The organism is Megasphaera hominis (assembly GCF_014269395.1).
In the GTDB taxonomy this organism is placed as follows: Bacteria; Bacillota; Negativicutes; order Veillonellales; family Megasphaeraceae; genus Megasphaera; species Megasphaera hominis.
This window is the reverse complement of sequence record NZ_JACOGK010000006.1, coordinates 1-101,442: the sequence shown is the minus strand read 5'-3', so window position 1 is coordinate 101,442 and position 101,442 is coordinate 1. Positions and strand designations below refer to the sequence as shown.

General features: G+C 50.8%; 83 protein-coding genes, 5 tRNA genes, 1 riboswitch and 1 other annotated feature. Of the genes, 75 read left to right on the top strand and 13 right to left on the bottom strand.

Annotated features, from left to right (window positions below):
- Nucleotides 1–4: 4 nt before the first annotated feature.
- A complete protein-coding gene (locus tag H8J70_RS12820) occupies nt 5–109 on the top strand; it encodes an IS3 family transposase (RefSeq protein WP_425489114.1) in 105 nt (34 codons plus the stop codon).
- Nucleotides 110–220: 111 nt separating this feature from the next.
- On the opposite strand, the gene H8J70_RS03325 is transcribed toward H8J70_RS12820, so the two are convergent.
- Genes H8J70_RS03325 through H8J70_RS03315 form a run of 3 tightly spaced genes read right to left on the bottom strand, consistent with a single transcriptional unit; the run spans nt 221 to nt 1,714 of the window.
- Nucleotides 221–691 carry a hypothetical protein gene (locus H8J70_RS03325; protein WP_186502442.1) on the bottom strand — a complete coding sequence of 157 codons (471 nt, stop codon included), beginning with the start codon at nt 689–691 and terminating at the stop codon, nt 221–223.
- Nucleotides 692–697: 6 nt separating this feature from the next.
- On the bottom strand, nt 698–1,426 hold the full coding sequence (locus H8J70_RS03320) for a DUF1700 domain-containing protein (RefSeq protein ID WP_186502441.1): 729 nt from the start codon (nt 1,424–1,426) through the stop codon (nt 698–700).
- A gap of 6 nt (nt 1,427–1,432) precedes the next feature.
- Entirely contained in the window at nt 1,433–1,714 is a 282-nt protein-coding gene (locus H8J70_RS03315; protein ID WP_186502440.1) for a hypothetical protein, read from the bottom strand.
- A 217-nt stretch (nt 1,715–1,931) separates the two neighbouring features.
- On the opposite strand from H8J70_RS03315, the gene H8J70_RS03310 reads away from it, so the two are divergent.
- The 27 genes from H8J70_RS03310 (at nt 1,932) to H8J70_RS03180 (ending at nt 30,856) form a co-directional block, all read left to right on the top strand.
- On the top strand, nt 1,932–2,138 hold the full coding sequence (locus tag H8J70_RS03310; RefSeq protein WP_186502439.1) for a DUF951 domain-containing protein: 207 nt from the start codon (nt 1,932–1,934) through the stop codon (nt 2,136–2,138).
- A 122-nt stretch (nt 2,139–2,260) separates the two neighbouring features.
- The gene (locus H8J70_RS03305; protein WP_186502438.1) at nt 2,261–3,478 is read left to right on the top strand and encodes an ATP phosphoribosyltransferase regulatory subunit; all 1,218 of its coding nucleotides are present in this window, start codon (nt 2,261–2,263) and stop codon (nt 3,476–3,478) included.
- A gap of 1 nt (nt 3,479) precedes the next feature.
- Nucleotides 3,480–4,112, top strand: a complete 633-nt coding sequence (gene hisG / locus H8J70_RS03300) for an ATP phosphoribosyltransferase (RefSeq protein WP_186502437.1) — start codon at nt 3,480–3,482, stop codon at nt 4,110–4,112.
- 29 nt (nt 4,113–4,141) lie between these two features.
- Complete coding sequence (gene hisD / locus H8J70_RS03295; RefSeq protein ID WP_186502436.1) at nt 4,142–5,437, top strand: histidinol dehydrogenase; 1,296 nt, start codon at nt 4,142–4,144, stop codon at nt 5,435–5,437.
- Nucleotides 5,427–6,500 (top strand): histidinol-phosphate transaminase, encoded by a 1,074-nt coding sequence (hisC, locus tag H8J70_RS03290; RefSeq protein WP_186502435.1) that lies wholly within the window; start codon nt 5,427–5,429, stop codon nt 6,498–6,500. The genes hisD and hisC overlap by 11 nt, the downstream gene beginning before the upstream one ends.
- Before the next feature lie 3 nt (nt 6,501–6,503).
- Complete coding sequence (hisB, locus tag H8J70_RS03285) at nt 6,504–7,088, top strand: imidazoleglycerol-phosphate dehydratase HisB (RefSeq protein WP_186502434.1); 585 nt, start codon at nt 6,504–6,506, stop codon at nt 7,086–7,088.
- Complete coding sequence (gene hisH, locus H8J70_RS03280; protein ID WP_186502433.1) at nt 7,089–7,706, top strand: imidazole glycerol phosphate synthase subunit HisH; 618 nt, start codon at nt 7,089–7,091, stop codon at nt 7,704–7,706. It begins immediately after the preceding gene.
- Nucleotides 7,707–7,710: 4 nt separating this feature from the next.
- Nucleotides 7,711–8,427 (top strand): 1-(5-phosphoribosyl)-5-[(5-phosphoribosylamino)methylideneamino]imidazole-4-carboxamide isomerase, encoded by a 717-nt coding sequence (gene hisA / locus H8J70_RS03275; protein WP_186502432.1) that lies wholly within the window; start codon nt 7,711–7,713, stop codon nt 8,425–8,427.
- A gap of 1 nt (nt 8,428) precedes the next feature.
- On the top strand, nt 8,429–9,193 hold the full coding sequence (gene hisF / locus H8J70_RS03270; RefSeq protein WP_186502431.1) for an imidazole glycerol phosphate synthase subunit HisF: 765 nt from the start codon (nt 8,429–8,431) through the stop codon (nt 9,191–9,193).
- A complete protein-coding gene (gene hisIE / locus H8J70_RS03265; protein ID WP_186502430.1) occupies nt 9,190–9,909 on the top strand; it encodes a bifunctional phosphoribosyl-AMP cyclohydrolase/phosphoribosyl-ATP diphosphatase HisIE in 720 nt (239 codons plus the stop codon). Before hisF ends, hisIE begins: the two co-directional genes overlap by 4 nt.
- Before the next feature lie 11 nt (nt 9,910–9,920).
- The gene (locus H8J70_RS03260; RefSeq protein ID WP_186502429.1) at nt 9,921–11,045 is read left to right on the top strand and encodes an HAD family hydrolase; all 1,125 of its coding nucleotides are present in this window, start codon (nt 9,921–9,923) and stop codon (nt 11,043–11,045) included.
- A gap of 27 nt (nt 11,046–11,072) precedes the next feature.
- The gene (locus H8J70_RS03255) at nt 11,073–12,014 is read left to right on the top strand and encodes a 3-hydroxyacyl-CoA dehydrogenase family protein (RefSeq protein ID WP_186502428.1); all 942 of its coding nucleotides are present in this window, start codon (nt 11,073–11,075) and stop codon (nt 12,012–12,014) included.
- A gap of 132 nt (nt 12,015–12,146) precedes the next feature.
- Nucleotides 12,147–12,388 (top strand) — a binding site (T-box leader).
- A 40-nt stretch (nt 12,389–12,428) separates the two neighbouring features.
- On the top strand, nt 12,429–13,289 hold the full coding sequence (locus tag H8J70_RS03250) for a 4Fe-4S dicluster domain-containing protein (RefSeq protein ID WP_186502427.1): 861 nt from the start codon (nt 12,429–12,431) through the stop codon (nt 13,287–13,289).
- A 41-nt stretch (nt 13,290–13,330) separates the two neighbouring features.
- Entirely contained in the window at nt 13,331–14,164 is an 834-nt protein-coding gene (locus tag H8J70_RS03245; protein ID WP_186502426.1) for a MetQ/NlpA family ABC transporter substrate-binding protein, read from the top strand.
- A 215-nt stretch (nt 14,165–14,379) separates the two neighbouring features.
- Complete coding sequence (gene trmB / locus H8J70_RS03240; RefSeq protein ID WP_186502425.1) at nt 14,380–15,042, top strand: tRNA (guanosine(46)-N7)-methyltransferase TrmB; 663 nt, start codon at nt 14,380–14,382, stop codon at nt 15,040–15,042.
- Nucleotides 15,039–16,280, top strand: a complete 1,242-nt coding sequence (locus H8J70_RS03235; protein ID WP_186502424.1) for an FtsW/RodA/SpoVE family cell cycle protein — start codon at nt 15,039–15,041, stop codon at nt 16,278–16,280. The genes trmB and H8J70_RS03235 overlap by 4 nt, the downstream gene beginning before the upstream one ends.
- A gap of 24 nt (nt 16,281–16,304) precedes the next feature.
- Nucleotides 16,305–17,570 carry a uracil permease gene (gene uraA / locus H8J70_RS03230; RefSeq protein WP_186502423.1) on the top strand — a complete coding sequence of 422 codons (1,266 nt, stop codon included), beginning with the start codon at nt 16,305–16,307 and terminating at the stop codon, nt 17,568–17,570.
- Nucleotides 17,571–17,594: 24 nt separating this feature from the next.
- On the top strand, nt 17,595–18,707 hold the full coding sequence (hydE, locus tag H8J70_RS03225) for a [FeFe] hydrogenase H-cluster radical SAM maturase HydE (protein WP_186502422.1): 1,113 nt from the start codon (nt 17,595–17,597) through the stop codon (nt 18,705–18,707).
- 423 nt (nt 18,708–19,130) lie between these two features.
- A tRNA-Ser gene (locus H8J70_RS03220) sits at nt 19,131–19,219 on the top strand.
- A 353-nt stretch (nt 19,220–19,572) separates the two neighbouring features.
- Entirely contained in the window at nt 19,573–19,929 is a 357-nt protein-coding gene (locus H8J70_RS03215) for a hypothetical protein (RefSeq protein WP_186502421.1), read from the top strand.
- Nucleotides 19,930–19,931: 2 nt separating this feature from the next.
- The gene (locus tag H8J70_RS03210; RefSeq protein WP_186502420.1) at nt 19,932–22,421 is read left to right on the top strand and encodes an Hsp70 family protein; all 2,490 of its coding nucleotides are present in this window, start codon (nt 19,932–19,934) and stop codon (nt 22,419–22,421) included.
- A 4-nt stretch (nt 22,422–22,425) separates the two neighbouring features.
- On the top strand, nt 22,426–23,811 hold the full coding sequence (locus H8J70_RS03205) for an AAA family ATPase (RefSeq protein ID WP_186502419.1): 1,386 nt from the start codon (nt 22,426–22,428) through the stop codon (nt 23,809–23,811).
- Entirely contained in the window at nt 23,808–25,436 is a 1,629-nt protein-coding gene (locus tag H8J70_RS03200; protein WP_186502418.1) for a hypothetical protein, read from the top strand. Before H8J70_RS03205 ends, H8J70_RS03200 begins: the two co-directional genes overlap by 4 nt.
- A 25-nt stretch (nt 25,437–25,461) precedes the next feature.
- The gene (locus tag H8J70_RS03195; RefSeq protein ID WP_186502417.1) at nt 25,462–26,256 is read left to right on the top strand and encodes a hypothetical protein; all 795 of its coding nucleotides are present in this window, start codon (nt 25,462–25,464) and stop codon (nt 26,254–26,256) included.
- A 249-nt stretch (nt 26,257–26,505) separates the two neighbouring features.
- Nucleotides 26,506–28,011 carry an IMP dehydrogenase gene (locus H8J70_RS03190; protein WP_186502416.1) on the top strand — a complete coding sequence of 502 codons (1,506 nt, stop codon included), beginning with the start codon at nt 26,506–26,508 and terminating at the stop codon, nt 28,009–28,011.
- Nucleotides 28,012–28,218: 207 nt separating this feature from the next.
- Nucleotides 28,219–29,946 (top strand): dihydroxy-acid dehydratase, encoded by a 1,728-nt coding sequence (gene ilvD / locus H8J70_RS03185; RefSeq protein ID WP_186502415.1) that lies wholly within the window; start codon nt 28,219–28,221, stop codon nt 29,944–29,946.
- A gap of 130 nt (nt 29,947–30,076) precedes the next feature.
- Entirely contained in the window at nt 30,077–30,856 is a 780-nt protein-coding gene (locus H8J70_RS03180) for a hypothetical protein (protein ID WP_186502414.1), read from the top strand.
- Between the two features lie 52 nt (nt 30,857–30,908).
- Here H8J70_RS03180 and H8J70_RS03175 read toward each other — a convergent pair whose 3' ends face one another.
- Both H8J70_RS03175 and H8J70_RS03170 read right to left on the bottom strand, forming a co-directional pair.
- Nucleotides 30,909–32,003 carry a metallophosphoesterase gene (locus H8J70_RS03175; RefSeq protein WP_186502413.1) on the bottom strand — a complete coding sequence of 365 codons (1,095 nt, stop codon included), beginning with the start codon at nt 32,001–32,003 and terminating at the stop codon, nt 30,909–30,911.
- Between the two features lie 63 nt (nt 32,004–32,066).
- The gene (locus H8J70_RS03170) at nt 32,067–34,118 is read right to left on the bottom strand and encodes a transglycosylase domain-containing protein (protein ID WP_186502412.1); all 2,052 of its coding nucleotides are present in this window, start codon (nt 34,116–34,118) and stop codon (nt 32,067–32,069) included.
- 358 nt (nt 34,119–34,476) lie between these two features.
- Between H8J70_RS03170 and ppsA the strand changes: the two genes are divergently transcribed.
- The 6 genes from ppsA to H8J70_RS03140 all read left to right on the top strand — a co-directional run bounded on the left by ppsA (nt 34,477) and on the right by H8J70_RS03140 (nt 45,568).
- On the top strand, nt 34,477–36,879 hold the full coding sequence (gene ppsA, locus H8J70_RS03165) for a phosphoenolpyruvate synthase (RefSeq protein WP_186502448.1): 2,403 nt from the start codon (nt 34,477–34,479) through the stop codon (nt 36,877–36,879).
- A 179-nt stretch (nt 36,880–37,058) separates the two neighbouring features.
- Nucleotides 37,059–37,700: a transcriptional regulator CcpN gene (gene ccpN, locus H8J70_RS03160; protein WP_186502411.1), complete on the top strand. Its 642-nt coding sequence runs from the start codon at nt 37,059–37,061 to the stop codon at nt 37,698–37,700.
- Complete coding sequence (locus H8J70_RS03155; RefSeq protein ID WP_186502410.1) at nt 37,701–38,522, top strand: pyruvate, water dikinase regulatory protein; 822 nt, start codon at nt 37,701–37,703, stop codon at nt 38,520–38,522. It begins immediately after the preceding gene.
- A gap of 61 nt (nt 38,523–38,583) precedes the next feature.
- Entirely contained in the window at nt 38,584–43,473 is a 4,890-nt protein-coding gene (locus H8J70_RS03150) for a phosphohydrolase (RefSeq protein ID WP_186502409.1), read from the top strand.
- The gene (locus H8J70_RS03145; protein WP_186502408.1) at nt 43,463–44,455 is read left to right on the top strand and encodes a Rossmann-fold NAD(P)-binding domain-containing protein; all 993 of its coding nucleotides are present in this window, start codon (nt 43,463–43,465) and stop codon (nt 44,453–44,455) included. The genes H8J70_RS03150 and H8J70_RS03145 overlap by 11 nt, the downstream gene beginning before the upstream one ends.
- Before the next feature lie 12 nt (nt 44,456–44,467).
- Nucleotides 44,468–45,568, top strand: coding sequence for a flavodoxin family protein (locus H8J70_RS03140; RefSeq protein WP_186502407.1), 1,101 nt, complete (start codon nt 44,468–44,470; stop codon nt 45,566–45,568).
- Nucleotides 45,569–45,660: 92 nt separating this feature from the next.
- On the opposite strand, the gene rpmB is transcribed toward H8J70_RS03140, so the two are convergent.
- Nucleotides 45,661–45,852 carry a 50S ribosomal protein L28 gene (rpmB, locus tag H8J70_RS03135; protein WP_186502406.1) on the bottom strand — a complete coding sequence of 64 codons (192 nt, stop codon included), beginning with the start codon at nt 45,850–45,852 and terminating at the stop codon, nt 45,661–45,663.
- 136 nt (nt 45,853–45,988) lie between these two features.
- Here rpmB and recG point away from each other — a divergent pair, with 136 nt between their 5' ends.
- The 13 genes from recG to H8J70_RS03070 all read left to right on the top strand — a co-directional run bounded on the left by recG (nt 45,989) and on the right by H8J70_RS03070 (nt 60,480).
- A complete protein-coding gene (gene recG / locus H8J70_RS03130) occupies nt 45,989–48,022 on the top strand; it encodes an ATP-dependent DNA helicase RecG (protein ID WP_186502405.1) in 2,034 nt (677 codons plus the stop codon).
- Between the two features lie 135 nt (nt 48,023–48,157).
- A complete protein-coding gene (locus H8J70_RS03125) occupies nt 48,158–48,886 on the top strand; it encodes a WecB/TagA/CpsF family glycosyltransferase (protein WP_186502404.1) in 729 nt (242 codons plus the stop codon).
- A 16-nt stretch (nt 48,887–48,902) separates the two neighbouring features.
- Complete coding sequence (locus H8J70_RS03120; protein ID WP_186502403.1) at nt 48,903–49,541, top strand: phosphatidylserine decarboxylase; 639 nt, start codon at nt 48,903–48,905, stop codon at nt 49,539–49,541.
- Entirely contained in the window at nt 49,538–50,218 is a 681-nt protein-coding gene (pssA, locus tag H8J70_RS03115; protein WP_246415249.1) for a CDP-diacylglycerol--serine O-phosphatidyltransferase, read from the top strand. The genes H8J70_RS03120 and pssA overlap by 4 nt, the downstream gene beginning before the upstream one ends.
- A gap of 83 nt (nt 50,219–50,301) precedes the next feature.
- The gene (locus tag H8J70_RS03110) at nt 50,302–51,552 is read left to right on the top strand and encodes a glycosyltransferase family 2 protein (protein WP_186502402.1); all 1,251 of its coding nucleotides are present in this window, start codon (nt 50,302–50,304) and stop codon (nt 51,550–51,552) included.
- Between the two features lie 9 nt (nt 51,553–51,561).
- Nucleotides 51,562–52,317, top strand: coding sequence for a 5'/3'-nucleotidase SurE (gene surE, locus H8J70_RS03105; RefSeq protein WP_186502401.1), 756 nt, complete (start codon nt 51,562–51,564; stop codon nt 52,315–52,317).
- Nucleotides 52,318–52,466: 149 nt separating this feature from the next.
- A riboswitch (glycine riboswitch) is annotated at nt 52,467–52,557 on the top strand.
- 130 nt (nt 52,558–52,687) lie between these two features.
- Entirely contained in the window at nt 52,688–54,076 is a 1,389-nt protein-coding gene (locus H8J70_RS03100) for an alanine/glycine:cation symporter family protein (protein ID WP_186502400.1), read from the top strand.
- 125 nt (nt 54,077–54,201) lie between these two features.
- Nucleotides 54,202–54,285: transfer RNA gene (locus H8J70_RS03095), tRNA-Leu, on the top strand.
- Between the two features lie 139 nt (nt 54,286–54,424).
- The gene (locus H8J70_RS03090; protein ID WP_186502399.1) at nt 54,425–55,120 is read left to right on the top strand and encodes a FadR/GntR family transcriptional regulator; all 696 of its coding nucleotides are present in this window, start codon (nt 54,425–54,427) and stop codon (nt 55,118–55,120) included.
- Between the two features lie 341 nt (nt 55,121–55,461).
- Nucleotides 55,462–56,640 carry a carbon-nitrogen hydrolase family protein gene (locus H8J70_RS03085; protein ID WP_186502398.1) on the top strand — a complete coding sequence of 393 codons (1,179 nt, stop codon included), beginning with the start codon at nt 55,462–55,464 and terminating at the stop codon, nt 56,638–56,640.
- 31 nt (nt 56,641–56,671) lie between these two features.
- On the top strand, nt 56,672–57,310 hold the full coding sequence (locus H8J70_RS03080) for a hypothetical protein (protein ID WP_222433554.1): 639 nt from the start codon (nt 56,672–56,674) through the stop codon (nt 57,308–57,310).
- A gap of 157 nt (nt 57,311–57,467) precedes the next feature.
- On the top strand, nt 57,468–59,126 hold the full coding sequence (gene ilvD / locus H8J70_RS03075; protein ID WP_186502396.1) for a dihydroxy-acid dehydratase: 1,659 nt from the start codon (nt 57,468–57,470) through the stop codon (nt 59,124–59,126).
- Between the two features lie 49 nt (nt 59,127–59,175).
- Nucleotides 59,176–60,480: a nickel pincer cofactor-dependent isomerase, group 22 gene (locus H8J70_RS03070; RefSeq protein WP_246415248.1), complete on the top strand. Its 1,305-nt coding sequence runs from the start codon at nt 59,176–59,178 to the stop codon at nt 60,478–60,480.
- Nucleotides 60,481–60,545: 65 nt separating this feature from the next.
- Here the strand turns inward: H8J70_RS03070 and H8J70_RS03065 are convergent, their stop codons facing one another.
- Nucleotides 60,546–61,694 (bottom strand): aldo/keto reductase, encoded by a 1,149-nt coding sequence (locus H8J70_RS03065; protein WP_186502395.1) that lies wholly within the window; start codon nt 61,692–61,694, stop codon nt 60,546–60,548.
- Nucleotides 61,695–61,878: 184 nt separating this feature from the next.
- Between H8J70_RS03065 and H8J70_RS03060 the strand changes: the two genes are divergently transcribed.
- On the top strand, nt 61,879–63,075 hold the full coding sequence (locus tag H8J70_RS03060) for an MFS transporter (RefSeq protein WP_186502394.1): 1,197 nt from the start codon (nt 61,879–61,881) through the stop codon (nt 63,073–63,075).
- Nucleotides 63,059–64,165, top strand: a complete 1,107-nt coding sequence (locus H8J70_RS03055) for an alpha/beta hydrolase (RefSeq protein WP_222433553.1) — start codon at nt 63,059–63,061, stop codon at nt 64,163–64,165. Before H8J70_RS03060 ends, H8J70_RS03055 begins: the two co-directional genes overlap by 17 nt.
- 30 nt (nt 64,166–64,195) lie before the next feature.
- On the opposite strand, the gene H8J70_RS03050 is transcribed toward H8J70_RS03055, so the two are convergent.
- Both H8J70_RS03050 and H8J70_RS03045 read right to left on the bottom strand, forming a co-directional pair.
- Nucleotides 64,196–65,083: a LysR family transcriptional regulator gene (locus H8J70_RS03050; RefSeq protein WP_186502393.1), complete on the bottom strand. Its 888-nt coding sequence runs from the start codon at nt 65,081–65,083 to the stop codon at nt 64,196–64,198.
- 23 nt (nt 65,084–65,106) lie between these two features.
- Nucleotides 65,107–65,937: a LysR family transcriptional regulator gene (locus tag H8J70_RS03045; protein ID WP_186502392.1), complete on the bottom strand. Its 831-nt coding sequence runs from the start codon at nt 65,935–65,937 to the stop codon at nt 65,107–65,109.
- A gap of 135 nt (nt 65,938–66,072) precedes the next feature.
- On the opposite strand from H8J70_RS03045, the gene H8J70_RS03040 reads away from it, so the two are divergent.
- The 7 genes from H8J70_RS03040 to H8J70_RS03010 all read left to right on the top strand — a co-directional run bounded on the left by H8J70_RS03040 (nt 66,073) and on the right by H8J70_RS03010 (nt 73,752).
- The gene (locus tag H8J70_RS03040; protein WP_186502391.1) at nt 66,073–66,924 is read left to right on the top strand and encodes an aldo/keto reductase; all 852 of its coding nucleotides are present in this window, start codon (nt 66,073–66,075) and stop codon (nt 66,922–66,924) included.
- A 14-nt stretch (nt 66,925–66,938) separates the two neighbouring features.
- Nucleotides 66,939–67,793: an aldo/keto reductase gene (locus H8J70_RS03035; RefSeq protein ID WP_186502390.1), complete on the top strand. Its 855-nt coding sequence runs from the start codon at nt 66,939–66,941 to the stop codon at nt 67,791–67,793.
- 128 nt (nt 67,794–67,921) lie between these two features.
- Nucleotides 67,922–68,416 (top strand): low molecular weight protein-tyrosine-phosphatase, encoded by a 495-nt coding sequence (locus tag H8J70_RS03030; protein WP_186502389.1) that lies wholly within the window; start codon nt 67,922–67,924, stop codon nt 68,414–68,416.
- An 83-nt stretch (nt 68,417–68,499) separates the two neighbouring features.
- Nucleotides 68,500–69,003, top strand: coding sequence for a nitroreductase family protein (locus H8J70_RS03025; RefSeq protein ID WP_186502388.1), 504 nt, complete (start codon nt 68,500–68,502; stop codon nt 69,001–69,003).
- 95 nt (nt 69,004–69,098) lie between these two features.
- A complete protein-coding gene (tatB, locus tag H8J70_RS12815; RefSeq protein ID WP_186502387.1) occupies nt 69,099–69,425 on the top strand; it encodes a Sec-independent protein translocase protein TatB in 327 nt (108 codons plus the stop codon).
- Complete coding sequence (gene tatC / locus H8J70_RS03015; RefSeq protein ID WP_186502386.1) at nt 69,418–70,143, top strand: twin-arginine translocase subunit TatC; 726 nt, start codon at nt 69,418–69,420, stop codon at nt 70,141–70,143. Before tatB ends, tatC begins: the two co-directional genes overlap by 8 nt.
- A gap of 171 nt (nt 70,144–70,314) precedes the next feature.
- On the top strand, nt 70,315–73,752 hold the full coding sequence (locus tag H8J70_RS03010) for a pyruvate carboxylase (RefSeq protein WP_186502385.1): 3,438 nt from the start codon (nt 70,315–70,317) through the stop codon (nt 73,750–73,752).
- 69 nt (nt 73,753–73,821) lie between these two features.
- On the opposite strand, the gene H8J70_RS03005 is transcribed toward H8J70_RS03010, so the two are convergent.
- The gene (locus tag H8J70_RS03005; protein ID WP_186502384.1) at nt 73,822–75,015 is read right to left on the bottom strand and encodes an MFS transporter; all 1,194 of its coding nucleotides are present in this window, start codon (nt 75,013–75,015) and stop codon (nt 73,822–73,824) included.
- Between the two features lie 230 nt (nt 75,016–75,245).
- On the opposite strand from H8J70_RS03005, the gene H8J70_RS03000 reads away from it, so the two are divergent.
- From H8J70_RS03000 to H8J70_RS02970, 7 genes are read left to right on the top strand one after another with little or no spacing between them, the layout of a single operon-like run.
- Nucleotides 75,246–76,178 carry an ABC transporter permease gene (locus tag H8J70_RS03000; RefSeq protein WP_186502383.1) on the top strand — a complete coding sequence of 311 codons (933 nt, stop codon included), beginning with the start codon at nt 75,246–75,248 and terminating at the stop codon, nt 76,176–76,178.
- Nucleotide 76,179: 1 nt separating this feature from the next.
- Nucleotides 76,180–77,091, top strand: coding sequence for an ABC transporter permease (locus H8J70_RS02995; protein ID WP_186502382.1), 912 nt, complete (start codon nt 76,180–76,182; stop codon nt 77,089–77,091).
- The gene (locus tag H8J70_RS02990; RefSeq protein WP_186502381.1) at nt 77,091–78,083 is read left to right on the top strand and encodes an ABC transporter ATP-binding protein; all 993 of its coding nucleotides are present in this window, start codon (nt 77,091–77,093) and stop codon (nt 78,081–78,083) included. The genes H8J70_RS02995 and H8J70_RS02990 overlap by 1 nt, the downstream gene beginning before the upstream one ends.
- On the top strand, nt 78,074–79,045 hold the full coding sequence (locus H8J70_RS02985) for an ABC transporter ATP-binding protein (RefSeq protein WP_186502380.1): 972 nt from the start codon (nt 78,074–78,076) through the stop codon (nt 79,043–79,045). Before H8J70_RS02990 ends, H8J70_RS02985 begins: the two co-directional genes overlap by 10 nt.
- The gene (locus H8J70_RS02980; protein ID WP_186502379.1) at nt 79,042–80,640 is read left to right on the top strand and encodes a peptide ABC transporter substrate-binding protein; all 1,599 of its coding nucleotides are present in this window, start codon (nt 79,042–79,044) and stop codon (nt 80,638–80,640) included. Before H8J70_RS02985 ends, H8J70_RS02980 begins: the two co-directional genes overlap by 4 nt.
- Nucleotides 80,641–81,570, top strand: a complete 930-nt coding sequence (locus tag H8J70_RS02975) for a S66 peptidase family protein (RefSeq protein WP_186502378.1) — start codon at nt 80,641–80,643, stop codon at nt 81,568–81,570.
- A 14-nt stretch (nt 81,571–81,584) separates the two neighbouring features.
- Nucleotides 81,585–82,772, top strand: coding sequence for an amidohydrolase (locus tag H8J70_RS02970; RefSeq protein WP_425489118.1), 1,188 nt, complete (start codon nt 81,585–81,587; stop codon nt 82,770–82,772).
- A 50-nt stretch (nt 82,773–82,822) separates the two neighbouring features.
- Here H8J70_RS02970 and H8J70_RS02965 read toward each other — a convergent pair whose 3' ends face one another.
- A complete protein-coding gene (locus tag H8J70_RS02965) occupies nt 82,823–84,217 on the bottom strand; it encodes an NCS2 family permease (protein WP_186502377.1) in 1,395 nt (464 codons plus the stop codon).
- Between the two features lie 220 nt (nt 84,218–84,437).
- Complete coding sequence (locus H8J70_RS02960; protein ID WP_186502376.1) at nt 84,438–88,742, bottom strand: 2-hydroxyacyl-CoA dehydratase; 4,305 nt, start codon at nt 88,740–88,742, stop codon at nt 84,438–84,440.
- Nucleotides 88,743–89,031: 289 nt separating this feature from the next.
- Here H8J70_RS02960 and H8J70_RS02955 point away from each other — a divergent pair.
- The 3 genes from H8J70_RS02955 to H8J70_RS02945 all read left to right on the top strand — a co-directional run bounded on the left by H8J70_RS02955 (nt 89,032) and on the right by H8J70_RS02945 (nt 89,264).
- Nucleotides 89,032–89,107, top strand: a tRNA-His gene (locus tag H8J70_RS02955).
- Nucleotide 89,108: 1 nt separating this feature from the next.
- A tRNA-Gln gene (locus H8J70_RS02950) sits at nt 89,109–89,183 on the top strand.
- Between the two features lie 5 nt (nt 89,184–89,188).
- A tRNA-Lys gene (locus H8J70_RS02945) sits at nt 89,189–89,264 on the top strand.
- Between the two features lie 114 nt (nt 89,265–89,378).
- Here the strand turns inward: H8J70_RS02945 and H8J70_RS02940 are convergent.
- Nucleotides 89,379–90,833, bottom strand: a complete 1,455-nt coding sequence (locus H8J70_RS02940) for a sodium:proton antiporter (protein WP_186502375.1) — start codon at nt 90,831–90,833, stop codon at nt 89,379–89,381.
- Between the two features lie 435 nt (nt 90,834–91,268).
- Here H8J70_RS02940 and H8J70_RS02935 point away from each other — a divergent pair, with 435 nt between their 5' ends.
- The 9 genes from H8J70_RS02935 (at nt 91,269) to pyrG (ending at nt 101,203) form a co-directional block, all read left to right on the top strand.
- Nucleotides 91,269–91,715, top strand: coding sequence for a universal stress protein (locus tag H8J70_RS02935; protein WP_186502374.1), 447 nt, complete (start codon nt 91,269–91,271; stop codon nt 91,713–91,715).
- A 166-nt stretch (nt 91,716–91,881) separates the two neighbouring features.
- Complete coding sequence (locus tag H8J70_RS02930; protein WP_186502373.1) at nt 91,882–93,651, top strand: DUF2157 domain-containing protein; 1,770 nt, start codon at nt 91,882–91,884, stop codon at nt 93,649–93,651.
- Nucleotides 93,648–94,313: a hypothetical protein gene (locus H8J70_RS02925; RefSeq protein ID WP_246415247.1), complete on the top strand. Its 666-nt coding sequence runs from the start codon at nt 93,648–93,650 to the stop codon at nt 94,311–94,313. The genes H8J70_RS02930 and H8J70_RS02925 overlap by 4 nt, the downstream gene beginning before the upstream one ends.
- A 20-nt stretch (nt 94,314–94,333) precedes the next feature.
- Nucleotides 94,334–95,626, top strand: a complete 1,293-nt coding sequence (locus H8J70_RS02920; RefSeq protein ID WP_186502372.1) for a hypothetical protein — start codon at nt 94,334–94,336, stop codon at nt 95,624–95,626.
- Nucleotides 95,627–95,732: 106 nt separating this feature from the next.
- Nucleotides 95,733–96,968 carry an FprA family A-type flavoprotein gene (locus tag H8J70_RS02915; RefSeq protein WP_186502371.1) on the top strand — a complete coding sequence of 412 codons (1,236 nt, stop codon included), beginning with the start codon at nt 95,733–95,735 and terminating at the stop codon, nt 96,966–96,968.
- Between the two features lie 104 nt (nt 96,969–97,072).
- Complete coding sequence (locus tag H8J70_RS02910) at nt 97,073–97,228, top strand: hypothetical protein (RefSeq protein WP_186502370.1); 156 nt, start codon at nt 97,073–97,075, stop codon at nt 97,226–97,228.
- 176 nt (nt 97,229–97,404) lie between these two features.
- Nucleotides 97,405–97,842: a YwiB family protein gene (locus tag H8J70_RS02905; RefSeq protein ID WP_288201698.1), complete on the top strand. Its 438-nt coding sequence runs from the start codon at nt 97,405–97,407 to the stop codon at nt 97,840–97,842.
- Nucleotides 97,833–99,497, top strand: a complete 1,665-nt coding sequence (gene argS, locus H8J70_RS02900; RefSeq protein WP_186502368.1) for an arginine--tRNA ligase — start codon at nt 97,833–97,835, stop codon at nt 99,495–99,497. The genes H8J70_RS02905 and argS overlap by 10 nt, the downstream gene beginning before the upstream one ends.
- A 95-nt stretch (nt 99,498–99,592) precedes the next feature.
- A complete protein-coding gene (gene pyrG / locus H8J70_RS02895) occupies nt 99,593–101,203 on the top strand; it encodes a CTP synthase (protein ID WP_186502367.1) in 1,611 nt (536 codons plus the stop codon).
- Nucleotides 101,204–101,442: the final 239 nt, after the last annotated feature.

The window sequence follows — 101,442 nt, the reverse complement described above, 5'->3', positions numbered from 1 at the left end:
TGCAATGATTGAAGATTACATTGGCTATTACAATACTAAGCGTTTACAGAGAAAACTGGGTGTAGTAACCCCGATGGAAAAGCACAATAACTATTACGTGGCAGCATAAAAACTGCCACCGGATATCGGTGGCAGTAATAAGTACATGTTTTATTTTTTGCTCTGTCTACTTGACGGGGAGCGGTTCATTTTTAGCCTGACCGGGCTTTTGTTATAGGCCTTAGCGCGTAGAGGTACTCGTATCGCTTGCCTTTGGTGTAGTCGTCGTTTGTTTCTGTGTTTGCCGTTTCTGAATTTCCTGCTTCTTTTCCTGGATTTCCTGTTCTAAGCGGTTCTTGGCTTCAGAAAGCTGTTCGCGCCGTCGTTCGGCAATGGCGGCGTCTTCTTTTTCTTTGGCTGCTGCCGCTTCTTCTTTAGCGGCTTTTTCTTCCTGCTGCTTTTCCAAATCACCAAACTGGCCTTTGAATTCAGCTTTGTAGATAGCGGCCCGGTCGGGATAAAGCAGACACAGGCGGTTGAGCAGGACCAGCTTGTTTTTATCATCCAGGGTGCCCGTTGACTTCATGGTTTGGTACGTGCTGTAATAGGCCAGCCATTGTTTCATAGGCAGGGCATCGCTGCTTTCATAGGCGCTGAGGCCCATAAAAGCAAACACGCCAGAGAGAAACAGGCAAAGTAAGGTTTTGAGCACAACGTATTACCTCCTTCCCCGGGCTGCGGCATGGCAAGCAGAACTTGCCGCACTGGCTGCCAGGCCTGCAAAAAGAAGGGCAAGAATAGTGAAAATAATCGTTTTTAAGGATAAAGGGGGAATGGGAACGAGACCAAAAAAGAGATACGTTGGCATAATGAACATAAAGAGGCCTGCCATAACGGCCATGAGCAGGACGGCATAGAGGATGCCGCTGAGCAACGTAAAGAGTGTTCCCAGCAGGCTAAAGACAGGGCGTAAGACCGTACTGCCTGCTTTAGCCAGACCGTCGTTATCGGACCAGGTAAAGGTGTCGCTTTTGTCGTTTCCGAAACGGCGGGCACGGCGGCGTGACGGCGCCGCTCTACGGGCGCTGTCTCTTTCTGCCGGGGCTGCAGGAGCTTCTGTGCGATAGTATTGCTGGCTCTGCTGGCGCCGGCGTAAGAGGTCTTCATCCTTTTCCCAATCGTAAGGCTCCCGCTTGGGACGACGGCGTGCGTCAAAGTCATCGTTAGGCAGACGGGGATTGTCTTCGGGAACAATAGGCTTGCCCATATAATAGCGGTAAATATTCTTTGGCGAACCGAGCTTAACGCATATTTCTTCTTCTGATTTTCCCTCTTTCGCACCTAACCGGAACTGTTCTTCACAGTCTTCGATGATCCCTTTCAGGTCATCCTTGTCAGCCTTGCGGAAATAATATTTCAAGAGATCCATAAATTCAGACTTTCGCATAACCACTTACCTCTGTTTCGTCATGTATTCCTCATATAGCTGGTGATATTTTGCGCCCCATTGCCAAGCGGCTACACCGATGATCATGATCGCGATGATGATTATAAAAATAGCAGCTGTAGGCAAGGAGGATAAAAACGCGACAGATGCCAAGGGGGGCTTTTCCATGGCAATGCAAAAGGCCACCCAGGCGAGGAGGGCGACACAGGCTACAGAACAGCAGCCACCCAGCGTATACAGGAACAGGAAGGCTGTCCGGCAGGTTTTAGGTTCAGGCAATTGTGACATCGGTATACCTCCGAATTATACAAAGTAATCAGCCGGGCCGGCGGCCATACGAGCCGGGCCCATAGCCTTATATTTCTTATACTATCACATAACGCAGGGAGTGACTAGGGCAGGCCTGTTTCTGCCCTTGCACGGCACGTACATTTGAAGTAACATAAACGTATAGCCGGTTGTACGGCAGAGACTGCCGGCAGCCGCAAATAAGGAGGTAGATGGCATGGCTGATTTTGTACGCTACCACATAGGCGATGTGGTTCAATTAAAAAAAGCACATCCCTGTGGTTCAAATGAATGGGAAGTATTGCGCATAGGGGTTGACTTTGTCATCCGTTGTTGTGGCTGTGGCCACCGGGTTATGGTGCCCCGGCCAAAGTTTGAAAAATCCGTAAAAAAAATCATCCATTCTGCGGCAGCAGAGGAATGAATAATTTTTGTAAAACCCCTTTTTATTTATTTCCGTATGTGGTACAATTTTAAACGGCAATACTTTACTTTAGTAAAGCAATAAAGAGATAAAGAAGTCTGGCTTACAAGGGGTGTATAGACATGCTCAGTAATACATTAGATGGAGTGAAGATGCTTCATCACGACGAAATGCGTAATTATGACCGGATTCAGAGCAAACTCACGACAGTGATCATGAGTCATGGCTGTAAGATTATTGAAACGCCCAGCTTTGAAGATTACGATGTGTACCAGCATTATTTTCCCCAGCTGCGGCAACAGATGGTCAAAACCATCGACACGGACGGACGCGTTCTCGTATTGCGGCCGGACGTGACGGTACCGCTCGTCGAGACGGCTGCCCGGGAATTTCCCCGTTCAAATCAGCTGCTGAAATTCGGCTATGTCAGTACGGTCTTCCGTGAATATTTCGGCCGTTCTACGTACGGCAAGGATTTCCTTCAAGGAGGGGTGGAAATCCTCGGTGATGCCAGTCCGGAGTGCGATGGTGAAGTCATCGTGATCGCAGCAGAAATACTGAAGGCCCTCGGTGTAGATAACGTCCGCATCGACATCGGCACGGCGGCCTATACACAGGCTCTCTTCAGCAGCCTGCCGCTGGAAGAAAAAGAAAAGAGTACACTGCGCGGATATATGGCCGAACGCAACCTGGTGGCTTTTGGCCGCTATCTTTCCGGATTGAGCCTGAACAGTGAAGCGAAGAATGCCTTAGAAGCCATTCCTGTCCTGTTTGGGCCGTACAGTGAAACGCTGGCTAAGGCCCGGACGCTTTGTATCAACAGCGGCATGCGCAATGCCCTGGCACGTCTCGAAAAGACCTACGAGTACATCCGGGCTGCAGGCTATGCAGATATGGTACAGCTCGACTTTGGCTTTGCCAGCCAGCTGGATTACTATACGGATATGGTCTTTAAGGTCTATGTCGATGGGGCCCTGTACGATGTCATCGATGGCGGCCGTTATGATTCTCTTTCGGCTCAATTTGGTGTCGACCGGCCGGCGTGCGGCTTTGGCATGAACATTAATCTGCTGTATGAATTCATGAGTGACGCCGGGCTTTTGGAGGATACAGAACCGAGCTTTCAGCTGGCCATCTCGTATGCAGCCAGTGACGCCAGGCTCATACAGGATTTAGGCTGCTGGCGGTCCCAGGGGTTCCGCGTTGCGGCGTATCCCGATGCGTCCTTTATCGACAGTGCTGATTACAGTATTCATGCCGTATACCGGAATGGCGCCTACTATAAAGATGGCAGGGAATTAAGCGCTTTAGACCTGGAAAACATGATGAGGGGGCTTTAAGATGGCAATTCACATCGCCCTGGCCAAAGGGCGCATTCATAAAGTAGTCATGAAATACCTGAAGGAAAGCGGCTATGATTTTCCGACCTATACGGAAGAAAGCCGGAAGCTGATTTTTGAAGACGCCAGTGGCAGCTTGAAAGTGACGCTGGTCAAATCACCGGATGTGGCCGTCTATGTCGAACGGGGGGCTGCCGATATTGGCATCGTCGGCGAAGATGTCCTCATTGAGGATAATGCCGGCGCCAAGGTCTATGAAGTACTCGATATCGGCATTGGCCGCTGTAATATGGCCGTTGCCGGCGTAAAGGGTAAAACTGTGGATATGTCCAAGCGGATTACGGTCGGTACGAAATACCCGCGTATTGCCCGCCGTTATTTTGAGCAAAACCATCACAGTGTCGATATTATCAAGCTGAATGGTTCTGTCGAACTGGCACCGTTGGTGGGCTTGTCCGATGTGATCGTCGATATCGTCGAAACGGGTAATACCCTGCGGGCGAACGGCCTGGAAGTGCTCGAATACTTCATGGATTTCAGTGCCCGCATGATTTGTAATCCCGTTTCCTTTAAACTAAAGTATCAGGAAATCAGCACACTCATTGAAGTCATCAAACAGAACGAAATTAAATAATTCGACTGGGGAAGAGAGGCAATACTACTATGGAATGGATAGAAGTACCGGCACAGGGCTTAAGCTTACGGGAAATCCGTCAGATTACAAGCCGCAGCCAAAGTGAAGATAATGCAATTCGCAAAAGCGTAGAAGCTATTTTGACGGCCGTACAGGAACAAGGGGATGCGGCTGTACGGGCGCTGACGGAGCAGTTTGATGGCGTACGCCTGACGGAGTTTCGCGTGACTCCTGCAGAAATCGCTGCTGCTGTGGAAACGGTCGGTCCGGACTTTATGCAGGTCCTGACGACGGCCCGGGACAATATCAAAGCCTATCATGAACGGCAGATCCAGGATTCGTGGTTTGATACCTTCCGTGACGGCGTGAAACTCGGTGCTCGCTATACGCCTATTCAGCGTGTCGGCGTGTATGTACCAGGCGGTACGGCAGCCTATCCTTCGACAGTGCTCATGGATACGGTTCCGGCGGCTGTAGCCGGTGTTCCCTCCATTGCCGTCTTTACACCGCCGGCTAAGGACGGCTCTGTCAATCCGTATATCCTGGCGGCTGCACACGTGGCCGGTGCCACAGAAATCTATAAGGTCGGTGGTGCCCAGAGTATTGCTGCTGCGGCGTATGGCACAGAAAGTATTCCCCCGGTCTTTAAGATCGTCGGTCCTGGCAATGCCTATGTTGCCATGGCGAAACGGCTGGTTTTTGGTACCGTAGGCATCGATATGATTGCCGGCCCCAGTGAAGTCGGTATCCTGGCAGATGAACAGGCGAACCCTGCCTGGGTAGCTGCCGACCTCCTGGCCCAGGCCGAACACGATCGCCGGGCCGCTGTGTTCCTGGCTACGCCGAGTGCGGCCTTTGCCGGAGCAGTAGAGCAGGAAGTGGAACGGCAGCTGGAAGAACTGCCGCGCAAAGAAATCGCCGCTGCCTCCATTAAGGATCACGGCAAGATTTTTATTACAGCTGACCGCAGCCAGGCTATTGAAATCATGAATCTCATCGCACCAGAACATTTGGAAATCGATTTCCCCATGCCCGAACAATATATACCACAAATCATCAATGCCGGAGCCATTTTCCTCGGGCCCTATACGCCGGAACCGATTGGTGATTACTTTGCCGGTCCGAATCACACCTTGCCGACGATGGGCACAGCCGCTTTCTCGTCGCCCTTAGGAGTGTATGACTTCGTCAAGAGAAGCAGTCTTTTGTCCTACAGCAAGCAGGCCTTTGACGCCGTCGCCGATCAGGTCATGCAGTTTGCCGAAGTAGAAGGCCTGCAGGCTCACGGCCGGGCTGTAAAAAGGAGAGTTGAAAATGGAAAATAAATGGCTCCGCGACACGATTCGCGATTTTGAACCCTATAAAGTACCGGAGATTCAGGAACATACCATCATCAATGCCAATGAAAGTCCGTACAACATCCTCGATTTTCCGTCCGTCAAGCAGGACTTCTACGCCGGCCTGGAAAAACTGCCAAGCTACCGCTATCCCGATCCTTTTGCCGAAGACCTGCGCCGCGCTCTTAGTGAATACGCAGGCTGCAGGCCCGAAGAAATTCTGGCTACCAATGGCGGTGACGAAATTATCAACCTCATCCTCAATACCTTTATTAATCTCGGCGACCAGGTCCTGACGCATAGTCCGACCTTCGACGTCTACGGCATTGATGCGGCGGTCTTAGGCGGCCGTATGCTCTACTGCCCCGATGAAGACGGCTTTGTCCGCAACGCCAGTGCCTTCAAGCAGATGATTGTGGAAAACCAGCCCAAGGTGACCATCATTTGCAACCCCAATAACCCGACAGGTCACATTTGGCCCACGTCGGTCATTGAAGAATTTGTCCGGGCCGCCCATAATATCGTCGTTGTCGACGAAGCATATTTGGAATTTGCCAATCAGGAAAGCGTCATCCCATTGATTGAAAAATATGAAAACCTCATCGTCATCCGTACCCTTTCCAAGGCCTTTGGTTTGGCAGGCTTCCGCTTAGGCTACGGCGTGGCCCGGGCCGATATGATCGATGCCTTGTCCCTGACCAAGCTCAGTTATAACCTCAATAGTGTAACCCAGCTCATGGGGATCGTCGCCATGCGTCACCGTGACGAAGTTCTCGGCCACAACGTACCACCGACGATTGAAAACCGGGAATACCTGGAAGAAAATCTGAATGCCCTGCCTGGCGTAACTGCCTATCCCAGTGCGTCAAACTTTATCCTCGTGCGCGTGCCTGACGGGCCGGCCCTGATCCAGGCCTTGAAGCAGGCAGATATCTGTGTCCGCTTTTACGGGGCGCCCAGCCTTAAAAACTGTATTCGTATTTCCGTTACGACACGGGACGTAGCTGACCGGCTGCTGACAGTCTTCCGTGCGCTTATGAAGGGGGAATAAACCATGCGTAATGCACAGGTGAACAGGGAAACGGCAGAAACGCAGATTGCCATTTCCTTAGAGCTTGATGGAGACGGTACTTTTGTCGGTGCTACGGGCATTGGCTTTCTCGACCATATGCTCAACCTCCTGGCCTGCCACGGCGGCATGGACATGTCCCTCCACGTGCACGGCGATCTCGATGTCGATACGCACCACACCGTAGAGGATTTGGCCATCGTCCTGGGGGACGCCCTGACACAGGCCTTGGGTGACAAAAAAGGGATTAATCGCTATGGCCTGTTTTACTGCCCTATGGACGAAGCCCTGACGCGGGTCGTCGTCGACCTCAGCGGCCGTCCGTACTTGGTGAATAATGTCAAGCTGCAGGTAGAACGCATTGGTGATTTCGAAACGGAAATGCTCCAGGAATTTCTCTACGCCCTGGCCGTGCATGGCAAGATGAATCTGCACGTGACCAATCTCTATGGCGTGAATGCCCATCATATTGTAGAATCCGTATTCAAGGCCTTGGGCCATGCACTAAAAGAAGCTGTACGCATTGAAGGGAATGCAGACAGCGTACTTTCTACTAAAGGGGTGCTCTAATTGAAAATAGCGATCATCGATTATGAAATCGGCAATTTGGCCAACGTCTATAATGCCTGGCGCCGCCTGGGCCAGGATCCGGTCATTACGCGTGATCCTCAGGTCATCCGCGAGGCAGCGCTCGTCGAGCTGCCCGGCGTCGGCGCCATCCGTGATGCCATGGCGAATTTGCAAAAGTTCGACCTCATTCCGCTCCTGCAGGAAGAGGTCAAGGCAGGCAAGTTTTTCATGGGCGTTTGTTTAGGCATGCACGCCTTGTTCGAACGGGATTTTGAAGGGGGCACGTACGACTGCCTGGGCTTTTTGCCGGGCGACGTCGTTCCCTTTGAAACGAAACTCAAGGTACCCCACATGGGCTGGAACGAACTGGAATTTCGTAAGGCCAATCACTGGCTGCGCCAGGGGCTGCCGGCACATCCCTATGTGTATTTTGTCCATTCCTATCATAAATCACCGGCAGATACGCCCGATGTCATTGCTACGGCAGAATACGACGGACCTGTACCGGCTATTTGCGGTATCGATAATGTCCTGGGGATGCAGTTTCACCCGGAAAAAAGCGGCCGCGTAGGAGCACAACTCTTGCAGAACGTAGTCGACTACGTTCAGAAAGGATAAACACATGATCGTATTACCTGCTATTGATATACAAGGCGGTCACGCCGTCCGTCTGCGCCAAGGCGTAGAATCGGACAGTACGAAATATTTTGATGATCCCGTGGAAGCAGCCCTGCAATGGGCCGAAGGCGGCGCGCAGTTCCTGCATGTCGTCGATTTGGACGGTGCTTTTACGGGCAGCCGTTGCAATGCCCAGGTCATCGGCAAGATTTGTGATGCCGTGGATATTCCCGTCGAAGTAGGCGGCGGCATTCGCAGCGAAGAAGCCATTACGGCCTATCTCGATCAGGGCGTGGCCCGCGTCATCATCGGCTCCAAAGCGGCAGAAGATGAAGCCTTCATCCGGGAGATGGCAAAAAAATACGGCTCAGAGCTCGTCGTTTCGATTGACGCCAAGGGCGATACAGTAACGACCAAGGGATGGGTGGCCGGCAGTGATAAAAAGGTCTTGCCCTTTGCATCCTTTCTCATTTCCATTGGCCTGCGCACTCTGGTATATACCGATATCAGCCGCGATGGTATGCTCACAGGACCGAATTTCTCCATGCTGGAACAACTGCAGCGCCTGCCCTATATCCGCCTCATTGCCTCTGGCGGCATGAGCAGCATAGACGATCTGAAAACCTTGCAGGCCATGGGCATTTACGGTGCCATTACGGGCAAGGCCTTGTATGAAGGCCGCATTACGATGGAACAAATCCGGGAACTGGAGGCAGAGTAAGATGCTGGCAAAACGTATTGTACCTTGCCTGGATGTGCGCGATGGCCGCGTCGTCAAGGGCAAACAATTTAAGAATATCCAGGATGTCGATGATCCCGTAAAGCTGGGCAAGTATTATTCCGACCAGCTGGCCGACGAATTGGTCTTTTACGATATTACGGCGTCCTATGAAAAACGAAACATCTTCATCGATGTCGTCCGCGCCGTAGCCGAAGCGATTAACATCCCCTTTACGATCGGTGGCGGTATCCGTACGGTCGATGATTTTCATCAGGTCCTGCGGGCCGGCGCCGACAAGGTGTCTGTCAATTCCGCTGCTGTACGGCGGCCGGAACTGATCCGGGAAGCGGCAGAACGCTATGGCAGCCAGTGCGTAGTCCTCTCCATCGATGCGAAAAAAGATGGCCAGGGCAGCTGGCAAGTCTATGTCGATGGCGGCCGCAAGAATACGGGTCTCGACGTCATGGCATGGGCTAAGCAGGGCGTGGCCCTGGGGGCCGGTGAAATCTGCATCAATTCTATGGACGCTGATGGTGAAAAGACCGGTTTTGACCTGCAGCTCAACCACGCCTTGTCGGCGGCGCTGCCCGTACCGATTATTGCCTCCGGCGGTGCCGGTACGATGCAGGATTTTAAGGCTGTCTTTGATGCCGGTGCTGATGCGGCCCTGGCTGCTTCTGTGTTCCATTTTGGACAGATCAGCATACCGGAACTGAAAACGTATTTGCAGGGCCAGGGCATTCCCATGAGAGGAGCTGAAGAATGATGGAATTCGTCAATATAAAAGAGATTGCTTTTGATAAAAACGGTCTCGTCCCGGCTGTCGTGCAGGAAGCACGCAGCGGCAAGGTGCTCATGGTAGCCTATATGAATTCCGAATCGCTGCAAAAGACGATCGAAACGGGACGGACGTGGTTCTACAGCCGCAGCCGCCAAAAACTTTGGAATAAGGGCGAAGAGTCCGGACACTTTCAGGAAGTACGGGAAATATCCGTCGACTGCGATGCCGATACGCTTCTCATCCAGGTTGACCAGACCGGTGCAGCCTGCCATACAGGCCACAAAACATGTTTCTTCCGGGGCCTGGGCGGTACGGAAGATAAGGAATATACAGGCAGCCTGACCATTCTTTCCGATTTACAGGATGAGATCAAAGAAAAGCGGCAGCATCCGACGGAAAAATCCTATACGGCATACCTCTTAGAAACCGGTATCGATAAAATTGGCAAGAAAATCGGTGAAGAAGCGTCCGAGGTCATCATAGCCGGTAAAAATGCCGATTGGGCCGTAGCGGATAAAACGGAAAAGGGTGCTGCGCTGCGGGACGAAGTGTGCAAGGAATCGGCCGATTTGCTCTATCACCTGGCCGTACTTTGGGAAAAAACGGGCGTTGGCGTCAACGATGTCATGGCCGTATTAGAAGCGCGAAGCCATGTGAAAGGCAATAAAAAAACAGTAGGTCATTTGGATAAGACATTTTAGAGGCGAACAAAATGAAGAAAGTAATATTTGATGTAGATGGCGTACTTCTTAGCGAAGCCCGTTACTTTGATGTATCGGCACTGACCCTTTGGGAATGGTTTTACAGTCCGGCCTATATGGGACTGCCAGGGGAACAGGTTCATGCCGATTTGACAGAAGAAGAAATCAAGGCCTTGCGGGCCCGCTTTTGGAAAAATGATGAAATCCTGTTTTGGTTAAAAAGCCATGGCGTAAATGACAACTGGGATATGGTCCATGCCGTCCTCTTTGTGAGCCTTTGGATGATGCTCGAACAATATGCAGCGACAGTAGGCCAAATCCGGCACCTGTCCTTTGATTCCCTGCGCGGCGTCCGCCTGGCCGGTATTTTACTGCGCTCCTGCTCTGTGCCTGAAGCAGGCCAGGTATTGGACGTGTTGCAGGAAACAGTACCGCCTTCGGCAGGGAAAAATGAACTCTTTACAGCCTTGCAGGAGGCAGCCGCCCAATCGACGGCAGGGGCGGCTATTGCGCCCTATGCAGATCTTAATTCACCTCTGTGGCAGCTTCACATGGATTGCTTCCAGAATTGGTATTTTGGTGACGAATTATATAAAAAAACGTATGGCAGGGATCCGGTTGCTCCGGGAAAAACAGGCTTTTTGGCGCGGGAAAAGCCCTTGGCTCCGGCGGCAGATATTTTAGCCCTTTTCCGGGAACTCAAACGGCGGGGCTACGCTATCGCCATTGCTACGGGCCGTTCCTATTGGGAAATGAAGATCCCCTTTGAAACCTTCGGCTGGCTGGCTGAATTTGACCCGCTCTACATCTCTACGTCTACAGATGTAGACGAAGCAGAAGAGATGCTTCATCAGTCCCTGGATAAGCCCAATCCCTTTGCCTATTATTTAGGCGCGTTTGGTCATTTTCCGGAAAAATATGCAGCGTATGTAGCCAATCCGGATGCTTTTAAAGAAGGGCAGTATTACGTCGTAGGCGATTCCCTGGCCGACGTTTGGGGTGCCAAAGCCATGGGGGCTGTCATGATTGGCACCTTGACGGGCCTAGAAAAGGAAAACGCCCGGCACATGTTTGAACGGGAAGGCGTAACCCATGTCGTCGACACGGTTACGGATATTTTGTCGATTTTAGAGTGATACAGAAAAAAGAAGGTGGCACGTTTTATGGAACAAACCGTTGTAATTGCCGGTTCCGGCATTATGGGCGCTTCCCTGGCACAGGTATATGCCGGCGGTGGCTGGAAAACCCTCGTCTGGTGCCGTTCACAGGCTTCGGCCGACCGCTGCAGCCAGTTAATCGACCTTAACCAGTCGACCATGGTGCAGACAGGCATGCTGACTCAGGCTGAATCGGATGACTTGCGTCATCGTATTCAATACAGCTTTGATGAATCCGTCTTTGCAGAACCACAGGTGGATTTGATTTTGGAAACCATCGTCGAAGACCTGGCCATTAAGCAGGAATTTTTAAGCCGTATTTCCCGTCTGGCCTCGCCGTCCGTACTCATGGCAACGAATACATCGGGCCTTTCGATTACCAGCCGGGCCGCCGGTATGTCCCATAAGGAACGGTTCATGGGGCAGCATTGGCTGAACCCGCCCCACTTAATCCCCTTGTGCGAATTAGTCAGTGGGGCAGAAACGGCGCCGCAGACGGTAGAGAAAATGCAGGCCATTGTCTTGGGACTGGGGAAACACCCCGTTTGTGTCCGCGATATTCCCGGCTTTATCGTCAACCGCCTGCAATACGCCTTATTGCGGGAAGCCCTGCATATCCTGGATATAGACGCTGCGTCTGTCGAAGACATCGATGCCGTATTTAAATACGGCATGGGCCTGCGCTTAGCGGCTGTAGGCCAGCTTTCGGTTGTCGATTTTAACGGTGTCGATGTGTTCGATAAAGTGACGAAATATCTCTTCCCTGATCTCGATACGTCTGTGAGCAGTCCCAGACTGGATCAGATGGTAGAAAAGGGCTATTGCGGCGTTAAAGCCGGCCGCGGCTTCTATGATTATAGTGGCGATAAGGCAGAAAAGGCCATCCGTCAGCGCGACGAAGCGTATATCCGCCTGGCTAAATGCCTGTACGGTCCTAACAAAGACTGAGTGATTGAACGACGAAACTTGTTCTACTGTAAAAACCGCATACAACATCCCATAAAAAAAATAATGGTAGAATTTTATTCTAAAATATCTTGACAGCAGAGGCCCGCCATGATAGACTAACTCCAACGCATATAGCAGGCGATGAAGAGAAGAGTACAAAAGAGGAAGCGTTACAGAGAGTCTCAGCAGGTGAAATGAGATACGTCTAGTCTTTTGGAAGATGGCCTCTGAGCTGATTAGCTGAATGATTAAGCTGTCCGGGTGCACCCGTTATCGTGCCAGGGTATTCAAGGCTGCGGCCTGCGTACCTGCAGAGGTCGGTCCCGTAAGGGATTGATGAAATTGGGTGGTAACACGGTACTTCCGTCCCTTATGGGGCGGAAGTTTTTTTATTTGTATCACAGGGGGAACACGATGAGTACAACAAAAGGAACAACAAAACAACTGGCAAGAGGACCATTAAAGCAATTGATCAAGCGGCAGGCTAAGCAGTTAGGTGCCAACCTGATCGGCTTTGCTTCTGTAGACCGCTGGCCGGAGCAACAGGAAGTGAAGCCGGAATACTGGCCCCAGTCTATTTGGCCGTGGAGCCGTACGGTCATTTCACTGGGCGTCCAGATTTATTTGCCCATGATCGAAACGACGCCGTCTGTCGTCTATTCGGAATGTTACAATACGACGAACCGCATTCTTGATGAGATTGCCTATCGCCTGGCTAATAAGCTGAATCAGCTTGGCTATCGGGCCCATTGGTTTCCCCGTGATTGTTATGGGGATATTTCGGTCCTCGTAAAAAAACAGGAGGCTGCCTTTTCTCATGTCTTTGCCGGAAAATACGCCGGCCTGGGAACGCTGGGCCTGAATCATACGCTGCTGACGAAGGAATATGGGCCCCGGGTCCGGCTCGTTTCAGTCATTACCGATGCCGATGTCGTTCCTGATGAGCTGGTCAAAGACGATTTATGCATCCGCTGCCAGCAGTGCGTGCGCAACTGTCCTACAGAGGCCTTTACGCCGCGCAGTGACCGGCTCATAGCCGACATGGCTAAGACCCGCTGTGCCGGCTATCATCAGAAATTAAAGAATGAATTTCGCTATCCCTGCGGCGTCTGCATTGCCGTATGCCCCATTGGGGAAGACCGCAAGCTCTACGGTGCCCATTCCGTAACGGAAGCGGGTAAAGAGCATTGTCAAAACTTTGGTTCTGCCAATGCGGTAGCCGGACTGCCTGTGCCGGAAGATGCGCAGCAGATTATTGATACGACGATTCGCTGATCTTATTTAACTCATATATAGCGTAAACGGAGGAATTCATCATGAAGAAAAACGTAAAAAAGATACTTGCTGTTGCTTTAGCTGCAGTGGCCTTGGGAAGCTTTCTGGCAGGCTGCGGTACAGATACCGATAAAGGCGCTGCTACGGCAGAAAAGAAAGTGGTTACTGTCGGGGTCAACCCCGGTTCCGGAGAACAGATTATGGAACAAGTAGCTAAGGTAGCTGCAAAGGATGGGCTCGATGTGAAGGTAAAGGTATTTTCCGATTACATTACGCCCGATAAGGCCTTGGCGGACGGCGATATTGATTTGAACTCCTATCAGCATCTGCCGTTCCTCAAGACCTTTAATGAAAAAAATCACACAGATCTCGTATCCATTGGCGATACGTATTTAGCGCCTATTGCCTTGTACTCGCATAAGTACAAGAATATCAGTGATGTCCCTGACGGAGCTGCCATTGCCATTCCTAATGATCCCAATAATGGCAGCCGGGCACTCCTCTTGCTCAGTAAACAAGGCTGGATTACACTCCGTGCCGGCGCCGATCCGACGAAGCTGACCGTACAGGATATCGTAGCCAATCCGAAGAATATCCAGCTTACAGAGCTCGAAGCCGGTCAGCTGCCGCGCTCCCTTGATGATACGGCCGGTTCGGTTATCAATGCCGGCTATGCGATTGCAGCGAAGATTCCCGTTACAGACCGCATTGCGACAGAAGATGATACGAGCCCGTATGTAAACGTCATCGCCGCCCGGGCGAAGGACAAAGACAATCCGGCGTACCAGAAATTCGTCAAAGCCTTCCAGTCGCCGGAAGTACGGCAATATATTGAAGAAAATTTCAAGGGTGAACTAATACCGGCCTGGAAATAACCTGCGCCTGACAAGGATGCCCTTTTCTGAGGGGGAGCGGGCATCCCTGACAACCGCCGGCAGCCTTTGTGTGCCGGCGGTTGTTTTTTTATGCCTTCACCAGGCACTGCCGTTCTTGACAGTGTTTCTGGAATTACCTATAATAGTACAAGTAAATTTATGTAATGTTGGCTGATTTCACCTGAGGAATCAGCCTTTTTTAAAGGAGTAAAAGTATGCGTTTACGGAGAAAACCCTGGATTGATGAGGCAATCAAAGAATATGATTCCTTTGTCCATCTTTCCGGAGCAGAACAGTTCAAGGGAAAATGGAATACCCTGTTTCCCAACCCCCAGGCACCTTTATGGGTGGAATTAGGCACGGGTAAGGGAAATTTCATCTCACAGATGGCAGCCCTGCATGGGGAAGTGAATTTTATCGGCATTGAAATTCAGGTAGGGGTTTTGTACTATGCCTGCAAAAAATGTGCAGAAGCAGAGGTAACCAATGTACAGCTCCTGAAATTCGATGTCTCGCGCATAGAAGATATCTTTGCTCCCGGCGAAGTGGACCGCTTTTTTATCAATTTTTGCGACCCCTGGCCTAAGGCCCGCCATGCTAAACGCCGCCTGACGTACCGCTTGTTCCTGGACCGCTATGCCCGGCTTCTCAAAGAAGGCGGTGCTGTCTGCTTCAAGTCGGATAATGCCGGCCTCTTTGACTTTACCCTGGAAGAATTCAAGGAACGGCAATGGCAGCTTTCCGAAGTGACCTACGATTTGCACCATAGTGATATTCCAAACGAAGTACAGACCGAATATGAGGCCCGTTTTAGTGCGAAAGGGCAGCCTATTTTTCACTGTTTTGCTGTCCGCCCGACGGCAGGTGAAGGGAAATGACTCCGAAAACAAAGGAACTGCGGTTAACCTTTTGGATGATTTTTACAGCATTCCTTCTGCTTTTCATCATTGGGACCGTAAATATATTCAGTTCCACTTTTATTGAAGATATGGCAGAAGGCGGCAGTGCTTACGGTCATTTAATCCGCCATGTTCTTTGCTTTGTCATCGGCATGATTCCGGCGACCATCGTCTATCGCTCAGACTATCGTCTTTGGAAAAAAATCGCCTGGCTGGCTGTTATTTTTTCGGCCTTGCTTCTGGTTGCCGTTTTGGGCGCCGGCATTGTCGTCAATGGCGCTAAGCGCTGGCTCGGCGTCGGCGGCTTCACCTTCCAGCCGTCAGAAGTGGCTAAATTGGCAGTCATCCTTTTTACGGCCAAGTATTTGGCACCCCTTTTGGAGAAACATAAACCTATCGCTTTTTTTGGTCCCTGGGACAGCAGCCCCCAGGCACCGGCGTGGAAACGCTTTCATTGGCTGCCCCAGCCGGTCCTGCTGCCGGCCCTGGTCCTGGCGGGCCTGGTCATTAAGCAGCCTGATGCAGGGACGGCGATTGTCATTATGTTTTTACCCTTTGCCATGCTTTGGATTAGCGGGGCCAGCCTGAAACAAGCCGTCATTCCGTTGGGCGTGTTTTTGGTCGCCGCTGCTGCCTACACCCTTTCGGCGCCGTACCGGATGGACCGGCTGCGAGCCTGGTATGATCCCAGCTCGTATGCCCAGACTTTAGGCTATCAGACTATGCAGGGGTTTATTGCCATCGGGTCCGGCGGTATCATGGGCCAGGGCATTGGGGAAGGTATCAGCAAGTTCAGCTATCTGCCTGAAGCGCATACGGATTTTGCCTTTGCTATTCTGGCGCAGGAATGGGGCCTTCGTGGTTCCATTGTCATGCTCGTATTGTTTTGTATCCTTATTTTCTTCGGTTTTCAATGCGCTTGGAATACACATGATAAGTTTGGTGAATTGCTGGCAGCCGGCATTACCCTGTACTTTGGCGGCCAGGGTTTGATCAATTTGGCCATGGTTTGCGGCCTCTTCCCTGTCGTAGGTGTACCCTTGCCCTTTATCAGCTATGGCGGTACGTCGCTCATTGTCAATCTGATTGCGGCGGCCCTGCTCTTAAATATAGCGCGGCGCAACTATAAAACGGCCGTTATGGCAGCCCGTTTGCGGATGCAGCCTCATGTACAGTCCATGAAAAAAGAAACACGCAGTCATTTTCAGCTGCATTAGGATGATTCTAGGAGGTCCTTACGAATGGAAAGACGTATTATTCAGGTAGACGAACGCCTGCCACTGTTGCCGACAATCCCCCTTAGCCTGCAACATTTATTTGCTATGTTTGGTTCGACCGTACTGGTGCCGTTTTTGCTTCACGTAGATCCGGCGACAGCCCTTTTCATGAATGGCATTGGCACACTCTTGTACCTGACCATTTGTAAATGGCGCCTGCCTGCTTACTTAGGCTCCAGTTTTGCTTTCATTTCTCCGGTCCTGGCGGTTTGTTCCACACCGGGGATGACCTATGGCGATGCCCAGGGCGGGTTCATTGTCTTCGGTCTTTCTTTTATGGTATTAGCCCTCATCGTCGATAAGGTAGGAACCAAGTGGATTGATATTCTCTTTCCGCCGGCAGCGATGGGTGCTATTGTAGCTATTATCGGCCTGGAGCTGGCTCCCTTGGCCATGACTATGTCGGGCTACCTCGGTGAAGCCCAGGGCATGAGCAACGAAACGGCCATCATTATTTCCACGTTTACCCTCATCGTAACCGTATTGGCGACGATTTTGGGCCGCGGTTTTATCGGTATTATTCCGATCCTCATCGGTGTCGTATCGGGCTATGTCCTTTCTTACTTTATGGGGGTTGTCGATTTTTCTGCCGTAGAAGCAACGCCGTGGTTTGCTGTGCCGACCTTCTATGAACCGAAATTTAACTTTAGTGCTATTATGATGATCATGCCGGCCCTCTTCGTCGTCTTTGCTGAACACTTAGGGCACCTCTTTGTCACCAGTGATATCGTCGGCCGCGATCTGATCAAGGACCCGGGCCTGCACCGCAGCCTCTTTGCTGACGGCCTGTCCAACGTCCTTTCGGGCTTTATCGGTTCTACACCGAATACGACGTATGGGGAAAATATGGGCGTCATGGCCATTACCGGTGTGTACAGCACGTGGGTTATTGGTGGCGCCGCTGTCTTTGCTATCGTTTTTTCCTTTATCGGTAAAGTAGCTGCCCTCATTCATGGGATTCCGACGCCGGTTATGGGTGGCGTCTGCATTTTGCTCTTCGGCTTCATCGCCGCTTCCGGTATTCGTATGCTCGTAGAAAAGAAAGTAGACTATACGCGGTCTAAAAACCTCATTCTGACGGCTGTGACGATGATTACGGGCCTTTCCGGCGCAACCGTAGTCCTCGGTCCGGTACAGCTTAAAGGGATGGGTCTGGCCACGGTAGTTGCCATGGTATTAAGCCTGGCGTTTATCTTTTTCGAAAAGACCGGTCTGGAAAATAGAAACTGACCGTCTCGTATAAGAGGTGATCGTATGGCAATAGCTTCAGCGCTGCAAGCGCTTTTACAAAAGCAGGAACGCATGACCCGCCAGGATTTGGTGACGCTGCTCAGCCTGACCGATCCTGAGGAATTACAGGCCTTGTATGATGCGGCTTATGCCGTAAAAGCAGAAAAGGTCGGCCGTGTCGATTACTACCGCGGCCTCATTGAGTTTTCTAATCGCTGCATCAAAAATTGCTGCTATTGCGGCATTCGCCGGGACAATGAAGAAGTAGAACGGTTTGATACGGTCCGTCAGGATATCCTCGACATGGCCCAATGGACGTACGACGCAGGCTATGGTTCCTTGACACTGCAATCCGGTGAACGGCAGGATCCGGAGTTTATCGATTACGTCGAAGCGCTGATCCGGGATTTGAAAAAAATCGGCAACGGCGGCCTGGGGCTGACCGTTTGCGTTGGCGAACAGACAGAAGAAACGTACCGCCGCTGGTTTAATGCCGGGGCGCATCGCTATTTATTGCGCATTGAAACGAGTAATCCCGATCTCTATGCTACGCTTCATCCCCAGGATGGACACCATCTTTGGCAGGTCCGCTGTGATTGCCTGAAAATGCTGCGCCGTATTGGCTATCAGGTGGGAACCGGTGACATGATTGGCCTGCCAGGCCAAACTGTAGAAGATCTGGCAGCAGATATTCAGTTTTATAAAGACATGGATATCGATATGATCGGCATGGGCCCGTATGTCGTACACCATCATACGCCCATTGGCCAGGCTGTCGTAGCAGCCGGTCTGGATTCGGAAGCAGATAAATTAAACCGCCTCCATTTAGGCTTAAAGATGATTGCCGTAACGCGGCTGTATTTGCAGGATGTCAACATCGCTGCGACGACGGCGCTGCAGGCACTACATCCCTTAGGCCGCGAACTGGGCCTCAAGGCCGGAGCCAATATTCTCATGCCTATTGTGACGCTGCCCCAGTTCCGGGCGCAGTATCTCCTCTATGATAATAAACCCTGCGTCGATGAGCATGCCGAACAATGCCGTAACTGCCTCAGTGCCCGTGTGGCCTCTGTAGGCGATCGCGTAGGTCTCGGCCAATGGGGCGATTCACCACACTTCTTTGAGAAAAATAGATAAGGCCTGCACTATCTTTTTCATTCGTTCTATGTTACAGTAAAGATGGAATCTCTGGTTATGGTAATCGGGATTCTTAAAATAGTATCTCTCGTACGCGCGATAGTGTAGGCGTACGGGCAGTAGCTACGGGCGAATCAAAAACCTTCACCGTCAGCACTACTATTTTAGGGTATACGCTCGTTCTTACATGGGTGTTCGTAAGAGATAACTCCACCTTTATTGTTATTTCTTACCTGCAAGTACACCGTCGGTGGATACGGGGGCGGAGGCTCACTCCCGCCAAAGAACAGTATATCCTTACTAAAGGCAAATCCCTACGTGCGGCTTGTTTCGTACAGGCACGGTTAAAAAGGGGTTTGCCTTTTCTTTTTTATTGCTATTTTTTTACAGGTTTGATATAATATTTTCGTTAGTTCTTCACAGGGAAAGGTGTCCGAGTGGTTTAAGGAGCTGGTCTTGAAAACCAGTGATACGGCAACGTACCGTGGGTTCGAATCCCACCCTTTCCGCCACAAAATTTCAAAATGTCATGAAGAAGGAATATGCAGTCTGCAGACTGTATATTCCTTCTTTTTTTGTATGCCTGCCTGCGTGTTCGATGAAAAAATAAATATGCATTATGAAACGATAAAAACGAATGCAGGGTGGCAGGCGCTGTATTTTTACAGATGAAATGATATAATTAAATACATATGTAACGTACCTGAACTGTATGGGAACGAAGGCGCAAGACGACAGGGCTATTCATAAAAGGGGCAACGGGGCCGGCCCGGCCGGCGTGGCTGGAAGCCGGGACCTATGTCAGGACCGGTCTGTCAAGAGCCGTCAATATAAGAAAATACAACGAAGACGAGGAGGCTGGGATATGGAGACAGAATGCATGCAGGATGTGTTTATCAATACCCTCATAGAGTCATGGCGTTTTGCCAAGACGTATGCCAAGATACTGGAGAAGCTGGATTTGAGGGAAAGAAATAAATATGCCGGGCGTCTCACCTGGTATATGAAGAAACTTTCTGAAAATGCGGCCAAGGCTGGCATTAAAATCAAGGAATACGAAGCCGGCGAGCCCTTTGATACAGGCATGGCGGTAACGACCGTCAATATGGATGAATTCGCACCGGAGGAGGCGCTGGTCATCGAGCAAATGCTGGAACCGATTATTATGAACCGGGAAGGGCAGATCTTACAAACGGGAACTGTACTGTTGAGGAGGGCGTGAGCATGGCAATCTATGTAGGCATTGATTTAGGGACGACAAATAGTGCCATTTGTACGTATGATGGCAAGGAAACCAAGGTGTGGAAAAGCAGTGAGCAAAATGATGTGACGCCTTCGGCCATTTATATTGACCGCCGCGGTAATACGCAGTATGGCTTACGGGCTTATAATGCGGCCTCCCAGGCACCGGGCTATGCGGCGACGTTATTTAAACGCTTTATGGGCACGAGCACACTGATTGAATTTCCGGCAGTGAAGATCACGAAAACGCCGGAAGAATGCTCGTCAGAGATTCTAAAGGTGTTGTATGGCTATTTGTCCGGCAAGGTAGCGGCTGATGAGATCAAAGGCGTGGTCATTACGGTGCCGGCAGCGTTTAATCAAATGCAAAAAAACGCTACCATGAAGGCAGCCGGGCTGGCCGGCTTTCGCAACGTGTCTTTAATGCAGGAACCGGTAGCAGCGGTCATGAAGATCATGCAGCAGGAAAATTCCGATGGCACGTTCCTGGTCTATGACTTAGGCGGCGGCACCTTAGACATTGCCATTGCCGAAAGCGTTGCCGGACGGGTCAATCTCATTGCGCACGGCGGTATTGCCATGTGTGGCGGCCGGGACTTTGACAGAACACTCGTAGACAATGTGGTCAAACCGTGGCTACGGGAACATTTTTCTCTTGCCGATGATCAGGTACAGCGGCAGGACACGCGCTTAATGCGCATGGCTGCCTGGGCGGCAGAAAAGGCAAAGATGGAACTCTCGTCGAGTGATAGCGCTATTATTTCTTTATCGGAAATGGAATTGAATGTCCGCGACTTGGACGACAATGAAATATATTTGGATATTCCCATTGACCGGGAACAATATGACGGACTCATCGAAAAACGGCTCATGGAATCTGTAGAAGCAACGCGGGAAACGATCAGCAAGGCCGGCCTTAAGCCGCAGGATATTGCCAAGATCGTCTTCATCGGCGGGCCGACCAATTATAAGCCCCTGCGGGACAAGGTGTCCTTTGAATTGGGGATTCCCGGCAGTACCGACGTCAATCCCATGACGGCCGTTGCCGAAGGGGCCAGCATCTTTGCTGAGTCCATCGACTGGGATTCTTTGGAACATGGGCGCAAGGGCAATAAAGGGAAGATGAATACCGGTGGTGGTCTGGATGTACAATTTGTATATATTGCCAGAACATCAGACAGTAAGACAAAAATTGCCGTGAAATTTGCCCAAGCTGAGCCAAAGAACATGCAATTCCAAATCGACAGTCTGGATACGGGCTGGTCGTCCGGTCGTTATCCCTTAGAAAATGGCAAAATCATGGAGGTGCCTTTGTCTGAAGCAGGTGAAAATACCTTTAAGGTATTCGTCTTTGGTTCTGGCGGTGAAATCGTTCCGATCAAAAATGACAACATTGTCATTACCAAGACGGCCGCGACGATCGTTGGCATTCCGGCTTCTCACTCCATTGCGGCCATTGTCTTAAATAAAATCGGCGGCGATCAAGTACTGGACTATTTAGTGAAGGCAGGAGAATCACTGCCCAAAACAGGACAAAAAATATATCGCGCCGGAGAAACTCTCAAGGCAGGCAGTGCCAAAGCGTTGAACTTTAATCTGGTGGAAGGGGATATTGAGTATCCCGTCACGGATAACCGGCCTATTGGCTATTTACAGATTAGTGGTAACGATTTTGAAGACGATATTATTCCGGCCGGGGCCGAATTGGAATTCAACTATCAGATCATGGATTCAGGAAACCTGGTCGTATCCGTATCGGTACCCAGCATAGGTATCACCTTCGAAACGAAAAATTTCTATACGACAGCAGGAAAAACGCCTGATTTCAGCCAGACGTCAGAACAGGTCAACCGGGATGCCCTGGAGCTGCTGGACCGCATTTCTAATATGGAAGAAGCCGTCGTCGATCCGGCCCTGAGCGAAGCCAAGGATAAGGCGAACGAAGCGCTCTTTTTGAACCAGAAGGGAGAAAGTGCGGAGGCCATAGGAGAAGCATGGAATAAAATTTATGAAGTCAAACGCCTTTTGTCAAAAACGCGGGAACGGAACTTAAAGGCCATCCGGCAGGGGGAATTAGAACGGCAGCTCGCCATTTATGAAGAGTCAGCCAAGCCGTATGCGACGGCCGTAGAACTGGCCCGTTATGAAGGCTTGCGGCATAATGCGGGCAAATGCATAGATAAAAATGACAGCGAATTTGAACTGACCTTAGCTAAGATACACGATGAAATATTTACGATCTTATGGCGGCAGGATTGGTTTGTCATTGATCTCTTCAATCATTTTGCCGGCCATCCCGCAGGCTGTCAGGATATGCAGCGCTTCCAGGAACTGGTTGCTGAAGGGCAGCGCCTGAAGCAAGCCGATCGCATTGCGGATTTGAAGCGGGTCCTCGCAGAAATGGTAAGCCTGGCGTACAACTTTGACAATACAGGCGATATCCGCAGTCTGGTCAATATTATCAGGGGGTAGGAAGATGATTGATCCTTGGCTGCCGCGGGGCTATCACATACACGGCTGGAAGATAAAGCAGGTCGCCTGCGCAGGGACGGACTGGCAAATCTACCGTACGGAACAGGCCGGGGACGATCTGCTCCTTATGGCAGCGCCCTTAGGGGAAACACTGATGGCGCAGGGGTTTTTAAAATCCGGCCTGTTGGCATCGATACGTATCGGTGCCGCTGACCGGTACTATCTGGCCGGCGGGACTATCTTTTCCCTGGCAGGCTGCCCGGCACCGGATACGTTCATTGATGCCAAGGCCGTCGCGCTGGCACTGCGCCAAAGCCGGCAGGCAGATCAGGAGGTTTCCTTGGCTGGTGCCATATATGTAGAAAAATATTCCCTCCTTTTACCAACCGCAGGGGCAGCGACCTTTGTTGGAGATGATCTTGTATTAGGTCAATACCTGACCGGAGGGATTCCGCTGTCGGTCTTTGCTTTTTCCCGGCTGGCAGAAATTTGCAGCTGGCTCACAGAAGAGCAGCTGCGGGACATTATAAATGCGGCCGGTCTGTCCCTGCCGGCAGGCTGTGGTGAGGCAGCGGAACGGACGGACCACAGGGCTGTCATCAAAGGCACGGGCCCCTTTAGCTTGCCCGGCCGGCCAGCCTTAGAAACGTTTTTTAACGAACACATCATCGATATCGTCCGGCATGAAGAGAAATATCGGCGCATGGGCATTGATTTTCCCTCGGCCACTATTTTATATGGGCCGCCGGGTTGTGGTAAAACCTATGCAGTACAACGGCTGGTAGAATACCTGGGCTGGCCCAGCTTTACTATTGATGCCAACAGCGTAGGCAGTCCGTACATTCATCAAACGGGTAAATTGATTGCAGAGCTATTTGCTAAGGCGCAGGAGAAGGCTCCCTCGGTCATTATTATTGATGAAATGGAAGCCTTCGTCTCTGCCAGGGACAGCGGCGGGTCCCAGCAATATCACGTAGAAGAAGTGAGTGAATTTCTGCGCCTCATACCGGAAGCCGTGCAAAACAAAGTCCTTATCTTTGCCATGACCAACCGGCTGGATATGGTAGATACGGCCATCCGGCGAACGGGCCGGTTTGATAATCTTGTCGAAGTGACCTTTCCCGGTAAGGAAGAAGCAGCGGCGTTAATTCAGCATTTGTTACAGGATCTGCCAGTCAGTGACACCCTGCATACAGAGCACCTTATTGACGCCGTAACGGGAAAGCCCTTGTCCGATGTGGATTACGTTATCCGCGAAGCGGCCAGACTGGCAGCTAAACAGGATAAGGAATGTATCGATCAGGAATGTCTGGATCTGGCTACAGCTGCTTTTGAAGACCGGAAGAGAACACACAGGGGTTCCCCTTTCCAGGATAGGAGTTTCTCATGAACGTATTTGATAATCCCTTTTATACATTAGGCGTGTCGACCAGATCAAAAAAGGCAGACATACTGAGTGCGGCTGAAGATTTGGAATTATTACATGATGATAGCGCGGCAAGAGACCGGGCAAACAGCATTATTAACCCCGTTACGCGGCTGGAAGCTGAAATTTCCTGGTTTCCCGGCGCGGACCCGGCGGCTGTACAGGCGTTCCTGGACGAAATCAAAAAAGGCGGTGCCCCGGAATTTGCTGCGGCTGAGAGCTTTTTGCAGGAATCAAAGCTGGCCTGTGCCCGCGTAACTGTACTGGCGGCCTTACTCTGCTGCCATACAGCGGCGACTGCACCGGTGTGTGTCCGCTATCTCCGGGAAATGGCTGACTGCTACGAGAATATCGATCTGGAAAGCTTGTTGTCCTCGATTAATACAGACCGCAGGGCAGCCGGTATAGCCGTAGTGGAAGACACGGACCGGGTTAAAGCGGCTGTAGGCAGCTATGCAGAATACCTGGCGTCTGTTGGCAAGCTGGCACTGGACAGGCTGCCGACGGATGATCTCATGGCTGCCGTAACGGAATTGGTGGAGGTTACGACAAAGGAAGGCAAAGACATTGCGCCGTCCTTAATCTATAAACTGGTCGACATATATGAAATAGAGACACAAGCCTTCTTTTATACGGCTACGCCGGCGTTGGAGCAACTCATTGCCACCGTCAAAGAGCGGGCTGATAAGAAAGAGCCGGTACAGACCATTTCGCTTCTCGTCGACAAGCTGCTGCAAATGACCAGACAATGGGATGCCGTAGCCCAGCCGATTCAAATGGCCATGGAAAGCAAGGGCTTAGAGCATGAAGCCAGTCTGGACCTGGCCAGTGAGCTGCGCAATCTATCGGTAGATTTATGTAATGATCATGGCTATGTGGAATTAGCACAGCGTATTATCGCGGCCATTTCGCACATCTTTGCCGAGCTATTCACAGCAGCTGCTGCGTTCCAAAAGGATATGGAAGTACTGCGTAGTTTTGCGCCGTCAGACAGCCAGGCAGAGGCAACGGAGGCCAGTACTCCGGACTATACGGCAACCCTGGAGCCGGCAGCTAAAAAGCAGATCCAAATGACACAGGACTACATACGCGCAGGCAGTGAAACTGTGTATTTGAAAAATATTGGCCATCTCGCCTGGGGCCGTATTCGCCGGCAGGAAGATACGCTGTATATCATCCGTGTGAAAACCTATTCGGGAGAATTTCATGAGTTTTCCTTGGGAAACAGGCCTGATATTTTTTCTGAGCTCACCAAAAGACTTTGGGAACTGGTGGGTGTACGCCTGGGTCTGGAACTGATTCAAGCCTTGCAGGCAGGGAAGGAGAAATCCTTCGGCCAGGTGCTCGTCCGGGACGACGGCCTGGTTTTTCCAAACCAGGCAGCGCAGGGCGCGGGAAAGAGGCTGTACGCTTGGCATGAATTGAAGCTTCTGTCGGGGCAGGATGGATTTTCCCTTACGAGTGTGCGTCAGCCTTCTGTCCGGGTGTATTTGGACTTTCTCATCGTACAGGATGCCCTCCTTTTAGAAACGCTCTTGTCCATGGTATTTAAACAGGGCCTGCACAGGATCAGTGATGTACTGTTATAATTATAGAAGAATATGAGGTGAAATCATGCCCAGGAACAAAGGCTTCGCCGGCTTTGAAGACAAGGCCTTGTCTTTTAAAGCGGCCTGTGAAGCTATTCAAAAAGAGCCTGTCCGGGAGGCCCGGAAACAGGCAACGGCACAGCGGACGACCCGTCCGTCGGGAACTGCGTCCCTGCGGTCTGTTGCCCCGCAGCCGGCCCGCCCGGCGGCAGCGGCCCAGTCACAGCGTACCGGTACAGTCTGGCTCTATGCGCTGCCTCTGCTGGTGGCGGCCTTGTTTTTCCTGATCGGTTATGGGGCTAGTCACTCTTCCGGGAATCCCCGGCCTAAGACGACGCAGTCCAGCCAGACTACCCAGAAGACAAATACAGCTAAACCGCAGCCGGCAGTCAATCAAACCCAGAAGGCACCGGCAGCACCTGCGAAAAAGTCGCCACGAGAGGAATACAGCCAATTTTATACATATGCCGATAAGAAAGATGCTCTCGATCGCAAAACAGCCCAGCTGGCGACGGATATCAATAACTACGCTGGTAATTTGGGCAGCAATCGCTCTTTTTATGATCGTGGCAGGGCCATTTCTAATGAAGCGCGGCAATGTATTCAGGAATTGGATGGCATTTCCTGTCCGTCCGATCAGGCCCGGTCGCACCTCAAGGAGCTCTTCGTACTGATCAATAACCGGGCTGTGGCCATGGCCAATGCCGTAGTCTATTCCAGCCAGGGCAGGGATCCGCTGTCGCAGTTTGCTGAAGGACGTGATGCGGCTATTAAATACGATACGGTAAATGGAGACTTTGAAGCGGCCTATAATAAATAAAGGCAGTGCCTGGCCGTTTAGTGAGGGAGTGCGCCCGGCCGGATACCCTGGCAGGGCGCACGTCGTTCACTTTTGCTTTTTAAGCCGTGGCTGAAAAAACAGACTGATTTTAGAAGAAAATGAGATTACTCTTGATTTTACTTTTGCACGCGGTATAATAGTATAAATTCCCTCGTCACGGGAACCCATTATGAGAGACCGGCAGATACAGGATCCGGTTAGTTGCTTGTATATTAAGGAGGATATAAAATGGCTATTTACATCAATGAACCATCGCATACGTTTAATGAATATCTTTTGATTCCCGGGTATTCATCAAAGGAGTGTATGCCGGTAAATGTATCATTGAAGACGCCTCTCACAAAGTTTAAAAAAGGAGAAAAACCTGCCATAGAAATGTCAATTCCTATGGTGTCCGCTATCATGCAGGCCGTTTCCGGCGAAAAGCTGGCTGTTGCCTTGGCCAAAGCAGGTGGCGTTTCTTTTATTTATGGCTCCCAGACTATCGAAGAAGAAGCTGCCATGGTCGCCAGTGTCAAAGCCTATAAATCCGGTTTTGTACCGAGCGATTCCAATGTCAGCCCGGATATGACTATGGCTGATGTCGTAGCGCTGAAAGAACGGACCGGTCATTCTACAGTAGCCGTTACCTCCGACGGTACGGTAAATGGCAAGCTCGTGGGCATCGTAACCAGCCGTGACTATCGTGTCAGCCGCATGGACCCGGCTACCAAAGTCAGCGAATTCATGACACCTCTGGATAAACTGATTTATGCTAAAAACGGTATTACCCTCGGTGAAGCTAACGACATGATTTGGGACAAAAAGCTCAATGCCCTGCCGATCGTGAATGCCGATGGTACACTGAACTCCTTCGTCTTCCGTAAGGACTATGCAGACCATAAAGAAAACCCCGGTGAAATGCTCGACGAAAAGAAACGTTATATCGTCGGTGCCGGTATCAATACGCGTGACTATGCCGAACGTGTGCCGGCCCTGGTAGAAGCCGGAGCCGATGTGCTTTGCATCGATTCGTCTGAAGGCTTTTCGGAATGGCAGAAGCTGACGCTGGAATGGATTCGTCAGCATTATGGTGATACGGTAAAAGTCGGTGCCGGTAACGTTGTCGACCGGGAAGGCTTCAACTTCCTCGCTGATTGCGGCGCCGATTTCATTAAAGTCGGTATTGGCGGCGGCTCCATCTGCATTACCCGCGAAACGAAAGGGATTGGCCGTGGCCAGGCTACAGCCGTTATCGAAGTTTGCAAGGCCCGTGATGAATATTATGAAAAGACCGGTGTCTATATTCCGGTTTGCTCCGACGGCGGCATCGTCTATGACCACCACATTACACTGGCCCTGGCTATGGGTGCTGATTTCGTCATGCTCGGCAGATACTTTGCCCGCTTCGACGAAAGCCCGTCTGAAAAGGTCATGATCGGCGGTACGTACGTTAAGGAATATTGGGGTGAAGGCTCTAACCGTGCCCGCAACTGGCAGCGCTATGATCTGGGCGGAGCTAAGAAGCTTTCCTTTGAAGAAGGCGTTGATTCTTATGTTCCCTATGCAGGTACGCTGAAGGAAAACGTGGACAAGACGACGAGCAAGATCAAGTCGACCATGTGCAACTGCGGCGCCCTGACCATTCCGGAACTCCAGAAGAACGCTAAGATCACGCTGGTTTCCGCTACGTCTATCGTTGAAGGCGGCGCGCACGACGTCATCCGCAAGGAAAAAAATACGACAGATAAATAAGAAAATTTCCTGTATCCGCATGGACAGAGGTATGACATATGCCATACTTCTGTCTGTGCGGATTTTTTCTTATACGTATGCATTTTAGTACAACACTTACATTCTAGGATACTAATTTGACATATGAATTGACAGAGCACGTACCAGGACTTAACATATTGTATATAAGAGTTTCGTTTTACTAATACTATATATGAAGAGGTGCTAATGATGGATGTACAGAGAAGTAAAGCAACACGTAAGATTTGGCCGCAAGTAGATGCGCTGAAATTGGCAATGAACTGGTCTGAACGCGATCTGGATAAGATGCAGATTCTGGTCGATGATGTACAGGGTGAAAGCCATCCGGGCAGCTACCATCTGGGAACCTTAGCCGAACAGGTGAGCATGGGTGTCCTGGAAAGCGGCGGCAAAGCAGCCCGTTTCCATGCTACGGATATTTGTGACGGCTGGGCCGAAGGCCACGACGGCATGAACTACGTCCTCCTGAGCCGGGAAATCATTGCCGATATGGTGGAAATTCATGCCAACGTCATTCCCTGGGATGGTATGGTTCTCCTTTCGAGTTGTGATAAGTCCGTACCGGCCCATCTGATTGCTGCAGCGCGTCTCGATTTACCGACTGTACACGTACCGGGCGGTTCCCAGCACGTGGGTCCGGATATGACGACTGCCGGACTGTGCGGCCGCCTGTGTGCCCGGGAAAAACGGGGTGAACCGGTGGAACGGGAAATGCGCAATTATAAATTATCCAACTGTCCTACGTGTGGCGTCTGTCAGTTCATGGGGACGGCCAGCACGATGCAGTGCATGTCTGAAGCGTTAGGTCTGGCCCTGCCGGGCACGGCCCTCATGCCGGCTATGTTTGCGGAAACCAAGCATTATGCCCGTGCAGCCGGTGATGCTGTCATGAACCTGGCCCGGCAAGGGATTACTGCCTCGAAGATCATGACGGAAGACGCCTTCATGAATGCCATTAAAGTACACGCCGCCCTGGGTGGCAGTACGAATGCCTTCATCCATTTGCCTGCAGCAGCCCATGAATTAGGTATCGAATTGGATCCGGAAATCTTTGATGAAGTCAACCGCAAAATCAAGCACCTCGTAAATGTACAGCCTAATGGCAAATATGTCGGTGAAATGTTCTGGATGGCCGGTGGCGTGCCCATGGTTGAATGGCTGATCCGGGATCAGCTGAACCTGGATGTCATGACCTGCACGGGCAAGACGCTGGGTGAAAATCTGGAAACACTTCGGGAAGATGGCTTCTTTGAACGCTGCCACGGTCACTTGCGCAACTTTGGTATTCGCCCGGAAGATGTCATTACACCGCCGGAAGAAGCTACGATGTATGGTTCTGTAGCCGTTATGAAAGGGAATATTGCACCTGATGGCGGCGTTATCAAATATTCGGCAACGGTACCGGAAATGCACCATCACATTGGTAAGGCGCTGGTATTCAACTCGGAAGAAGCTGCCTATGATGCGGTTATTAAACGGCAGATTCCACAGAATAGTATCATCGTTATCCGCTATGAAGGTCCTAAAGGGTCCGGTATGCCGGAAATGCACATGACTACCGATGCGATCGTATATGACCAGACGCTGAACCACTCGGTTGCCCTGATTACGGATGGCCGTTTCTCCGGTGCCAGCTCCGGTCCCTGCATTGGTCACATCTCGCCGGAAGCCGTTGAAGGCGGCCCCATTGCCTTGATCGAGAACGATGACCTGATCGAAATCGACATTCCCAATCGTAAGCTGAACGTCATTGGGACAAAAGGTGAAAAACAAACGCCGGAAGAAGTCACAGCTATTCTGGCAGAACGGAAACGCAACTGGAAGGTACCGCAGCTGAAACCTAAATCGCCTGTACAGCGGCTCTATTCGAAGTTAGCCGTATCGGCTATGGCCGGCGCCTACATGGATGTCTGATTCACGCCGCCTGCCGCAGTTCTGAAGATGCCTGTTCCCCAGCCAGCATATTGTTTGCTGGCTGGGGATTTTTTTGTTGTGATATAATACTATATGAGTCCTAATTTATGAGGAGAGGAAGTGAATGCCTGTGCAGATACTTGGTGGAAAAGATCGTTTTATCAATTCGTATTTTGATCCGTCCCAGTGGGGGGCCGTAGTGTGGCAAAATCCGGACGAGCTGCAACGCATGCTGCAGGCCCTGGATATAGAAGGGGCAACCCTCAAAGGAATACGCTTTTTGGATGGCCCTGACTGCATGACCTATAGTAAGGATGAGCGCCAATATCTCTTCCCGGCGGAAGAATTTTATAAATTAAAAGTAAATGACGGAAACAGTCTCTTTTATACGCCTAATGGCACGCGCTTTTCCCTTGAAGAAGGCCGCGATCTCGTCCAGCGCCTGCGTATGCCGGTCCGCTTCCGCGTGCATGAACCGCTGCTGCTCATAACGGACAGGGGGACTTTTGAAATCTTGTACAATGAAAGCAGCAGTGTCCGCGTCAGCAAGAATCTCCTGCCGGCGAACCTGCGTAGCAGCCGCAGCGGCAGCCTGGCCGTATTTGATAGCGAAACCTTGCTTGCGCCTCTGCTGGGCCAGCCTATTCTGTCTGTCGACATTCAACAGGAAGAGGAAGCAACGGCGCGTCAACATGCTACGGGCCTGTGTAACTATCCCTTAGCGTCACAGGACACGTATATTGGTACGGTGCGCCTGGTCTTTGCTAACCGCCTGCAGCTCTGCTTTGATGATGCAGGCCAGGGCAATGGCAACGTGTGGCTCGAAGACACAGACAAGCAGTGGATTTGGCGTTCAGGCAATGAAATAGTGGACGCTTGTGTCCCTTCCCAGCAGCTGGTACGTAAATAAAAGGCAATAAAAAAGCTCCAGCCGGCAGTTGTAAAACCGGCTGAAGCTTTTTTTATGGGCGTCCTTTGATCTTGATGACGACGATTTCCGGTGCCGGGCCTGTGCGGAAGGGCATGCCCCATGAACCGTAGCCGCTGGAAACGATAGCCAGGAGTTTGCCGAAATAGCGGCTGCCGTAGTTGAGCTGATACAGGCGGTTCGTAATCGCCGTAACGGGGAAGAACTGTCCTGCGTGGGTATGGCCGCCCAGATACAGGTCATACCCGGCTGCTTCTGCCTGGGAGATGCGCAGCGGTTCGTGATCGATGAGAATATTGAACTGTCCGGGATCACAGGCGGGAACGGTGGCTGAGGGAAAATGGATATAATCATTGAGGCCTGTAAGTACCAGACCGGGGACCAGTTCCCACTGTTCGTGACGCAGGAAGCGGATGGATGAGAAATACTGATCTTCCCGATCGATATCACCGTCAAAAAAGTCGTGATTGCCAAAAACGGCGTACGTACCCAGGCGTGCTTTGATCTGTTCAAAGGCCCGGTAGCTGCCGTCGCGGAGGACAAAGTCCAAGTGGGCATCGATGAGGTCACCGCCCAAGATGACCGCGTCAGCAGACAGGTCATTGATCCGCTTTACCAGCCGGCGGCTATACCAGTTGCTTTGCAGCGGTCCTAAATGCAGGTCCGTGAGAAACGCCAGGGTAACAGGCGCCGTAAGCTTATCTGTTTGGACGGTGACGGTCCGTGTGACCGGGTGCAGGGCGTGCCATGAACCGTAACAGAGAAGAAGCAGACAGAGTACAAAGAGAACCTGTGCAGCAAGGGGCGCGTACAAGTGCCAGAGGGACAGGGAGCGGCTCAGGGCGCAGAGCAAAAAGGCCAGGCCATAGAGCAGGGCGAAGAAAAAGGAATACAAGGTAAAGACAAACCAGTAACCGCCTGTCCAGGCGAATATTTTTTCCAGCCACGATGGGACTGCGTGAATAGCGTTATAAGCCAGGGAAAAGCTAAAAGGCAGGAGCAGGAAGGGCAGCAGTGTCCACCAAGAAGAAAGAAACGGCAGGCCCTGATGATACATAAACCAGTTGACACAGCCCAAGAGGGCGCCTATACAGCCTATTTTCCAGAAAAATACAATGCGATTAAACATAGGTCTCTTCTTTTGTGAGAAATAAAACCGGGACGGCTCTGCCGTCCCGGTTTTTATGCAGCCCTACTGGGCCTTGTTATTCTTGTCAGCCTGTTGTGATTTGCTGCGCTGTGTATCTGACGTGTCGGTTTTATCCGTATCGGCAGTTTTGGTTTCCGTCTTATTCGGTGTTTCTTTTTGCGTCTTTGTCGTCGTTGTCGTCTTTTGCTCAGAAACGGTCTGCCGTGCCTGACGGGCCATGCCCTCCGGTACGGAGAAGTCCTTCGTCGATTCCCCATCGACAGCAGAGACCATATAATCGTGCCAGATCCTTGCCGGAATCGTGCCGCCGTATACTTCACCCAGACTGTGGGAACCAGTGTCATCGCCAATCCAGACAGCGGTGACGATGGTCGGCGTATAGCCGACAAACCAGGCGTCTTTATTATCGTCTGTCGTACCGGTCTTGCCGGCAGCAGGCTGACCGATGGCAGCGGCCGTACCTGTGCCGTGATCGATGACGCCTTCGAGCATGGAAGTCATTTCATAGGCTTCCCGTTCGGACATAACCCGCGTTGCGTCAGCTTTGTTGTTGCTGTTATCTTCAATGACGTTGCCATTACGGTCGAGAATCTTGATGATGGCCGTCGGTTTAACGTGGACGCCCTTGTTGGCGAAGGTGCCGTAGGCACTGGCCATTTCCAGGGGTGTAACGCCGCGCGTGAGGCCGCCCAGGGCCATGGCCAGGTTGTTATCATTGGGGCTGCCCTTGTCGACGAGGGTTGTTATGCCCATCTTCTTGGCATTGTTGATGATCTTTTCTGTACCGACTTTGTCAGCCAGCTGGACGGCAATGGTGTTGACCGAGAGGGCCAGGGCCTGACGCAGGGTCATCGTACCGCCATAAGATTTTTCCGAGTTCTGCGGACTCCAGCCGCCATAGGATACTTTCTTGTCTTCCATGGTCGAATCAGGGGTCATGTCATCCTGAAGGGCTGTGAGGTATACGAAAGGCTTAAAGGCCGAACCGGGCTGGCGGACTGCCATGCTGGCACGGTTGAAGCTGTCCTGGCCACGGCCGCCGACCATAGCTAAGATATAACCGGTCTGAGGGTCAATGGAAACGAGGGCGCCCTGCGGCTGTGTCAGGCCGTTGGCATCGGTGTAGTTATCAGGCAGATCGCGCATAGCCTTGACCGCTGCGTGCTGCTTTTCTGTATCCAAGGTCGTGTAAATCTTCAGGCCTTCCTTGTAAAGCGCATCGTCGCCGTACTTGGCAGCCACCTGCTGGGATACGTAATCGATGAACGATTCTGTTTCGGAGTTAGCAGCAGTCTGCTTGTTTTGGGACAATTCCAGGCTGGCTTTTTTAGCTTCTTCTGCCTGGGCCGTCGTAATGTAGCCGTATTTAGCCATCTGGTCGAGGACCACGTTTTTACGGGCTTCAGCTTCTTTCAAATTATTAAACGGCGAGTAATAGTTAGGACTCTTAGGTAACCCGGCGAGCATAGCACACTGCGTCAGTGACAGCTGATCGACGTCCTTATTGAAATACGTTTTGGCAGCCGTTTGAATACCGTACGCGCCCTGGCCAAAATAGATTTGGTTCATGTACATTTCCAGAATTTCTTTTTTGCTGTACTTGTGTTCGATTTCCAAAGCCAGCATGGCTTCCTGTACTTTACGCTTTAATGTCTGTTCCTGCGAAAGGAAGGCGTTCTTAGCCAGCTGCTGTGTGATCGTACTGCCCCCCTGGGCGATACCGTGGTTGGTCAGATTGGTGACAATAGCACGAAGAATGCCGATGGGGTCGATACCGATGTGATCGTAAAAACGATTATCTTCGGCGGCAATAAAGGCGTTCTGCAAATTCTGGGGCACCTTGTTGATGTCGATAGGCAGGCGGTTCTGATCGGAATGCAGGGTCGTGATCAAACGGCCGTGGCGGTCGAATACCTGCGAGGAAACGGCAGGACGCATATTGTTGCTTACTGGCGGCAGTGTTTGATAGGCAGCAAAGATGTAGCCAAAACCAAGGCCGGCCATGACGACGATAAGTAAGACAATCAGCATGCGGAAACGATGCAGCGGTCCGCCATGTTTGGCGTGTTTCGCTCTGCGTCTGGGTGTATACATAGTTCCTCCTGATACTCCTTGTGGTAATCATATTAATTCTATTATATATAGCTTTACTAATTTCTAATTATAACACACCAGTGCGCTCTGTGAATAGGGACAAATAGGGGCCGGGGCAAATTTTGACGGTCTTCCCGAGGCTGTTCCGGCACCTAGTCTGGCAACTAAAATAGATGTACAAGAATACCAGGAAGTTTTCTAGAATAGTACGATATTTACCGTAAAAGACATACCATTAAAAAGGTATTATGTCTTTTTTCACAAATTCATTGACAATATGATACAAATAGGGTACTATAAATACGAAATAAGTAACATTAAGCATATATGATTAGAGGGTTTCAGGAGGTAAGGTATGATGGACAGAGATAAAGCATTTGTGTTATGGTTTGACGAACTGCGCCGCGCAGACGTAGCTCTTGTTGGGGGAAAATCATCGTCTCTGGGCGAATTGACATCGCAGACGAAAGTGCCTGTTCCGTATGGCTTTGCAACGACGGCTGAAGGGTACCGGCATTTTATGCATGCCACGGGCCTGGATGTGACGATTAAAGAATTATTAAAAGGCCTGACGGACGTCGAAGATTCCACACAGCTGCGCGATGTTACAGCTGCCATCCGCAAGGCGATTTGCGATGCGGAAATGCCGAAAGATCTGGCTGATGCCATCCGTACCAGCTATGAAGAACTGGGCAAGAAAATGGGCGAAAGCGATCCCTTTGTGGCCGTTCGTTCCAGTGCCACAGCCGAAGATTTGCCTGATGCCAGCTTTGCCGGCCAGCAGGATACCTATCTGAACGTTAAAGGCGCAGACATGGTCATCGAAAAGGTAAAAGAATGCTATGCTTCTACTTTTACAGATCGTGCTACCTACTATCGTACGAAACAGGGCTTTGATCACCTCTCTGTAGCACTGAGTGCAGCTGTCCAGATGATGGTCTTCTCCAAGGCTGCCGGCGTTATGTTTACGGTTGACCTGGTAACGGGTGATGATTCGACGATTACCATTGAAGGTGCCTGGGGCCTGGGCGAATACGTCGTACAGGGCACAGTTACACCGGATAATTTCCGCGTAAACAAGGATACGTTGGAAATTATGTCCAAGATGGTAAATGATAAACCCATCAAATTGGTCCGCAAAGAAACGGGCGACGTAGAAGAACAACCCGTACCGGAAGCAGAACGGAAGCTGCAGGCTATTTCTGATGATCAGGTACGTGAACTGGCCAGCTACGCCAAAGCCATTGAAGAACACTATGGCTGCTACATGGATATGGAATGGGGCGTCGATGAACGGACGAATAAACTGTGGCTTCTCCAGGCCCGTCCGGAAACCGTATGGTCCAAGAAGAATAAAGAAAAGAAACAGACTAAGACTGAAAGTGGGGAACAGGTTGCCATGACAACAGAACGCAACATTTTGGTAAAAGGTCTTCCGGCCAGCCCGGGACACGCAGCAGGCAAAGCCCATGTCATTCTCGATCCGGCGAAGATTGCCGAATTCAAAGACGGCGAAATCCTCGTTACGACCATGACAGCTCCAGACTGGGTACCGGCCATGAAGAAAGCCAAAGCCATCGTTACCGATGCCGGTGGTATGACCTGCCACGCTTCTATTGTCAGCCGTGAACTCGGTATCCCTTGCATCGTCGGTACGAAGAGCCGCAGCCAGGAAGCGACGACGACCATTCAGGATGGCCAGGAAATTACGATTGACGCAACAAATGGTATCGTCTACGAAGGCGTTGTAGCCGATATTGTCAAACCGGCTGCCGCAGCTCCTGCTGCCGGTGCAACGGTCGTAGCTGCTGAAGCGGCTCCTATTACAGGGACGAAGATTTATATGAATCTGGGCAACCCCGATTTGGCTGAAAAATATGGCGTTCTGCCGTGCGACGGCATTGGCCTCATGCGTGAAGAATTCATTTGGACGACCTTCATTCATGAACATCCCTTGTATCTCATCGAAATCGGTCATCCCGAACGCGTCGTAGACCAGCTGGCTGACGGCATGCGTAAAGTATGCCAGGCCTTGGCACCGCGCCCGGTAACGCTGCGCTTTAGCGATTTCAAATCGAGCGAATACCGCAACCTTAAAGGTGGCGACAAATACGAACCACAGGAAAGCAGCGCTCTCCTCGGCTGGCGTGGGGCATCGCGCTACTACGATCCTAAGTACATCGAAGCCTTCAAACTGGAAATCAAGGCTGTCCGCAAAGTACGGGAAGAATTCGGCTTCAAGAATCTGAACGTCATGATTCCGTTCTGCCGCCGCGTCGACGAAATGGAAAAGGTCGTTAAGATCATGGACGAAGAAGGCTTGCATCGCGGACCGGACTTTAAAGTTTGGCTCATGGCTGAAATTCCTTCCAACATCATTCTGGCTGACCAGTTCAATAAATTCGTCGATGGCTATTCCATTGGCTCCAACGATTTGACCATGCTCATCATGGGCTGCGATCGTGATAACGATACGGTAGCACCGCTCTTTGATGAACGGAACCTGGCAGTAAAGAGAGCTATCCGTCATTTGATCAATGTGGCACATAAAGACGGCAAGACCGTTTCTATTTGTGGCCAGGCACCGAGTGTATATCCGGACTTTACGGAATTCCTCGTCAAGAGTGGCATCGATTCTGTATCGGTTAACCCCGATGCGGTCGTTGCGACCAGAAAGAATGTAGCACAGATAGAACAGCGGATACTTATGGATTCCCTCACCGGCAAAGGCCGTGCTGATACCGAAGATTATACGTGGTAACAGAATGACATAAAAAAGACGGATCAAGAGTATTAGGCTATTCTTTTGATCCGTCTTTATTTGTATACTATCTTATTTTTCTATATCAGGCAGGTATTTATTGTGTATATGGAAGAGATAGTATATACTTATTATTGTATACAACCAAATTATTGATACGCAGGAGGTGAACGGAGAACATGTTATCGGAACGCCAGGAAACGATTTTGAATATTGTCAAGGAACAAAGCCCGATTACGGGACAACACATTGCGGCCAAATTGCATGTAACGCGTGCTGCGCTGCGCTCTGATCTGGCTATTCTGACAATGCTGGGCCTCATTGATGCCCGCCCGAAATTGGGCTATTTCTTTACAGGCAATAAGGAAAAAGATCTGCTGTCCCGCGTGATTACAGATATTAAAGTGGAGTCGTGCCTGTCCCAGCCTGTTGTCGTAGGTGAACATACCAGCGCGTATGATGCCGTAATCGCCATGTTTACAGAAGATGTAGGAACCGTATTCGTTGCCAATGACAACATCCTGGTCGGCGTCGTGTCCCGGAAGGACCTGCTGCGAACGGCCCTGGGAAATAATGACCTGCGCTCGTTACCTGTACGCATGGTAATGACCCCGGCCAGTAAGCTCATCTATGTAGAACCGGAAGAACAGGCACTGGTAGCGGCGCAACGGCTGATGGAATACGAAGTGGATTGCCTGCCTGTCGTGAACGTCTTGAACCGGGAACAGGAAGATCGCAAGGAATTACATATTGTAGGCAGAATTTCTAAGACCAATATTACCCGCCTCTTTGTAGAATGCGGATTAGGGAGGAGATCGTAAGTGGATAAACCCATAGTGTATGCTTGTTCTGATTCACTGGGAGAAACGGCAGAACGCGTGGCCCGGGCTGCTGCCAGCCAGTACAATCAGGAGGAGTTTAACATTGTACGTATTCCATATATACGTTCGGAACAGCAGATAGACGATATTGTAAAAAAAGCAGAAGAAAATAATGCCATGATCTGCTATACCATCATTTCTCCGGTTTTGCGGCGGCGCTTACAGACGCTGACAGAAGGACGGAAGATTACCGTTGTCGATATTATCGGCCCGATGCTCGCAGGGATAGGACAGATTGCTTCTACAGAGCCGACTATGAAAGCCGGTATGATTCACCGCCTCGATGAGGAATACTTCAAACGCGTAGAAGCCATTGAATTTGCCGTAAAATATGATGATGGCAAGAACCCTGTAGGTTTCCTGAAAGCGGATATCGTCATCGTCGGCGTTTCGCGTACATCTAAAACGCCTTTATCCATGTACTTGGCTCATAAGCGGATCAAAGCGGCTAACCTGCCCTTGGTGCCGGAAGTGGCCCTGCCACCGGAACTGTTCCAGATTCCGGCCCGCAAAGTCGTGGGCCTGATCATTGATCCCTTCAAGCTGAATTTTATCCGTAGTGAACGGCTGCGCAGTATGGGCCTCGACGCCAATGCCAGCTATGCCAATATTGACCGCATCAACGAAGAATTAACGTATGCCCGCAGTGTCATGCGGCGCCTTCACTGCCCGGTTATCGACGTATCGTCTAAAGCCATAGAGGAAACGGCGAACCTTATTATGGATATCGTCAAACGTAATCGGGAACTATATGCTGAATAAATTATGATGAATACAACAAGACGCCGTCCTGGCGTCTTGTTGTGTTTTGGAGGGATAGACTATGAAGAGTGACGGTATTACCATATATCAAGCACTTCGGCATGCCTTGAATGAAGAAAGCTTCCGACGGCGTCCGGTCTTTGATGAAACGCTGTTGCAAACGCTTTGCAGCGAGTCTGTACTGCGGCCCCTCGCAGAAACACTGGCCTCCGTTGCCGGTGCCGATGGCCGTTTTTATGCGCCACAGGTACTCAAAGAGCTGCAAGGGCGGTTTTCCCTGCTCAAGGACAGTCCTGATGGCGGCTGGCTGCTGTACTGCTATAATTCTATCCTCGTGCGGATCTTTCCGGAAAATAAGGATTCCTGGGATGACCCCATGATGCTTCCGGCCCTGACGGATGCGCCGCAGTACCGAGCTGGCCGCCTGTTTATTCTGCAGGTATTACGTGGCTTATACCGTTATGAACGGTACCGTCTACCCTTCGATCCGACGAAAGATATTCAGCTTCTCAGCAGTGATGAAATACGGGCTAACACGTATACGTCAGAATACTTGCGCATGAAAAAACTGATCATGGACTTTTATGTTTATGAATTCATGCGCCTGGGTATTGATATTACGCCATATAATACGCTAGGACATATAGGCGGCGTCCATTATGTGGCGATGTATATGGCCAGACAGCTTAGCCAGTGCGAGGTCCCTATCGATTTGGGCCTTATTTCCGGGGCGGCTGTGTGCCACGATATAGGAAAATACGGCTGCCGGAAAAAGGAAGCCCGGCGCGTGCCGTATCTTCATTATTTTTATACCAGCCTTTGCTGTGACCGGACCGGCCTTTCCATTATCGGCCATATTGCAGCCAACCATTCGGTCTGGGATTTGGAACTGGAAAATTTGTCGGCTGAATCGTTGCTGCTTATTTACGCAGACTTTCGCGTCAAGAGCAGCCGTGATGCCCGTACGGGGAAAGAAATCGTCCATTTCTATACCTTGGAAGAAGCGTTCAATGTCATTTTGAGCAAGCTCGATAACGTAGATGAAAAGAAAAAGCAACGCTATCAGAAGGTATATGCTAAGCTGGCAGATTTTGAAGCCTTTATGCGGGAACAGGGCGTCATGACGGATTTGCCTGATGACTTTGCCCAGGCTCCTTTGTTTCCGCCGCAGCGGCGGCAACGGGAACGGGTACTCATGGAAGGAAAAGATATTGTCGATCAGCTCAAATTTGCCGCCATTGACCATAACCTTCGCCTTATGAGCCTTTTCCGCAATGAAAGTGATTTTGGCAATCTCATCGAAGCTGCCCGAAGTGAACGGAATTGGAAAAATGTGCGTACGTACATCGGCATTTTCCGGGAATATTCCATGTACATGACGGAACATCAGAAATTGATGACCCTCAAGTATTTGTATGAGCTCTTGTCGCACCGTGAAGGGGATATCCGCATGGAAGCGGCCGAACTCATGGGAAGTATTATAGCTAATTTCAATATTCATTCCAGTAAGGAATTACCGGAAGGCGTAACCCTGCCTCACAAAAAGATTACGAACCTGACCTTGTTCCGGCAGTACCTGTCCCAGACTATTAAACCGGGCTTGCGCTTTACCATGCAGCACCGTCTGTGGATCAGCTATTGCCTGAGTCCCTTTGTCTGCTCCTTGCTGGAAAATTGCCGTGTCCAGGATCGGCCGGCGTATATGCAGATTTTGCGGGAGTATTACGAACAGGATGATTATACGTCGGAATTGCGGATTATCCTCTTAAAAACGTTGAACGATATTAAACCCGAATGCTTTGATGCGCCGTTTGGCAATATGGCCAATTCCTTTATTTTGGCAGCCCGTAAGGATGCGGATTTCAACGTGCGCATTGCTTCTATTTACTCGTCCCGGCACGTCGTAGCCGGCTATACGGATGATGATTTTTGGCGCGACCTCTTAGAAGCCAAGGGACTGCCTGCAGAAAAAGAAGCCTTTTACGAACAAGAAGGAGCGCTCTTCCTGGATGACTTGAAGACCGGCGTCCATTGGGTCGTCAAGGTTGCCAATATCGAGCTCGTCCTGCATTATATGGATGAAAGCCGCGATAGTGGCAGCGTCATGCATTTGGGCATGCATTTGAATAACCTTTTGAAGGTAAGTGAATCGTTTTTTGTCCGCCAGGTGGCCGGCCAGGGACTCTTGGAAGTTGCTAGCCACATGACCTATGCCCAGCGCAATGAAATGGCCGTCGAATTGTTTAATGGCCTTGAAATCGGAGACCTGCAGATTTCAAAATACGTACCGCAGTTCTTAGGCCAGATGATCCTGAAACTGCCGCCTCAGGTCTTTGATGAATTTGCAACGACAATCCGTACGCAAATCCTGACGGCAAATACGCAGATGGCTTCGTCCATGGTCAATACTGTGGGCGTCGTCCTGGAACATTTCCATGAATTTGAACGGGACTTTCCCAATAACGAAGGTAAAAATAAGGAACGCCAGCGGCAGCTTCTGTATATCATGATCAAGGCCTATGCCCATTATGATAAGGAACTGAGCCGTGATGCCTTCCGCGATATAGGCCGTTTCATTTATCACAGCCCGTACATGCCTATAGAGCAGACGGATTTCCTCTTTGCCCATTCCTATAAAAAATTGCTCATTACCCTCTGTGAAAATACGGAACGGACGCTGGACTTCTACAGTAATGCCGCTGTTTTGAACCATATTTACCGCTATATCGGCATGCATGAATTCCTGCATCAGGGCGCTTTCGACCTGCCACTTCATCGAAAGGCCTGCTTCTATCCGGGCACCTTTGACCCCTTCAGCCTGGGCCATAAGGCGGTAGCCTGCAAGATCCGCGATCTGGGCTTTGAAGTGTACCTGGCACTCGATGAGTTTTCCTGGTCCAAGCATACGCAGCCCCGGCTCATGCGCCGCAAGATTATGAACATGTCCGTTGCGGATGAAGAGGATATTTATCCCTTCCCGGACGACGTATCTGTCAATATTGCCAATGAGGCAGATATTCACCGCTTAAAGGAAATCTTTTCCGGCAAGGAATTGTACATTGCTGTCGGTACGGACGTTATTGAAAACGCCTCGGCCTATAAGGCGACACCGACGGCAGATTCGATCCATACGGTGAACCATATTGCCTTTGCCCGGGAAACCAGGGAGAACGAAGATGGCGGCCCGCATGGCGGCTATCCCATTACGGCGAAGGTCGTGCCGCTTTTGCTGGACAAATTCTATGAAGATATCAGCTCGACGCGGATCCGTGAAAATATTGACCTGAACCGGGATATTTCTAACCTCATCGACGCCGTAGCGCAGAGCTTTATTTACGACAACAACCTGTACCTGCGTGAACCGGCCTATAAGCATGTTCTGGAAGCCAGGGAAATCGGTATCGGCGCATTCCGGCCGCGGGGTGCAGAAAGTCTTTGGCCTGTTTATGGCCGTCTGACTCAAATGGGCTACGATATCGACGTTATCGACCGCTACATCGAACGGGACCGCAACCTGGACAAGGAACGGGTCTGGACGCTCTATATCGATAATGCCGGTACAGAAAAGCGGATGATTGCCTATGCGGCAGTCCACGGTGTACGCAATAAAGATTTATTGAATGAATTCGGCGACATGCAGACAGCAGCCCACATCCGCCAATCGGCCGACGGCAACATTGCCTGCATTGGCTTCATGTACATTGCTGATGATGCCGATATTTCTAATGCCGGCCAGATACTGATTACAGAAATCCTGACGGAACTCATTGCCCGGGACTATGCCTATGCGGTCTATCATCCTGTCGATGAGGCTGGCTATAACCGGACTGTCCTGGACGCACTGGCAAAACAGGGGTTTGTCAACATCGAACCGCCAGGCTCCATGCAGCCTCTCTACGCCGTCAACATGAAGTCGCCTATCGTCATCTTCCGGGATGTAGAAACGATCATTAAGAACCCCTTCAATAAGAATCCCCGTGTACTGAAGGTGCTCGATCAGGCCCATTCTAATTTGCTGCGGACCATGCGCCATATTTATCCGGGCAAATTGCTCCTGTCCTTTAATACGAGTGCAGTACACCATAAAATCATCAATAAAGTGGCCCATATCAACGGCGTCTCCATCATTGAAGATAAGAAAAAGCGGCGCGGTCCCTATATGTCCGTGCCCTTTGGTAAGGCCTTGAGCGATGTCCTCGTGCCGAATACAGTAACCAAGGCCCTGCACATAGAAAAATATTTTAACCGCTCCGTCAAAGGCTTTACCATTGCCGAAACGCATCACTATTCTTCTGTAGAAAACCAGGTCAAGACGATTAAGTCCTTTAACCGCCCGGTTATCCTCATCGATGACCTCTTGCACAAGGGCCATCGCATGCGTATGCTGACGCCGTATTTAATGAAGAATCAGGTAGAAATCAAAGAAGCCCTCGTAGGGGTCATGACAGGCCAGGCCATGGATATGATGGCAGAAAAACATATTAAAGCCGAATGCGCCTATTTCCTGCCGACACTGGAAGTCTGGATGAATGAACGGGACTGCTACCCCTTTATTGGCGGCGACAGTATAGATAATGCCGATAATTACAGCGGCTACGACCGCAATCCGTCGATCAATCTGATCCTGCCGTACGTAAAACCTGCGTTCATTAAGCATGGTGATGCGGAAGCGGATTTCTACTATTCCCTGACGTGCCTGAAAAATGCACATATGATTTTAAAAACCCTGCAGGATGTCTATCAGGAAACGTACGAAAAGAGGCTGACCTTAAAACGCTTGGGTGAAGTCGTTACGTATCCGCGCTATCCGGATATCGATGTAGGCGTCAAGTTTGATGAAAATATGGACCTGACCCGCTTCATTGAAAATGATATCGAACGGCTCGTACGCCTGCGCTGGGGAGAACACTGGAAGAGCGATGAAAAGGGGGAACCAGACGATGGAAAATAAACGGTACGTCCATGAATTGCCGCGTGAGGCCGGCATTACAGCGCCGCTGCCTCTCACGGGCTGCCCATTTACGGCGCAGAAGAAGCAGCGCCTTCATATCCTGGCCTTGGGCGACGTAGGTACGACGCTGCTCATTGGCCTGCGGCTCTTAGGTGCAGCCGATATTGAATCTATAGGTATTTGTGACCTGAACGAAAAGAACCTCAGCCGGCTGGAAATGGAAATCAATCAGATCCGCTATCCCTTTGCCGGTCAGGGGACAGAACCGCTCTTGCCACCGGTGGATATCGTACAGGAGGACCGCCTTTTTGACTGTGACGTCTTCGTTTTTTGTGCCTCTAAGGGCGTGCCGCCTTTAGAGGCACAAGGGGACGTGCGCATGGCCCAGCTCGCTGCGAACCGCGGTCTTATCCGCCATTTTGCGGCCTTAGCCAAGGCGGCAGCCTATAGAGGATTTGTATGTATCGTATCGGATCCTGTAGATCCCTTGTGTGCAGCCTTTCTCGACGCGTCGGGCCTGAAGCCCTGGCAAATCCAAGGCTATGGCTTAGGCGTCATGAATGCCCGGGCCTGCTACTATGCTGAAAAGGATGGCCGCTTTACGCATTATCTAACGGCCGGCCGGGCCTTTGGCCCCCATGGGGCCGATCTGGTCATTGCCGACAGTGTCACGGCCTATGACGACGCCCTTTCCAGGAAACTGACGGGACAGGTCGTGCAGGCGAATATGCGTGTCCGCGAGTTAGGCTATAAGCCCTACATTGCACCGGCCCTTTCGTCCGCAGCTCTTTCGATTCTCCTCAGCCTGCGTGGCCATTGGCATTACGGCTCGGTCTATTTGGGTGATGCTGCTAAGGGTGCCTTTTTCGGCGTTAAAAACCGCTTTACCCCGGCAGGGATCGAGTACGAGGACCTGCCCCTGTGCCAGACCCTGTACGAACGGCTGCAGACGGCCTATATGAATCTGTGTGCCTTGCGATAAAGGAGGGATAGCATGCTCTACGTGGTACAATTGGATTGGCAGGATAAGGATGGTGTTTCCCGCCTGGATACGATTCTCGAATATGCCCTGGCAGGGACTCCTTACAAGCTGATCAGCCATTTGGAAGAATTTATAGCCCTGTGTCCCGATACCGCCTTGCGTACTGCGCCGGACGGAAAAGACCGGCAGCTGCTCTTTGCTGTCAATCTGGCCCGTGGCGGCATGAATCTCTCCTATGCCCGCCTGCTGTATCATTTATCGTGTCACAGCCATTGTCTGGAAGGCTGGACCGGCGCTGTTCTGGTCGACGGCTCAGAGGAACTGTTTACCAAAAAAATAGGCCGTGAACTGATCTTTATGGCCAACCGGGCCGGCTGTGCGTTCCCGGGCAAACCACTCGTAGAAGGGACAGGCTCTCTCTATAATTTCAACGTGCAGGCGAAACTGCAGGGCATAGATAATCTGCAGGCCTATAAGGAAAGTGCCCGCCGCCTCGTAAAAAAAGTGACGGCCTTTGTGCCGCGCTGGGAGGGCATGGGCCAGCGCGTACTGGCGCTGCATGCCAGCAGCCGCCGGACGAGTAATACCCTCCTCTTGTGGGAACTCGTACGGCAGCACCTGCCTCCGGAAATGTCGGTCCAGGAAATTTCCCTGCGCAATGGCAGCGTCGTCGATTGCCGCGGCTGCAGCTATGAAGCGTGCCTGCATTTTGGTGAAAAAGGGGACTGCTTCTACGGCGGCGTCATTGTCGAGCAGGTTTACCCGGCTATCAAGCAGTGCGACACGCTGGTACTCATTTGTCCGAACTATAACGATGCCGTCAGTGCTAACATTATGGCCTTCTTTAACCGCCTTACGGCCTTGTTCCGCAAGGACTGGGATACCTTTGCCCATAAGCGGATTTTTGCCCTCGTCGTCTCCGGCTACAGCGGCGGAGATATTGTGGCGGAACAGATCATCGGGGCCTTGAACTGCAATAAGAATTTTGTCCTGCCCGGTCATTTTGCCCTTATGGAAACGGCTAACGAGCCGCGCAGTATCCTCGGCTGCCCACACGTAGAAAAACGGGCTGCAGCGCTGGCACGGCGCATCAGTGGCGTAGCCTATGCATAAAAAATAACCCCCTGCCACCTGGCAGGGGGTTATGCATGCACGGTATATAAAAAAAGATGATTCGAAAAAGAATCACCTTTTTTTATACAGGATTAAACATCACGCTGTACTTTACCGGAACGGAGGCAGCGCGTGCAGACGTTTACGCGTTTGACTTCGCCGTCAACGATAGCGCGTACTCTCTGAATATTCGGCTTCCAAGTTCTTTTGGTCTTTAAGTGGGAATGGCTGACGTTCATGCCCGTTACGGTACCTTTACCGCAGATTTCGCAAAAATTTGCCATGAGTAACACCTCCTTGTACTTTCGCAGTACAACATATAAATCCTATCATAAAAGAAAGATAAAATCAAGGACTAATCACAAAAAGAGTTCACTAGATATGATACAATAAATAATATCATATGACAAGGAGAAGTTTATGGAAAATTCAATGCAGCGTCTGCCCGGCATTGGTAAACAACGGGCCAGGCTTTTTGCCCGTCTGGGCATAGAGACAATTTCGGATTTGCTCCAATATTTTCCGCGGGAATATGAAGACCGCAGTCACGTCGTCTCCCTGGGGGAGGCCGACGGGGAAGCCGGCCTCCCGGTCCTGGTCTGTGGGACTGTCGGCACGATACAGGAATTACGGCCGCGGCGGGGCATGACGATTTTAAAGGTCGTCCTGCGCGATGAAACGGGCTCTGTAGAAATGACCTGGTTTAATCAGCCCTTTAAAAAGAAACAGTTTCATACGGGTATGACGGTAACTGCCTTTGGCAAAATTGAATGGGCTTACGGCCGGCGGCAAATGAATACGCCAGATGTAGAAGAAGGCAGACCCCATGGAAATGGGTTTATGCCCGTGTATGGCCTGACCGATGGCCTTAAGCAAAATGATCTGCGCCGGGCTGTCCGGGCTGCCCTTGCCTTAGCCCGGCAGGAACCGGAACTGCTGCCGGCACCCTGTGTAGCGACGCGCCACTCTGTTCAGCCCCGGCTGGCTGTGTACGAGCAAATGCATTTTCCGGTGACGCGGGAAGAACAGGAAAAGGCCCGGCAGCAGCTGGCCTATGAAGAATTATTTGATATGCAAATGGGGCTCCTCTTGCGGCGGCGCAAGGAAGGCGGCCGCCAGGGGATTAAGTGCGGTCCCAATGGCAGCCTCTTGCGCCAGCTCTTTGCCCAGCTGCCCTTTCAGCTCACGCGAGGCCAGACGGCAGCCTTTTTGGACATACAGAACGACATGGAAGGGGAAGTGCCTATGCAGCGCCTCATCCAAGGCGACGTAGGCTCCGGGAAAACGGTTGTAGCCGCCCTGGCCCTGGCAAAGATCGTAGAAAACGGCTACCAGGGTGCCCTTATGGCACCGACGGAAATCCTGGCCGTCCAGCATTATGAAGAGTTTTGCCGCCTCTTTCACGATTTGCCCGTGCGCATTGCCCTGCTTACGGGCCGGACGGGCGAAAAGGAACGTAAAACCCTCCTGGCAGAGCTTGATGCCGGTACGATCCAGATTCTCATCGGTACGCACGCACTCATCCAGGCGGACGTTCTCTTTGCCGATCTCGGCCTGGTCGTCACCGATGAACAGCACCGCTTTGGTGTGCGCCAGCGGGCAGCCTTGCAGGATAAGGGACGGTCACCGCATGTCCTGTTCATGACGGCTACGCCCATTCCCCGTACACTGGCCCTTTCCCTCTATGGCGATCTCGATGTATCGTCCATCCGTGAGTTGCCGCCAGGACGTAAGGTCGTCAAAACCTATGCTGTCGGCGAGTCCATGCGCCAGCGCATTTATGCGTTCATGCGCAAAAACATGGCCCAGGGCCAGCAGTGCTATGTCGTCTGTCCCCTCGTTGAAGAATCGGAGAATGTCGATTTACAGGCGGCAACAGCCCTGTATGACACGCTGCGGACAGCCGTTTTTCCGGAGTTTTCCTGCGGCCTTGTCCATGGCCGTATGCCGGGGAAAGAAAAGGATGCCATCATGGAGCAGTTTTCTTCAGGTGCCATTCAGCTCCTCGTAGCAACGAGCGTCATTGAAGTCGGCGTCAATGTGCCGAATGCAACGCTCATCCTCATCGACGGGGCCGAACGCTTTGGCCTGGCCCAGCTGCATCAGCTGCGTGGCCGCGTAGGCCGTGGGGACTTACAGGCCTATTGCATCCTCCTGGCCCATCAGGGCAGTGAGGAAACGCGGCAGCGCCTGCATTATATGGAAACCATTCACGATGGCTTTGCCCTGGCAGAAAAGGATTTGCTCTTACGCGGCTCGGGCCAGCTCTTTGGCTATTTGCAGCATGGACTGCCCGACTTGAAGGCGGCCGACATTATCCGTGATGTATCCCTCTTGGCCGCTGCCCGTGATGAGGCCCGCCAGGTCCTGCAGGCAGGTGTCGATGAGACGCACGTACTGGCAGCCCTGAGCCGTCGCTTTGGTGCGTCCTTCGAACGCCTGCTGAATAACTAAACCTGTTGATAAATTGCGGGAATATATGTACATCATAGCGAATTTCAGCTATAATAAATGATAAAGTGCCTAAAACAGATGGAAAACTGTTGTCTGGCAGAGGTAAATTTCTAAACGATAAGGCGGAGATGGATTTTGTCTGGTAAAATCGATGTATTATCTGTTCCCATTGCGAATATCACTGTAGAAGAAACGAAGGATTTTGTTTTTTCCTGCGTCGATCAGGGGTTGGCCGCGTCGATTGCGACGGCGAATGCCGAAATGGTGATGAAGGCACAAGAGGATAAAGAACTGGCCCGGGTTTTACAAGGTGCAGACCTGGTAATTCCTGACGGTGCCGGTGTCCTCTGGGCAGCAGAACAACAGGGAAAAAAATTCAAAGAACGGGTAACCGGCTGTGATGTGGCAGAGCTGCTGCTGAAAGAAGCAGCTGCACGGCAGACGCCGGTATATCTTTTTGGCGCTGCTGACGGTGTTGCTGAAACGGTAGCAGCGAATATGGAAAAACGGTATGGAAAATTACGGCTGGCAGGTACCCACTCCGGCTTTTTCAGCGCCGCCGAGGAAGGCGATATCATTCGTGAAATCCGGGAGCAGGGAACGAAAATCCTTCTCGTTGCTCTCGGTGTTCCAAAACAGGAAAAGTGGATTCATGCCCATTTATCCGAATTAGGGCCCTGCGTTTGCATGGGTGTCGGTGGGACCTTTGATGTGCTCGCCGGCCGCGTTTCCCGTGCTCCGTCGTGGATGCAGCACAACCGCTTGGAATGGCTCTATCGTCTTTGCAAGGAACCAAGCCGCTTTCGGCGCATGCTGGCCTTGCCGCGCTTTATGGCAGCTGTGAAATTCAGCAGGCGCTCTTGAACAGGCAGGTGATTTTGTGAATAAACCTTTTATCATTACCGATGGCTATGTATTCATTTTCGGATCCATAGTACTGGCTGTTTTGGCAGGCCTCTTCATCAATGTATACGTAGCTGTATTACCGGCGTTGCTGGCTGTCTATTTTGCTTATTTCTTTCGCAATCCCCGGCGCCGTATCCCGGACGATGAACTAGCTTTGGTAGCACCGGCTGATGGTACGGTCGTTGCCGTGGAGGACGTGGACGAAGACCTTTTTCTCGATGAAAAATGCCGGAAAATTACGATTTTCCTTTCTATTTTTGATGCCCATGTCAACCGGATTCCCCTGGCCGGCACGATTAAGTTTCAGCAGTATACGTGCGGCCGTTTCCGGCCGGCTTATGAAGATGGCGTAGGGTACGAAAACGAACGCTATTCTCTGGGCATTGAAAATAGCCATACGCGTATTCTGGTTACCTTGATTGCCGGCGTTTTGGCCCGGCGCATCGTATCCTGGGTAACGCTGGGCGACGAGCTGACGCACGGCCAGCTGTACGGAATGATCAAATTTGGTTCTTGTATTGAAGTATTCGTAGAAGATAATGTGGAAATATGCGTAACGAAGGGGCAGAAAGTTCGTTGCGGTGAAACGGTGATAGGGAGGATTTTGCAATGACCATGAAGAACGTAATTCCATGTATATTGACAGCCGGCAATTTGGGCTTTGGCGTACTTAGCATTATCCAGACGGCACAGGGAAATCTCAATATAGGTGCGCTGTGCATTTTGCTGGCGATGGTTTGTGATGCCCTGGATGGACGGACAGCCCGGGCCCTGGGCGTGCAGGGCGAGTTCGGCAAAGAGCTGGATTCCTTGTCAGACTGCGTGTCTTTTGGCGCTGCTACAGGCTTTTTGATTTACACCTATGCCCTGCGCGACCTGGGCTGGATCGGCATGGTTCCTCCCATCCTTTACGCCTGCCTCGGCGGTATCCGCCTGGCCCGTTTTAACCTCAACACGACCGTCATCCACGGCTACTTTCAAGGTATGCCTATTCCGAATGGCGGCTGCATCGTCGCTACGTATGTCCTTTCCGGCGTTCACCTGCCGTCCTGGATTATCGCTATTATCGTGCTGGCCTTAGGCTATCATTTGGTCAGCAAAGTACATAACCCTGATTTCAAAGGCGCCAGCCCGGATGTGCTGCACAAATCTGCTTTGGCTATTGCCATCATTTGTGGTCTCCTGGTACTGGCCCTGATCGATTGGCATTTAATTTTGATTATGCCGTTTTTCCTCTATATTATCTTTGGTCTGGTCAACACTTGCATGAACATGGCGAAGGCGCACTAAGAGGATTCTTGCTGCGCTGCGCCCTGGTGCCCGCAACTTTTGCGGCAGGAAGATAAGAATAATGGTCTTAGAAAGAGGAATACATGGAGCATTTTCTTGATGTTATAATGATACCCATACAGGTAATCATCGTATTTTATACGTTGTATTACTTTATCCTGGCTTGCTTCGGCCTGATGAAAAAAAGGGACCGCGTGATGAGACCGCCAAAGCATACGTTTGCGGCCGTCATCTGCGCCCATAATGAAGAAAAGGTCGTCGGCAACCTGATTGACAATTTAAAAAATTTGAACTATCCGCGGGATATGTACGATATTTATGTCGTTGCCGACAACTGTACCGATCATACGCCTGACGTTTGTAAAGCCCACGGTGCCTATGTACGTATTCGTACGAATAAGGAGCAAGTAGGCAAAGGCTACGCCCTGGACTGGATGTTTGCCCAGATGCTGGCCCAGGAAAAACAGTATGATGCCTTTGTCGTCTTTGATGCGGATAACCTGGTACACCCGGAATTCCTGCGGGAAATGAATAACCATTTGTGTAAAGGCGAAAAGGTGATTCAGGGCTATATGGATTCTAAGAATCCGACTGATACATGGATTGCCGGCACCTTTTCCATTGCCTTCTGGCTCATCAACCACATGTGGCATCTGGCGAAGTACAATATTGGCCTTTCGACCGCCTTGGGCGGTACGGGCATGTGTATTGCCACGGAAATCGTACGTAAATATGGCTGGGGCTGCGACTGCCTGACGGAAGATATGGAATTTTCCATGAAAGTTCTTCTTGAAGGCGTGCGTACGTGCTGGGCCCACGATGCCATCATTTATGATGAAAAGGCACTGGGCTTTATGCAGTCTTGCCGGCAGCGTAAACGCTGGGCTCAAGGTCAGTGCGACTGTGGCGAACGCTTTATTCCCAAGCTCTTTGTGCGGGGCATTAAGACGGGAAACATCCGCATGCTCGACGGGATTATTACGTTATCACAGCCGTTTTTCATGATGATGTCGACCATCTATGCCGGCATTGCCATGATCAATTCGTATATTCCTTTGTATACGAATATTTTAAATCAGCTCATACCCGTTCAGATATGGACCGTCCTCGGTGTAGGGCAGTACCTCATTCCTATCATTGTCCTGTTGCAGATTAAAGTACCCATGAAGTCGTGGCTGTACCTGATCGTGTATCCGATCTTCATGTACAGCTGGATTCCCGTCAACTTTCTGGGCTTTAAGGACCGGCATAAGATGGAATGGAGTCATACGCTGCACACGCGGGCTGTGTCCTATGATACGGCAGCTTTATTGCGAAAAGAAAATAAAAAATAGGAGAACTCTATGCACATTCTTTTGACAAATGATGATGGACTGCAGGCTCCGGGCCTGCAAGCGTTAAAGAAAGAAATGGCACGTTTTGCTGATCAGGTCACTGTTGTTGCCCCTGCCGGGCAGCGCAGCGCTGCGTCTCATTCTATGACGATCAACAAGGCCTTATATTGTCAGGAACTGCCACAGACAGAAGACCATGTACGGGAAATCTCCGTTTCCGGGACGCCTGTCGATTGTGTCAAAATGGCGATGGAATATTTTCTCTCCGGCAAGCATCCGGATCTGATCATTTCCGGCATCAACAATGGCTACAATCTGGGCAGCGACGTCCTCTATTCCGGTACCGTTTCGGCTGCCATGGAAGGACCATACTACCAGGTACCGGCCATGGCCCTGTCGATGGTCGATATGACGGAAGACCGGTGCCGCCAGACGGCACAATTGGCCAAAACACTGATTGAACGGATCTTTTTGTGCGGTAAATTTCCGGGTATCTTGAATGTCAATATTCCGGAAAAGGGCGACATTTCTCTCAGTAATGCACGCGTTGTGCCGCAGACCGTACAAATTTATCACAATGTCATTATGGAAAAGCGGGACCTCGATGGCAGCCTTTGCTACAAAATCGTCGGTGACATCGATTTGACGACGGCCCCGGAAAATAGTGACGTTGCCTGCATTGGAAACGGGCATGTGGCCCTGACTCCGTTGTGCTGGCGCCAGACCGCAACAGCAGCTATGGAACATATTCAGGGCTGCCTATAAGATTGTTTAATTTTTTGCTTGCATTTTTCAAGTGAATCGTTTATAATCTAAGTCAATCACATATGACGTGGATGAAACACAGGGGAGAAGGCGAAAAGCCTACCGAAGGAGTTAAACTCTCAGGTTCTCGTATGAGCAGGACCCTGTGCGGACACAACTCTGGAGAGTCCCTTAAGGGCGCCGAAGGTGCACGGAATCGTTGATTCCTTATCTCTCAGGCAAAAGGACAGAGACCCTAATCATGCGTAACGTTTTTTTCGTGTCGTATTTTTATCGCCTATCTTCAGAGTAGTATGCTGAAGATAGGCGTTTTTGTTATTATCACTACCATTTATATGCAAGCATAGGTTACACGAAGGAGCGAAATGTCATGAATTTGGAAACGTTAAATGCGATCGACAGTTTTGTCTGGGGGCCTCCCTTATTAATCTTGCTCATTGGCACGGGCATTATGCTGACTGTCCGCCTTAAATTATTACAGGTACTCCGTTTACCACGGGCCTTGAAGCTGATCTTTACGGCCAAGAATCAGGGTGAAGGCGATATCGACAGCTTTAAGGCGTTGTGCACAGCCTTAGCCGCTACGGTCGGCACGGGGAACATCGTCGGTGTTGCTACGGCGGTCCATGCCGGTGGCCCAGGTGCTATTTTCTGGATGTGGATGGCTGCGTTTGTCGGCATGGCCACTAAATATGCTGAAGGCTGTCTGGCTGTCAAATACCGTACAGTCGACAAAAACGGGGAAATTTCCGGCGGGCCTATGTACTACATTGAAAACGGCCTGGGCAAGAAATATAAACCCTTGGCCTTCCTCTTCGCGTTCTTTGGTGTCCTCGTCGCCTTCTTTGGCATCGGCACCTTTGCCCAGGTAAACTCCATCGTAGAAATTACGCGTTTGACAGCCGATATTCCTGTCGAATACACGGCCGTCGTCCTGACCATTCTCGTTGCAGCCGTTACCATTGGCGGGCTGCAGTCTATTGCCAAAGCATCTTCCAAAATTGTACCGGCCATGGCTATCATTTATGTTATTTCCACCATTGCCTTCCTCGCCGTATTCTACGAACAGATTCCGGCAGCTCTGTATGAAATTATTCACGATGCGTTCAATCCGACGGCTGCTGCCGGCGGTTTCCTCGGGGCTACCGTGCTTGTAGCCATGCGAAATGGTGTAGCCCGTGGCGTCTTCTCCAATGAATCTGGTCTCGGCAGTGCACCTATTGTAGCCGCCGCTGCCAAAACAAAATGGCCGGCAGAACAAGGCCTCATTTCTATGACCGGTACGTTCATCGATACGATCATTATCTGCACCCTGACGGGCCTCGTACTCGTCGTCAGCGGTGCCTGGGCCGGCGACCTCAACGGCGCAGCACTGACGAACGCCGCCTTCCTGCAGGCCTTCCCGACCTTCGGCAGCATCATTCTTTGCGTAGGCCTGACACTCTTTGCCTTTACGACCATTTTGGGCTGGAACTATTACGGTGAACGCTGCACGGAATACCTCGTCGGCGTAAAGGGCATTATGCCGTACCGCATTATCTTCATCATTCTCGTAGCCTGCGGCGCTTTCATTAAGTTGGATGTCATCTGGGTTCTCGCAGATATCGTCAACGGCCTCATGGCAATTCCAAACCTGATCGCCCTCATCGGCCTCAGCGGTGTCGTCGTTGCCGAAACGAAAAAATATTTTGCTCATGTAAAAGAAGAAGAACAGGGCCTGGTAAAACAGGCAGAAAAGGACGTCGTCAGTGGGGACTGACACTTCCTTTTATAGGAAAGAGGAATCTCTCAAGATAGGGGTGAGAGATTCCTCTTTATCTTTACAGAAAATACTTGACGCATAACTAAAATATGGTATAATAAATTTTGTTCCAAACACTGCATGCCGGAGTGGCGGAATGGCAGACGCACCTGACTCAAAATCAGGCGGGTAACACCGTGTGGGTTCAAGTCCCACCCCCGGCACCAAGGAGAGTATCTGAAAAGATATTCTCCTTTTTTTTACACCTGGCAAATAGATTTGGATAAGCAGTGAAAAAAGATCCTTTCTTAAGCCGTATGGCCAGGGAGTATTGTTTTGTGAAATTTACGATGAGAAGGATCCTATATGAAAAAGAAAAGCTTAACGCAGCAAACGGCGGATACTATTTATAAAATGATTACAAGAGGAGATGAATTCCAACCAGGCGATCAATTGCCGGGGGAAAATATCCTTTCTGAAAAACTGGGAGTTAGCAGGGCTACTCTGCGTGAAGCAATTCGTATTCTGGTCATGCAGGGCGTGCTCGAAGTATACCGGGGGAAAGGAACCTATATCGCTGCAGACATGAAGGCTTTTGGCGACTATGGTCTGGGAGAAATTCAGCGTATGAAAATCAATCTGAAGGATTTGTACGAAGCGCGTTTACTTTTCGAACCGGAAATTGCGGCCATTGCCTGCCGGCGTGCTACGGAAGAAGAACTGGAACATATTATTACCTGTGGTGAGCGGGTAAAGGCACTTATACTGCAGCAACAGGACCGGACAGAGGCTGATGGGGAATTTCACCGTGCTATTGTAGCAGCATCTCATAACGATTTTATGATGCGTTTAATCCCAGTCATTAACAGGGCTATTGAAGAAGTCATCTTGTATAATAAAGAAGCGCGAGAGCTTTCTGAAGAAACGTTGCGTGATCACGATCAATTGATGCATTTTCTGAAAAACAGAGATGCACGGGGTGCTAAGTATGCAATGGCTATTCACATTCATAATGTTATTGCGACGTTACAATTGAATGAAGAAGAGGAACCCATCTTCTGAATAAAAAGAGATTTGATGTAAATGAAAAGCAGACAGATACATTTTTGTATGTGTCTGTTTTTTTTGCCCCAAAGTCGCATAAACGATTATAAAATAGCAGCGTATTAACAGGGACGATCAACGAAGGTGTGTTATTTTATCTTGAGGCTACTTGACAGATTTATAAAAAACAGCTATAATCATGTCAGACAAGTTGATAAAAGTCATACAAGAATAACGATTCCCTTCAGTACAATAAAGCAGAAGCAGAAATGCTTTTCGGATAAAATTTATCTTTGCTTATATATGGTGCAGTTGACGCCATACGATTATATTTATCTTTTACGTAGGAGGGCAAGAAAATGGCTACATTAAAAAACTACAAACCGGAAAAACGACCTATGGCAGGGAAAAAATTTGTTCGCGTAGCGTGTGTGCAAGCACCACAGGTCGTCTTCAACAAATGGAAACAGATTGAAGTGGCCTGCAAGTACATTAAAGAAGCTGGAGAAAAAGGGGTAGAGCTGGTTGCTTTTTCTGAAACCTATATTCCTGTATTTCCAGCCTATTATACCGGTGGTTATGAAAGCAATGTAGAAGAATGGCGTCTGTGGAATATCGGACTTCAAGATAACTCCATTGTCGTTCCTAGCGACGAAACAGATGCTATTGGCAAAGCATGCAAGGAAGCCGGTGTATATTGCGTAATGGGGGTTAACGAATTGGATGATGCCGATGGCGTTCGCACCTTTTATAATACGCAAATTATGTTCGGCAAAGATGGCCGTATCCTCAGAAGACACAGAAAATTGACACCGACATATTCTGAAAGATGCTATTGGGGTTCTGGCGACGGTTCAGATCTGGGTGTTGTGGAAACGGACATCGGCCGCATAGGCAGCCTGATTTGTGGGGAGCATCATGCGATTCTGATTCGGGCAGCCGAAATGCTTATGGGAGAAGATTTCCATATTGCCAATTATCCGGGGTGCCATAAGGCGCAATCAGGTGAAAAATTCCTCGTTGCCAATCGAGATGAAAATGCCTATGGCTGTGAATGCCATCTCGGTGCCCGTGAATATGCTTTGGAAGCCGGTTGTTTCTGCCTTTGCTCATGTGGTATTTTGGGCGAAAAGGATTTTGAACCGGAATATAAGTCACTCATTGGTAGCGATCATCTGAATATTGATTGGGCTATTGGCGGCAGTGCTATTGTCGGTCCTGGTGGTGAATATGTTGTAAAACCGGTATTTGATAAAGAAGGGCTGGTCATTGCCGATTGCTATGCTGATGATATTAAAGTATCGAAGATGCTCTTTGATGCGGCAGGTCATTATTCACATCCGGAAATTGCCCGTTTGGTCCTGAACACCAAGCATTATACCAATCTGAATATTATTGAAAACAGTTCGCCGAAAAAAGGTATTAGCTATAAAGATTTGAAGAACCTTTCGGAAGAATTTGAAGTGGATTTGGATAAATTGGAACGGATTGCTACGCGAATCGAAAAACATAACCAGGGTTTAGCTATTGATGATTAGTACCCCTCGTATTTGAAATGAGGTGCACAGCGTGTATTCGGCAGACAAGGACGATATGTCTAGAGTAGTGGCGGCGCAGCCTGTAAAAGTTGATATTACAGCAGGCCGTATTAGTGATCCGCTAATTAGCGATGTTATGACCTTCGTTACATTTTCTGCTTTGTTTTTCCTCATGAATGTTGGCTTATTACCGGCTGATGCAGCGTTTACAGTTGGTGTCCTTCAATTGTGTCTGGTAGGATTATTTTTTGCCGGATCGCGGGAAAGGGCAAAATATAATTATTTTTGGGGAAATATGAATTTCATTTTTGTCTTTTTCTTTGGCGTTCTTGGGGGTATAGCCAATATCCTCATGGGCTTGGGCTTTTCCTTGAATGGCGTTGTTCTGGCTATTCCCAATGTCATTTGTGGGGCACTTATGCTTTGTACGATACCAGGTGTAAAGCATGACCCATGGACCTCATCCGTATTATACGTACTGGCCGGTATTGCCGTATTTGCCTTGGGACTTGCAGGTTTGGGATTTTTTGTGAAGCCCCTGCAGATTCTGGCAGGCATACTCCTCGGCGGTGTGGCTCTATTAGGTTTTTGGTCTATGATAGTGGCTATGTTAGGATTCACCGGTATCAAAGTTCCTGTAGGAAAACCATTTTCAAGGAATAAAGAATAAAGATGCTTTAGGCGACAGGGGGTGTGAAATGCGAATATTCGTCTTTCACATCCCTTGTTCTATGGTGAGACATGTTAGACAAGTCATATTCAGGTTACTTTATGGCTATGGTTATATCGTATAGAGTTAATATGACAGTGTTTAGGAGGTAATATATATGATCAGCGAAAGAGTAACAACTGGCCCGGAACGGGCCCCGCACCGCTCCTTGTTCTATGCGGCAGGCTTTACAGAAAAAGAAATACACCGGCCTTTGGTTGGTGTCGTATCGGCATATAGTGAAATTATTCCGGGACATACACATTTGGATAAACTGGCTGAAGCTGTAAAGTATGGTGTGTATGCAGCGGGAGGTACGCCTGTCATTGTCCCTTCTATTGGCGTCTGTGATGGGATTGTCATGGGGCATGCCGGTATGCGCTACTCCCTGGCTTCACGTGAATTGATTGCTGACTCCTTAGAAACCCTGGCAGCAGCGCACTGTTTCGACGGACTCGTACTCATCCCTAATTGTGACAAAATTGTACCGGGGATGGTTATGGGCGCACTGCGCTTGAATATTCCGGCTATTGTGTTGTCAGGAGGGCCTATGCTGGCAGGACATGTACATGGGAAAAAGACCAGTCTTTCGCAAATGTTTGAAGCCGTAGGCGCATATAAGGCCGGTATTATCGATGAAAAAGAATTACAAGCCAGGGAAAAATCGTGCTGCCCATCCTGTGGTTCCTGTTCCGGCATGTTTACCGCCAATTCTATGAACTGTCTTTGTGAAGCCCTGGGGCTGGCATTACCAGGCAATGGTACCATTCCGGCCCCGCTTTCAGCACGTACCCAACTGGCTAAAGAAGCGGGCGCACAGGTTATGGAATTGATTCGCAGGAATATAAAGCCAAGGGATATTGTAACGATGGATGCATTGAAAAATGCGATAACTGTAGACATGGCACTGGGGTGTTCGACGAACAGTGCCTTGCACTTGCCAGCCATTGCGCATGAAGCGGGCTTAAAACTGGATCTGACGCTATTCAATGAAATTAGTGAAAAGACACCGAACCTTTGTCATTTGGCGCCGGCAGGAGAGACGTTTATGGAAGAACTGAATGAAGCCGGCGGGGTACCTGCCGTCATGAATGAATTGGCCCAGGCAGGTTATCTCAAGACGGATTTGCTTACTGTTACAGGAAAGACGGTAGCAGAAAACATCTCCGGAGCGATGAATCTCAATACAGATATTATCCGTCCGTTGGAACAGCCTTTCAGCAAAACGGGCGGTTTGGCATTTCTCTTTGGTAATATCGCCCAAAAAGGCTGCGTAGTTAAACGCAGTGCTGTGGCACCGGAAATGCTGGTGCACTCCTGCAGGGCCCGTGTATTCTATGGTGAAGAAGAGGCCGTGAAGGCTATTTATGGCGGTAAAATTGAGGCAGGAGATATTGTCGTTATTCTTTATGAAGGCCCTAAGGGAGGGCCTGGTATGCGTGAAATGCTGGTGCCGACATCTGCACTAAACGGAATGCAGCTCGATAAGGATGTAGCACTGCTGACAGATGGACGTTTTTCCGGGGCATCCCGTGGTGCTGCCATTGGTCATGTATCACCGGAAGCCGCTGCCGGTGGTGAAATAGGTTTGTTGCGGGATGGTGATATCATTGACATTGACATGGTACACTACCGCATTCATGCCCGCGTTTCTGATGCAGAGTTTGCTGCACGTCGTAAAGAACAAGTGATACCTGAGCCAAAGGTGACCCGTGGCTGGCTGGAACGATATAGCCGTCTTGTTTCGTCTGCTGATGAAGGGGCCATTTTAAAATAATCGGAGTAATTCATTGATAACACTGTAATAGTAAGGGGGGACAGAAAAAATGCAGTTTGAAAAGCAGCATTGTATAATTCAAGGGATGGATGAGATACAACTGCCTCAGATGGTAAAAGTGCGTCAAAAATTTAATGCCAAAACGATTACTGATCCGGCAAAGCATTTGAGACAGCAAATGCAGGCGAAACTTACGGAACCAGAAATTAAAGCACTTCAGGGGAAGCGAATCGGCATTTCGGCAGGCAGTCGCGGCATTCCCCATTATAAGGAGCTCATTAAAGCGATGGCTGACCAATTAAAAGAATGGGGAGCGGAGCCATTTGTCTTTCCCGCGATGGGCAGCCATGCCGGGGCGACGGCAGAAGGACAGGCTGCCTATTTGCGTCAGTTTGGAATTACAGAAGCGTATATTGGCGTGCCGGTCCTGTCTACCATGGAGGTCGTTCAGGTTGCGACATTAGCAGACGGCTTTCCCGTATATTGTGATAAATATGCCGTTGCAGCTGATGGTATTGTTGTCTTTAATAAAATTAAACCACATACACATTTTAAAGACCGTCACGAAAGTGGTCTGCTAAAGATGATCTGTATCGGCATCGGTAAGCATCGTGGCGCTGCTACTTTCCATCAATATGGATTTGATCACTTTTGTTATAACTTGGAACGCGTGGCAGCAGCTTTTTTAGAACATGTCAATGTTGTCTTTTCTGTAGGCTTGGTCCAGAATGCCTTTGATGATATTGGCTGGCTGGAAGTTATCAGGACCGAAGAGTTTTTTGATCGTGACGCAGCTTTGTTGAAAATTGCCAAGAAAGAATTAGCACAGCTCTGGTTTAAGAATATTGATGTGCTGGTCATCGATGAAGTGGGAAAAGAAATCAGCGGCGTCGGCTTTGATCCCAATGTGACAGGGAGAACAGAAGTGCTTAGCCAACAGGCAGCCTTTCGGGCCATTGCTCCGGATATTAAAAAAATTGTTTTGTTAGATATTACGGAAGCATCTCATGGCCTGGGAATTGGGATGGGTGAAGCAGATATCATTAGCTATCGCTTTGCAAATAAACTGGATTTTGGGCAAACCTATACCAATGTTATTACGAATAACTATTTGAAAGCAGCGGCTATGCCGCTATATATGAATAGTGATGAAGACAGCATCAAACTGGCAGTATTAACCAGTATGGTCAAACAAAAAGATCAGGTAAAAATTGTTCATATTAAGAACACGATTACGTTGGATGAAATTGAAGTATCTACAGGAATGTTGCCGGAGGTACAGGATACGAACAAATTTGAAATCCTTTCTGAACCCTATTCCTGGGCTTTTAATGAAGCAGGCAATCTTTGGTAAAAAGAATAAAAAAAACGGGGCAGTCCCTACAGATTTATGTAGGAACTGCCCCGTTATGCTATATATTACAGGCCAAAGACGTCTTTGGCTTTTTTCATGTTTGCTATAATCTGTACGCCAAAGGGACAGCGCGTTTCGCAGGCACCGCACTGGATACATTCGCCGGCGTGGTGGGCGAGGAGCTGATAATGGTCGCGGACCGTTTCCGGAACTTCGCCTTGGGCGATAGCCAGGTTGAGGAATTTGGTGACATCGGCAATGCTGATGCTCTTGGGACAGGGAGCACAGTGACCGCAGTACATGCAGTGGCCTTGCCAGCTGATCTTAGGGAAAGAGGCAAAGGCTTCAGCATAATCTTTTTCTGCATCCGTCGCCGTTTCGTAAGCCAGGCTGCCTTTGATGTCTGCCAGAGTGCGGGCACCGGACATGATACAGGCTACGGCCGGGCGGGTCAAGGCGTAGTGCAGGCATTGAATGGCTGTCAGGGCTTTGCCGGCCGGTGAGTATTGCTCGCTCAGGAGATCGCCGCCGCCAAAGGCTTTCATGACCGTAATGCCGATGCCCCGGCGTTGGCATTCTTCGTAGAGCTCCTGCCGTTCCGGGTCCATATTGACGAGCTGATTCTTGTAGTTATCGGGAGCCCAGAGCTGCGCTACGTCATCGGTACCGGGCAACAGGTCGTAGCAGGGGTTGATGCTGAACATGAGCACGTCAATGAGGCCGCTGCGCACAGCCAGGAGAGCTGCCTTGGGGTTATGGCTGGAAAGGCCGATAGAGCGGATGACGCCCTGCTTTTTTAGCTCCTGGGCGTAGGCCATGACGGGGCCCTTTGCGACGGTTTCCCAATCCTCTACCTGATCGACGTAGTGGATCATGCCGATTTCGAAATGGTCTGTCTGCAGGCGTGCGAGCTGGTCGGCCATGCCTTCTTTCACTTCGTCAATGTTGCGTGTACGCTTATACTGGCCATCCTTCCAGATCGTACAGAGATGGGCCTGGAGGACGAACTTGTCCCGCCGGCCCAGGAGTGCCCGGCCCAGGTTGGTCCGGAAATCCGGATTGGATGTATACATATCGATGCAGTTTACGCCATTAGCTTCCAGCGTGTCGACGAATTCCTTGACTACGTCATAGGGTTTATCGACAAAGCCTTCACAGCCCATGCCGATTTCACTGACCATAAGGCCTGTATTGCCTAATTCGCGATACTTCATATAAATAACCTCCTTCGCATATAAAACAATCTCTTATAGTATATACGTTGTAGTCGCCTCTAAGTCAAGTGTGACAAGGGATAATACGGCGGCACATGCCCGTAAGGCATGAAAAGTGGAAAAATATAAGTATTTGCTATCGAATAGAAACGCAGATATACTAAAGCTATGAAAGGAGAATCCTATGAAAAACTTACGTCTCTTTCTATTCATCCTCGCCGTAGGCGTCTTTGGTATTTTAAATACGGAAATGGGTGTCATCGGCATCCTGCCGGCTATATCGGAACAGTTTGGCGTAACCATTTCCAAGGCAGGCCTCCTGGTTAGCCTCTTTGCCCTCGTCGTTGCCGTAGCAGGACCGACGATGCCCCTTTTGTTTTCCCGGTTCAACCGCAAGTCGGTCATGCTGTTTGTCCTGGCTGTATTTGCCGTAGCCAACCTCATATCGGCTTGGACAACGAGCTTTACCGTGTTGCTTTTGGCCCGCATCATTCCGGCCTTCTTTCATCCTGTCTACTGTTCACTCGCCTTTGCCGCAGCTGCTGATGCGGCTCCGGCCGGTCAGGGTCCTGATGCTGTAGGCAAGGTCATGATCGGTACAGCAGCGGGCATGGTCGTCGGCGTGCCGGTCAGCAATTTCCTGGCTGCCACCTTTTCCCTGACCGCGTCGCTTTTGTTTTTTGCGGCAGTCACGGCCGTGGCTTTCGTAGCAACCGTCCTTTGGATTCCTTCTATGCCGGTGCAGCACGTGCCGACCTATGGGAGCCAGCTGGGCGTACTAAAAAAGCCCGTCGTCTGGCAGGCTATTCTGGCGGTCATCTTTATGAATGGGTCGGTTTTCGGCGTTTTCAGTTACCTTGCCGATTACCTGAACCGTGTTACCCAGCTCGATGGCAGTCTCGTGAGCCTCTTGCTCATGGTCTACGGCCTGGCCAATGTCATTGGCAGTTATTTCTCCGGCCGCATCATTATCCGCTGGCCCATTGCCTCGGTACAGGCCTTTCCTTTCGTCATTCTTGGCATTTATGCCTTCTTTATGCTGGCTGGCACGCAGGTCATGCTGACAGCGGTGCTCATTCTCATCTGGGGCATTACAGGCGGCATCAATGCCAATATGAACCAATACTGGCTGACCACGGCCATACCGGAGGCAAAAGCCTTTGCCAACGGTCTTTTCCTGACGGCTGCCAACATCGGCACCATGGCGGCATCCATGCTGTGTGGCTGGCTCATCGACCATACGGGCACAGCCTCTGTCGTCTGGGGCGGCATGGCCTTTGCCTGTGTCAGTGCCGTATGTATTTTCTGGCGTACAGCCAATGCAGCTTATCGTACGAATATTCTACTTGAAGGGGGAACTTCTCATGCACAAGAACGTTAAAAAAGCAATGCTGTCTCTGCTGTTTTGCAGTGTAGCTGTCGGTACGGCCAGCCTGGCTGGCCCGGTACAGGCGGCAGATTTCTTTGCGCCCTTACCAGCCAAGACGCCGGCGGCGACGGATACGACAGGCCATCCGGATAATTTCTATCAAAGCGATAAGGTAACGAAAACAGCCGTTACCTTCAACAATATCTATGATATGAAGGTCGCTGGCAATCTCTTCGTTCCGAAGGATATGAAGAAGGCGGAAAAGCTGCCGGCTATCATCGTCGGTCATCCCATGGGTGCCGTGAAGGAACAAAGCTCCGATTTGTACGCCCAGAAACTGGCCGAAAAGGGCTTTGTCACCTTGGCTATCGACCTTTCGTACTGGGGCCAGAGCGAAGGCCAGCCCCGTAACAGTGTCAATCCGGACGTCTACGCTGAAGACTTCAGCGCCGCCGCTGACTACCTGGGTAAGCAGTCCTTCGTCAACCGCGATAAGATCGGCGTCCTGGGCATTTGCGGCAGTGGCAGCTTCGTCATCAGCGCCGCCAAAATCGATCCGCGCCTCAAAGCGGTAGCTACGGTGAGCATGTACAACATGGGCAATGCCAACCGCTGGGGCCTCCATAAATCTCAGTCCGTAGAACAGCGCAAGGCTGTCCTTGAAGCAGCGGCACAGGAACGCTGGGCTGAAGCAGACGGCGCGCCGGTCAAATATACGAGCGGCACGACCCATGCTATTGACAGCACGACGGATCCGATTCAGAAGGAATTTTATGATTTCTACCGTACGACGCGCGGCTCCTATACGTCGCCCGGTGAAGATCCGGAACACACGACCCATCCTACCTTGGTAAGCAACGTGAAATTCATGAATTTCTATCCCTTTGAAGATATTGAAACCATTTCGCCGCGGCCTATGCTCTTTATCACAGGCGACCAGGCCCATTCGAAGGAATTTAGTGAAGATGCGTACCGCCGGGCCGGTAACCCGAAAGAATTGTACTACGTCAAAGGAGCCGGTCATGTAGATCTTTACGATAAGGTAGACCTCATTCCTTGGAATAAACTGACAGAATTCTTTACGAAATATTTGAAAAACTGAAGATAATATACATGGGCAGGACGGAAATCGCTACAGTTTCCGTCCTGCTTCTTTTGTTTCCTTTAAAAAAGCTTCTGCTGCCTGGGAAAGAAGCTGTTGTTTTTTCCAGACCAGAAAGAGGCTGGACGTAAACGCAGGCGTGAGAGGACGGAAGACGAAAGGACTGTCCGGGCCGGAGGAGACGAGCTTATCGAAGCACAGGGCGTAGCCGAGACCGGAGCGGACGAGGAGGCTGGCGTTAAAGAGCAGCGTATAGGTAGCGACGATGTGCAGACGGGACATGCTGTAACCGAGCCAGCCGGAAAATTCATCGCGCACGATGGATTGGGACGAGCAAATGATGGGCAGGTCAGTCATGTCTTCCGGCGTAATTCCCGGCTTTTCGGCTAAGGCACAGTCCCTGGGCATGAGAAGTCCCCACGTGTCATGCCCGGGCAGGGGCAGGGAGGCGTATTTTTCACTATCTGCAAGGCCCATAATGACGGCAAAGTCCAGGAGGCCCTTGTCGAGGCGGTCCAGGACGGCTTCGGTGTTGCCACTATAGAAATGGCTGATGATCAGGGGATACGTGTCGTGCAGGCCTTTTAAGACGTCGGTAATGAAGGAGAGCGAATCGCTTTCGCCACAGCCGATATTCAGGTCGCCACTGATCGTTTCCGTATCGAGGGCGTGAAATTCCTTTTTTGTCCGTTCTGCCAGGCCGACGATTTCTTCGGCACGCTGCCGCAGGAGCAGCCCTTCATGAGTGAGTTCTGTTTGGCGGCTGCCGCGGCGGATCAGCTCTTTTCCCAGCTCGTCTTCCAGTTCCTTGATCTGCCGCGATAACGTCGGCTGGGTGATGTGCAGGGTCTGGGCAGCCTTGGTAATGCTGCCTGCCTGGGCAATAGCCAAAAAATAGCGGAGAACGCGTAGTTCCATGGGATCAGATCCTTTCGGGTAGGTTAGAGGGAGTCAAAGCGGGCCGCATCGCTTTCGCTGTAGATAATATAGAAGGTGATGCACGCGTCGTCATCGGCAATGAGCACGTCCTTGCGCTGGCTTTTGCGGGGCAGCAGTTTTTGGCCGATATCGGTGCTGAAAGCCGGTAAGGACGAGCTTTTAAGAAGCGTGTCCAGATCCTGCCGCGTGTCCTGCATGATGAAACGGGACGCTGGCATGCGCTTTCGTACCAGATCCTGCCAGATACCCAGGGATGTTTCGATGAGAAAAATTTCCCCGTTCAGATCGGCAAAGGTAATGCTGTCCATGCTGGCTGCCGGATGGGCCGGCATGACCGATGCGTAGAGCTGTTCACTAAAGAGCTTGCGGCACGTAAGGCCGGGCAGGGCTACAGCGTGGCTGAGGACGATGATCTGATGGCGCTTTTCCTGCAATCCTTGGAGCAGGGCCGCCTCATCGTTACTCAGCTGGCTTGTCAGGGAGAGCGCCGGAAAACAACGCATGAGACGGTGCTGCAACCAGACGAGCGGCGCCGGGGCACAGCAGGCCAGACTGATCGTGTGGCGGCTCCGTTCAAAGCGTGTCACGGCGTCGCGCAGGTCCCGCTCGGCTTGGAGGACGCGCTCGGCATAGGCTGCGGCTATCTTGCCCGTTTCATTAATGGTAATCTTATTTTTTTCGTGCGTAAAGAGGGGGAAGCCCAGTTCTTTTTCCAGTTTTTGAATGGACCGGGTGAGCGCCGGCTGTGTAATGTGCAGCTCCTGTGCCGCTGCCGATAAGGTCGCATGTCTGGCTACGGCAGCGAGCTGTTCCAGTAAATAGAGTTCAATCATGAGAAACCTCCTTTCGCTATTACTACTAATTATAGCATAGTAAACAGGAAGCATTATCTTTTTTACGACCTTTTTGCTAAAATTAAGGCAGAAAGTAAATAGTAAGCCTGTATTTTTTTAAAGGAGGATATACGTATGGAATATACTGTCTTAAATAATGGTGTAAAAATTCCTATGGAAGGTTTCGGCGTCTTTCAGGTTCCCGATGCAGATGAATGCAAGCAGGCTGTCCGCACAGCCCTGCAGACAGGCTATCGCCTTATCGATACAGCAGCAGCCTACTTCAATGAAGGGGCTGTCGGTGAAGCCGTGCGCCAGTCCGGCGTGCCCAGGGATGAAATCTTCGTCACGACTAAGCTCTGGGTCCAGGATTTTGGCTACGAAAAAGCAAAGAAAGCTATTGATACGTGCCTTACCAACCTGAATCTGGACTACGCCGACATGATCCTCCTGCACCAGGCCTTCGGCGATTATTACGGCGCCTACCGGGCTTTGGAAGAAGCCTATCAGGCCGGTAAGGTACGGGCTATAGGCGTGAGCAATTTTTATCCTGCCCGTCTGGTCGATATTTGTATGAATTTTGCTACCGTGCCGGCTGTGAACCAGATCGAATGCCATCCCTTCTTCCAGCGTAATGAAGATTTGCGTGTAGCCAAGGAATACGGCGTGCACGTTGAAGCCTGGGGGCCTTTTGCCGAAGGCGGCCACGGGATTTTTACGCACCCTGTTTTAACGGCTATTGGTAAAAAATATGGCAAGACGGCAGCCCAGGTAGTCCTGCGCTGGAATGTACAGCGCGGCGTCATCGTTCTGCCCAAGTCCGTTCATGCCGGCCGCATCGTCCAGAACTATGATATTTGGGATTTCGCTCTCCGCGAAGACGATATGGCCCAAATTAAGGCGCTCGATCTGGGCAAGACGGAAATCATCGATCATTTCTCGCCGGCCATTGCCAAAATGCTCAATACTCATAAAATTCATGACTAAAGGAGGCCCTTTCTATGGAAACATTTCTCTTGAATGATGGTACGAAAATTCCGGCTATCGGCTTTGGTACGTTCCAGATTCCGGCCGACGGCAGCACCTATACGGCTGTTAAACAGGCCATTAATTTCGGCATCCGCCACATTGATACAGCCGTTGCCTATTTTAACGAACAGGAAGTCGGCCAGGCTGTCAAAGACAGCGGTATTCCCCGCAAGGATATTTGGCTGACCAGCAAGCTTTGGCTTCAGGACTACGCCTATGAAGACGCGAAGAAAGCTATCGACTTGTCCTTGAAAAAACTGGGTACAGACTACGTGGACCTCTATTTGATCCACCAGCCGTATGGCAAAGTCCCCGAAGCCTGGCAGGCCATGGCAGAAGCTAAAAAAGCCGGTAAGATCCGCTCCATTGGCGTGAGCAATATGACCCCGGCTATTTGGCAGAAATTTGTACCCCAGTTCGGTTCCCTGCCGTCTGTGAACCAGGTCGAATTCAATCCCTATTTCCAGCAGCAGCCCTTGCGGGCGATCCTCAACCCCTTAGACGTCAAAGTCGAAGCCTGGGCGCCGCTCGGCCAGGGCAATGCCCGGCTCTTTAAGGAACCGGCTATTACGGCCTTGGCAGAAAAGTATCATAAAAATGCCGGTCAGATTATCCTGCGCTTTGAAAACCAGGAAGGCATCATCGTCTTCCCGAAATCGGTCCATGCAGAACGCATTAAGAGCAACATGGAAATCTTCGATTTCACCTTGACGGCTGAAGAAATGGCTGCTTTGCGACGTCTCGACACGGGTAAAGGGATGCATAACCCGGATGATCCCGGTGTACCGGACATGCTTAAGGCGTATGATGTGCACGCCAATGACTAAGCTGGCTTAATCCCTATAAAAGGACAGTACCTGGCGGTGCTGTCCTTTTTGATACGCTTCTATACTTGCCTGCCCGGCACCGGCCAGGTATACTTAGGCCTATACGAAGAAGAAAGGAGTACCTGACTATGCATAGCCTTTTATTTGTCTGTCACGGCAATATTTGCCGCTCTACTATGGCCGAGTTTGTCATGAAGGAACTCGTACGCCAAGCGGGCAGGGCAGAAGAATTTTGCATTGCTTCAGCGGCTACGAGCCGTGAAGAAATCGGTAACGATACGCACAGCGGTACAAAAGAGCAATTAGAGAAGCACGGCATTCCCTTTACCCGGCGCCACGCTGTCCAAATCAAGCGCAGCGACTATGACCAGTACGATCTGATTCTGGTTTTTGATCAGGAAAATATCCGGGAAGTACGGCGTATTTGCGGTCCTGATGCCGAGCACAAGGTATACAGTCTGGCTGATTTTGCTCACTTGGGCCGGGATATAGCGGATCCGTGGTATACGGGCGACTTTGTCCGGACCTATGACGATGTATCTGCTTGCTGCCAGGCCCTGCTGGCGCAGCTAGAGAGAACGAAAGGGGACGTTCTTACAAAAACCTTACAAGGAAAAGCATAGCTTCTGCATTTCTCTGTTCCTGTAGACGATTGATGTATGATATAATAATAGTAAACTTTAGAATGTAGAGGGAGTGGAGTGTTATGAATGAAATTTTTACCAGAAGAAGTGTGCGTAAGTTTAAAGATACACCGGTAGAAGATGAAAAGATTGTAGCCTTGTTGCAGGCTGGCATGGCAGCTCCGTCGGCAGGAAATCAGCAGCCTTGGGAATTTTACGTCGTACGCGACAAAAAGGTCTTGCGGGAATTATCCCATTGCAGCCTCTATGCAGGCTGTGCCGCTAAGGCTCCGGCAGCGATAGTAGTCTGTAGCCGCGATGACAAAATGCGTTTCCGTGCCTTTGCTAACCTCGATCTGAGCGCGTGTGTGGAAAATATTTTGCTCGAAGCCGTACATCTTGATTTGGGGGCTGTTTGGCTGGGCGTAGCTCCGTATGCGTCGCGGGAACTGAATGTTCGCCGCGCTATCGGTATTCCCCAGGGGTTAACGGCCTTTGCCGTCATTCCTTTCGGCTATGCCGATGACAAGTTTGAAGAACGGACCCGGGAAGACCGGTATGATACGGAACGGGTTCATTACATCTAATCGGGAAAGCTCCTGCCCAGGCAGGAGTTTTTTTGCAAACTTTGGCCGCTTCAACGGCTGACAGCCACAACTATTACGATAAAAGGATGGAGATCATGTTTAATATCGGATTTGGTGAACTGGTTTTGATTTTAATCATTGCCCTCGTCGTCTTTGGACCGGGGAAATTGCCTGAAATAAGTCGTGCCTTAGGAAAAAGCGTGCGCGAGTTTCGCCAGGCAGCCGATACGTTTAGCAAAGAAATGATGAGCGAAACAGAAGACACCCGCCAGGCTGTGCGTACCGTAACGGATACAGCGGCAGAAACGAAAAAAGAAATTACAGTTGCCGCTGAGGAAACGAAGCAGGCCTTTACAGAACCGCTGACACAGGTAAAGCCTGTCAAAACTGCCGTAACGAAGGAGAACGGGACCCATGAGTGAGCAAGATAATAAAGAAATGCCTCTCATGGGGCATTTGCAAGAATTCCGCATCCGTTTGATCATCTCTCTGGTGGTCGTCGCTATTACCAGTTCTGTGGCCTATAACTGGGTAGAAGAAATCATTGCCATGATTTCAGCGCCGGCAGGGAAACTGTATTTCATGAATCCGGCAGAAGTCTTTTTTTCCTATTTGGAAATTGCCGTCTTTACAGGCGTTGTCGTTTCGTTGCCGGTCATTATCTGGGAGCTTTGGTGTTTTGTCGCACCAGCCTTTACGCGTCATGAAAAGCGCCTGGCCCTGGCCTTGGTGCCGGCCTGTGTTGTCCTCTTTTATACAGGCCTGATCTTTTCCTATTTTTTGGTTTTACCGGCAGCCGTCCGCTTTTTCATGGGCTTTGCTACAGAAACCTTGCAGCCTATGTTTTCACTGGAAGCGTACTTGTCCTTTTTTATTTCCTTTGTGCTGCCCTTTGGCTTTGCCTTTGAATTGCCCTTGGTCCTTTTCCTGCTCATGCGGGTCGGTATCGTCAGTCCGGCCTTTCTGCGCAGAAAACGGAAGATATTTATCGTCTTAGCTTTTATTTTTGCAGCTGTCATTTCGCCGACGGCCGATATTTTTACACAGACTATGATTGCTGTGCCCATGATCGTTCTCTATCAGGCCAGCCTGATTCTCATGCGCTTTGTGAAGCCGAAAGAAGAACAAACAGGAGCATAAACGGCAAATTTCAATATGATATGCTGTGTATACAGTATTTATATTGTTTAGCAGCCGCTTGTCTCTTGTAAAGTCTCAGGCATTTGTTATAATTTAAGGTACAGCAATATGTGGATACGTACCAGGCTGTTATGCACATTGCTGCCCAACATCACATCAGGAGGGATTTACATGAAAAAAATTCATTCGGTTTTAGTGGCAAACCGTGGTGAAATTGCGATCCGCGTATTTCGTGCCTGTAATGAATTAGGTATTCGTACGGTTGCAATTTACTCGAAAGAGGATTCTTTGTCTTTACATCGTTTTCGTGCAGACGAATCCTATCTGGTTGGCCAGGGTAAAAAACCGGTTGACGCATATTTAGATATTGAAGATATTATCCGTATTGCCCATGAACATCACGTCGATGCAATTCATCCGGGCTATGGTTTCCTTTCTGAAAATGCTGATCTCGCCAAACGCTGCGCAGAAGAAGGCATTATCTTTATTGGACCAAAAGTAGAACATCTGATCATGTTCGGTGATAAGATCAACGCCCGTATTCAGGCTAAAAAAGCAGGGATTCAGTACATTCCGGGCAGTGACGGCCCTGTCGTAAACTACGCAGAGGTCGAAAAATTTGCTAAAGACGTAGGCTTCCCGATCATGCTCAAAGCCGTTAACGGCGGTGGCGGCCGCGGCATGCGTATGGTAGATCACATGTCGGACCTGCGCGATGCCTATGACCGTGCGAAATCAGAAGCAAAGCTTGCTTTTGGTAACGATGAAATCTATTTGGAAAAATGCATCATCAACCCGAAACACGTCGAAGTACAGATCATGGGTGATGAACACGGCAACGTAGTACACCTTTACGAACGGGATTGCTCCATTCAGCGCCGTCACCAGAAGGTCGTCGAAATTGCGCCGGCCTTTGCGTTGTCCAAAAAGCTGCGCCAGGATATTTGCGATGCAGCCTTGAAGCTCATGCGCAACGTACACTACGTCAATGCCGGTACGGTTGAATTCCTCGTCACACCGGACGAAAAATTCTACTTTATCGAAGTAAACCCCCGTGTCCAGGTTGAACATACGGTAACCGAAATGATTACGGGCATCGATATCGTTCAGACGCAGATTAAGGTTGCCGAAGGCTATGCCCTCGACAGCGATGAAATCGGCATCAAATCCCAGGAATCGATCCAGTGCAACGGCAATGCCATCCAGTGCCGTATTACGACGGAAGATCCGATGAACAACTTCATGCCGGACTCCGGTAAGATCAACGTCTATCGTAGTGGCGGCGGCTTTGGCGTTCGTCTCGATAGCGGCAACGCCTATACCGGTGCCATTATTACGCCGTACTATGATTCCCTTCTCGTCAAGGCAACGACCTATGGCCTGCATCATGACCAGGCCGTACAAAAGATGCTCCGCGTTCTCAGTGAATTCCGTATTCGTGGCGTCAAGACGAACATCGGCTTCCTGATCAACGTGCTGCGCCAGCCGTCCTTTGTCGAAGGTACGTATAACGTTAACTTCATCGATGATCATCCGGAATTGTTTGATCTTCCTGTCGTTCATGACCGTGGTACGAAGCTCCTCAAATACATTGGCGATACAACCATCAATGGCTATACCAATGCCGGGCCGGAAGTAAAACCGACGTTTGAAGCGCTGGAATTACCGCAGCCTGTAGAAGGAGATTATCCGCAGGGGACGAAACAGATCTTTGACTCCATGGGTCCGGAAAAATTCTCCCAGTGGATTCTCGACCAGAAGAAGGTCCTCCTGACGGATACGACTATGCGTGACGCTCACCAGTCCCTCATGGCTACACGCGTACGTACTATCGATATGCTGCGTGTCCTGGAAACGGCTTCCAAAAAGCTGCCGGGCTTCTTCTCCTATGAATGCTGGGGCGGTGCTACCTTTGACGTAGCCTATCGTTTCCTCTACGAAGATCCGTGGGAACGGCTGCGCCAGATGCGTAAGAAGGCACCGAATATCCTGCTTCAGATGCTGATCCGTGGTGCCAACGCCGTAGGCTATACGAGCTACCCCGATAACGTCGTCAAGAACTTCGTCGAACTCTCTGCGAAAAACGGTATCGACGTCTTCCGTATCTTCGACAGCCTGAACAGTCTCGATAACATGTATGAAACGGTACAGGCCGTTCGTGAAACAGGCAAGATTGCCGAAGTAGCTCTTTGCTATACCGGCGATATTCTCGACGCGTCCCGTCCGAAATATAACCTCGACTACTATGTCAAGATGGCAAAAGAACTGCAAAATGCCGGTGCCAATATCATTGCTATTAAAGATATGGCCGGCCTCCTCAAACCGGAAGCAGCGTACAACCTCGTTTCTGCCTTGAAAGATGCTGTCGATCTGCCGATTCACCTCCATACGCACGATGGCTCGGGCAACGCCATTACGACGCTGAACCGTGCTACCGATGCCGGTGTCGACATCGTTGACGTAGCCTATTCGGCCTTTGCCGGCGGTACGAGCCAGCCGAGCATGAACAGCTTCTACTATTCTATGACCGGCAAGGATCGTCAGCCCGATATGGATATTGAAGCCATGGAAGAAATGTCCCGTTACTGGGCTACAGTCCGTCCGTATTATAAGGGCGTCGACAAAGCCGAACCGTATCCGAATACAGAAGTGTACTATTGCGAAATGCCTGGCGGCCAGTTCTCCAACCTGCGTCAGCAGGCGAAGGCTGTCGGCCTCGGTGACCGCTGGAACGAAATCAAGAAAATGTATCACGATGTCAACCTCATGTTCGGCGATATCGTCAAGGTAACGCCGTCGTCCAAGGTTGTCGGCGATATGACCCTGTACATGGTACAGAACGATCTGACGGAAAAGGATATTTACGAAAAGGGTGATACCCTCGACTTCCCGCAGTCCGTCGTAGAATTCTTCGAAGGCCGTCTGGGCTTCCCGTACCAGGGCTTCCCGGAAAAATTGCAGAAGATCATCCTCAAAGGCCGCAAGCCCCTGACACAGCGTCCGGGCAAATTGCTGGAACCGGTTGACTTTGATGCCGTCAGCAAGAAATTGGAAGATGCCGGCTATGGTCACACGCCGGAAGATATCAATGCTTACTGCCAGTATCCGAAGGTCTTTACGGATTACAACGAACGCGTCAAGAAGTATGGCGATGTGAGCGTTCTCGACACGCCGACGTTCTTCTTCGGTATGCGCAAGAATGAAGAAATTACGGTAGAACTGGAAGAAGGCGTACAGCTCATCATTACGCTCATCAACATCAGCGATCCCGATGACAGCGGTATGCGTACGATCACCTTCATGTTCAACGGTGCAGAACGTGAAATTCAGGTACAGGATAAGAACGTCGACCAGACAACGGTAACGACGAAAAAAGCAGATCCTGATAAGATCGGCGACATCGGTGCTACCCTTTCGGGCTCTGTAGTCAACGTCCTCGTCTCGAAGGGCCAGAAGGTCAAGAAAGGCGAACCCCTCGTAGTCACGGAAGCCATGAAGATGGAAACGACGATCACGTCTCCTATTGATGGGACCATTGGTGAAATCTATGCCGTCAAAGGCAAACCGATTATCAGTGGCGACTGCCTCCTGGAAGTATTGGAAGGCTAAGCCTATAGGAATACAAAAAAAGCAGGTACCCGCAAGGGGCCTGCTTTTTTGTTACATACGGGCGGTCGTTTAGGCAGCTTCCAAGGATTGCCGCTTTTTCCGCCGGATCGTCCGGCTGATGCCGAGGAGGATAAAACCGGCTACGAAGAAGACGTATTTCATTCCCAGGAAGGTAGCAATGAGACCGCCGATAATCGGGCCGGTCATAGCGCCGACCTGCTGGGCTGAAAAGAGAAGACCAAAGACACGGCCTTTCGTCTTGGCATCGGTGTGTTCTGCCAGAATCGCATTGATGGAGGGGAAAATGCCTGAGAAGAAGAGACCTACGGCAAACTGACTGGCAGCAAAGGTGTAGAGCTCTGTCGGCAGGGACTGGATAATGGAACAGATACCGGCCAGGATGAGGGCATAGCGCATGGACTTAAAAAAGCCATGGTGCTGGCCAAAACGCCCCCAGAGCGGTGCCGTAATGGCACTGGCAAAGCCGCCCAGGGAGAAGACCAGGCCGGAAATGAAGATCAGGTTGTCCATCTGGCCGGCCAAATGGGAAATGTAGGTAGTCATGATCGGCTGGACGAGGAGAATGACGACCTGTACCAGGGCCGAGCAGATCAGCATATGCCGGATAATAGGGATTTTCCAAAGGCTGACACCCTTTTCTTCGGCTGCCACCGGTTTGACGGCTGGCGCGTTGTCTGTAGGCGGTTCTTTAATGAAGAAGACGAGGACGACGAAGTTCAGGAACAAGGCGGCCGCTGCCAGGAAAAAGGACATGCGCATACCGAAAAACTCAGCCAGGACACCGCCAAAGAGCGGTCCGATAATGCCGCCGGCTGTGAGGGCACCCTGCATGATGCCCAGGCAGATGCCCAGTTTTTTGGGCGGTGCGTAAATGGTCATGATGGCCAGTTCCATCGGCCAGAGACCGGATGAAAAGCCTTGGAACATACGCATGAAGGTCAGCTGTAACGGCGAGGTGACGATGCCGCCGAGAAAATAGCTGATCGACAAGAGAAAACTGGCCCGGATTGCCATGAGGCGTTTGCCCCGGTGGTCAGCCATTTTCCCCCAAATAGGTGCCATAATGGCGCTGACGAAAAAGGTGGAGGAAAAGACGATACCAGACCAAATATTGACAGAAGCCGCATCGACGCCGAGTTCATTTGTCAGATACATAGGCAAAAAGGGGACCAGCATGGTGTAGCTAGAAGACATAAAGACGACGTTGCAGGTAAGAATTGCCAGACAAACTTTCCAGTTCAAAGATAATCACTTCTTTCTGTAAGAAAGTCATAAAAACGGTAAGAGAAATAAACTGCCAGCAGCCTCCCGGCCGTGGCAGTAAAAAGAGAATAAAACTATTCTTGTATACTGTTATTGCAATTATCTATTATAGTACGACTGATACGCTATTTCAATGCTATCCGTTGAAAAATGGCGGTTACAATCATATAATAAATGAGATACGACTAATTCAAAGAGAGGAACTTCCTATGTTTTTATACCTTATAAAACGTATTGCCGGTGTTGTCGTCGTTCTCTGGGCTGTCATTACGATTACCTTTCTCTTAATGCATGCTATTCCTGGCGGCCCCTTTACGGCAGAAAAGAAGCTGCCGCCAGCTGTATTGGCCAACGTAGAAGAACGGTATCACCTGAATGATCCCTTGCTGACACAATATGGTGATTATTTGGAACATGCAGCCGTTCTTGACTTAGGACCATCCTTTAAATATCCCGGCCAGACGGTCAATGATATTATTGCCGAAAGTATGCCTGTTTCTGCCCAGCTCGGCTTAATCAGCTTTTGTCTGGCCCTGAGCGTCGGCGTGACTGCCGGAGTACTGGCGGCGTGGCGGAAAAATTCCTGTCTTGACTATTCACTCATGCTCGTGGCTACTCTGGGTGTCTCTGTACCGAGCTTCATAATTGCCGCTATATTAATCCAGCTCTTTGCCTTTACCTGGCCGGTTTTGCCGGCAGCCATGTGGAAGGGACCGGCCTATGCGGTCTTGCCGGCGCTGGCCCTGGCAGCCCATCCGACAGCCTTTATCATGCGCCTGACCCGGTCGAGTATCCTCGATACGCTCTCGCAGGATTATATCAAAACAGCCCGTTCCCGCGGCGTGAGCACGCGCTCGCTCTTATGCCATCACGCCTTACGCAATGCCCTGCTGCCTGTAGTCAGCTATTTGGGCCCCTTGGCGGCATCGCTTTTGACGGGGAGCTTTATCGTCGAATCGATCTTTGCCATTCCCGGCCTGGGCCAGCATTTTGTAACGAGTATTTACAACCGGGATTACACGGTTATCTTAGGAATTACGATTTTTTACAGCTTTTTGATTATTTTCTTGAATCTTCTCATCGATCTCATCTATCCGCTTCTCGATCCGAGAATTTCACTTAAGACAGAAAGGAAGGGATAATATGGACAGCCGCGATTTCGCACCGTTGCGCCCGCAAGATCGGGAAGCAATTTACGTGCCGCCGCAGAAGCTCCGGGAACGGGGCTGGCGGCAAATGAAGAAAAACCGCTTGGCCCTATGGGGCCTGGCCATTGTCATCGTCATGACCGTCATCGCCCTGTTTGGGCCCCTCTTTTCGTCCTATTCCTATGCCGATCAGGATCTGTCCATGGCCAACGCCTGGCCGTCGGCAGCCCATTGGTTTGGCACGGACTCTCTCGGACGGGATCTCTTGGTGCGCGTCCTCTACGGGGCCCGCGTATCCCTTTCCATTGGCTTTGCCGCCAGCCTGATCAATCTCTTTATCGGCGTTCTGTACGGCGGCTTTGCGGCCTTGGCCGGGGGCAAGACGGATCGTATCATGATGCATATCGTCGACGTGTTGTATTCGATTCCCATGCTCTTATATGTCATTCTCCTCATGGTAGTCTTTAAGCCGGGCCTGCTCAATATTTATTTGGCCCTGGGTATTTCCTATTGGCTCAATATGGCACGTATCGTACGTGGCCAGATTCTCAGCCTGAAGGAACAGGACTACGTCATGGCCGCCCGCTCGTATGGCGCTTCAACCTGGCAGATTCTATGGCGGCACATGATTCCCAATTGTGTGGGCCCGATCATCGTCACGCTGACCCTATCTATTCCGGACGCCATCTTTACAGAAGCGTTCCTGAGCTTTATCGGCCTCGGCGTTTCGGCACCGATGGCCAGCTGGGGCGTTCTCACGTCGGAAGGCATCAACAGCATGCGTTCCTTCCCCTTCCAGCTGATTTTTCCGGCAGCGGCTCTTTGCCTGACCATGCTGGGCTTTATGTTTCTCGGTGACGGCTTGCGCGATGCGCTGGATCCGCAGAACCAGAAGGAGGCAGGCTGATGGCGACGTTACTCGATGTACAAAATCTTTCTATTTCTTTCCGTACGTACCGGGGAATACTGGCAGCGACTCATGACGTAACGCTGCACGTAGACGCAGGCGAAACCGTCGGCATCGTCGGCGAGTCGGGCTGCGGCAAGTCTGTTACGGCCCATGCCGTCATGCGCCTTCTGCCGGCAGCGACGACTATCTATTCGTCCGGCACCATTACCTGGGATGGCGAAGCAATTCAAGGCTATACGGAAAAGGAAATGAACCACTTGCGCGGCCGGGAGATGGCCATGGTCTTTCAGGATCCTATGACGGCTCTCAATCCTGTCTTGTCCATTGGCAGCCAGATCCGCGAAGGACTGACGCTGCATCAGCACCTGTCACGGTCTGATGCAGACCAGGAAGCTGCAGCACTTTTACGTGAGGTTGGTATTACTTCACCGGAAAGACGGCTGCACCAGTATCCGCATGAGCTTTCGGGCGGCATGCGCCAGCGCTGTCTCATTGCCATGGCCTTAGCCTGTTCGCCGCGCCTCCTCTTTGCCGATGAGCCGACGACAGCTCTCGACGTGACGACAGAAGCACAAGTGTTGCAGCTCCTGCGGAGTTTACAGGCAGAACGGCAGATGGCCGTCGTCCTTATTTCCCATAATCTGGGCGTCATTGCCCAAATGTGCCGCCGTGTCTACGTCATGTACGCCGGCTGTGTCGTCGAAGAAGGGCCGGTAGAAGCTATTTTTGATGAACCGGCGCATCCGTATACGCAGGGCCTCCTGGCGTCGCTGCCGGACCCGGCCCATAAAGATAAAATCCTGACGGGAATTGCCGGTCAGGCGCCGGATCTCTTCCATATGCCGACGGGCTGCCGCTTTTATCCGCGCTGCCGTCAGGCTATGCAGATCTGCAAGCGTCAGGTACCGCCTTACTATACAACAGGGACAGGGCACAGGGCTGCGTGCTGGCTCCTTTGTCCGGAACGGGAGGAATGCGCATGGCACTGATCGATATGCAGCATGTAACGAAAACCTTTGTCGTCGACCGTGACTGGCTGGGCCGTCCTGTGCGGCAGCTGACGGCTGTCCATGATGTCTCCTTGTCCTTGGCTGCCGGGGAAACAGTAGGCCTCGTCGGTGAATCGGGTTGCGGCAAATCGACACTGGCCCGGACCGTCCTGGGCCTTTATCCTAAGACGTCCGGGACGATTCTTTATAAAGGAAAGTCCGTCGACGATGAGGCTACAGGCCGCGCCTTCCGGCGGCACGTACAGATGATTTTTCAGGATCCCTATGCCTCTCTGGATCCGCGCATGACCGTCGAAGACATCGTCGCTGAGCCGCTGCGCAATTACCACCTGGAGAGGGATAAGGCAGACCTGCGCTGCCGCGTGACAGCTCTCCTGGAAGAGGTGGATATGCCGGCTGAAGCGGCCCAGCGCTATCCCCATGAATTCAGCGGTGGCCAGCGCCAGCGTATCGGAATTGCCCGGGCCCTGGCTCTTTCGCCGGAATGCATCTTTTGTGACGAACCTATTTCGGCCCTGGACGTATCCGTCCAGGTGCAGATTGTCAATATGCTGCAACGGTTGCAGCACGAGCGGGGCCTGTCTTATCTGTTTATTGCCCATGACCTGGCAATGGTACATCACCTGAGCCAGCGCATTGGCGTCATGTATTTGGGCCGCCTGGTCGAACTCGGCCCGAGTGATGCACTGTATCACGACCCGCGTCATCCCTATACACAGGCCCTGATAGCGGCCATTCCCAGGCCGGACCCGCACTATCGCCGGCACGATGTCCTGGCCGGGGAAGTGCCAAGTCCGTTAGCTCCGCCGCCGGGCTGCGTATTTCATCCCCGTTGCCCTTACACACAGGAACGCTGCCGGAAGGAAGTGCCCCTTTTGCGGGATTTGGGCGGCGGCCGCTTAGCAGCCTGCCACTTTGCTAAGAGAGGTGACGCTGTATGAAAAAGCTAAGCCTCTTCTTACTGATTGCCTTTGCGGCGGTCTCCTTGCTGGCTGGCTGTGCCGGTCAGCCTAAGACCGATACGGTCAGCTATGCCCTGGAAGCCGAACCGGCCAGCCTCGACCCGGGTATGACGACGAGTCTCGCTGAAGCGAATGTGCAGGCAGAACTTTTTGAAGGCTTGACGCGTCTCGATCAACATAATCAGCCCCAGCCGGCTTTGGCAGAAAGCTGGGACATTTCTCCTGATGGCAAGGTCTATACCTTCCATTTGCGGCCGCACCTTACGTGGAGCGATGGTACGCCGCTGACGGCACAGGACTTCGAATACTCGTGGAAGCGCGTCGTCGATCCGGAAGTGGCTTCACAAAATGCGTACATGCTCTTCCCTATAGAAGGGGCAGAAGCGTACAATCAGAAAAAAGCGACAGCCGATACAGTCGGTGTCAAAGCCTTGGATGATCAGACCCTGCAAGTACGCCTGAAGGATCCGACGGTCTATTTTCTGACTTTGACAGCCCTTCATTGTTACTACCCTGTACCGCGCTGGCTCGTTGAAGCAAAGCCCGATACGTGGGCGTCTGATGCGGCCGGCCTCGTAGGCTGCGGCCCGTTTGTGATTACCAAATGGGTCCACTCTAGTGAAATAAACGTCAAACGGAATCCCAACTATTGGGATCAGGCCCATGTGCGTTCAGAACGCCTGGAATTTCCTATCAGTGAATCTCAGGCCACGCGCCTGCGTCTCGTCGAAAGCGGTCAGGCCAACCTCATGGTAGAACCGCCACCGGCCGATCAGGACCGGCTGGAAGCGTTGGGCCTTTACCGTGTAGCACCGTATTTAGGTACGTATTACTACGTTTTTAACGTGCAGAAAAAGCCCTTTGATGACGTGCGCATCCGCCGCGCCTTTGCCTTGACCATGGAGCGGCAGGGACTGGTAGAGCATATCGTCCGGGCCCGCAAGGAGGCTGCCTACGCCTGGGTGCCGCCAGGCATTACCGATACGGCTACGGGCAAGGATTTCCGCGCCGAAGGCGGCCCTTTGCAGCATGAAGACGCCGCAAAGGCACGACAGCTCCTGCAGGAGGCCGGCTATACGCCGGAAACACTGCCGGAAGTGACGATTTTGTTTAATACCAATGAAATGCATAAGGCTGTAGCCGAAGCGGTCCAGGCTATGTGGCAGAAAAATCTGGGCGTGCACGCAGGCCTTACGAATCAGGAATCGAAGGTATACCTGGCCTCGCGGATGGAAGGGAATTTCCAGGTCGCCCGGGCTTCGTGGGTTGCCGACTATGCCGATCCTATGACCTTCCTCGACGTCTTTGCCGATGCCGATAACGATGCAAAGTATCACAACGAAGACTATAACCGTCTGATCCGGCAAGCGAAAGAAACGAGTGACCAGGCAGTGCGGATGCAGTATATGCACGAAGCGGAGAAAATCCTCTTCGACGACTGCGTCATCATTCCCATTTACTACACGACCCAGCCTTATGTAGCACAGCCGTATGTAAAGGGCTATCATTGGAGCCCCTTGGGCCTTATTGATTTAAAAGAGGCCTATATTGATAAGAAGGGAGATACAAAATAGATGAATACCTTAGGACAGCCTTTGGGGCCCGGTGCCCGTATCGGCATTGTGGCTCCGTCGGCACCGGTAGAAAAGGCACGCTTTGAAGAAGGCCTGGCGTATCTTCAGTCTCTGGGCCTTGAGCCGGTCTGCGCCCCTTCTGTCGGTCAAGAGTACGGCTATCTGTCCGGTACGGACGAGGTGCGGGCCCGGGATATTAACCGCTTTTTTGCTGACCCATCTATTGACGGTATCCTCTGCCTGCGCGGCGGCTATGGTGCAGCCCGTTTGCTGGAGCTCCTCGATTATGAGACCATTGCAGCCTGGCCGAAGCTCTTCATCGGCTTCAGCGATATTACGGCTCTCCACACGGCCCTGCGCCAGCGCTGTGGCCTGGCAACCATCCATGGACCGATGCTCATGAATCTGGGTGGTGCGGCGACGCCGTATACGTTTGCACAGTTTGCTGCGGGCCTTACTGAGCCGGCTTTGCCCGGCCCGATAACGCTGCCGCCCGGGTGGGTCTTAGAGCCGCTCGTAGAAGGAACGGTTCATGGCAACCTGACAGGCGGCAATATGATGCTCCTGGCCAACCTGACGGGCACCCCTAACGGTCTCGACGGAACGGGAGACATTCTCTTTCTCGAGGAAATCGGTGAAGAGGCCTATTCCCTGGACCGCATGCTGCGCCAGTTTGAACAGTCCAGCCTGATCAGCCGCGTGCAGGCTGTTGTCTTTGGCGAATTTGTTCATTGTACGCCTGTTGAGCCGGAAGCCGGCGAATTTACAGTACGGGACGTATTGACCTATTATGCCCGGCGCTGGGGTAAACCGGCAGCCTGCGGCCTGCCCTACGGGCATGGCAAGACCAACGGCTGGCTGCCCCTGGGCCGGCCGGCAACCTTACGGGTGACGGCAGATAGTGTGTCCCTTATTTTGGAGGATATATGATCGATAGCAAGGTAATGAAACAAGAAAGCGACCAGTGGGTAGAGGCACATGAAACGCTGATCCGGCAGATTGCAACCTATCTTCATGCGCATCCGGAACTGGGAGAAAAGGAATATTTGGCTGCCCGGTACTTGCGGCACGTACTGGCAGAGGCGGGCTTTACCGTAACGGACTGTGTGCCCGAACGGTTTCCTACGGCCTTTCAGGCGACGTATGGCACGGGGCCTGTGCAGATCGGCTTTTTAGCCGAATACGATGCCCTGCCGGGACTGGGCCATGGCTGCGGCCACAACCTGATTGCAGCCATGAGTGTCGGCGCTGCCCTGGCCTTTGCCGCAGTAGCAGCCGATGTGGCGACAATTCATGTTTACGGCTGTCCGGCAGAAGAAACGGCGGCCAGCAAGGAGTACATGAGTGCCCAAGGCGTTTTTGACGGCCTCACGGCAGCACTCATCATCCATCCCGGTGAAGATAAGACGGCTCTGGGCGGTACATCCTACGCTACGCATCCCTTGGAATTTGCCTTTACGGGCAAACCGGCTCACGTGGCAGATCCCGACTACCATGGCATTAACGCCCTTGATGCGGCCGTCGATTTTTACCAGGCCTTAAAAGAAAAAGAAAAGGAATTTACAGAGCGTCATATTATCGGCATCATCTTTACGGAAGCCGGTACGGCGCCAAATATTGTACCCGACAGGGCAGTCCTGCATGCGACCATCCGGGCCATGAAGGCAGACTATCTGGAAGGGACCATGCTGCCGGCCATCCGGGCTCTGGCTCAGGCAGTTTCCGACCGGCATGGCACGACCTTATCGATGGTTCATTATGAACCACTCCTTAAGGATATGGTTAACGACCCGCGTTTGGATGTCTATTTTGCCGAAGCCTTCAGTGAACTTGGCGAAGAGTTTGACGTCAAAGACGATGACTATGCAGAAGGCTCAACGGATGTGGGCAATGTCAGCCAGGTGACGCGTACGAGCCAGCCCAGTCTCTGTATTGGCTATCATATATCCGGCCATACGCCGGAATTTGCCTGTGCAGCCGGCAGTGAATACGCCTTGCAGCAGGCGGCCCTTGGGGCTAAGGCCATGGCCCGTGTGGCTGCCGACGTCGTAGCGGAACAGGAACGGCCACCGGTCGCGCCGGCTGATGAAGAAGCCCAGTGGCGCAAGGCGTATGAAACGCTGTCGCCATAAAAAAAATCCCGCCTTATTCAGGGCGGGATTTTTTGTAATACCTCTAGGCGTTACAGGATAATGTACTTGCAGATGAAGAGGACTGCCAGGATATACATGAGCGGACTGATCTTTTCGCGCTTGCCTGTAAGCAGATTGATGACGACATAGGAGATGACGCCGAAGGAAATACCTTCTGAAATGCTGTAACAGAAGGGCATGGCAATAATCGTAATATAGGCCGGAATAGATTCGGAAAAATCAGAGAAGTCGATGCCGGCTACAGAGGAAAGCATGAGGAAACCGACGACAACCAGGGCCGGCGATGTAGCGAAGGCCGGGATGGAAAGGAAAATCGGCGATAAGAAAAGAGACAGGAGGAAGAGCACGGCAACGGTAATGGCAGTAAGACCTGTACGGCCGCCTTCACTGACGCCGGTAGCGCTTTCCACGAAAGTTGTCGTCGTACTCGTGCCAATGACGGCACCTACGGTCGTCGCTACGGCATCAGCCAGGAGAGCGCCTTTAATGTGGGGCAGCTTGCCGTTTTCATCGAGCATGTTGGCCTTGGAGGAAACGCCAATGAGCGTGCCCAGGGTATCGAAAATATCGACAAAGAGAAAGGCGAACATGACGATGAGAAAATCGATGCTGAAAACGCGGCTGAAGTCGAGCTGCATGAAAATCGGGCTCAGGCTGGCCGGCATAAAGGAGGCGAGACCGGCAGAAACGTCGGGAATGACGCTGAACATCTTAAGTTCCGGATTGGGAACGTAGAGGCCTGTCACTTCACAAATTACGGCCAGAATCCACGTGCCCAGGATGCCCAGGAGAATATTGCCGCGGACTTTTTTTACCATCAGGATCGATGTGAAAAGGATGCCGATCATGGCTAAGAGGACGGTAATCCCAACGGTGTGGAAGGTGCCCGTTTCGACAGAATGAGTAAAGGAGAACAAGGAAATTTTCGTGGCCGGATTGGCGACGATGATCTGTGCGTTCAAGAGGCCGATGAGGGCAATGAAGAGGCCAATCCCGGCAGAAACTGCTTTTTTCAGGGTCATCGGAATGGCATTAAAGATAGCTTCACGCACGTTGGTCAGGGATAAAACGATAAAAATAATACCTTCAACAAAAACGGCGGCTAAAGCCATCTGCCAGGAATAACCCATCTGCATGACGACGGTAAAGGCAAAAAAGGCGTTCAGGCCCATACCGGGGGCTAAGGCAAAGGGATAGTTGGCAAAGACTGCCATGAAGATAGTACCCAGACAGGAAGCGATAGCTGTAGCCGTCAAGACGGCACCCTTATCCATACCTGTCGTGCTCATGATCAAAGGATTGACGGCCAGAATATAGGCCATTGTCATAAAGGTGGTAATACCGGCAAGCATTTCTGTCTTGGCGGTGGTTCCGTTCGCTGTCAAATGAAACAGACGGTTAAGGAACCCATTTTCATTTTCCATGTTGAAACTCCTTCCTGATACAAAGAAAATAGATAAATAAAAGAATATTCATATTATAAAATCTTTCCCGCAATTGGGCAATGCAAAATATAAGGGAATTTGGCCAGACCGGGTACTTTACAGTCTGGAAATAACATAAAAATAGAATATATATCAATATAGAATCGATTAAAAAGTAAAAAGGGCTGCTTCTCTAACGGGAGAAGCAGCCCTTCGGCGCTTATTCTTTTAAGGCTTCATTCAAATGGACGCCTTTGAGAAATGGCAGAGTCGGTTTTTCACTTGTATTCAGCGGTTCACGAATATTTTCAAAGGTCGACGTGAGCATCAGCTTGAGACGGTTTGTCTGGTTGACCGAGCTGGCGCTGGGGTCATAGTCGATGGCGACGATATTCGTTTCCGGGAAGGCCGCCTTCAGGGTCTTGATCATGCCCTTGCCGGTGACGTGGTTCGGCAGGCAGGCCCAAGGTTGGAGGCATACGACGTCGCGGGCACCGCGGTGAATGAGATCGATCATATCGCCTGTGAGGAACCAGCCTTCGCCGGCTTCATGGCCAAGGGACAGGAACTTCCTGGCTTCATCGGCAATGTCGTAAATGGATGTGATCGGATCGAAATGGGCGCTTTGGGCGACGGCTTCCCGGTAGGGCTTACGATACCATTCCAGGAGCTTGACGAGAGACTTGCTCTTGAAGCTGGACCACCAGCTGCCGGAAAGATATTTATGACGGAACTGGTCATCCAGGAGGCCGTAGAAGAAGAAATCAGCCAGGCCGGAGACGATGATTTCGCCCCCTTCTTCCTCAATCATGCGTACGATGTGGTTATTGGCAATGGGGTGGAACTTGACGTAAATTTCCCCGACCAGACCGATACGCGGCTTCTTTTCATCGGTCATGTCGATGTGGTCAAATTCATCGATCATGGCACGGATATTTTTTACGAAGGTATGACGATCGGCGTGGGCAAGATCGACTGTGCATTTATCCTGCCACTTTTTGAAGAGGGCTTCTGCCGTACCTTTGACCTTTTCGTAAGGCCGCGTGCGGTAGAGTACCTGCTGCAGGGCATCGCCGTAAATCATACCCATGACCAGTCTATGCCAGAAGCCGATGCTCGGCTGGAAGCCGGGCTGCTTGTTCATGCCCTTCATGTTCAGGGATAGGATGGGCACGTCGCCCAGGTTAGCATCGGTCAGGGCCTTGCGGATCATGCCGATGTAGTTCGTGGCGCGGCAGCAGCCGCCAGTCTGGGAAATCATGACGGACGTATGTTTTAAATCATACTTGCCGGACTTTAAGGCCGTTATGATCTGGCCTAAGGACATGATAGCCGGATAGCAGGCGTCGTTGTGAATGTAAGCCAGGCCTGTATCGATAGCCTTTTGTCCCTGGTGGGGGATCATTTCCACGCGGTAGCCTTCATGGTCGAAGGCAGGCTTAAAGAGCGGGAAATGAATCGGTGTCATAGACGGTGCCAGGATGACGTTATCGGCCTTATTCTGTTTGGTGAAGATGGCCTTCGTGTAGGAATAAGGTTCCGGTTTTACCGTCACGGGCTGGCGGTGATTCATGACGAAGAGGAGCGAACGGAGACGGATGCGGATGGCACCGAGGTTCGAGCCTTCATCGATTTTCAGCAGTGTGTGGATCTTATGGCCGTGGGCCAGGATATCCTGCACCTGGTCGGCAACGATAGCGTCGAGGCCACAACCGAAGGAGTTCAGTTCGACCAATTCCAGGTTCTTATGTTGCTGTACATACTGGGCAGCCCGGTAGAGGCGCGAGTGGTACGACCACTGGTCGACGACGCGCAGGTGGCCCGGGAACTGGCCCAAGGGCGCTACACCATCCTCTGTGAGGACGGCCAGGCCGAGGCTGTTGATGAGCTCCGGAATACCATGGTTGATTTCCGGGTCGACGTGATAGGGACGGCCGCTCAGGACGATGCCCCGTTCGCCTTTCTTTTCCAGCATATCGAGAGCTGCCTTGGTCATAGCATAATATTGTTCTTTATAGTCTGTTTCTTTCTGCCAGGCGGCCTGGCAGGCTTTCTTGATTTCGTCCTTACCGAGGCCCCAGACGCGCAGTTCTTCCTGCAGACGGGGGACAATGCGGTCCTTATCGTTAAGCGGCAGGAAGGGGCAAAGATAGAGCGTATTGGTGTCGCTCAGCCGTTCAGCCATGTTGTTGCGGATGACTTCCGGATAGCTCATGACCATGGGGCAGTTAAAGGTATTATCCTTGCTGCCTTCCTTCGGCCCGTTCTGGATGCAGGGATAGAAAATACGGTCTACTTTCTTTTCCAGCAGGTTTTCGATATGGCCGTGGACGAGCTTGGCCGGATAGCACGCCGAATCGGACGGTACCGTATCCATGGCCTTCTGGAAAATCTTCTTTGAAGAGGGGTCAGACAGGACGACGCGGTAGCCCAATTTGGTAAAGAAGGTGAACCAGAACGGATAGTCTTCATACATATTGAGCACGCGGGGAATACCGACGGTACCACGTGGTGCGTTTTCTGCTGCCAAGGGCTTGTAGTGATTGAAGAGGCGGTTATATTTCACCTTGTACATATTGGGCAGAACCTTGTGCTTTTGTCCGGACGAACCGGCTGCACCGCGTTCGCAGCGGTTGCCTGTAATGAAGGAGCGGCCGTCGTTAAAGGTGTTGACCGTAAGCAGGCAGTTATTGGTGCACAAGCCGCAATGACGGATCGATGTCGTTACCTTGAGCTGGCTCAGTTCTTCCGGTGAGAGAACCGTCGAACGGACATGATCTCGGTGATAGGCATCCTTGCAGATGAGGCCCATGCCAAAGGCCCCCATGAGGCCGGCAATGGCCGGACGGATGACCTGCCGTCCCAAGAGCTTTTCAAAGGCCCGCAGGACGGCATCGTTGTAGAAGGTACCACCTTGGACGACGATGTGCTTGCCTAATTTTTCCGGGTCTTTTACTTTAATTACTTTATATAGGGCGTTTTTAATAACGGAATAGGAAAGACCTGCAGAAATGTCAGCCAGCGTAGCTCCTTCCTTTTGGGCCTGCTTGACTTTGGAGTTCATGAAGACTGTGCAGCGCGAGCCTAAGTCGATCGGGCTTTCGGCAAAGAGGGCTGCCTTAGCAAAATCCTGAATCGATAAGTTCAGGGATTTTGCAAACGTATCGAGGAAGGAACCGCATCCGGAAGAGCACGCTTCGTTGAGGAGAATGTCTTCAATATGGCCGTCCTTCAGCCGGCTGCACTTCATATCCTGGCCGCCAATGTCGAGGATGAAATCAACATCCGGGCAGAAATGGGCCGCTGCCTGATAGTGGGCGATCGTTTCTACTTCACCTAAATCGAGATGGAGCGCTTCCTTCAAAAGAAATTCGCCATACCCGGTAATACCGGCTTTGGCAATGAAGGCACCAGGCGGCATGAGGCTGTAAATTTCCGTAATGATCTTTTTGGCAGCAGCCAAGGGGCTGCCTTCGTTGTTTTGGTAGTGCGAATAGAGAATCTTATTGTCTTCGCTGAGGAGGACGACCTTGATCGTCGTGCTGCCGGCGTCGACGCCAAGATAGCACGGGCCGCTGTAGGCGGCCAGATCGCCGCTGGGAATGGTGTGCTGGCCATGACGGGAACGGAATTCATCGAATTCCGCCTGCGAAGCAAAGAGCGGTTCAACGCGGTCTGATTTGGCCAGGGACGATTCGTCTACATTGCGCAGCTGGCCCATGAGATTCATGAAGGATAGGGGCTTTTCCTGGAAACTGCCGAGGGCAGCGCCAATGGCCACATAGACCTGGGCGTTTTCCGGTGCTACGACCTGTTCCGGCGTCAAGTGCAACGTTTCTGCAAACTGCTTGCGCAGCTGGGGCAGGAAGGTCAGAGGCCCGCCGAGGAAGCACACTGTACCGCGAATCGGGCGGCCGCAGGCCAGGCCGGTAATAGTCTGCAAGACAATAGACTGGAAGACAGAGGCAGCTACGTTTTCCTTGCTGGCACCGTCGTTCATGAGGGCCTGTACGTCCGTCTTGGCGAAAACGCCGCAGCGGGCTGCAATCGGATAGAGCGTATCTGCTTTTTCTGCCAGGGCATTGAGGCCGCTGGCATCGGTGTGCAGGAGCGTAGCCATCTGATCGATGAACGCGCCTGTACCGCCGGCGCAGTTCCCGTTCATACGGTGTTCATTGCCGCCGGTTAAGTATGTGATTTTCGCATCTTCACCGCCCAATTCGATGATGACATCGGACTGCGGGTGATACGTGCGGACGGCTTTGGTACCGGCAATTACTTCCTGGATAAAGGTAATACCCAGATAGTCTGCCAGGGCAATGCCGCCGGAGCCAGTAATGGCCATTGTGATTTGACGGTCACCGAATATTTCATAGGCGTTTTCGAGCAGATCCCATACCTTCTGCCGGATATCCGTATAATGGCGGACATAGCAGGCGTGGAGGCAGTGCTTTAAATTGTCGAGAACGGCAATTTTTACTGTCGTCGAGCCAATATCGATGCCGATATGGAGTAAATCTTTCATAGAGTACCTCACATATAATTCTGATGGTAACCTGTACCATGTAAATAATATTAGTATAGATGATAAAATTAGTCTATGATATATTTTACCATATTATAGAAAAAGCGGAAGTGGCCAATGCTACAGAAAATGCATAGATAAAATAGAGATTATCAATTTAGAATAGATACAGATAAGCAAATACAAAATAAATAAAAAAGATTGAAAAAAAGTATTGACATTAGTGAAGGCGGATGATAAAATAATCTACGTTATCAGCGCTCACACATTAGCTGATAGCGATAATATGGCGGGTATGGTGAAGTGGTTAACACGGCGGATTGTGGCTCCGTTACGCTAGGGTTCGAGTCCCTATACTCGCCCCATAGGGGTATAGCCAAGTGGTAAGGCACCGGACTTTGACTCCGCTATGCGCTGGTTCGAATCCAGCTACCCCTGCCAGCCATGATCCACTAGCTCAGTTGGCAGAGCACCTGACTTTTAATCAGGGTGTCCCGAGTTCGAATCTCGGGTGGATCACCAAAGAGAAGGCAGTTCCTGCGGGAACCGCCTTTTTTATTATATTCCTTTTTGCAGCAATAGAAAAGGCACCATGCACGGTGCCTTTTCTATTGCTGTATTTTTTAGCAAATATAATTATAAGAATAAGAGGAAAAACACAAACGTGTCGATAATAAACGTCGGGATCAAAATAGCATTGGACCAGGCCATATAGCCAAAGAAGCTGGGCATGTTGATATTGTTTTCTTCAGCAATGGCTTTAACCATAAAGTTCGGCGCGTTGCCAATATACGTATTGGCACCCATGAAAACGGCACCGGCAGCAATTGCTTCCAGCATGATCTGAGAAACCGTACCGACAGATGTGACGATCCCTGTCGTAGCCCCAAGGGAACCGGCCGTTTGGAGGAAAACGAGATAGGTCGGTGTATTGTCAAGGAAGGATGAAAGGGCGCCTGTTGCCCAGAACATTTGCCACGGCTGGTTGATGCCTAATTCGGCACCATGGGTTTTGAGCAGCATCAGGGCCGGAATCATGGTAATGAAGATACCGATGAAGAGCGTAGCTACTTCGATGATCGGGCCATTGGTAAATTCGTTCAGGGCCCGTGTGTGTTCCTGTGTCGTCTTCAGGGAAAGCAGTGCCGCTACGAGAATGATGACGACTTCAGCTAAGGTAGCATAGGGGAAGACGATTTCGTCATAGACATGAATGCCTGCACCGTTGGCAAAAGCAGGAATCCATTCGGGCAGCATGCCATTGGCCAATACGCCGCAAATGATCATGCCAATGAAAATGAGGTTATGGGCTCCTTCAATGCGAATGGGTTCTTTTTCCCCTTCTTTTTGCATATCCAGAGGCGAACGGCCTTCAGCCAGTTCTTTCTTATAATAATGATGATCGAGAAGCATGAACACGGCAAACAAGAGAATCAGGTTGAATGCCAGAATAGGGAACAGATGGAACGTCCACGTAAAGGGAACGCCACGCTGGAAGCCCATGAACAAAGGCGGATCGCCAAGCGGTGTCAGGCAGCCGCCCATATTGGCAACGAGGAAAATGAAAAAGACCATGAGATGTACTTTCTTTTTCCGCCAGGCATTGGCGCGGATCAAAGGCCGGATCATGAGCATAGCAGCACCGGTTGTGCCGATCCAGCTGGCCAGGGCCGTACCGATGAGCAATAAGAGTGCATTGACCTTCGTCGTACCGGTCATAGTACCTTTAATAACAATCCCGCCGGCCGTTACAAAGAGGCCGTAGAGGAGCACGATGAACGGAATATAGTCGAGCAGTACCGATTCCAGTAACCGGAACGCACCTTCTCCAGCCCCATAGGCGAAGGAAAAGGGAATGAGGAATACGAGGGACCAGGCGAGAGACACCCACTTCATGTTTTCTGCCCACCAGTCGCCTTTAATCAAGGGGATGATGGCAATCGAGAGGAGCATACCTACAAAAGGAATGACACTCCATACGGGTAGTACCTGATTAACCATTTCGTGAGCCGCTTCGTTTGCGAATACCGGCGAGGCACTAAGCGTAAGCCAGGTTAAGGACCCCAACAGTATTCTGCATAGTTTTGTCATATCAATCACCTTTCTTATTGTGGATTTTGTGAACAAAGAAATGCAGACAAATTGCTGTCAATGGCTTGTTTCTGTGATGCAATGAATAAGGGAAAACGTCAGAAAATAACCAGGCAGCTATAGGTTGGTATTTCTTCTGTTCGATTGATGCACGATGGGTCTATAACGTATGCAAGTTTATTATAACATAAGAGAGAGTCTCTTTGCTATGCATATTTGTACATATCGAAAAGAAGCTAATAATGACTTGAAATGTATTTTTCCGGTTCGTTATATATAAGGAAATATATGTACTGACAGAAAAAAGAAGATAGTAGCTATCAAAAAAGAAATACTTGTAAATATTTTACTGAATTCGTACAGGAAAAGCAGGAAAAAAAGGGGAAACAGCGAATATATAACATATATAGTTAAGGTAAGACAGGAGGGATTACCATGAAAGCTTACAAAAATATTGTCGTTCCTACCGATGGGTCAGTAAACTCCAAACGGGCATTGGAACACGCCGTACTGCTGGCAACTTCGATGCAGGCATCGATTACGCTCGTATATGTAGCAAATATCGTATCGGTTATTTCTAATTTCGATCAGATTCCGAATGCCAGTGGCTATGTAACGGAACAGGTAGCCTTGGATATGGAAGAAGAAGGGAAAGGCGTGCTGGAAGAATTTTCTAAGGAAATTCCCCAGGATGTGGAAGTAAAGAGCGTCTTTGAAGTAGGTTCGCCGGGACCGGCTGTACTTTCTGTTGCGAAAAAGTACGAAGCCGATCTGATTGTCATGGGCAGCCGCGGCCTCGGGCCACTGAAGGGATTGTTCATGGGGTCTGTCAGCAGTTATGTCGTTACGCATGCTCCTTGCCCGGTATTAATCGTAAAATAAGCCGGTATAAATTGTCTCTAAAAGGTCTTGACTGTAAATTATGCAGACAAGGCCTTTTTTTCGTATGGGATTTTTGTTTTTTGTGATATACTGATGTAGATATACGTGTATATGGGAATACATGAAGAATAAAACGTACGCAATCTGCCTGGGAGGCAATAGAATCATGGGAAAAACGGATAAAAAATGGCTGGAAGAACAGCTGAGTGAGTGGATACATAAAGGATGGATTTCGGCGGAAGCGGGGCAGCAGATACGTCAGACACTGCCTGCAGGACCGGCCTTTTCCGTCCCTCTTTTAAGTATTATTGCTATTGTCGGCGGTTCTATTGCCGGGATGGTCCTGATCTGGATTATTTCATCTCTATGGTATCAGATCAGTCCGACAGCACGTATCGTTACGGCTGCCGTGTTTTTGCTCTTATCGCAGGCCAGTGTAGGCTTTGCTATGTTTCGCGATCGCCAGGGAACCTGGGTCGGTGAGCTCGTTGCCGTAGTCCACGCCCTGGTTGTCGGCAGTGTCGTGGCCGTGGCCCAACAGACCTTTTACGTAGGCTGGGATACGGCGTCTTTTTTGGTGGTCTGTGCCTTGTTATGCCTGCCGGCTATCTATCTGTTACGCTCAGTCTGCCTGGTTGTCGTATACGCCTTGGCTGTTCTTTGCTGGGCTGCCATTGGCGGTCCCGTCGATGCTCCCGGCGGCGCGGCATTCATTTGGGTGCTCCTGGTAGTGCTGGTTCCTTTTTACCGGCTCTTGCAAAAAAATCAGGATGAAGTACGCCTGGCTATCTATTCCTGGACGATTACTATTACGGTTTTTGCGGCCTTTGGACTGGCAGCGCTGGACTCGGCGTATATTCCGTTCCTGCTGCTGGCAACGCTGGCTGTTGCTATTATGCTGACGGGGTATTCCATCGATATCCGCAAGGCCTGGGGTGTGCCGTTCCGCTGGTTTGGCCGTTGTGCCGCTGCGGGCTCCCTGCTCATTTCGGCCTTGCCGGCTTCCTGGTATGGTGTGGCCGATATACAGGGCTTCCACTGGACGACGACGGCTGTAACGGTGGTCTTATTTATGTCCATCCTGGCACTTCTCGTAAAAGGCGTAAAGAAAAGACTTTGGGGACCGGTCCTTTATGCCGGTATTCCCGTGATCCTGGCAGCGGAAACGATTTTGGTGCGCAACGGGCTCTATTCCTCTGTGCCCTTAATCGTATCGTCGCTCTATTTGATCGCCATTGGCTTTTATGAAATGGTCCAGGGCTATCAGGGCGGCCGGACAAATCATTTGAAGTTTGGCCTCAGTATCCTCGTCTGCCTGATTATAGCTGTCTTTTGGGGCGGCAGCTTCTCGCCCCTTGTTCCCGTTGTGGGGATTATCATTCTGGCGTTATTGATCTTCCAAATCAGACGGACATCACGCCAGCGTAAGGATACGGCAGAACGGGTCCGGCATAGAACGGAAATCCGTCATAAGGTAACGACGGTGCGGAGTGAACGGAAAAAGCGCAGCAGCCATCGCCGCCGGGCAGCGGCGCCGCCTGTAGCAGAAACAGAAGCAGCACCAGCTGAAGCCTCCGCGCAGGAACCGCTTCAGGAAGAGGAACTTCCTGAATGGATGAAAGAACTGCATCTGCCCGATTCACTTCAGGAGCCAGCCGCACCTGAAGCAGAAATACCCGTGCCGGCCGCACCGCGTTCGGTCATTCAGAAGGAAACAGAGCCGTCTCATTTCGTGCCGCCTGTTTTTCATAATCCCGATGATATTCCCCTGCCGCAGGTTACGGTGCCCCAGCCCAGAAGGGCGGCGCGGACGCAGCAGCCAGCGAAACCGGCGGCAGGCAGTACCTCGCCGTGGGGAACGCCGGTTGCGAAACCGAAACGGGAAAAACATTTTACCCATTCGCCATGGTCTACGGAAGGAGAAAATGAAAAATGAAAGTACCCAATTTGACCTTTTCGCCAGGCCGGGGATTTCGCTGGGGTGTATTTTTCCTGGCAGCTGTCATACAGCTCGGGGCACTCGGTTATTTTGGCTGGCGCTGGCACAATATCACTGTCGATGGCATTCCCTATCAGTGGCAGTGTGTACCCCGCCTGGAATTATCCGGCTTTGGCACGGATTATATGCGTGTCGTCTTTCCGGAAGATACGACGACCTGGCTTGATGCGGATCCGCCGGAAGAACAGGAAACGATTTATGTACATATTTCGCGTAATGACCAGGGCCTCATGGAAATCAAGGGGGCTTCTGCTTCTAAGCCGTTAATCGGCGGCGATTATATGGAAGCCAAGGTCGTAGCCTTCCATGATGGGAAGGTACAGTTCCAGGTTGGCTTTGACCGTTATCGCATTGCTCCGGATAAGTCAGACGGTATCTACGATATTGCTCCGAACGATAGTGTCCTGGCCAGTATCCGGATTAAACATGGGCTGGGCGTCATCGAAGGGATTTATGTCAATGGCATACCCATTGAATCTTCGAGCAACGGCGCAGCCATGGAAGCAGCCCGGGCTAAACAGCAAGGGCAGGACAAGACAAAGACGGCCAATAAAAAGTCTCTTGTCGAAACGGGAATGGTACCACCGAAGGAAGAATGATGATGGAGGAAACGATACGCATGAAAACCTATCTGAAACTGGGACTGACAGTGATTCTGGCTTGTTCCTTTTTACTGCTTTCCGGCTTTCGGGCACAAACGATTATTCACGACGATGGCAGTGAAACCCAGGATGTGCTGAAAGTATCGGAAACAGCAGCGGGCCAGAAAAAACTGCGGGCTGATGCCGATGAATTCCAGAAGCGTAATTACACGATTATGGACTATGACAATGGCAATGGTGAAGGCTTCCGGGCTATGAAAACCATTACCAAAGACGGGGCAAACCGCAGCTCTGTAGACCATATCGTCCACAAGACACACGATGGATTCTTTTGTTCCACCTATTATATTGATTATGATTACACGCCCAACAGCATTGCCGATTTACGTCTGGGTACGCCTATGGAAGAAAATGGTGTCGATTTGGAATATATCATTTCCTTCCCGTCAGGCACCAATGTAAAAAGCAACGCGGCCAAGTCGGATGAACAGGGCAGCACATACATGTGGAACCTGAAAAATTCGTCGCCGTCCAAAGTCAGCCTGCAGGCGACGGTGTGGCATAAACTGGCTATTTATGTGGCCTTATTTGCCATCGTAGCCATTTTGGTCGTCGTCCTGATTATGGAAATCCGGCGCAGGAATACGATCAGCTGGAAACGGGCAGCCCATATGCGCCGTTTAGAAATCCTCGTCCTTTTTATTCCCCTTTTGATTTTGGGCTATATGGGCTATGAATACTATACAGGTACCCACATTACGTCAGAAGCCTTGGCGAAGGTATCCCAGCAAAAGCAGGAAGAATTGCTGGAAAACAGGGAAGAAGATAAGAAGCTTCACGATGCAGACGCCAAGAAACAGCGTGACGATGAACTGGCCATGAGCAAGGTGCGGACCAAGACGCTGGAAATTGCCAGCGCCCTGCGCGATTTAAACCGCAACTACCAGTCAGGCCGTGTCAGCCGCAGCGGTGCCCGCTCGCAGGCAGAAGATTTGGCCAGCCAGGTTAAATCCCTGCTCGACGATAGTAAGGGCTTATCCCAGGCCGACCGCGACGAACTCCTGCACTTAATTCAGGAAGCCGAATCCCTGGCCAGCGGTCCGGCAGCCACGGACAGAAGTACCAAGAGCCAGGTGTCAGAAGAACAACAACGGGCTGATGATCTGGCGGCACAGGATACCGATAAGACCAGCCGGACGACGAGCGGCGAAGCCGATACCGTCCGGGGCGAAAGCGCAGCGGACAAATCCGGCCAGAGCAGTGACCAGAATAAGGCCAAGACGACAGACAAGACAAAAAGCGACAAATAGGGCAGATCAATTTTGCCTGGATATTTATTCTTAGCTACAAACATGGTATGATAGGTATGGCAAACGATCAGCAGTACCTGTAACGAATAAAAGGAGGCACATTAGCATGTATTTAGTAGAAGAACTCAAGAATGGTGTATACTGGATGGGGTGCAACGATTTTACATCCGCAATGTTTGAACGGATTTTTCCGATTCCCGAAGGCGTAACGTACAACTCGTATTTCTTTGACGATGAAAAAACGTGCGTTATCGACGCGATGGATAAGAGCTGCCGCGATGAATTTTTGGAAGATGTAGAACACTTGCTGCACGGCCGCAAACTGGACTATTTCGTTATTCAGCATATGGAACCGGACCATGCCAGCTCAGCCTTGGCCCTGATCGAAAAATATCCTGACGTCAAAATTGTCGGCCAGCCCCAGACGTTTAAACTTTTTGAACAGTTCTATCGTCACCCCTATCCGGATAATTACCTGCCGGTTAAGGAAGGCAATCAGCTGTGCCTGGGCAAACATACCCTGCAGTTCATTAAAGCACCTATGGTTCATTGGCCGGAAGTTATTATGACCTATGATCTGACTGACCATATGCTCTTCAGTGCTGATGCCTTTGGCATGTTTGGTACCGTAGGGAACATCTACGCTGACCAGGTTGATTTTGAAGAAAATTATCTGGAATCGGCCCGCCGCTATTATGTCAATATTGTCGGCAAATATGGCCCGCAGGTCGTCCGCGTCCTGCAGAAGGCTGCCAATATGCCGCTCGATTTCATTTGCCCGCTCCACGGCGTTGTCTATCGTACACCGGATACGATTAAATATATTATTGATAAGCACCTCCACTGGGCTAAATATGTACCGGAAAAGAAAGGCGTCGTCATCGCCTTTGCTTCCATCTATGGAGACACAGCCCGTGCCGTTTCAATTCTGGCTAATAAACTGAGCCGCCGCGGCGTTAAGGATGTACGCCTGTACGATGTATCCAAAAATCACTCGTCTTACATTACAGCAAAGGCCTGGGAATACAGCCATATGGTTATTGCTGCACCGACGTATAACCTGAATCTCTTCCTGCCTATGGAAAGTTTCCTCCACGACCTGCAGACGCTCATGTTCCAGAACCGTACCATTGCCGTCATGGCCAACCACAGCTGGGCTTCGGCTGCGTACAAGACCATGGTCGATTATGTAGAAAACCAGTTTAAATGCTGCGAACTCCTGGATCCGTCCATGGATATCAAATCGTCCCTGCGTGATGACGATGAAGGTCTCCTTGACGAAATGGCAGATAAGATTGCCGAAAGTGTAAAGGCCTATCCGGATCCGGATACGCTTATCTGATCTGTTTGGCAAAAATAGTGAAAGCCACCTCGTTGAGGTGGCTTTTTTGCTGGAAAGGCAGCGTTTTTATGATATAATAGAGGCACGGAAAGGAGGCGTATACGATGATCATTCGCGACAATACTGCCAAAAGCGGCGATCCCCATGAAGAAGAAAAGGCCCGCAGCAATGGTGAAGAGCTGCAGATCGATTTAGGACGTACGCTGACAGAGGAAGAAGAAAAGATTTTTGCAAAATTAAAAGAAGGCCTGCATATGTAAGACGCAGGGTAAGCCGGAGCTGTCCGGATTACCCTGCTCTTTTTTTGAAAAAAACAGAGAACAAATGTTTTAAATATACTGTCTTAAACATTCATAATTTTTTTATTTATTTTTTTGGACGCTTGATATATAATAGTAACATTAAGTTGTTAATGGTAAGGAAAGGTTGGAAACGCGTGAAACCGATTATCGTAAGCATTAAAAGCTTGCAGCGAGACGAAAAGGGTGAATCACAAACACTGGAACTGGTTTCCGAGGGAAAGTACTATAAGAAGGAACGGTCCCAGTATATTGTGTATAAGGAAAGCGCCATTAGTAGTTTAGAAGGCGTGACTACGACCATCAAGGTACTAGCGGACGGGACGGTCTGTGTGCTGCGGACCGGCGCCATGCAGCAACGGCAGGAATTCCGGCCAGGCATGGAAACGACGTCCTGGTATGATACGCCCTTGGGACGGACGCTGCTCATCATCAAGACCTACGCCTGCCGGGTACAGCTCGTAGATGGCATAGGCACGATTGAAATCGAGTTTGACGTAACCATCACCGGCATGGGTGCGATTTATAATCAATTGACAATTACGGTGCAGGAGGACAAGACGACATGGAAATAAAAGAATTACTGAAGCGGGGAATTAAAGACGCATTGGCACAGGCTGTACAGGCAGGTACGCTGCCGGCCGGGGACTATCCTGAGGTCAGCCTGGAAGTACCACCGCAGAAAGAATTTGGCGATTTCGCAACGAATATAGCAATGCAGTCTGCCCGTGTTGCTCACAAAGCACCGAAGCTGATCGCCCAGGCGATCGTTGACCAGATGGAGTATCCCTGGTTGAACCATGCAGAAATTGCCGGTGCCGGCTTTATTAACTTTTTCTTAAACCACACGGTCATTTACGACACGTTACAGCAGATTCTGGCTGCCGGTGAAACCTATGGCCAGGCACCTGTACGGGAAGATGATACGGTACAGGTCGAATATGTAAGTGCCAACCCGACGGGACCGCTGCACGTAGGGCATGGCCGTGGCGCCGCCTATGGCAGTGCCCTTGTCAACCTCATGCGCAAGGCCGGCTATAACGTGCAGGCCGAATACTATATTAATGACGCTGGCAACCAGATGGATAACCTGGCTGCTTCGGTCAACGCCCGCTATTTGGAACTTCTCGGCAAGCCCTCGGAAATACCGGAAAACGGCTATCACGGCCACGATATCATCGACACGGCGCAGGCCATTATCGATCAGGATGGCGATGCCTATTTATCCATGCCGGAAGCAGAACGGCTGACCTATTTTAAGGACCGGGCGTATGCAGAAAAATTGAAAGCACTGAAACACGATCTGGCCGTTTTCAATGTCCAGTATGACCAGTGGTTTAGCGAACGGACCCTGCATCCGGCTGCAATCCAGGCGGCCTGTGAAGAATTGAAGGCCCGTGGCAAGGCCTATGAAAAGGATGGCGCCTTGTGGCTCCGCTCTACGGAATATGGCGACGATAAAGACCGCGTCATTATCCGTGATAATGGTGTGCCGACCTATTTGGCGGCTGACATTGCTTATCACAAGAATAAGTATGAACGGGGCTTTAAGAAGATGATCAACATCTGGGGTGCCGATCATCACGGCTACGTCGCCCGCGTCAAGGCTTCCATGGCAGCTTTAGGCTATGATCCGAAGCAGCTGGAAGTACTGCTCCTGCAGATGGTCAGCCTCTTCCGCGATGGCAAGCCTGTCAAGATGAGTAAGCGTACGGGTCAGGCCATTACACTGAATGAGCTGATCGAAGAAGTAGGCACCGATGCAGCCCGTTATTTCTTCATCATGCGGTCTCTCGATACACAGCTCGATTTTGACCTCGACCTGGCCAAGTCGCACAGCAATGAAAATCCGGTGTATTACATCCAGTATGCCCATGCCCGGATTTACAGTATTTACAAGCAACTGAAGGAAAAAGGCGGCGCATTGCCGGCCGATTGGTCCGCTGTGGCACTGGATAAGCTTCAGGAACCACAGGAACTGGAATTAATTAAGAAAATGGCGGCTTTCCCGGAAGAAGTTACGATTGCTGCCCGGGAACGGGCACCTCACCGGATTGCCCATTATGCTTATGAACTGGCCAGCCTGTTCCATAATTTCTATAACCGTTGCCGGATTATACAGGAAGATGAGGAACTGGAAAAGGCCAGATTAGCACTGGTTACAGCCGTGCGGATTACTATTGCCGCATGTCTCGGTATTTTAGGGGTTTCCGCACCGGAAAAAATGTAATATAATGTAGTGTACATTTTATCGCAGAGGGCGAGTACTTTTGTACAGCATGTTATCTGAAGTCTATGAGCACTCAGGCTCAACAGGGAGGAATTATGGCTAAATACATATTTGTCACAGGCGGGGTTGTTTCATCGTTAGGTAAAGGTATTACGGCAGCAGCATTAGGGCGTCTGCTGAAAAACCGTGGTTTTAAGGTCACGATTCAGAAATTTGATCCGTATATCAACGTGGATCCCGGAACTATGAGCCCGTATCAGCATGGGGAAGTATTTGTTACCGATGATGGCACGGAAACAGATTTGGATTTAGGTCATTATGAACGCTTTATCGACATTAACCTGGGCAAGAACTCTAACGTTACGACCGGTAAAATTTACTGGTCTGTACTGCAGAAAGAACGGCGCGGCGATTATTTGGGCCACACCGTCCAGGTCATTCCCCACATTACCAATGAAATTAAAAAACGTGTATATCGCGTAGGGGATGACGATAATGCCGATGTCGTCATTACGGAAATTGGCGGTACTGTAGGCGATATCGAAAGCCTGCCGTTCCTCGAAGCAATCCGTCAGATCAAGAAGGAAGTCGGCCGTAACGACGTGCTCTACATTCACGTTACACTGGTACCGTACATTGGCGCTGCCGGCGAATTGAAGACAAAACCGACACAGCACAGTGTCAAAGAACTGCGCGGTATTGGCATTCAGCCGGATATCATCGTTTGCCGTACAGAACGGCCCTTGTCGGATGAAATGAAAGATAAGCTGGCTCTGTTCTGCGATATTGATAAAGAAGCCGTTATCGAAAATAAAACCCTCGACAGCATTTATGAAGTACCGCTCCTGCTTTCTGACGAAGGACTGGACCGCATTGTCTTGGAAAAGCTTGACCTGCCCAATAAACCGTGCGACATGGAAGACTGGAAAAAAATGGTCTATGCCATTTATCATACGGAACACGACCTCAACGTTGCCCTCGTCGGTAAATACGTAGCCCTGCACGATGCATACCTCAGTGTTGCCGAAGCACTCAGCCATGCAGGCTATGCCTATAAGACGAACGTTCACATTAAATGGATCGATTCGGAAACCTTGGAAGAAGATGGCGTAGATTTGGCTGAAGTATTCAAAGGCATGGACGGCATCGTCGTTCCCGGCGGTTTTGGTAACCGTGGCGTAGAAGGGAAAATCAAGACGGTTCAGTATGCACGGGAACACAAGATTCCGTACCTGGGCCTGTGCCTGGGCATGCAGTGCGCCGTGATGGAATTTGCCAGAAACGTAGCCGGCATGAAGAATGCTACGAGCTCGGAATTCCATGAAGACGCCCAGTATCCGGTTATCGATCTCATGCCGGATCAGGTCGATGTAGAAGAAAAAGGCGGCACTATGCGTTTGGGCCTTTATCCGTGCAAACTTGTAGAAGGCACAAAGGCACGGGAAGTGTACGGCCAGGACCTGATTTATGAACGCCATCGTCATCGTTGGGAATTCAATAATAAATACCGCACAGAATTGACCAGCAAAGGCTTAATTATTTCCGGTACTTCGCCAGACGACCGTTTGGTAGAAATCGTAGAATTACCGGATCACCCCTATTTCGTAGGCTGCCAGTTCCATCCGGAATTTAAATCCCGCCCGACAAAAGCGCATCCGCTCTTTAAAGGCCTGATCAAAACGGCCTTGGAATTAAAAAATAAATAAGTCCGTCCGTGGGGCTGTGAAATAACACAGACCCAAATAACAAAGGAGGTCCACCGACTCTTTCGAGTCAGCGGACCTCCTTTTGTGGTAAAATTTACATAACCAATGAAAAATTCAACCACTAATTATTCTAAACCAAAACAGGCAATTTTGCCACTATATATTTCAGATTTTCTGGATATTTGCGATCCGGTGTTGGTTTTCAACAGATTCATGGAGGGAATCAACTTGGAGAAGTA

What these genes read in the sequence shown, in the direction of transcription:
- H8J70_RS12820 (WP_425489114.1), top strand. Translation starts at nt 5, where the DNA reads ATGATTGAAGATTACATTGGCTATTACAATACTAAGCGTTTACAGAGA.
- H8J70_RS03320 (WP_186502441.1), bottom strand. Translation starts at nt 1,426, where the DNA reads ATGCGAAAGTCTGAATTTATGGATCTCTTGAAATATTATTTCCGCAAG.
- H8J70_RS03315 (WP_186502440.1), bottom strand. Translation starts at nt 1,714, where the DNA reads ATGTCACAATTGCCTGAACCTAAAACCTGCCGGACAGCCTTCCTGTTC.
- H8J70_RS03310 (WP_186502439.1), top strand. Translation starts at nt 1,932, where the DNA reads ATGGCTGATTTTGTACGCTACCACATAGGCGATGTGGTTCAATTAAAA.
- H8J70_RS03305 (WP_186502438.1), top strand. Translation starts at nt 2,261, where the DNA reads ATGCTCAGTAATACATTAGATGGAGTGAAGATGCTTCATCACGACGAA.
- hisG (WP_186502437.1), top strand. Translation starts at nt 3,480, where the DNA reads ATGGCAATTCACATCGCCCTGGCCAAAGGGCGCATTCATAAAGTAGTC.
- hisD (WP_186502436.1), top strand. Translation starts at nt 4,142, where the DNA reads ATGGAATGGATAGAAGTACCGGCACAGGGCTTAAGCTTACGGGAAATC.
- hisC (WP_186502435.1), top strand. Translation starts at nt 5,427, where the DNA reads ATGGAAAATAAATGGCTCCGCGACACGATTCGCGATTTTGAACCCTAT.
- hisB (WP_186502434.1), top strand. Translation starts at nt 6,504, where the DNA reads ATGCGTAATGCACAGGTGAACAGGGAAACGGCAGAAACGCAGATTGCC.
- hisA (WP_186502432.1), top strand. Translation starts at nt 7,711, where the DNA reads ATGATCGTATTACCTGCTATTGATATACAAGGCGGTCACGCCGTCCGT.
- hisF (WP_186502431.1), top strand. Translation starts at nt 8,429, where the DNA reads ATGCTGGCAAAACGTATTGTACCTTGCCTGGATGTGCGCGATGGCCGC.
- hisIE (WP_186502430.1), top strand. Translation starts at nt 9,190, where the DNA reads ATGATGGAATTCGTCAATATAAAAGAGATTGCTTTTGATAAAAACGGT.
- H8J70_RS03260 (WP_186502429.1), top strand. Translation starts at nt 9,921, where the DNA reads ATGAAGAAAGTAATATTTGATGTAGATGGCGTACTTCTTAGCGAAGCC.
- H8J70_RS03255 (WP_186502428.1), top strand. Translation starts at nt 11,073, where the DNA reads ATGGAACAAACCGTTGTAATTGCCGGTTCCGGCATTATGGGCGCTTCC.
- H8J70_RS03250 (WP_186502427.1), top strand. Translation starts at nt 12,429, where the DNA reads ATGAGTACAACAAAAGGAACAACAAAACAACTGGCAAGAGGACCATTA.
- H8J70_RS03245 (WP_186502426.1), top strand. Translation starts at nt 13,331, where the DNA reads ATGAAGAAAAACGTAAAAAAGATACTTGCTGTTGCTTTAGCTGCAGTG.
- trmB (WP_186502425.1), top strand. Translation starts at nt 14,380, where the DNA reads ATGCGTTTACGGAGAAAACCCTGGATTGATGAGGCAATCAAAGAATAT.
- H8J70_RS03235 (WP_186502424.1), top strand. Translation starts at nt 15,039, where the DNA reads ATGACTCCGAAAACAAAGGAACTGCGGTTAACCTTTTGGATGATTTTT.
- uraA (WP_186502423.1), top strand. Translation starts at nt 16,305, where the DNA reads ATGGAAAGACGTATTATTCAGGTAGACGAACGCCTGCCACTGTTGCCG.
- hydE (WP_186502422.1), top strand. Translation starts at nt 17,595, where the DNA reads ATGGCAATAGCTTCAGCGCTGCAAGCGCTTTTACAAAAGCAGGAACGC.
- H8J70_RS03215 (WP_186502421.1), top strand. Translation starts at nt 19,573, where the DNA reads ATGGAGACAGAATGCATGCAGGATGTGTTTATCAATACCCTCATAGAG.
- H8J70_RS03210 (WP_186502420.1), top strand. Translation starts at nt 19,932, where the DNA reads ATGGCAATCTATGTAGGCATTGATTTAGGGACGACAAATAGTGCCATT.
- H8J70_RS03205 (WP_186502419.1), top strand. Translation starts at nt 22,426, where the DNA reads ATGATTGATCCTTGGCTGCCGCGGGGCTATCACATACACGGCTGGAAG.
- H8J70_RS03200 (WP_186502418.1), top strand. Translation starts at nt 23,808, where the DNA reads ATGAACGTATTTGATAATCCCTTTTATACATTAGGCGTGTCGACCAGA.
- H8J70_RS03195 (WP_186502417.1), top strand. Translation starts at nt 25,462, where the DNA reads ATGCCCAGGAACAAAGGCTTCGCCGGCTTTGAAGACAAGGCCTTGTCT.
- H8J70_RS03190 (WP_186502416.1), top strand. Translation starts at nt 26,506, where the DNA reads ATGGCTATTTACATCAATGAACCATCGCATACGTTTAATGAATATCTT.
- ilvD (WP_186502415.1), top strand. Translation starts at nt 28,219, where the DNA reads ATGATGGATGTACAGAGAAGTAAAGCAACACGTAAGATTTGGCCGCAA.
- H8J70_RS03175 (WP_186502413.1), bottom strand. Translation starts at nt 32,003, where the DNA reads ATGTTTAATCGCATTGTATTTTTCTGGAAAATAGGCTGTATAGGCGCC.
- H8J70_RS03170 (WP_186502412.1), bottom strand. Translation starts at nt 34,118, where the DNA reads ATGTATACACCCAGACGCAGAGCGAAACACGCCAAACATGGCGGACCG.
- ppsA (WP_186502448.1), top strand. Translation starts at nt 34,477, where the DNA reads ATGGACAGAGATAAAGCATTTGTGTTATGGTTTGACGAACTGCGCCGC.
- ccpN (WP_186502411.1), top strand. Translation starts at nt 37,059, where the DNA reads ATGTTATCGGAACGCCAGGAAACGATTTTGAATATTGTCAAGGAACAA.
- H8J70_RS03150 (WP_186502409.1), top strand. Translation starts at nt 38,584, where the DNA reads ATGAAGAGTGACGGTATTACCATATATCAAGCACTTCGGCATGCCTTG.
- H8J70_RS03145 (WP_186502408.1), top strand. Translation starts at nt 43,463, where the DNA reads ATGGAAAATAAACGGTACGTCCATGAATTGCCGCGTGAGGCCGGCATT.
- H8J70_RS03140 (WP_186502407.1), top strand. Translation starts at nt 44,468, where the DNA reads ATGCTCTACGTGGTACAATTGGATTGGCAGGATAAGGATGGTGTTTCC.
- rpmB (WP_186502406.1), bottom strand. Translation starts at nt 45,852, where the DNA reads ATGGCAAATTTTTGCGAAATCTGCGGTAAAGGTACCGTAACGGGCATG.
- recG (WP_186502405.1), top strand. Translation starts at nt 45,989, where the DNA reads ATGGAAAATTCAATGCAGCGTCTGCCCGGCATTGGTAAACAACGGGCC.
- pssA (WP_246415249.1), top strand. Translation starts at nt 49,538, where the DNA reads ATGACCATGAAGAACGTAATTCCATGTATATTGACAGCCGGCAATTTG.
- H8J70_RS03110 (WP_186502402.1), top strand. Translation starts at nt 50,302, where the DNA reads ATGGAGCATTTTCTTGATGTTATAATGATACCCATACAGGTAATCATC.
- surE (WP_186502401.1), top strand. Translation starts at nt 51,562, where the DNA reads ATGCACATTCTTTTGACAAATGATGATGGACTGCAGGCTCCGGGCCTG.
- H8J70_RS03100 (WP_186502400.1), top strand. Translation starts at nt 52,688, where the DNA reads ATGAATTTGGAAACGTTAAATGCGATCGACAGTTTTGTCTGGGGGCCT.
- H8J70_RS03090 (WP_186502399.1), top strand. Translation starts at nt 54,425, where the DNA reads ATGAAAAAGAAAAGCTTAACGCAGCAAACGGCGGATACTATTTATAAA.
- H8J70_RS03085 (WP_186502398.1), top strand. Translation starts at nt 55,462, where the DNA reads ATGGCTACATTAAAAAACTACAAACCGGAAAAACGACCTATGGCAGGG.
- ilvD (WP_186502396.1), top strand. Translation starts at nt 57,468, where the DNA reads ATGATCAGCGAAAGAGTAACAACTGGCCCGGAACGGGCCCCGCACCGC.
- H8J70_RS03070 (WP_246415248.1), top strand. Translation starts at nt 59,176, where the DNA reads ATGCAGTTTGAAAAGCAGCATTGTATAATTCAAGGGATGGATGAGATA.
- H8J70_RS03065 (WP_186502395.1), bottom strand. Translation starts at nt 61,694, where the DNA reads ATGAAGTATCGCGAATTAGGCAATACAGGCCTTATGGTCAGTGAAATC.
- H8J70_RS03060 (WP_186502394.1), top strand. Translation starts at nt 61,879, where the DNA reads ATGAAAAACTTACGTCTCTTTCTATTCATCCTCGCCGTAGGCGTCTTT.
- H8J70_RS03055 (WP_222433553.1), top strand. Translation starts at nt 63,059, where the DNA reads ATGCACAAGAACGTTAAAAAAGCAATGCTGTCTCTGCTGTTTTGCAGT.
- H8J70_RS03050 (WP_186502393.1), bottom strand. Translation starts at nt 65,083, where the DNA reads ATGGAACTACGCGTTCTCCGCTATTTTTTGGCTATTGCCCAGGCAGGC.
- H8J70_RS03045 (WP_186502392.1), bottom strand. Translation starts at nt 65,937, where the DNA reads ATGATTGAACTCTATTTACTGGAACAGCTCGCTGCCGTAGCCAGACAT.
- H8J70_RS03040 (WP_186502391.1), top strand. Translation starts at nt 66,073, where the DNA reads ATGGAATATACTGTCTTAAATAATGGTGTAAAAATTCCTATGGAAGGT.
- H8J70_RS03035 (WP_186502390.1), top strand. Translation starts at nt 66,939, where the DNA reads ATGGAAACATTTCTCTTGAATGATGGTACGAAAATTCCGGCTATCGGC.
- H8J70_RS03030 (WP_186502389.1), top strand. Translation starts at nt 67,922, where the DNA reads ATGCATAGCCTTTTATTTGTCTGTCACGGCAATATTTGCCGCTCTACT.
- H8J70_RS03025 (WP_186502388.1), top strand. Translation starts at nt 68,500, where the DNA reads ATGAATGAAATTTTTACCAGAAGAAGTGTGCGTAAGTTTAAAGATACA.
- tatB (WP_186502387.1), top strand. Translation starts at nt 69,099, where the DNA reads ATGTTTAATATCGGATTTGGTGAACTGGTTTTGATTTTAATCATTGCC.
- tatC (WP_186502386.1), top strand. Translation starts at nt 69,418, where the DNA reads ATGAGTGAGCAAGATAATAAAGAAATGCCTCTCATGGGGCATTTGCAA.
- H8J70_RS03010 (WP_186502385.1), top strand. Translation starts at nt 70,315, where the DNA reads ATGAAAAAAATTCATTCGGTTTTAGTGGCAAACCGTGGTGAAATTGCG.
- H8J70_RS03000 (WP_186502383.1), top strand. Translation starts at nt 75,246, where the DNA reads ATGTTTTTATACCTTATAAAACGTATTGCCGGTGTTGTCGTCGTTCTC.
- H8J70_RS02995 (WP_186502382.1), top strand. Translation starts at nt 76,180, where the DNA reads ATGGACAGCCGCGATTTCGCACCGTTGCGCCCGCAAGATCGGGAAGCA.
- H8J70_RS02990 (WP_186502381.1), top strand. Translation starts at nt 77,091, where the DNA reads ATGGCGACGTTACTCGATGTACAAAATCTTTCTATTTCTTTCCGTACG.
- H8J70_RS02985 (WP_186502380.1), top strand. Translation starts at nt 78,074, where the DNA reads ATGGCACTGATCGATATGCAGCATGTAACGAAAACCTTTGTCGTCGAC.
- H8J70_RS02980 (WP_186502379.1), top strand. Translation starts at nt 79,042, where the DNA reads ATGAAAAAGCTAAGCCTCTTCTTACTGATTGCCTTTGCGGCGGTCTCC.
- H8J70_RS02975 (WP_186502378.1), top strand. Translation starts at nt 80,641, where the DNA reads ATGAATACCTTAGGACAGCCTTTGGGGCCCGGTGCCCGTATCGGCATT.
- H8J70_RS02970 (WP_425489118.1), top strand. Translation starts at nt 81,585, where the DNA reads ATGAAACAAGAAAGCGACCAGTGGGTAGAGGCACATGAAACGCTGATC.
- H8J70_RS02965 (WP_186502377.1), bottom strand. Translation starts at nt 84,217, where the DNA reads ATGGAAAATGAAAATGGGTTCCTTAACCGTCTGTTTCATTTGACAGCG.
- H8J70_RS02960 (WP_186502376.1), bottom strand. Translation starts at nt 88,742, where the DNA reads ATGAAAGATTTACTCCATATCGGCATCGATATTGGCTCGACGACAGTA.
- H8J70_RS02940 (WP_186502375.1), bottom strand. Translation starts at nt 90,833, where the DNA reads ATGACAAAACTATGCAGAATACTGTTGGGGTCCTTAACCTGGCTTACG.
- H8J70_RS02935 (WP_186502374.1), top strand. Translation starts at nt 91,269, where the DNA reads ATGAAAGCTTACAAAAATATTGTCGTTCCTACCGATGGGTCAGTAAAC.
- H8J70_RS02930 (WP_186502373.1), top strand. Translation starts at nt 91,882, where the DNA reads ATGGGAAAAACGGATAAAAAATGGCTGGAAGAACAGCTGAGTGAGTGG.
- H8J70_RS02925 (WP_246415247.1), top strand. Translation starts at nt 93,648, where the DNA reads ATGAAAGTACCCAATTTGACCTTTTCGCCAGGCCGGGGATTTCGCTGG.
- H8J70_RS02920 (WP_186502372.1), top strand. Translation starts at nt 94,334, where the DNA reads ATGAAAACCTATCTGAAACTGGGACTGACAGTGATTCTGGCTTGTTCC.
- H8J70_RS02915 (WP_186502371.1), top strand. Translation starts at nt 95,733, where the DNA reads ATGTATTTAGTAGAAGAACTCAAGAATGGTGTATACTGGATGGGGTGC.
- H8J70_RS02910 (WP_186502370.1), top strand. Translation starts at nt 97,073, where the DNA reads ATGATCATTCGCGACAATACTGCCAAAAGCGGCGATCCCCATGAAGAA.
- argS (WP_186502368.1), top strand. Translation starts at nt 97,833, where the DNA reads ATGGAAATAAAAGAATTACTGAAGCGGGGAATTAAAGACGCATTGGCA.
- pyrG (WP_186502367.1), top strand. Translation starts at nt 99,593, where the DNA reads ATGGCTAAATACATATTTGTCACAGGCGGGGTTGTTTCATCGTTAGGT.